Origin of the sequence: Rhizobium hidalgonense (assembly GCF_002914525.1) — a bacterium.
GTDB lineage: Bacteria > Pseudomonadota > Alphaproteobacteria > Rhizobiales > Rhizobiaceae > Rhizobium > Rhizobium hidalgonense.
Map to the genome: position 1 here is coordinate 1 of NZ_LODW01000048.1, position 112,054 is coordinate 112,054.

The 112,054-nt window shown below is 61.3% G+C and carries 115 protein-coding genes and 1 riboswitch (1 of these 116 cut by a window edge); of the genes, 60 read left to right on the forward strand and 55 right to left on the reverse strand.

Annotated features, from left to right (window positions below):
• From ATY29_RS09900 to sugE, 4 genes are all read left to right on the forward strand, one after another.
• Positions 1-514, forward strand: a 514-nt coding sequence (locus ATY29_RS09900; RefSeq protein WP_146053992.1) for a zinc-binding dehydrogenase, incomplete at its 5' end; no start/stop codon positions are given.
• On the forward strand, positions 514-999 hold the full coding sequence (locus tag ATY29_RS09905; RefSeq protein ID WP_097532655.1) for a GNAT family N-acetyltransferase: 486 nt from the start codon (positions 514-516) through the stop codon (positions 997-999). The genes ATY29_RS09900 and ATY29_RS09905, both read left to right, overlap by 1 nt.
• Complete coding sequence (locus ATY29_RS09910) at positions 996-1,463, forward strand: YaiI/YqxD family protein (RefSeq protein WP_025416239.1); 468 nt, start codon at positions 996-998, stop codon at positions 1,461-1,463. The genes ATY29_RS09905 and ATY29_RS09910 overlap by 4 nt, the downstream gene beginning before the upstream one ends.
• 164 nt (positions 1,464-1,627) lie before the next feature.
• Positions 1,628-1,942, forward strand: a complete 315-nt coding sequence (gene sugE / locus ATY29_RS09915; protein ID WP_097532656.1) for a quaternary ammonium compound efflux SMR transporter SugE — start codon at positions 1,628-1,630, stop codon at positions 1,940-1,942.
• 49 nt (positions 1,943-1,991) lie between these two features.
• Here the strand turns inward: sugE and ATY29_RS09920 are convergent, their stop codons facing one another.
• From ATY29_RS09920 to crcB, 7 genes are all read right to left on the reverse strand, one after another.
• Positions 1,992-2,384 (reverse strand): DoxX family protein, encoded by a 393-nt coding sequence (locus ATY29_RS09920; RefSeq protein ID WP_003568846.1) that lies wholly within the window; start codon positions 2,382-2,384, stop codon positions 1,992-1,994.
• A gap of 138 nt (positions 2,385-2,522) precedes the next feature.
• Positions 2,523-4,055 (reverse strand): acyl-CoA carboxylase subunit beta, encoded by a 1,533-nt coding sequence (locus tag ATY29_RS09925; protein ID WP_025416240.1) that lies wholly within the window; start codon positions 4,053-4,055, stop codon positions 2,523-2,525.
• 136 nt (positions 4,056-4,191) lie between these two features.
• Positions 4,192-4,650 (reverse strand): calponin homology domain-containing protein, encoded by a 459-nt coding sequence (locus ATY29_RS09930; protein ID WP_003568848.1) that lies wholly within the window; start codon positions 4,648-4,650, stop codon positions 4,192-4,194.
• Positions 4,651-4,717: 67 nt separating this feature from the next.
• Complete coding sequence (locus ATY29_RS09935) at positions 4,718-5,503, reverse strand: ATP12 family chaperone protein (RefSeq protein ID WP_025416241.1); 786 nt, start codon at positions 5,501-5,503, stop codon at positions 4,718-4,720.
• Between the two features lie 9 nt (positions 5,504-5,512).
• Positions 5,513-6,166 carry an HAD-IA family hydrolase gene (locus ATY29_RS09940; protein ID WP_003568852.1) on the reverse strand — a complete coding sequence of 218 codons (654 nt, stop codon included), beginning with the start codon at positions 6,164-6,166 and terminating at the stop codon, positions 5,513-5,515.
• Positions 6,163-7,155 carry an RluA family pseudouridine synthase gene (locus ATY29_RS09945; RefSeq protein ID WP_003568854.1) on the reverse strand — a complete coding sequence of 331 codons (993 nt, stop codon included), beginning with the start codon at positions 7,153-7,155 and terminating at the stop codon, positions 6,163-6,165. The genes ATY29_RS09940 and ATY29_RS09945 overlap by 4 nt, the downstream gene beginning before the upstream one ends.
• Positions 7,156-7,249: 94 nt before the next feature.
• A complete protein-coding gene (crcB, locus tag ATY29_RS09950; protein ID WP_003568856.1) occupies positions 7,250-7,627 on the reverse strand; it encodes a fluoride efflux transporter CrcB in 378 nt (125 codons plus the stop codon).
• Positions 7,628-7,747: 120 nt separating this feature from the next.
• Here crcB and ATY29_RS09955 point away from each other — a divergent pair, with 120 nt between their 5' ends.
• Positions 7,748-8,014: a hypothetical protein gene (locus tag ATY29_RS09955; RefSeq protein WP_003568857.1), complete on the forward strand. Its 267-nt coding sequence runs from the start codon at positions 7,748-7,750 to the stop codon at positions 8,012-8,014.
• A 72-nt stretch (positions 8,015-8,086) separates the two neighbouring features.
• On the opposite strand, the gene ATY29_RS09960 is transcribed toward ATY29_RS09955, so the two are convergent.
• Together ATY29_RS09960 and ATY29_RS09965 are read right to left on the reverse strand one after the other, a co-directional pair.
• On the reverse strand, positions 8,087-9,115 hold the full coding sequence (locus ATY29_RS09960) for a DUF1775 domain-containing protein (protein ID WP_097532657.1): 1,029 nt from the start codon (positions 9,113-9,115) through the stop codon (positions 8,087-8,089).
• A gap of 72 nt (positions 9,116-9,187) precedes the next feature.
• Positions 9,188-9,568: a hypothetical protein gene (locus tag ATY29_RS09965; RefSeq protein ID WP_003568860.1), complete on the reverse strand. Its 381-nt coding sequence runs from the start codon at positions 9,566-9,568 to the stop codon at positions 9,188-9,190.
• Positions 9,569-9,726: 158 nt separating this feature from the next.
• Positions 9,727-9,819, forward strand: a riboswitch (glycine riboswitch).
• A gap of 156 nt (positions 9,820-9,975) precedes the next feature.
• Here ATY29_RS09965 and gcvT point away from each other — a divergent pair.
• The 4 genes from gcvT (at position 9,976) to ATY29_RS09985 (ending at position 15,557) form a co-directional block, all read left to right on the forward strand.
• The gene (gene gcvT / locus ATY29_RS09970) at positions 9,976-11,112 is read left to right on the forward strand and encodes a glycine cleavage system aminomethyltransferase GcvT (protein WP_097532658.1); all 1,137 of its coding nucleotides are present in this window, start codon (positions 9,976-9,978) and stop codon (positions 11,110-11,112) included.
• A 22-nt stretch (positions 11,113-11,134) separates the two neighbouring features.
• Entirely contained in the window at positions 11,135-11,497 is a 363-nt protein-coding gene (gene gcvH / locus ATY29_RS09975) for a glycine cleavage system protein GcvH (protein WP_003579465.1), read from the forward strand.
• A complete protein-coding gene (gene gcvP / locus ATY29_RS09980) occupies positions 11,497-14,361 on the forward strand; it encodes an aminomethyl-transferring glycine dehydrogenase (RefSeq protein WP_097532659.1) in 2,865 nt (954 codons plus the stop codon). The genes gcvH and gcvP overlap by 1 nt, the downstream gene beginning before the upstream one ends.
• A gap of 155 nt (positions 14,362-14,516) precedes the next feature.
• A complete protein-coding gene (locus tag ATY29_RS09985; RefSeq protein ID WP_003568866.1) occupies positions 14,517-15,557 on the forward strand; it encodes a glycoside hydrolase family 25 protein in 1,041 nt (346 codons plus the stop codon).
• A gap of 47 nt (positions 15,558-15,604) precedes the next feature.
• Here ATY29_RS09985 and speB read toward each other — a convergent pair whose 3' ends face one another.
• Complete coding sequence (speB, locus tag ATY29_RS09990; RefSeq protein WP_097532660.1) at positions 15,605-16,660, reverse strand: agmatinase; 1,056 nt, start codon at positions 16,658-16,660, stop codon at positions 15,605-15,607.
• 96 nt (positions 16,661-16,756) lie between these two features.
• On the opposite strand from speB, the gene ATY29_RS09995 reads away from it, so the two are divergent.
• A complete protein-coding gene (locus ATY29_RS09995) occupies positions 16,757-17,920 on the forward strand; it encodes an aminotransferase (protein WP_025416242.1) in 1,164 nt (387 codons plus the stop codon).
• Here ATY29_RS09995 and ATY29_RS10000 read toward each other — a convergent pair.
• From ATY29_RS10000 to hutC, 4 genes are all read right to left on the reverse strand, one after another.
• Complete coding sequence (locus ATY29_RS10000) at positions 17,897-18,436, reverse strand: flavin reductase family protein (protein ID WP_003568871.1); 540 nt, start codon at positions 18,434-18,436, stop codon at positions 17,897-17,899. The two genes, ATY29_RS09995 and ATY29_RS10000, sit on opposite strands and share 24 nt — an antisense overlap.
• Positions 18,433-19,788 (reverse strand): LLM class flavin-dependent oxidoreductase, encoded by a 1,356-nt coding sequence (locus ATY29_RS10005; RefSeq protein ID WP_025416244.1) that lies wholly within the window; start codon positions 19,786-19,788, stop codon positions 18,433-18,435. The genes ATY29_RS10000 and ATY29_RS10005 overlap by 4 nt, the downstream gene beginning before the upstream one ends.
• Before the next feature lie 113 nt (positions 19,789-19,901).
• Positions 19,902-20,831: a LysR family transcriptional regulator gene (locus ATY29_RS10010; RefSeq protein ID WP_097532661.1), complete on the reverse strand. Its 930-nt coding sequence runs from the start codon at positions 20,829-20,831 to the stop codon at positions 19,902-19,904.
• A 29-nt stretch (positions 20,832-20,860) separates the two neighbouring features.
• Positions 20,861-21,568 carry a histidine utilization transcriptional repressor HutC gene (hutC, locus tag ATY29_RS10015; RefSeq protein WP_097532662.1) on the reverse strand — a complete coding sequence of 236 codons (708 nt, stop codon included), beginning with the start codon at positions 21,566-21,568 and terminating at the stop codon, positions 20,861-20,863.
• 229 nt (positions 21,569-21,797) lie between these two features.
• Here hutC and ATY29_RS10020 point away from each other — a divergent pair, with 229 nt between their 5' ends.
• From ATY29_RS10020 to ATY29_RS10040, 5 genes are all read left to right on the forward strand, one after another.
• On the forward strand, positions 21,798-22,625 hold the full coding sequence (locus ATY29_RS10020; RefSeq protein WP_003568877.1) for a transporter substrate-binding domain-containing protein: 828 nt from the start codon (positions 21,798-21,800) through the stop codon (positions 22,623-22,625).
• Between the two features lie 97 nt (positions 22,626-22,722).
• Positions 22,723-23,364: an amino acid ABC transporter permease gene (locus tag ATY29_RS10025; RefSeq protein WP_003568879.1), complete on the forward strand. Its 642-nt coding sequence runs from the start codon at positions 22,723-22,725 to the stop codon at positions 23,362-23,364.
• On the forward strand, positions 23,361-24,029 hold the full coding sequence (locus ATY29_RS10030) for an amino acid ABC transporter permease (protein ID WP_003568880.1): 669 nt from the start codon (positions 23,361-23,363) through the stop codon (positions 24,027-24,029). The genes ATY29_RS10025 and ATY29_RS10030 overlap by 4 nt, the downstream gene beginning before the upstream one ends.
• Positions 24,026-24,817, forward strand: coding sequence for an amino acid ABC transporter ATP-binding protein (locus ATY29_RS10035; protein ID WP_097532663.1), 792 nt, complete (start codon positions 24,026-24,028; stop codon positions 24,815-24,817). The genes ATY29_RS10030 and ATY29_RS10035 overlap by 4 nt, the downstream gene beginning before the upstream one ends.
• 215 nt (positions 24,818-25,032) lie before the next feature.
• Positions 25,033-25,338, forward strand: coding sequence for a flagellar basal body rod protein FlgC (locus ATY29_RS10040; protein ID WP_097532664.1), 306 nt, complete (start codon positions 25,033-25,035; stop codon positions 25,336-25,338).
• 59 nt (positions 25,339-25,397) lie between these two features.
• Here the strand turns inward: ATY29_RS10040 and sufA are convergent, their stop codons facing one another.
• From sufA to ATY29_RS10075, 7 genes are all read right to left on the reverse strand, one after another.
• The gene (gene sufA, locus ATY29_RS10045; protein WP_003568885.1) at positions 25,398-25,790 is read right to left on the reverse strand and encodes a Fe-S cluster assembly scaffold SufA; all 393 of its coding nucleotides are present in this window, start codon (positions 25,788-25,790) and stop codon (positions 25,398-25,400) included.
• 112 nt (positions 25,791-25,902) lie between these two features.
• Complete coding sequence (locus ATY29_RS10050) at positions 25,903-26,283, reverse strand: SUF system Fe-S cluster assembly protein (protein WP_003559708.1); 381 nt, start codon at positions 26,281-26,283, stop codon at positions 25,903-25,905.
• Positions 26,284-26,295: 12 nt separating this feature from the next.
• Positions 26,296-27,537, reverse strand: a complete 1,242-nt coding sequence (locus ATY29_RS10055; protein WP_097532665.1) for a cysteine desulfurase — start codon at positions 27,535-27,537, stop codon at positions 26,296-26,298.
• Between the two features lie 12 nt (positions 27,538-27,549).
• Positions 27,550-28,824, reverse strand: coding sequence for a Fe-S cluster assembly protein SufD (gene sufD / locus ATY29_RS10060; protein WP_097532666.1), 1,275 nt, complete (start codon positions 28,822-28,824; stop codon positions 27,550-27,552).
• A gap of 24 nt (positions 28,825-28,848) precedes the next feature.
• Positions 28,849-29,604 (reverse strand): Fe-S cluster assembly ATPase SufC, encoded by a 756-nt coding sequence (gene sufC / locus ATY29_RS10065; RefSeq protein ID WP_003568890.1) that lies wholly within the window; start codon positions 29,602-29,604, stop codon positions 28,849-28,851.
• Between the two features lie 191 nt (positions 29,605-29,795).
• A complete protein-coding gene (gene sufB / locus ATY29_RS10070; protein WP_003568892.1) occupies positions 29,796-31,265 on the reverse strand; it encodes a Fe-S cluster assembly protein SufB in 1,470 nt (489 codons plus the stop codon).
• A 168-nt stretch (positions 31,266-31,433) separates the two neighbouring features.
• Complete coding sequence (locus ATY29_RS10075) at positions 31,434-32,600, reverse strand: cysteine desulfurase family protein (protein WP_097532667.1); 1,167 nt, start codon at positions 32,598-32,600, stop codon at positions 31,434-31,436.
• Positions 32,601-32,816: 216 nt separating this feature from the next.
• On the opposite strand from ATY29_RS10075, the gene ATY29_RS10080 reads away from it, so the two are divergent.
• Positions 32,817-33,494 (forward strand): alpha/beta hydrolase, encoded by a 678-nt coding sequence (locus ATY29_RS10080; protein ID WP_003568896.1) that lies wholly within the window; start codon positions 32,817-32,819, stop codon positions 33,492-33,494.
• Between the two features lie 141 nt (positions 33,495-33,635).
• Positions 33,636-34,811, forward strand: coding sequence for an acyltransferase family protein (locus tag ATY29_RS10085; RefSeq protein ID WP_003568897.1), 1,176 nt, complete (start codon positions 33,636-33,638; stop codon positions 34,809-34,811).
• Here ATY29_RS10085 and ATY29_RS10090 read toward each other — a convergent pair.
• Positions 34,808-35,335, reverse strand: a complete 528-nt coding sequence (locus tag ATY29_RS10090; RefSeq protein WP_025416254.1) for a GNAT family N-acetyltransferase — start codon at positions 35,333-35,335, stop codon at positions 34,808-34,810. The two genes, ATY29_RS10085 and ATY29_RS10090, sit on opposite strands and share 4 nt — an antisense overlap.
• Entirely contained in the window at positions 35,332-36,450 is a 1,119-nt protein-coding gene (locus ATY29_RS10095) for an anhydro-N-acetylmuramic acid kinase (protein WP_025416255.1), read from the reverse strand. Before ATY29_RS10095 ends, ATY29_RS10090 begins: the two co-directional genes overlap by 4 nt.
• Positions 36,451-36,580: 130 nt before the next feature.
• Between ATY29_RS10095 and tyrS the strand changes: the two genes are divergently transcribed.
• The gene (tyrS, locus tag ATY29_RS10100; protein WP_025416256.1) at positions 36,581-37,837 is read left to right on the forward strand and encodes a tyrosine--tRNA ligase; all 1,257 of its coding nucleotides are present in this window, start codon (positions 36,581-36,583) and stop codon (positions 37,835-37,837) included.
• Positions 37,838-37,918: 81 nt separating this feature from the next.
• On the opposite strand, the gene ATY29_RS37635 is transcribed toward tyrS, so the two are convergent.
• Positions 37,919-38,203: a hypothetical protein gene (locus tag ATY29_RS37635; protein ID WP_025416257.1), complete on the reverse strand. Its 285-nt coding sequence runs from the start codon at positions 38,201-38,203 to the stop codon at positions 37,919-37,921.
• Positions 38,204-38,402: 199 nt separating this feature from the next.
• On the opposite strand from ATY29_RS37635, the gene ATY29_RS10110 reads away from it, so the two are divergent.
• On the forward strand, positions 38,403-40,064 hold the full coding sequence (locus ATY29_RS10110; RefSeq protein ID WP_097532668.1) for an alpha-amylase family protein: 1,662 nt from the start codon (positions 38,403-38,405) through the stop codon (positions 40,062-40,064).
• A gap of 23 nt (positions 40,065-40,087) precedes the next feature.
• Here the strand turns inward: ATY29_RS10110 and ATY29_RS10115 are convergent, their stop codons facing one another.
• Positions 40,088-43,489, reverse strand: coding sequence for a YhdP family protein (locus ATY29_RS10115; protein ID WP_003568905.1), 3,402 nt, complete (start codon positions 43,487-43,489; stop codon positions 40,088-40,090).
• 124 nt (positions 43,490-43,613) lie between these two features.
• Here ATY29_RS10115 and ATY29_RS10120 point away from each other — a divergent pair, with 124 nt between their 5' ends.
• From ATY29_RS10120 to ATY29_RS10140, 5 genes are all read left to right on the forward strand, one after another.
• Entirely contained in the window at positions 43,614-44,087 is a 474-nt protein-coding gene (locus tag ATY29_RS10120) for a peroxiredoxin (protein WP_003568907.1), read from the forward strand.
• Positions 44,084-44,911: a ferritin-like domain-containing protein gene (locus ATY29_RS10125; protein WP_097532669.1), complete on the forward strand. Its 828-nt coding sequence runs from the start codon at positions 44,084-44,086 to the stop codon at positions 44,909-44,911. Before ATY29_RS10120 ends, ATY29_RS10125 begins: the two co-directional genes overlap by 4 nt.
• Before the next feature lie 106 nt (positions 44,912-45,017).
• Complete coding sequence (locus ATY29_RS10130) at positions 45,018-46,337, forward strand: M23 family metallopeptidase (protein WP_003568909.1); 1,320 nt, start codon at positions 45,018-45,020, stop codon at positions 46,335-46,337.
• Between the two features lie 157 nt (positions 46,338-46,494).
• The gene (locus ATY29_RS10135) at positions 46,495-48,012 is read left to right on the forward strand and encodes a DEAD/DEAH box helicase (RefSeq protein WP_003568910.1); all 1,518 of its coding nucleotides are present in this window, start codon (positions 46,495-46,497) and stop codon (positions 48,010-48,012) included.
• 7 nt (positions 48,013-48,019) lie between these two features.
• A complete protein-coding gene (locus tag ATY29_RS10140) occupies positions 48,020-48,469 on the forward strand; it encodes an NUDIX domain-containing protein (protein WP_003568912.1) in 450 nt (149 codons plus the stop codon).
• Here the strand turns inward: ATY29_RS10140 and ATY29_RS10145 are convergent.
• Both ATY29_RS10145 and ATY29_RS10150 read right to left on the reverse strand, forming a co-directional pair.
• On the reverse strand, positions 48,439-48,759 hold the full coding sequence (locus tag ATY29_RS10145) for a TfoX/Sxy family protein (protein WP_003568914.1): 321 nt from the start codon (positions 48,757-48,759) through the stop codon (positions 48,439-48,441). The two genes, ATY29_RS10140 and ATY29_RS10145, sit on opposite strands and share 31 nt — an antisense overlap.
• A gap of 26 nt (positions 48,760-48,785) precedes the next feature.
• Positions 48,786-49,280, reverse strand: a complete 495-nt coding sequence (locus ATY29_RS10150) for a flavin reductase (protein WP_025416259.1) — start codon at positions 49,278-49,280, stop codon at positions 48,786-48,788.
• 284 nt (positions 49,281-49,564) lie between these two features.
• Here ATY29_RS10150 and ATY29_RS10155 point away from each other — a divergent pair, with 284 nt between their 5' ends.
• The 5 genes from ATY29_RS10155 (at position 49,565) to purB (ending at position 54,052) form a co-directional block, all read left to right on the forward strand.
• Positions 49,565-50,644, forward strand: coding sequence for an ABC transporter substrate-binding protein (locus ATY29_RS10155; protein WP_025416260.1), 1,080 nt, complete (start codon positions 49,565-49,567; stop codon positions 50,642-50,644).
• Positions 50,645-50,709: 65 nt separating this feature from the next.
• Positions 50,710-51,387: a ribulose-phosphate 3-epimerase gene (rpe, locus tag ATY29_RS10160; protein ID WP_025416261.1), complete on the forward strand. Its 678-nt coding sequence runs from the start codon at positions 50,710-50,712 to the stop codon at positions 51,385-51,387.
• Positions 51,384-52,109, forward strand: coding sequence for a DUF2259 domain-containing protein (locus ATY29_RS10165; protein ID WP_097532670.1), 726 nt, complete (start codon positions 51,384-51,386; stop codon positions 52,107-52,109). The genes rpe and ATY29_RS10165 overlap by 4 nt, the downstream gene beginning before the upstream one ends.
• A 77-nt stretch (positions 52,110-52,186) precedes the next feature.
• Positions 52,187-52,672, forward strand: coding sequence for a hypothetical protein (locus tag ATY29_RS10170; protein ID WP_165779345.1), 486 nt, complete (start codon positions 52,187-52,189; stop codon positions 52,670-52,672).
• Positions 52,673-52,744: 72 nt separating this feature from the next.
• Positions 52,745-54,052 carry an adenylosuccinate lyase gene (gene purB / locus ATY29_RS10175; RefSeq protein WP_025416264.1) on the forward strand — a complete coding sequence of 436 codons (1,308 nt, stop codon included), beginning with the start codon at positions 52,745-52,747 and terminating at the stop codon, positions 54,050-54,052.
• A 154-nt stretch (positions 54,053-54,206) separates the two neighbouring features.
• On the opposite strand, the gene ATY29_RS10180 is transcribed toward purB, so the two are convergent.
• The gene (locus tag ATY29_RS10180) at positions 54,207-54,686 is read right to left on the reverse strand and encodes a low affinity iron permease family protein (RefSeq protein WP_003568923.1); all 480 of its coding nucleotides are present in this window, start codon (positions 54,684-54,686) and stop codon (positions 54,207-54,209) included.
• 129 nt (positions 54,687-54,815) lie between these two features.
• Complete coding sequence (locus ATY29_RS10185; RefSeq protein WP_003568924.1) at positions 54,816-55,619, reverse strand: DUF2189 domain-containing protein; 804 nt, start codon at positions 55,617-55,619, stop codon at positions 54,816-54,818.
• Positions 55,620-55,796: 177 nt separating this feature from the next.
• Between ATY29_RS10185 and ATY29_RS10190 the strand changes: the two genes are divergently transcribed.
• The 7 genes from ATY29_RS10190 (at position 55,797) to ATY29_RS10220 (ending at position 61,753) form a co-directional block, all read left to right on the forward strand.
• The gene (locus ATY29_RS10190) at positions 55,797-56,351 is read left to right on the forward strand and encodes an RBBP9/YdeN family alpha/beta hydrolase (RefSeq protein ID WP_003568925.1); all 555 of its coding nucleotides are present in this window, start codon (positions 55,797-55,799) and stop codon (positions 56,349-56,351) included.
• A gap of 96 nt (positions 56,352-56,447) precedes the next feature.
• Complete coding sequence (locus ATY29_RS10195) at positions 56,448-58,733, forward strand: putative bifunctional diguanylate cyclase/phosphodiesterase (RefSeq protein ID WP_003568926.1); 2,286 nt, start codon at positions 56,448-56,450, stop codon at positions 58,731-58,733.
• Between the two features lie 229 nt (positions 58,734-58,962).
• Positions 58,963-59,727 (forward strand): phosphoribosylaminoimidazolesuccinocarboxamide synthase, encoded by a 765-nt coding sequence (gene purC, locus ATY29_RS10200; protein ID WP_003568927.1) that lies wholly within the window; start codon positions 58,963-58,965, stop codon positions 59,725-59,727.
• A 36-nt stretch (positions 59,728-59,763) separates the two neighbouring features.
• Complete coding sequence (gene purS, locus ATY29_RS10205) at positions 59,764-60,006, forward strand: phosphoribosylformylglycinamidine synthase subunit PurS (RefSeq protein WP_003568928.1); 243 nt, start codon at positions 59,764-59,766, stop codon at positions 60,004-60,006.
• 45 nt (positions 60,007-60,051) lie between these two features.
• The gene (locus tag ATY29_RS10210; protein ID WP_003568930.1) at positions 60,052-60,606 is read left to right on the forward strand and encodes an RNA 2'-phosphotransferase; all 555 of its coding nucleotides are present in this window, start codon (positions 60,052-60,054) and stop codon (positions 60,604-60,606) included.
• Positions 60,603-61,274 (forward strand): phosphoribosylformylglycinamidine synthase subunit PurQ, encoded by a 672-nt coding sequence (gene purQ, locus ATY29_RS10215; protein ID WP_003568931.1) that lies wholly within the window; start codon positions 60,603-60,605, stop codon positions 61,272-61,274. The genes ATY29_RS10210 and purQ overlap by 4 nt, the downstream gene beginning before the upstream one ends.
• A gap of 86 nt (positions 61,275-61,360) precedes the next feature.
• Positions 61,361-61,753, forward strand: coding sequence for a hypothetical protein (locus tag ATY29_RS10220; RefSeq protein WP_003568933.1), 393 nt, complete (start codon positions 61,361-61,363; stop codon positions 61,751-61,753).
• 25 nt (positions 61,754-61,778) lie between these two features.
• Here ATY29_RS10220 and ATY29_RS10225 read toward each other — a convergent pair whose 3' ends face one another.
• On the reverse strand, positions 61,779-62,036 hold the full coding sequence (locus ATY29_RS10225; RefSeq protein WP_003568934.1) for a DUF1127 domain-containing protein: 258 nt from the start codon (positions 62,034-62,036) through the stop codon (positions 61,779-61,781).
• 81 nt (positions 62,037-62,117) lie between these two features.
• Here ATY29_RS10225 and ATY29_RS10230 point away from each other — a divergent pair, with 81 nt between their 5' ends.
• The 4 genes from ATY29_RS10230 to ATY29_RS10245 all read left to right on the forward strand — a co-directional run bounded on the left by ATY29_RS10230 (position 62,118) and on the right by ATY29_RS10245 (position 66,841).
• Positions 62,118-63,536, forward strand: coding sequence for an aminotransferase-like domain-containing protein (locus ATY29_RS10230; protein ID WP_097532672.1), 1,419 nt, complete (start codon positions 62,118-62,120; stop codon positions 63,534-63,536).
• 121 nt (positions 63,537-63,657) lie between these two features.
• The gene (locus tag ATY29_RS10235; RefSeq protein ID WP_003568936.1) at positions 63,658-64,236 is read left to right on the forward strand and encodes an acyloxyacyl hydrolase; all 579 of its coding nucleotides are present in this window, start codon (positions 63,658-63,660) and stop codon (positions 64,234-64,236) included.
• A gap of 120 nt (positions 64,237-64,356) precedes the next feature.
• Positions 64,357-66,588 carry a phosphoribosylformylglycinamidine synthase subunit PurL gene (gene purL / locus ATY29_RS10240; protein WP_003568937.1) on the forward strand — a complete coding sequence of 744 codons (2,232 nt, stop codon included), beginning with the start codon at positions 64,357-64,359 and terminating at the stop codon, positions 66,586-66,588.
• A 19-nt stretch (positions 66,589-66,607) separates the two neighbouring features.
• Positions 66,608-66,841, forward strand: a complete 234-nt coding sequence (locus ATY29_RS10245) for a BolA/IbaG family iron-sulfur metabolism protein (protein ID WP_003568938.1) — start codon at positions 66,608-66,610, stop codon at positions 66,839-66,841.
• Between the two features lie 272 nt (positions 66,842-67,113).
• Here the strand turns inward: ATY29_RS10245 and aroQ are convergent, their stop codons facing one another.
• The 9 genes from aroQ to ATY29_RS10290 are packed head-to-tail and all read right to left on the reverse strand — an operon-like array spanning position 67,114 to position 73,438.
• Positions 67,114-67,563 carry a type II 3-dehydroquinate dehydratase gene (gene aroQ / locus ATY29_RS10250; protein ID WP_003568939.1) on the reverse strand — a complete coding sequence of 150 codons (450 nt, stop codon included), beginning with the start codon at positions 67,561-67,563 and terminating at the stop codon, positions 67,114-67,116.
• 30 nt (positions 67,564-67,593) lie between these two features.
• Entirely contained in the window at positions 67,594-67,962 is a 369-nt protein-coding gene (locus tag ATY29_RS10255) for a 5-carboxymethyl-2-hydroxymuconate Delta-isomerase (protein WP_003568940.1), read from the reverse strand.
• A 15-nt stretch (positions 67,963-67,977) separates the two neighbouring features.
• Positions 67,978-68,838: a shikimate dehydrogenase gene (locus tag ATY29_RS10260; protein WP_003568941.1), complete on the reverse strand. Its 861-nt coding sequence runs from the start codon at positions 68,836-68,838 to the stop codon at positions 67,978-67,980.
• Between the two features lie 18 nt (positions 68,839-68,856).
• Positions 68,857-69,630 carry an amino acid ABC transporter ATP-binding protein gene (locus ATY29_RS10265; protein WP_165779346.1) on the reverse strand — a complete coding sequence of 258 codons (774 nt, stop codon included), beginning with the start codon at positions 69,628-69,630 and terminating at the stop codon, positions 68,857-68,859.
• A 7-nt stretch (positions 69,631-69,637) separates the two neighbouring features.
• On the reverse strand, positions 69,638-70,462 hold the full coding sequence (locus tag ATY29_RS10270; protein ID WP_003568943.1) for a transporter substrate-binding domain-containing protein: 825 nt from the start codon (positions 70,460-70,462) through the stop codon (positions 69,638-69,640).
• Positions 70,463-70,505: 43 nt separating this feature from the next.
• Positions 70,506-71,156 carry an amino acid ABC transporter permease gene (locus ATY29_RS10275; protein WP_003568944.1) on the reverse strand — a complete coding sequence of 217 codons (651 nt, stop codon included), beginning with the start codon at positions 71,154-71,156 and terminating at the stop codon, positions 70,506-70,508.
• A gap of 9 nt (positions 71,157-71,165) precedes the next feature.
• Positions 71,166-71,834, reverse strand: coding sequence for an amino acid ABC transporter permease (locus tag ATY29_RS10280; RefSeq protein ID WP_003568946.1), 669 nt, complete (start codon positions 71,832-71,834; stop codon positions 71,166-71,168).
• A 48-nt stretch (positions 71,835-71,882) separates the two neighbouring features.
• Positions 71,883-72,704 carry a sugar phosphate isomerase/epimerase family protein gene (locus ATY29_RS10285; protein WP_097532673.1) on the reverse strand — a complete coding sequence of 274 codons (822 nt, stop codon included), beginning with the start codon at positions 72,702-72,704 and terminating at the stop codon, positions 71,883-71,885.
• A complete protein-coding gene (locus ATY29_RS10290; RefSeq protein WP_003568949.1) occupies positions 72,704-73,438 on the reverse strand; it encodes a GntR family transcriptional regulator in 735 nt (244 codons plus the stop codon). Before ATY29_RS10290 ends, ATY29_RS10285 begins: the two co-directional genes overlap by 1 nt.
• 253 nt (positions 73,439-73,691) lie before the next feature.
• Between ATY29_RS10290 and ATY29_RS10295 the strand changes: the two genes are divergently transcribed.
• The 4 genes from ATY29_RS10295 to ATY29_RS10310 are packed head-to-tail and all read left to right on the forward strand — an operon-like array spanning position 73,692 to position 76,890.
• A complete protein-coding gene (locus tag ATY29_RS10295; RefSeq protein WP_003568951.1) occupies positions 73,692-74,585 on the forward strand; it encodes a dioxygenase family protein in 894 nt (297 codons plus the stop codon).
• A gap of 21 nt (positions 74,586-74,606) precedes the next feature.
• Positions 74,607-75,389: a 2-oxo-hept-4-ene-1,7-dioate hydratase gene (gene hpaH / locus ATY29_RS10300; RefSeq protein ID WP_097532674.1), complete on the forward strand. Its 783-nt coding sequence runs from the start codon at positions 74,607-74,609 to the stop codon at positions 75,387-75,389.
• Positions 75,390-75,396: 7 nt separating this feature from the next.
• Positions 75,397-76,161 (forward strand): 4-hydroxy-2-oxoheptanedioate aldolase, encoded by a 765-nt coding sequence (gene hpaI, locus ATY29_RS10305; RefSeq protein WP_003568954.1) that lies wholly within the window; start codon positions 75,397-75,399, stop codon positions 76,159-76,161.
• A 12-nt stretch (positions 76,162-76,173) separates the two neighbouring features.
• Positions 76,174-76,890, forward strand: a complete 717-nt coding sequence (locus ATY29_RS10310; RefSeq protein ID WP_097532675.1) for a transporter substrate-binding domain-containing protein — start codon at positions 76,174-76,176, stop codon at positions 76,888-76,890.
• Between the two features lie 167 nt (positions 76,891-77,057).
• On the opposite strand, the gene ATY29_RS10315 is transcribed toward ATY29_RS10310, so the two are convergent.
• On the reverse strand, positions 77,058-78,224 hold the full coding sequence (locus ATY29_RS10315) for a hypothetical protein (RefSeq protein WP_003568958.1): 1,167 nt from the start codon (positions 78,222-78,224) through the stop codon (positions 77,058-77,060).
• Positions 78,225-78,388: 164 nt separating this feature from the next.
• Between ATY29_RS10315 and ATY29_RS10320 the strand changes: the two genes are divergently transcribed.
• From ATY29_RS10320 to ATY29_RS10345, 6 genes are all read left to right on the forward strand, one after another.
• Positions 78,389-78,640 carry a hypothetical protein gene (locus ATY29_RS10320; protein ID WP_003568959.1) on the forward strand — a complete coding sequence of 84 codons (252 nt, stop codon included), beginning with the start codon at positions 78,389-78,391 and terminating at the stop codon, positions 78,638-78,640.
• A gap of 137 nt (positions 78,641-78,777) precedes the next feature.
• Positions 78,778-79,599, forward strand: a complete 822-nt coding sequence (locus tag ATY29_RS10325) for a c-type cytochrome (protein WP_097532676.1) — start codon at positions 78,778-78,780, stop codon at positions 79,597-79,599.
• A gap of 144 nt (positions 79,600-79,743) precedes the next feature.
• Positions 79,744-80,079 carry a Grx4 family monothiol glutaredoxin gene (gene grxD, locus ATY29_RS10330; RefSeq protein ID WP_097532677.1) on the forward strand — a complete coding sequence of 112 codons (336 nt, stop codon included), beginning with the start codon at positions 79,744-79,746 and terminating at the stop codon, positions 80,077-80,079.
• 136 nt (positions 80,080-80,215) lie between these two features.
• Complete coding sequence (locus tag ATY29_RS10335) at positions 80,216-81,421, forward strand: multidrug effflux MFS transporter (RefSeq protein WP_097532678.1); 1,206 nt, start codon at positions 80,216-80,218, stop codon at positions 81,419-81,421.
• Positions 81,422-81,470: 49 nt separating this feature from the next.
• Positions 81,471-82,751 (forward strand): multidrug effflux MFS transporter, encoded by a 1,281-nt coding sequence (locus ATY29_RS10340; protein ID WP_097532679.1) that lies wholly within the window; start codon positions 81,471-81,473, stop codon positions 82,749-82,751.
• A gap of 86 nt (positions 82,752-82,837) precedes the next feature.
• Positions 82,838-83,296, forward strand: coding sequence for a GNAT family N-acetyltransferase (locus ATY29_RS10345; RefSeq protein WP_244597394.1), 459 nt, complete (start codon positions 82,838-82,840; stop codon positions 83,294-83,296).
• Positions 83,297-83,388: 92 nt separating this feature from the next.
• On the opposite strand, the gene ATY29_RS10350 is transcribed toward ATY29_RS10345, so the two are convergent.
• From ATY29_RS10350 to ATY29_RS10395, 10 genes are all read right to left on the reverse strand, one after another.
• A complete protein-coding gene (locus ATY29_RS10350; protein ID WP_003568970.1) occupies positions 83,389-84,213 on the reverse strand; it encodes an inositol monophosphatase family protein in 825 nt (274 codons plus the stop codon).
• Between the two features lie 41 nt (positions 84,214-84,254).
• On the reverse strand, positions 84,255-85,082 hold the full coding sequence (locus ATY29_RS10355; protein WP_097532817.1) for an inositol monophosphatase family protein: 828 nt from the start codon (positions 85,080-85,082) through the stop codon (positions 84,255-84,257).
• A gap of 46 nt (positions 85,083-85,128) precedes the next feature.
• Positions 85,129-86,001, reverse strand: a complete 873-nt coding sequence (gene ttcA / locus ATY29_RS10360) for a tRNA 2-thiocytidine(32) synthetase TtcA (RefSeq protein WP_003568972.1) — start codon at positions 85,999-86,001, stop codon at positions 85,129-85,131.
• A 58-nt stretch (positions 86,002-86,059) separates the two neighbouring features.
• Positions 86,060-86,989, reverse strand: a complete 930-nt coding sequence (locus ATY29_RS10365) for a glutaminase (RefSeq protein ID WP_025416280.1) — start codon at positions 86,987-86,989, stop codon at positions 86,060-86,062.
• A 72-nt stretch (positions 86,990-87,061) separates the two neighbouring features.
• The gene (gene rpsD / locus ATY29_RS10370; RefSeq protein WP_003568975.1) at positions 87,062-87,679 is read right to left on the reverse strand and encodes a 30S ribosomal protein S4; all 618 of its coding nucleotides are present in this window, start codon (positions 87,677-87,679) and stop codon (positions 87,062-87,064) included.
• Between the two features lie 225 nt (positions 87,680-87,904).
• Positions 87,905-89,416, reverse strand: a complete 1,512-nt coding sequence (locus tag ATY29_RS10375) for a helicase HerA domain-containing protein (RefSeq protein ID WP_003568977.1) — start codon at positions 89,414-89,416, stop codon at positions 87,905-87,907.
• Between the two features lie 128 nt (positions 89,417-89,544).
• Complete coding sequence (gene murI / locus ATY29_RS10380; RefSeq protein WP_003568979.1) at positions 89,545-90,345, reverse strand: glutamate racemase; 801 nt, start codon at positions 90,343-90,345, stop codon at positions 89,545-89,547.
• Complete coding sequence (locus tag ATY29_RS10385; protein ID WP_025416281.1) at positions 90,326-91,156, reverse strand: RNA methyltransferase; 831 nt, start codon at positions 91,154-91,156, stop codon at positions 90,326-90,328. The genes murI and ATY29_RS10385 overlap by 20 nt, the downstream gene beginning before the upstream one ends.
• 4 nt (positions 91,157-91,160) lie before the next feature.
• Positions 91,161-93,200: an FUSC family protein gene (locus ATY29_RS10390; RefSeq protein WP_172643035.1), complete on the reverse strand. Its 2,040-nt coding sequence runs from the start codon at positions 93,198-93,200 to the stop codon at positions 91,161-91,163.
• Between the two features lie 122 nt (positions 93,201-93,322).
• Entirely contained in the window at positions 93,323-93,850 is a 528-nt protein-coding gene (locus tag ATY29_RS10395) for a hypothetical protein (RefSeq protein ID WP_003568984.1), read from the reverse strand.
• 188 nt (positions 93,851-94,038) lie between these two features.
• Between ATY29_RS10395 and ATY29_RS10400 the strand changes: the two genes are divergently transcribed.
• From ATY29_RS10400 to ATY29_RS10410, 3 genes are all read left to right on the forward strand, one after another.
• A complete protein-coding gene (locus ATY29_RS10400) occupies positions 94,039-95,250 on the forward strand; it encodes an NADP-dependent isocitrate dehydrogenase (protein WP_025416283.1) in 1,212 nt (403 codons plus the stop codon).
• Between the two features lie 71 nt (positions 95,251-95,321).
• Positions 95,322-95,768: a GNAT family N-acetyltransferase gene (locus ATY29_RS10405; RefSeq protein WP_025416284.1), complete on the forward strand. Its 447-nt coding sequence runs from the start codon at positions 95,322-95,324 to the stop codon at positions 95,766-95,768.
• Positions 95,769-95,828: 60 nt separating this feature from the next.
• The gene (locus ATY29_RS10410) at positions 95,829-96,455 is read left to right on the forward strand and encodes a glutathione S-transferase family protein (protein ID WP_025416285.1); all 627 of its coding nucleotides are present in this window, start codon (positions 95,829-95,831) and stop codon (positions 96,453-96,455) included.
• A 47-nt stretch (positions 96,456-96,502) separates the two neighbouring features.
• Here the strand turns inward: ATY29_RS10410 and ATY29_RS10415 are convergent, their stop codons facing one another.
• The 3 genes from ATY29_RS10415 to recA all read right to left on the reverse strand — a co-directional run bounded on the left by ATY29_RS10415 (position 96,503) and on the right by recA (position 101,652).
• Positions 96,503-97,354, reverse strand: coding sequence for an AraC family transcriptional regulator (locus ATY29_RS10415; protein ID WP_097532680.1), 852 nt, complete (start codon positions 97,352-97,354; stop codon positions 96,503-96,505).
• A 402-nt stretch (positions 97,355-97,756) separates the two neighbouring features.
• Positions 97,757-100,411: an alanine--tRNA ligase gene (alaS, locus tag ATY29_RS10420; RefSeq protein ID WP_003568996.1), complete on the reverse strand. Its 2,655-nt coding sequence runs from the start codon at positions 100,409-100,411 to the stop codon at positions 97,757-97,759.
• 152 nt (positions 100,412-100,563) lie between these two features.
• A complete protein-coding gene (gene recA, locus ATY29_RS10425; RefSeq protein WP_003568997.1) occupies positions 100,564-101,652 on the reverse strand; it encodes a recombinase RecA in 1,089 nt (362 codons plus the stop codon).
• A 229-nt stretch (positions 101,653-101,881) separates the two neighbouring features.
• Between recA and ATY29_RS10430 the strand changes: the two genes are divergently transcribed.
• Complete coding sequence (locus ATY29_RS10430) at positions 101,882-102,826, forward strand: carbohydrate kinase family protein (protein WP_097532681.1); 945 nt, start codon at positions 101,882-101,884, stop codon at positions 102,824-102,826.
• Positions 102,827-102,913: 87 nt separating this feature from the next.
• Complete coding sequence (locus ATY29_RS10435) at positions 102,914-103,840, forward strand: pseudouridine-5'-phosphate glycosidase (protein ID WP_097532818.1); 927 nt, start codon at positions 102,914-102,916, stop codon at positions 103,838-103,840.
• Positions 103,841-104,103: 263 nt separating this feature from the next.
• On the opposite strand, the gene cckA is transcribed toward ATY29_RS10435, so the two are convergent.
• Complete coding sequence (cckA, locus tag ATY29_RS10445) at positions 104,104-106,707, reverse strand: cell cycle histidine kinase CckA (protein ID WP_003569000.1); 2,604 nt, start codon at positions 106,705-106,707, stop codon at positions 104,104-104,106.
• A gap of 306 nt (positions 106,708-107,013) precedes the next feature.
• On the opposite strand from cckA, the gene ATY29_RS10450 reads away from it, so the two are divergent.
• Entirely contained in the window at positions 107,014-108,057 is a 1,044-nt protein-coding gene (locus tag ATY29_RS10450) for a flagellar biosynthetic protein FliO (RefSeq protein WP_097532682.1), read from the forward strand.
• A 415-nt stretch (positions 108,058-108,472) separates the two neighbouring features.
• Positions 108,473-109,117: a DUF1062 domain-containing protein gene (locus ATY29_RS10455; RefSeq protein ID WP_244597390.1), complete on the forward strand. Its 645-nt coding sequence runs from the start codon at positions 108,473-108,475 to the stop codon at positions 109,115-109,117.
• 65 nt (positions 109,118-109,182) lie between these two features.
• Here ATY29_RS10455 and dksA read toward each other — a convergent pair whose 3' ends face one another.
• A complete protein-coding gene (dksA, locus tag ATY29_RS10460) occupies positions 109,183-109,602 on the reverse strand; it encodes an RNA polymerase-binding protein DksA (protein ID WP_003569003.1) in 420 nt (139 codons plus the stop codon).
• A gap of 276 nt (positions 109,603-109,878) precedes the next feature.
• Here dksA and ATY29_RS10465 point away from each other — a divergent pair, with 276 nt between their 5' ends.
• The 3 genes from ATY29_RS10465 to ATY29_RS10475 all read left to right on the forward strand — a co-directional run.
• Positions 109,879-110,373 carry a SixA phosphatase family protein gene (locus tag ATY29_RS10465; RefSeq protein WP_025416290.1) on the forward strand — a complete coding sequence of 165 codons (495 nt, stop codon included), beginning with the start codon at positions 109,879-109,881 and terminating at the stop codon, positions 110,371-110,373.
• A 75-nt stretch (positions 110,374-110,448) separates the two neighbouring features.
• Positions 110,449-111,924, forward strand: coding sequence for a YcjX family GTP-binding protein (locus ATY29_RS10470; protein ID WP_097532684.1), 1,476 nt, complete (start codon positions 110,449-110,451; stop codon positions 111,922-111,924).
• On the forward strand, positions 111,921-112,054 hold the 5' end (the start) of the coding sequence (locus tag ATY29_RS10475; protein ID WP_097532685.1) for a YcjF family protein. 946 nt of this gene lie beyond the right edge of the window; only the first 134 of its 1,080 coding nucleotides appear in the window; the start codon lies at positions 111,921-111,923; the stop codon falls past the right edge of the window. The genes ATY29_RS10470 and ATY29_RS10475 overlap by 4 nt, the downstream gene beginning before the upstream one ends.

Here is a 112,054-nt window from a genome sequence, read left to right on the forward strand (position 1 = left end):
GCTGCGGCTCGCCGGCGCCGACATGATCATCGGCGTCGATATCAACCCGGACCGCAAGGAATGGGGCGAGAAGTTCGGCATGACGCATTTCGTCAATCCGAAGGAGGTCGGTGACGACATCGTTCCCTATCTCGTCAACCTGACCAAGCGCAATGGCGATCTGATCGGCGGCGCCGACTATACCTTCGACTGCACCGGCAACACCAAGGTCATGCGCCAAGCGCTGGAAGCATCCCACCGCGGCTGGGGCAAATCGATCATCATCGGCGTTGCCGGCGCCGGCCAGGAGATCTCCACGCGTCCGTTCCAGCTGGTCACCGGCCGCAACTGGATGGGCACTGCCTTCGGCGGCGCGCGCGGCCGTACCGACGTGCCTGACATCGTCGATTGGTACATGCAGGGCAAGATCCAGATCGACCCTATGATCACCCACACCATGCCGCTCGACGACATCAACAAGGGCTTCGACATGATGCACAAGGGCGAAAGCATCCGCGGCGTGGTGGTCTATTGATGGCTTCGGCGACCTATACCGCCGACCTCAAGAGCGTCGACGAGCTTCTCGCGCGGGAGCTCTACGACCTCTTGAAAATGCGCGTCGATGTCTTCGTCGTCGAGCAGAATTGTGCCTATCCGGAGCTCGACGGCAAGGATATCGATGCTCTGCATCTACGGCTGTTGGAGAACGGTGAACTCCTGGCTTCGGCACGGATCCTGAAGCCGCACGGGCCGCACGAGCCGTCGAAGATCGGCCGCGTCGTCGTCTCGCCCGCCCATCGCGGCAAACGCCTGGGCGATGCATTGATGAGCGAATCGATCTCTGCTTGTGAACGGCTTTATCCGGCAAACCCCATCGCTCTGTCAGCACAGGCCCATCTCCGTCGCTTCTATGAAGCTTTCGGTTTCAGCGTGGCATCCGAGGAATATCTGGAAGACGGCATTCCCCATATCGATATGGTCCGCGAGCTGGCCATCCGGCCGGCGGGGATTTCGTCATGATTTATGTCGATGCCGATGCCTGCCCAGTGAAGCCGGAAATTCTGAAGGTTGCCGAACGCCTCGGCCTCGAAGTCACCTTCGTCGCCAATTCCGGCCTGCGGCCTTCCCGCGATCCGATGATCCACAATGTCATCGTTTCCAACGCCTTCGACGCCGCCGACAACTGGATTGCCGAGCGCGCCGGCACGGGTGATGTCGTCGTCACCGCCGACGTTCCGCTCGCCGTGCGCTGTGTCGCCACCGGCGCCTTCGTCAGTGGCCCGACCGGCCGCGTCTTCGACGAGACCAATATCGGCATGGCGAGCGCCATGCGCGATCTCGGCGCGCATCTGCGCGAAACCGGCGAGAGCAAGGGCTACAACGCCGCCTTCAGCCCGAAGGACCGCTCACGTTTCCTCGAAACCTTCGACCGCCTCTGCCGCCGCGCCAAAAGCTTGTCGGCGGAGACCGGCGGGCCAACGTGATCCCGCCCAAAACGCGCATGAAACAGGTGGCATGGCAGCCATGCCGATTCCTGCCTTGAACAGGGCCGTTCTCCTAAGCATATAGACGGGATCGCAGACGACTGCGGCATCTTCCGGATGCAACCGTCGCGGGGACGGCCTCGCTCTTGAACAAGGAGAGTCGTATGCCCTGGTTTCTGCTTTTTCTCGCCGGTCTTTTCGAATGTGGCTGGGCAATCGGCCTTAAATATACCGATGGGTTCACGCGGCCGCTGCCGACGGCGCTGACCGTCATATCCATGGTGGTCAGCATCGTGCTGCTCGGCCTGGCGGTGAAGCATCTGCCGATCGGCACCGCCTATGCGGTCTGGACCGGCATCGGCACGGTCGGCACCGTGCTCCTCGGCATCTGGCTGCTTGGCGATGAGGCAAGTGTCTCCCGTCTTGCCTGCATCACGCTGATCGTCGCCGGAATCGCCGGCCTCAAACTCACTGCCTGATCCCGAAAATGCTGCGGGGCGCCGAAGCGCCCCGCAATCACTGTCCGTTTCAAGCCGTCTTGCGGTTGTCGATCGCAAACGCGCCGGGACCGGAGAAGAAGAGGTAGAGGAAGACGAAGCAGAACAATATTGCGGCGTCGCCCTGATTGACGGCCGGGAAGAAGCTGTTCGGGGCATGCGCCATAAAATAAGCGACTGCCATTTGGCCGGCCAATAGGAAGGCGACCGGACGCGTCAGCAGGCCGACCAGAATGAGGAGACCGCCGACAAGTTCCAGAAGGGCGGCGAAGAGCATCAGCGGCGGTAGCGGGCCTTCCATCTGCGCAGCCGGGAATGCGAAAAGCTTCATGGTGCCGTGTTCGATGAACAGCAGGGCAGTCATGATTCTGAGAGCGGCCAGCCCGTAGGGCCGATAGGCGGAAAGACGCTCGAAAGTTGACATTAAACCTCTCCTTAAAAAAATAAGAGCCGAGCGTTAGCTTGTCCTCGGTAAGGATTGAAGACACGGATCACTGACGGCCGTTCACTTTTTCGACAGGAGGTAAACACCTGAGCGCACGACTTTATTCGTCGGAAAATGTCAAAGCGGAATGTTGTCGTGTTTTTTCCAGGGATTGGCGAGATCCTTGTTGCGCAGCATCTTTAGGCCACGTGCGAGCCGCCGGCGGGTCGAATGCGGCATGATCACCTCATCGACATAACCGCGCTCGGCGGCGACGAAGGGCGAGAGGAACCGGTCCTCGTACATTTTCGTATGCGCGGCGATCTTTCCCGGATCGGCAATATCCTTGCGGAAGATGATTTCGACCGCGCCCTTGGCGCCCATCACGGCGATCTGCGCCGTCGGCCAGGCATAGTTGAGGTCACCGCGGAGATGCTTCGACGCCATGACGTCATAGGCGCCGCCGAAGGCCTTGCGAGTGATGACGGTGAGCTTCGGCACCGTTGCCTCGGCATAGGCAAAGAGCAGCTTGGCCCCATGCTTGATGAGGCCGCCATATTCCTGCGCCGTACCCGGCAGGAAGCCGGGAACATCGACGAAGGTGACGATCGGAATGTTGAAGCAGTCGCAGAAGCGCACGAAGCGCGCCGCCTTGCGCGACGCATCGCTATCGAGCACGCCGGCCAGCACCATCGGCTGGTTGGCGACGAAACCCACCGTGGAGCCTTCGACGCGACCGAAGCCGCAGACGATGTTGCCGGCAAAGCTTGCCTGGATCTCGAAGAAGTCCCCCTCGTCCGTCACCTTCCGGATCAATTCCTTGATATCGTAAGGCTTGTTGGCGCTGGCCGGCACCAGCGTATCCAGCGACATGTCGACCTCTGTTACCGACTGGTAACATTCGATCTCGGGCAGCGGCGCGGTGTTCGAAAGCGGCAGGAAATCGATCAGCCGGCGCACCTGCAGCAGCGTTTCCACATCATTCTCATAGGCGCCGTCAGCAATCGACGAGCGCGTCGTGTGGACCACGGCACCGCCGAGTTCTTCCGCTGTCACCGTTTCGTTGGTAACCGTTTTCACCACATCGGGCCCGGTCACGAACATGTAGGAGCTGTCCCGCACCATGAAGATGAAATCGGTCATGGCTGGCGAATAGACGTCGCCGCCGGCACAGGGACCCATGATCACCGAGATCTGCGGGATGACGCCTGAGGCGAGCACATTGCGCTGGAACACTTCGGCATAACCGCCAAGGGCCGCCACACCTTCCTGAATGCGGGCGCCACCCGCATCGTAGATGCCGACGATCGGCGCGCGGTTCTTCAGCGCCATGTCCTGCACCTTCATGATCTTCTCGGCATGCGCTTCCGAAAGCGAGCCGCCGAAGACGGTGAAATCCTTGGCGAAGACGAACACGGTGCGGCCGTTGACCGTGCCCCAGCCGGTCACGACGCCGTCGCCGGCAACCCGGCTCTTGTCCATGCCGAAATCGGTGGAGCGGTGTTCGACGAACATATCGAACTCCTCGAAGGAACCTTCGTCGAGGAAGAGATCGATGCGCTCGCGCGCCGTCAGCTTGCCGCGCTGGTGCTGGGCGTCGATGCGCGCCTTGCCGCCGCCGAGGCGAGCGACGCCGCGGCGCCGTTCCAGTTCTTCGAGAATTTCCTTCATGCGATCTCCCTCGCCGATAAACTCTAGAGCATGATGCCGAAAACTGTGCGCGGGTTTTTCATGACATCATGCTCTAACTATTTAATTTAGAACAGGATTCAGACTTCAGGCCGAGCGGGCCTAAAATCACCCTGTTCTAGTGGCTGCGCCCGCTGAGTGAGAAAGCCGACCTTATTCTCGCCGCAACGTCCTCGGCCAGGATCTCGTCGGCAAGCTTGGGGTCGGCGGCGATGCTGGTCACGTCGAAGGCGCTGACGGCAATGACCGATCCGTCTTCGACCGAGGCCGCGTCGATACTGATCTTGGCGACATTGCGATCCTTCTGGAAGCCTAGACCTTTCTCTACGGAAACCACACGGATCGTCAGCACCACGCGGGGCAGCACGGTGTCGCGCACGGTGACGTTGATTGCGGCGTTGACGCGGTCGTTGATGCCGGAAAGCAGCGCGGCCGGCATATTCGGGCCCGAAAGAACGACGGCGCTACGCACATCATAGACCGGTGTCTCCGGCTTCGGACCTGACAGACTGGCGCAGGCCGTGAGCGCGACACAGACGAGTGCGGCCCGGCAAAAACATGACCTCAGCCAATTCATGACAAATCCCGCACCCACTCCGTTGGAGTCGCAGATTTCGTCATAATGCCCGGTAAGGCAATATGTTTCAGGCGCTTAGGGCGAAAAAAACGTCCGTCGCCGCCTTGAACTCGGCAAAGCGCTTGGCGCGCCGCTCCTCGGCTTCCTCGTCACTGCCCCAATGCTCGATCGTCCAGTCTTCATCGAGATGGGCAAGCGACCAGGCCTCCTCCATCGTCACCCGGCCGCAGGCAATGGCGAGCGCCAGGATCGCCGAACCTGTCAGCGTCGTGATCGTGTGGAGCGCTGCAAGCGCCATCGGGCTATCAAATCTGGCGAGCGTCACGGCGAAGGCGGCAGTCGCCTCGCGGGGCTGCTCTTGAGGCATCACGCCTTCGATGAGGATGAAGCGGGCGCCGAGATCGTGCGCCGCCCAGTCGATGACCGGGTCCCAGCGCTCGGCCTGGCGCGCGACCAGCAGTTCCGGACCATCGGCGCGATAGCAGATAAGGTCGCTCGAGGAAAAGCGCAGTATATCTTCGAAAATCGCCTGCCTGTTGGCGTCAACGCCGTCGAGGGCGGTGTTGACAAGCCGCGTCACCGGCATCGTCAGGGGATCGATCTCTTCACCCTGCGCCTGCCATTCGGCGGCGACAAGCCGCGCCAGCGCCTCAGTGGGAACGGCGAGAACCTGCCGTGCCGGCGTGCGCACCGTCTTGCCGTCGAGCGTGACCGCAAAACCGTCCTCGTGCTCGGCGACGGAGACATCAGTATAGAAACGCTTCGGCAGCGGCTTCTTCATCTGGATCTGCGCCCGGCGGATCGGATCGGGATGGGTCAGGCCTTCGGAAAGGTCGTTCAGCAGGTCGCGCATGGGCTCACCTCAGGAAAAATGGCGCAATATCTCGTTCGGATGATAGGCGATCGCATCGGCGCCGTTGGCGATCAGCTCATCCACGCTGGCATAGCCCCAGGCAACGCCGATCGCCTTGGCGCCGGCAGCCTTTGCCATCTGCATATCGTAAATCGCATCGCCGATGACAATGGTTTCGGTGGCATTCATGCCGGTTTCCTCGCAGCATTCCGTCACCATGGCCGGATGCGGCTTGGAAGGGCAATCGTCGGCGGTGCGCGCAACGGTGAAATATCGGTCGAAGCCGTGCGTCTCCATCACGAGGTTCAGCCCGCGCCTGGATTTGCCGGTCACCGCACCGATCAGCAGATCCTCGCGTCCGCTGATCGCATCGATCATCTCGCGAATGCCGGGAAACAGCGGCTCCCGGTAGTCGAGATCCTGACGGACGACCGAGAACAGCGATTTGTAATGCGCCGTCATGTCGATATCTTGCGGCTCGACATGCGGCCTGCCCTGCATGCGGGCGATCGCGATATCGAGCGACAGGCCGATGATCGCCTTGGTATCCTCAAATCGCGGTTCCGGCTTACCGAACGTCTCGAAGGTGCGGCGCATGGTTTCGTGGATCAGGCCGGCGCTGTCGACCAGCGTGCCGTCGCAATCGAACAGGGCAAGTTTCATTCGCTGTCCCTTTCGGCGCCGGCAAGGTCGAGACCGAGAAGGTTCCAGGTCTGCACCATATGCGATGGCAGCGGCGCGCTGACGCGCAGACGGCCACCGGAGGGATGCGGGATGTCGATGTGGCGCGCGTGCAGATGCAGCTTCTTCTGGACGCCGCCCGGAAAATCCCAATTCGGATCGTCGTCGAAATATTTCGGATCGCCGATGATCGGGTGGCCGATATGCAGGGCATGGACGCGCAACTGGTGGGTACGGCCGGTATAAGGTTCCATCTCCAGCCATGCGAGGTTCTGAGCCGCCGTCTCAACCACGCGGTAGAAGGAAATCGCATGGTCGGCGCCGTCCTCCCCGTGTTTGGCGATGCGCATGCGATCGCCATCGGCTGTCGGTTCCTTGACGAGCCAGGTCGAGATCTTATCCTCGTGCTTGCGCGGCACACCCTTGACCAGCGCCCAATAGGTCTTCTTGGTGTCGCGCTCGCGGAAGGCGGCGGTCAGCTTCTGTGCGGCGCCGCGGGTGCGGGCGATGACGAGGACACCTGATGTATCGCGGTCGAGGCGGTGAACGAGCCGCGGCTTTTCGCCCTTCGGGCTGGTCCAGGCTTCGAGCATCTGATCGATATGACGGGAGACCCCGGAACCGCCCTGCACCGCAATACCCGGCGGCTTGTTGAGCACGATGACCTTGTCGTCCTCATGCAGCACCATCCGCGACAGCAGTTCGAAATCGGACGAATGCTTGAGATCCTTGCCGGCGATCGGCCCGGATTTCAGCTTGGCGTCGACATCCAGCGGCGGCACCCGCACCGTCTGGCCGGGCTGCACGCGCGCATCCGATTTGACCCGTCCGCCGTCGACGCGCACCTGGCCGGAGCGCAACAGCTTCTGCAGCGGGCCGAAGCCGAGCCCGGGAAAATGCACTTTGAACCAGCGATCGAGCCGCATGCCCGCTTCGTCGGCTTCAACCTTGATATGTTCTATGCCAGCCATAAAAAATCTTTCGGAAATTGCAGCGCGGGCCAAGCCGGCGTTCTTGCCGCAGCCTTTAGAGCATTTTCACGCAAAACGGAAACCGGAAAAGAAATCAGACCAAAGCGCGCATGACGGCAAGGCCCGCTATGACGGCCGCCATTGAAAGTCCGACGCTGGCAGCGATGTAAATACCGCCCGCGACGGCCTCGCCGCGCTCGAACAGCGAGATCGCATCCAGCGAGAAGGCCGAGAAGGTGGTGAAACCGCCGAGGAAGCCGGTGATCAGCAACAGGCGCAGTTCCACCGAGGCGTTGAACTTGCGCGCGATCAGTTCGGCGAAAACGCCGATGACGAAACAGCCGACGACGTTGACGGTAAGCGTACCCCAGGGGAAAGCCGGGCCCATCAGCCTCAACGACCACTGGCCGACATAATATCTGAGAAGGGAACCGATAGCGCCGCCGAGAGCGACAAGGAGAGCCTGGATCATGAGCCGGATTTACCGCGTTTTGAGAGCGTTTCCCATCGAGTTCGCATGATTCTTACCAATCGGTAAAATGCTGATGATTTTGTTATGATGGCACCAAGGTCATGCCGGTACGCTGACGCCATGACCCAGCTCCTGTCCGTATCGGCCAACACCGCTGCCATCGCCTTCGAATCGCTGAGAATCCCCCAGCGTGTGGCGACGAGCACCGCGGCGCGCGACGCACGGCGCCTTGCCGACCGGCAATTGAAAGCTGAGAGCCCAGATCAGGCCGAAGAGCCCTCCAGCATCATCCAGTCGACTGAGGTGGCGCTCGATTTGATGGCCAAAGGCAACCGCCAGCCGCAAGCCGGCCTCAAGCAGGCACTGCAATCCTACGAAGAGGTCTAAGGCAACCGCCTCCGAATGAAGCCCGCGGCTGCGATCACAGTCGCGGGCTTTGCTGTTTCGATCGGTTCGCACTTATTTGCCCTGCGCCGACAGCACTTGCAGCACGAGATCGACCTTGCCGGCCTTTTCGAAGGTCAGCGTCACCGGCACGGTATCGCCCTGCTTGAACGGCGTCTTCACCTTCTGGAACATCAGATGCAGATTGCCGGGCTCGAGCTTGACCGTCTGGCCGGCGGCAACGGTGATGCCGTCCTTCAGCTGGCGCATCCGCATGACATTGTCCTTGGTCACCATCTCATGGAGCTGAACCTCGCCCGCTACCGGCGAGGTCACCGACAGCAGCCGATCGTCGGTCTTGCCGTTGTTCTTCACCGTGAAGAAGCCGCCGCCGACCGGCTGGCCGGGCAGCATCGCCTTGGCGAACCCGCCGGAGACTTCGAGATCGCCGGCCTTGACCGTTTCGCCGGCCGGCGCCGCAGCCGCCATACCGGACATGTCCATGCCGGTTTTACCGGTCATGTCCATGCCGGTTTTACCGGTCATGTCCATGCCGGCCATGTCCCCGTGCTCATGATCATGGCTTTCGCCGGCAACAACCTTCAACAGCGGCGCCGGGCTTTTCATCCCATGCGCATCACCGCCCTCCTTCGCCACCTGATCCCAGGCCTGAACTGTATCGCCGCACATCTGCGTCACCGGAAAGGCGAGCGAGGTCCCGGCCTCAATGCCCGATACCTTCCCCTGGATGACGAAAGTATCGTAGAAATCGTCGGAGAGATTGCCGTTCTTCCAGCGGATCTCGACTGCGCCTGCCTTCACCTTGTCGCCGTGATTGTCATAGGTCTTCTGGTAATCGCCCTTGACCACCTCGAGTTCCCAGCCAGCCTTCGGCTGCGGCTTGGCGAAGACGAAACCTTCCGGTAGCTTGACTCGCACTTCGGTGGTCGCCTTGCCGTCGCAGCCATGCGGCAGCTGCAGCGTGGCGAGAATGGTGCTCTCCTGCGTGGCCTCCTTGTCGAGGAAGGTCACATGCGCCTCGGCGCCGCCAATGGCGGTCGCGGAAAAAAGGGCGGCAAGCGCGAATGTCTGCATGGTTTTCATCGGATATCTCCTCGCCGGCCGCGGACTTCTGTTGGGCGGACCGGCATGCTGCGTCATAGGTTGCGGAGCAGATCAGCCGAGGATGGGAGGCGCGCGGGAATTCGGCCGGACGACGGCACTTGCGCCAGCAACGGCTGAGGTTTCGACCGGCGGATTAAGGAACGAGCCGAGCTTGCGTTCGAGCCAGGAGCCGGCATCCGGCGCCGTCAGAATGACGGAAGCCGACAATCGGCAGGCTTCGCAATTCGGCTTGAAGGCGACGGTCTTGCCGTCGGCGTCCTTCACCGTGACGCAGAGCGAGGCGAAGGTGCCGTCCGGCAGCATATAGGCTGCGGCATGGTAGCCTTGGGAAACAACGGTCTGCGGCGCCTCATGGGCAAGGCCGAGCAAAGCCAAGCTCAAGGCGCAAAGCATGCGCAGAAAGAGCGTCGCTTTCAATTCGGTCCGCCGCATGAGATCCCCTTCAACAGCAAGCCGCGATAGCCGGTTTCGCCCCCGAATGCAAAAGCAGATTTGCGGCAGTTTAAGGCATGATTGGAATAAGACGACAAAAATTTGCTCGGTGACGACATTTGGCGCTTGCCAATCGCCCCAGCCAACGGATAATTGCGCCAACCTTGTTGGGAGAATCCGGTGCTTTCGCCACCGGTGCCGAAGGAGCAACCGCCCCGGAAACTCTCAGGCAAAAGGACCAGCAAGGGGCAGACGGAACTCTGGAGAGAAGCGTTTTTAAAGCGCTCGCCGAAGGGATAACAATCTCAGGCAAAGGGACAGAGGGGGCTCAGGAGAGAAGCGCGCAGCCGCGCCTTCAGATTTGAGCCCGCGCCTTCGCGAGAAGGCGCAAACCCCGGAGGCGTCTTTTGGACGATACTGCTGCCCTGAAGAAAACCCCGCTGCATGGCCTGCATCTTTCGCTCGGCGCCCGCATGGTGCCGTTCGCAGGTTACGACATGCCGGTGCAATATCCGGCCGGCGTGATGAAGGAACATCTTCATACCCGCACCGAGGCCGGCATCTTCGATGTCTCGCATATGGGCCAGGTCATCGTGAAGGCGAAATCGGGCAGCTACGAGGATGCCGCGCTGGCGCTCGAAAGCCTGGTGCCGGTCGACATTCTCGGCCTTGCCGAAGGCCGCCAGCGCTACGGCTTCTTCACCGACGACAGCGGCTGCATTCTCGACGACCTGATGATCACTCATCTCGACGACCACCTTTTCATCGTCGTCAACGCCTCCTGCAAGGAGGCCGATCTTGCTCATCTGCAAGCCCATATCGGCGACCAGTGCGACATCACCCTTCTCGATCGCGCCCTGATCGCGCTGCAGGGTCCGCGTGCCGTTGAGGTGCTCGCCGAGCTCTGGGCCGACGTCGCGGCGATGAAATTCATGGATGTGCGCCACTGCCGCCTGCACGATGTTTCCTGCCTGGTCTCGCGCTCAGGCTATAGCGGCGAGGACGGCTTCGAAATCTCGATCCCGGCGGACAAGGCCGTCGATGTCACCATGCGGTTGCTCGAGCATCCCGATGTCCAGGCGATCGGCCTCGGCGCCCGCGACTCGCTGCGCCTCGAAGCCGGCCTTTGCCTCTACGGCAACGATATCGACACGACCACCTCGCCGGTCGAAGCGGCGCTGGAATGGGCGATGCAGAAGGCGCGGCGCTCGGGTGGCGCACGCGCCGGTGGCTTCCCGGGCTCCGGCCGCATCCTGTCCGAACTCGAAAACGGCGCTGTCCGCCGCCGCGTCGGCCTGAAGCCGGAAGGCAAGGCGCCGGTGCGTGGCCATGCCAAGCTCTATGCCGATGCCGAGGGCAAAGCCGAAATCGGCGAAGTCACCTCGGGCGGCTTCGGCCCCAGCGTCGAGGGCCCCGTCGCCATGGGCTATGTGCCGGTCTCCCATGCTGCGGCCGGCACGCTCGTCTATGCCGAGGTGCGCGGCAAATATCTGCCGGTCACCGTCAGCGCCCTGCCCTTCGTTACACCCACCTACAAACGCTAAACCTTTCCAGAGAGGACGAACAATGCTGAAATTCACCGAAGAACATGAATGGCTGCAGATCGAAGGCGGCGTTGCGACGGTCGGCATCACCACCTATGCCGTCGAGCAACTCGGCGACCTGGTTTTCGTCGAACTGCCGGAAGTCGGCGCGACCTTCTCCAAGAACGGCAATGCCGCGACCGTTGAATCCGTCAAGGCTGCCTCCGACGTCTATTGTCCGCTCGACGGCGAGATCACCGAGGTCAATCCGGCCATCGTCGCCGATCCCTCGCTGGTCAATTCCGATCCTCAAGGGTCGGGCTGGTTCTTCAAGCTGAAGCTTGCCAATCCCGCGGACGCCGACGGTCTGCTCGACGAGGCGGCTTATAAGGAGCTCACCGCGTAATGACGACGCCGACCGAATTCCAGTTCACCGACTATCAGCCCTACGATTTTGCCAATCGCCGTCACATCGGCCCCTCGCCGGCCGAGATGACCGACATGCTGAAGGCCATCGGCTATAACAGTCTCGACGGGCTGATCGACGCGACACTGCCGCCTTCGATCCGCCAGAAGGCACCGCTCGTCTGGGGCGCGCCGATGACCGAGCGCGAGGCGCTCGACAAGCTGCGCGACACCGCCAACAAGAACAAGGTGCTGGTCTCGCTGATCGGCCAGGGTTATTACGGCACGATCACCCCGCCGGTCATTCAGCGCAACATCCTGGAGAATCCGGCCTGGTACACTGCCTATACGCCCTACCAGCCGGAAATCAGCCAGGGCCGCCTGGAAGCCCTGCTGAACTACCAGACTATGATCTCGGACCTCACCGGCCTCGACGTCGCCAATGCCTCGCTGCTCGACGAAGCGACCGCCGCCGCCGAAGGCATGGCGATGGCTGAGCGCGTCTCCAAATCGAAGGCGAAAGCCTTCTTCGTCGATGCCGACTGCCACCCGCAGACTATCGCCCTCATCCGCACCCGCGCCGAGCCGCTTGGCTGGAGCGTCATCGTTGGCAATCCCTTCACCGATCTCGATCCCGTCGACGTCTTCGGTGCGATCTTCCAATATCCCGGCACGCACGGTCACGTGCGTGATTTCACCGGCCTGATCGCCCGCCTGCACCAGGCCGGCGCCATATCAGTCGTCGCCGCCGATATCCTGGCGCTGACGCTGCTGAAATCACCAGGCGAAATGGGCGCCGATATCGCCGTCGGTTCATCGCAGCGCTTCGGCGTTCCGGTCGGCTACGGCGGCCCGCATGCGGCCTATATGGCTGTGAAAGACGCCATCAAGCGCTCCATGCCCGGCCGCCTGGTCGGCGTCTCCGTCGATGCTCGCGGCAACCGCGCCTATCGCCTGTCGCTGCAAACCCGCGAGCAGCATATCCGCCGCGAGAAGGCGACCTCGAACATCTGCACCGCCCAGGTGCTGCTCGCCGTCATGGCCTCGATGTATGCGGTCTTCCACGGTCCGGATGGCATCAAGGCGATCGCCCAGCAGGTGCACCAGAAAGCCGTGCTGATGGCCAAGGGCCTGGAAAAGCTCGGCTACAAGGTCGAGCCGGAAAGTTTCTTCGACACGATCACCGTCGATGTCGGCCATATGCAGGGTCTCATCCTGCGCGCCGCCGTCGCCGAAGGCGTCAATCTGCGCAAGGTCGGCGAAACCGGGATCGGCATGAGCCTCGACGAACGCACCCGACCTGCAACGCTCGAGGCAGTCTGGCGCGCCCTCGGCGGCAATTTCACCATTGCCGATTTCGAACCGTCCTACCGGCTGCCGAAGGACATGCTGCGCACCAGCGATTACCTCAGCCATCCGATCTTCCACATGAACCGCGCCGAAAGCGAGATGACGCGGTACATCCGCCGGCTCTCCGACCGCGATCTGGCGCTCGACCGCTCGATGATCCCGCTCGGCTCCTGCACGATGAAGCTGAATGCGACGGCGGAAATGCTGCCGATCACCTGGCCTGAATTTTCCGACATCCACCCCTTCGTGCCGGCAGATCAGGCGCTCGGCTATCGCGAAATGATCGACGACCTGATCGAAAAGCTCTGCGCCGTCACCGGCTACGATGCTTTCTCGATGCAGCCGAATTCCGGCGCTCAGGGCGAATATGCCGGCCTGCTGACGATCCGCAACTACCATATCGCCAACGGCGAGGGTCATCGCGACGTCTGCCTGATCCCGACCTCGGCCCATGGAACTAACCCGGCCTCGGCCCAGATGGTCGGCATGAAGGTCGTCGTCGTCAAGGTGCGGGAAAACGGCGACATCGATCTCGACGATTTCCGCGCCAAGGCTGCGGAACATGCGGCAAATCTCTCCTGCTGCATGATCACCTACCCCTCGACACATGGCGTCTTCGAGGAAACGGTCAAGGAGATTTGCGAACTGGTGCATGCCAATGGCGGCCAGGTCTATCTCGATGGCGCCAACATGAACGCCATGGTCGGCCTGTCCCGCCCTGGTGACATCGGCTCCGACGTTTCTCACCTGAACCTGCACAAAACCTTCTGCATCCCGCATGGCGGCGGCGGTCCCGGCATGGGCCCGATCGGCGTCAAGGCGCATCTGGCGCCCCACCTGCCCGGCCATCCCGAAACCGACGGACGCCCCGGCGCGGTCTCGGCCGCCGCCTTCGGCTCGGCCTCAATCCTGCCGATCTCCTGGAGCTACTGTCTGATGATGGGCGGCGAAGGCCTGACCCAGGCAACCAAGGTGGCGATCCTCAACGCCAACTACATCGCTACCCGGCTAAAGGGCGCCTATGACGTGCTCTACAAGTCAAAGAACGGCCGGGTCGCCCATGAATGCATCATCGACACCCGCCCGCTGGTCGACAGCGCCGGCGTCACCGTCGACGACGTCGCCAAGCGGCTGATCGACTGTGGCTTCCACGCGCCGACGATGAGCTGGCCGGTGGCTGGCACACTGATGATCGAGCCGACGGAAAGCGAGACCAAGGCCGAGCTCGACCGCTTCTGCGAGGCGATGCTGGCGATCCGCGAGGAAGCCCGCGCCATCGAAGACGGCCGCATGGACAGGACCGACAATCCGCTGAAGAACGCCCCGCACACGGTGGAAGACCTCGTCGGCGAATGGAACCGGCCCTACAGCCGGGAGCAGGCCTGCTTCCCACCCGGCGCCTTCCGCGTCGACAAATACTGGTCCCCGGTCAACCGCGTCGACAATGTCTACGGCGACCGCAACCTCATCTGCACCTGCCCGCCGGTGGAGAGTTATGCGGAGGCTGCGGAGTAGAATGCATTCGGCGAGCCCCTTCCACGAATTGGGAGGGGCTCAGCTTATGACGAGGCACAAGGGTCAAATTTAACCTTTCTTAGCAAGTCTCTGTTAGCAATTGAAAATGGGCGGTTTCTTTCAGCCGTCGACTTTTGTTTTGCGTGCAGGTTCTCATGCGTCCATCGGCTGTGCCAGCAATCCTCCTCGCCGCCCTGATCCTGTCGGGATGCGCCGCCAGTTCCGGCGCAGAAGATGTGCTCACCCCAGTGCCGTCGGCCGAAACGACCAATGCGATCACCAAGCCTGGTGGCCCAATCCCGGCTGCTGCCGTGGGTGAAGCTGCTCCGCAGGCCAGCGCGCCGCAAGAGGCGTTGAGCTGGACAGGGCAGGTTCCGGAGCCGCAGGCGCTCGTGCCCGCAGACAGGCCGGTCGGCATGCCGATGCCGACGGAACGGCCGGTGGCGATGCTGATGCCTGCCAACCCGGAAGCCGATCCCGATAACAGCACCAAATCGCCGACGCGCTCGCGAATTTACGGCCACCGCTTCCGTGATGCCAAGCCGATCAATTTCGGCAGAACTTCGCCGAGAAAGCTTGCCGTGCACGGCGTCGACGTGTCGCGCTGGCAAGGTGAGATCGACTGGGAGACGCTGCGGTCGCAGGGCGCCAACTTCGTCTACATCAAGGCGACCGACGGCGGTGATCACCTCGATCCGATGTTCAAGAAGAACTGGCGCCGTGCCAAGGAAGCCGGTCTGAAACACGGCGCCTATCACTTCTTCTACTGGTGCCGGACAGCCGGCGAACAGGCCGACTGGTTCATCCGCAATGTGCCGAGGGAAGCAAACGCCCTTCCGCCCGTGATCGACGTCGAATGGAACGGCGAATCGAGCTGCAAGCGGCGCATTTCCCCCGCCCGCGTCCGCGAAAAGATGCAGGTTTTCATGGACAAGCTGGAGCGCTATTACGGCCAGCGCCCGATCATCTACACGGCGCCGGATTTCTACCGCGACAATCTGAAGGGCCAGATGCTCGACTATCCCTTCTGGCTGCGCTCGGTCGCCGCTCATCCGTCCAAGGTCTATCCCGGCCGCAAATGGCTCTTCTGGCAATATTCCGGTTCCGGCCTCTCCGACGGCGTCGACGGCAAGATCGACCTCAACGTCTTCAACGGCAACGAAAGCGATTGGCACGACTGGGTAGCGGCGCGGTGACAGAGAGGTTTGGCTCGCACGATGTCGACCGAAAACCGCAAAATGCACTAGCGTTTGCCGATCGATGGGCTGAACACCATAAGGCTTAGGATCTCGAAAAGTACCTGTGCCCCAGCATGCGCGGTGTTGGTCGTTGCGTCATATTGCGGGGCAACCTCGACGACGTCGCCGCCCACCAGATTTATCCCTTTCAGCCCGCGTATCAGCTCGAGGACTTCACGAGTGGTCAATCCTCCGACCTCGGGAGTGCCTGTACCAGGTGCAAAACTCGGATCGAGGCTGTCTATGTCGAAGGAAAGATAGGTCGGGCCGTCGCCGACGATGGATTTTGCTTTGGCGACCACCGCAGCAATCCCCATACCGCTAATGTCTTCGGCATGGATCACGGTCATTCCCGACGCATAGGAGAATTCCCACAAATATTCCGCCGAACCACGGATGCCAATCTGGATTGTCCTCGTCGGATCGAGTGCGCCGTCCAACACAGCATTGCGGAACGGCCCGCCGTGATGAAACTTGGTTTGATCGAATGCGCCGCTTGTATCGCAATGGGCATCGATATGGATGAGCCCGACCGGCTGTTGCCGGCCGATGGCCTTCAAGATCGGATGGCTGATGGAGTGATCACCACCAACCGAAAGCGGCGCAACGCCGGCGTCGACGATCTGACCCACACGCTTTTCAATGTCGTCGTGGCTGAGTTCGAGCCGGTAGCGGCTTTGGAACGGCACGTCGCCTATGTCGGCCACCCGAAGATCAAAAACCGGCGCCGTGGCGAGAACGTGATTGTAGGGACCGATCCTTTCTATGGCGCGAAGCGCTCTCGGTCCGAAACGGGAGCCCGGGCGGTTGGTGACGCCGAGATCCATGGGTATCCCGGTGATCGCAACCTGCAGATTGCCGAAGTCCGGCTCATCGGCTGCGACCTGCATATAGGGTGCGCTGAGGAATGTTGGTACACCGGCGTATGGCGCCAGTCGCGTGCCGTTCTTGGAGATGATCTTCTCCGCCACTTTCCGAAACTTCTCATCGAATATCCCACCGCCATTGGCGTCCGCGAATTCTGCGCGCAACTGTTCGAGTCGCGTTTTGTCCCACACCATGCGCCTACGTCTCCGCTTCGGTTCCGTCTCAGCCGACAAAGGGGTTGAGAAGGCAATTGGTATCGTTGTAGCAATCGGTATCAAAGAGATATCGAAATGATCGCTGCAAAACCCAATTTACTTGTTTCCCGCCTCTCTGCCCCGCCCATTCCTTCCGTCATCGCCTGGAGCCGCGAATATAGAGGGAGCAAGGGGCCGCTCATCGATCTATCGCAAGCCGTGCCCGGCTATCCCGCCTCTCCGGAGATGCTTCGCCTGCTTGGCGAGGCGGCCGGACAACAGACGATGACCGGCTACGGTCCGATCGAAGGCGAGCCTTTGTTGCGCAAGGCCTATGCGGAACATATCGCCGCGCTTTACGGCGCCGACCTTTCCGCAGGCAATATCCACATCACCGCCGGCTGCAATCAGGCGTTCATGTGCGCGGCGATCGCCCTTGCTGGCGCTGGTGATACGGTGGCTCTCACCAATCCCTTCTATTTCAACCACGACACGACGCTGTCGATGCTGGGGATAGGACGTCGATTGGTTGAGTGCGATCCGGCCAGCGGTTTTCTGCCTGATCCTAGTTCGGCCGAGGCAGCACTTGCGGCCGGCGCCAAGGTGCTGGCAGTCGTCACACCTAACAATCCCACCGGCGCGGTGTATCCGCTGAGCCTGCTGCACGAGCTTTTTGTTCTTTGCCGGAAGTATGGTGCCTGGCTGATCCTTGATGAAACCTATCGCGATTTCCTTGACGAGGATTACGGCCGGCCGCACTCACTCCTGTCCGAGCCGGGTTGGGAGGACACGGTCGTTCTTCTTTACAGTTTTTCGAAATCCTTCTGCATCCCCGGCCACAGGCTGGGTGCCATCACGGCAGGACCCAAACTCGTCGCCGAGATCGCCAAAGTGATGGACAATATGCAGATTTGCGCCCCGCGCTCGGCTCAGATCGCGGTTGCATCGGCCATCCCGGCGCTTGCCGATTGGCGGGCCGGCAACCGGCTGGAAATCGAGCGCCGGGCGGATGCGCTAAAACAGGTCTTTTCCAACCTGGGTGATTGGCAGATAGGGGCGATCGGCGCCTATTTCGCCTTCGTCCGGCACCCCTTCCCCGACCGATCGTCTTCCGAGGTCACCGAAAGACTCGCCAGGGAATCGGGCATCGTCTGTTTGCCCGGGGCCTATTTCGGCGAGGGACAAGAGCATTACCTCAGACTTGCCTTTGCCAATGCGGATGTCGCCTCGATAGGACTATTGTCGGAGCGGCTCCGCTAAAACGTGGTGATCGACCTCCACAGGAAGTTCACGATAGCCACCGCCCCAATAGATGAGCGGGCCTATACCCTGTCGGACTTGGATGGCGCAGATATGTCCGATCAAAATGGCATGAGAATGATGGTGGAATGCCGTTTCGAGCTTGCAGTCCAGCACGGTAAGGGCGTTTTCGAGAACGGCCGCGCCGGTCCTGAGGCGATACCATTCCGCATTGCCGAAGCGTTCGATGCCCTTGCGTCCGTCGAAACCCGCAAAGGATTGCGCCACCTGCTGCTGGTCGGCAGCGAGCACATTCACACAGAAACAGCCGTACCGATGCAACACCGGCCATGAGGAAGATGCGCGGTTGACACTGACGATGACGGAGGGCACCTCCGCCGAAAATGAAGAGACCGAGGTTGCGGTGAAGCCGGTGCGGTCTTGTCCGTCGCCGACCGTGATCACGCTGACCGCACCGGCCAGATGACGCATCGAAAGCTTGAAGTCTGCTTCGCTGATCAAAGCCTCGGCACTCATCGGGCCGGCGTCTGCGTTTTGGTAAAACGGTTTGCCGGCACTGAGAGACCGAGGTTTTCGCGCAGGGTCCTGCCCTCGTATTCCTCGCGGAACAGGCCGCGGCGGCGAAGCTCGGGCAGGACAAGCCTCACGAAATCGTCGAGGCTGGAGGGCAAGGTCGGAAACATCAGGATAAAGCCATCGGCAGCGCGCGTCTGGAACCATTCCTCCATGAAGTCGGCGATCTGGGCCGGCGTGCCTGTGATGCCATTTCCGGTATGCTTCTCGGCATAGTGTCGGATGAGTTCGCCAACGGTATGGCCGCGTGTGACGAAATCGACCAGTTCGTCGAACAGGGCGCGTGAACCCTTCGGCGCCGCCGGCAGTCGATCCATCGGGAAAGGCTCATCGAGAGCGACGTCGCGCAGGTCGGCTTCCAGGAATTCCGACAGCATCAACCGGCCGACATCGGGATGCATCTTGTCGATCAGATAATCGACCTTCGCCTTTGCCTCGGCTTCCGTTTCACCAACGTTGAGGACGATGCCAGGCATGATCTTCAGGTCGTCGGCATCGCGGCCATAAGCCGGCATCCGACTCTTGACGTTTTCATAGAAGGCCCGGTTCCGCTCGATATTCGACGCCAGGCTGAAGACGATCTCGGCCGTGCGCGCCGCCATATCCATTCCGGGTTCCGAACCACCCGCTTGGGCGATGACGGGGCGGCCCTGGGGCGTTCGCGCAATGTTGAGAGGTCCGCGGACCTGGAAATGCCTGCCTTTGTGATTGAGCGTGTGGTGCTTGGTCTTGTCATAATACACACCGTTTTCACGGTCGAGAAGCAGAGCACCTTCCTCGAAGCTGTCCCAAAGGCCGAAGACGACATCGACGAATTCGTTGCCGCGCTCATAGCGTAGCGCATGCGGATCAAGTCCCTCGCGATTGAAGTTGTAGCCGGTTTCATCATGGTCGGAGGTGACGACGTTCCAGCAGACGCGCCCTTTGCTCAAATGGTCGATGGAGGCGAACAGGCGGGCGACATTGTATGGCTCGTAATAACTTGTCGACACCGTCGCAACGAGACCGAGATCGTTGGTCGTGACCGCCAGTGCTGACAGCAGCGAGAGGGGTTCGAAGCGATTCATCTTGGTCGGAATGCGGGCAAGTGCATTCGGATCACCGACGGCGGCAGCCGGAGAATCCGCCATGAACATGAAATCGAACTTGGCCGCTTCGGATCGTTTGGCGACATCGAGCAGATGGGCGAAGTCATTGGCGCCGCCGACATCGCTGGCCGGATGCAGCCACGAGGCCGGATGAAAGCCGAAAGTGTAGACGAAGGTCCCGAGTTTCATCTTGTCAGTTCGTGCCATCGAGCTCTCCCCTTATGCATGCTGCCGATTGAAGGTGGCTGCGCAAATTATCACCAGGCGCAAATTTTCATCAACATCGCGGCGCTAAGGTCCGTTTTAGTTTTTCTAAACGTTCACTTGGGTGCTGACGCCAAAGCTTGCTGACGGGAAATCGCGACGAGCCAGTCGCGGAATTCGCGCCCGCGCGGCTTTTGCAGTGCCGAGCGGTCCCAGGCGAGAAAGTAGCTTTCGCGCAGCGGAATACGCATGTCGACGGGAATGACGAGCGTCTGCGCCTCGAGCTCATCTGATATCATCGACATCTGTGCGAGGACGACGCCGCGCTTGTTGACGGCAGCATCGATCGCGCTGCTCGACAGAGTAAAGGAGCGGCCCGGCGTTGACGCCTCGGACGAGAGACCGGCCATAGCGGCAAACTCCGCCCAGCTTGGGTAAGGCGTGAAGTGCCTTTCCCACTCGACATGCAGAAGCGGTTGCTCGAAAAGATCCCGGGCCGCGTGCGCGCGATCCTGCATCAGCGACGGCGAGCAGACAGGCACGACCCAATCGCGAAACAGTTCCGTATAATGGTCGTGCTGCAGGACGTCCGATCCGTAGCTCACGCGGAAATCGACATCGTCGAAGCCGATCCGGGGCTCCTTGTCCCGTCCGATAATTCTCACTTGAACATCGGGGTGAAGGGCCTGCCAGTCGAAGATGCGCCTGCCGATCCATTTGTTGACGACGGAAGAAAGCGCGCTAAGGACCAGCGCCGTCTCGTTGCGTGCCTTTTCCAACAACTGCTGGGCCAGCGCAAATTGCTCAAATCCCTTCGAGATCTCCTGATGATAAAGCCGGCCCCAGGCGGTCAGCTCGACGGTTCGCCCGCTCCGCTCCAGAAGCGAAACTCCAAGAAAACTTTCGATCTTGTGGATTTGCTGGCTGATTGCCCCCGGCGAGACCTTGAGCTCCAGTGCCGCGGCCGTCACGCCGCCGCAACGCCCCACTGCTTCGAAGGCTTGCAGGCCCTTGAGCCGGATCGTCTTGAAGCGCTCATCGATCACTTGCGCAGCCTCCCGTGATTGGCGCCCATTCAATTCGCTGTCGGATGAAACGTCCCTGCGAACTGGAACCGGTCGCCTGGATGCGTAATCTCGACATATGTCACCGTCCGGCCGTTCTGCCAGGTCTGGCGGATTAGGCAAAGGCAGGCCTTACCCCTTTCGGTCTGCAAGATGCGCGCCGTCGCCGTATCGGCCGAGACGGCGCGGATGACGTGTTTGGCCTTGGACCAGGGAACTTCTGCAAGCAGCCATTTGCCGGGCGGGATCGAGGCGAAGCTCTCCTCGCGCGCCCGTGGGACAGCGTCGAGCATGATGATCCGCCGTTCGATGGCATTAGGTCTGCCATCCACGATATGCAGGCACTGAAGCCTCAGTATCTCTGCATCGGGAGCTTCCGACAGCTGTTGTGCCTCCGTCTCTCCAAGGCGTTCGATCTTACGGGTGAGAAGCTCGAAGCGGTGCTCGTGCCCGGCCAATTCCGCTTCGGTGCTGATATCCTGAATATCCATCACCGTGCGGTCGATCTGGGGCGATGCGACGAACGAACCGGTCTTGCGCCTTCTAACGATCATGCCGCGCTCGACCAACGCCGACAGTGCCTTGCTGACGGTCATGCGCGAACATTGATATTCCGCGACCAGTTCATGCTCGACGGGAATACGGTCGCCGGGCCGCCAATCGCCGCTGATGATTTTCGCCTCGATATCCATGAAAATACGCTGATAAATCGACACCAAGTCCACACCTCGTTCGGCGTCACGATCAAAGTGCCGGAGCGGTCGCGTCACACCGGCGAGATCGCCGCCACCCGGCACAAATTTTGCGTTCCTCGACTTTGACATTGACACTCTAGGCCAGCCTATATCTATTTGTATAGTCAAAAGCGGAGCATAAAAATCCGCGCATTGAAATTAAAACTCGGGAACCAAACTCCTCCGCCGGGGGAATAAAACTGGAGAGATGCTCATGAAAGCAAATTCACTGCTGAAGGGTCTGGTCGGCGCTGCGTTCCTGTTCGGAGCAGCCGTTTCCGCCCATGCGGCCGACACGCTGGCGTCTGTCAAGGCAGCCGGCACCCTCAAGGTTGGCACCGAAACGGCGTTCGCACCGTTTGACTATATCGATGCGGGTGAACATACAGGCTTGAACGTCGACCTTTTTGCCGAGATCGGCGAGGAACTTGGCGTCAAGATCGAGTGGGTGGCTCTTCCCTGGGACGGCGTCTTCCCCGCGCTCGAGGCCGGCAAATTCGATGTCGTCGCAGGTCCTGCAACGATTACCAAGAAGCGCATGGAGCGCTATCGGTTCACGCCGCCGATCGCAGAAGCGACGATTGCCATCCTCAAGAAGGCCGGCGACACGACGATCAGCAAGCCGGAAGACATTGCCGGCAAGACAATTGGTGTCGGCAAGGCAACTGCCCAGCTCGACCAGTTGAAGGAATTCTCCGACACACTGCCGACCAAGGTCGATGTGCGCGAATATCCTGCCTTCACTGAGACCTACGCCGATCTCGCAGCCGGCCGTATTGCCGGCGTCGCCAATTCGCTCCCGAACATCGCCTTTGTCGCCAGCCAGCGAAAGGGCACTTTCGAAGTCGTCCTGCCGCCTTTCGGAAAGAAGTCCTATTTCGGCTTTATCGGTCTCAAGGACGCCGATCATGCCCCGCTGATGGACGCGATCGATGCCGCGATGCTCAAGATAAAGGCAGACGGGCGTATGGCGGAGCTGCAAAAGAAGTGGTTCGGTGCGTCTTTCGACACGCCGGACGCTGTCAAGGACCCGGCATTCTGACCACTGCCGGTGAAATGCACGCGCCCCGCCATCGGTCGGGGCGCAATCTGCCGTGGGAACAGACGTCACGGCCGCAGCACGCAGGCAAGCACCACCCATGTCCACCAAACTTTTCGAACTTCTTCTGCAAGCTTCGATCTACACCGTGACGATTAGCATGGTTTCGATTCTGATCGGCTTTGCTATCGCGATCATTGTTTCCGCCATGCTCCTTTCGCGGCAACGGCTTTTCGTGTTGCCGGGGCAGATTTTCATCAGCTTCTTTCGCGGCGTGCCGCTGCTGGTGCAGTTGTTGCTGATCTATAACCTTCTGCCGGTGATCGGCATCAACGTGCCGAGTATCGTGGCGGCCATCGTTGGCCTTTCACTGTGCACTGCTGCCTATCAGGCTGAAAATCTACGTGGCGGGTTTGCGAGCGTTCCCTCGGGCCTCGTCGAGTCCGCCGAGATGGTCGGCCTCACTCCCATCCAGATCTTCCGCCGGATCAAGGCGCCGATCGCTCTGCGTTTGACCTTTCCGGCGCTCGTCAACGAAGCGATCCTTATTCTGAAGGCTTCCTCGCTGGTCTCCGTTGTCGGGATCGTCGAGCTGACGCGCATGGCCCAGGACCTTGCCGGCAGCACCTTTCTGCCGCTTGAAATCTTCGCTTCCGCCGGTCTGATCTACCTCGCCATCAATTGGATCGTAGCGCTTGCCGGCGGTCTGATCGAACGCTCCCTGCCGGGAGTACCGCGATGACGTTCGATATCAATGTGATTTTCAGCCATTTGCCGGAGATCGCCAGCGGTGCCTGCGTGACAATCGTCATCTGGATCGTCGCCGCTCTTGCCGCTGCCGTTCTGGGTTTCCTTGTCGCTGTCGCGCGGCGTTTTGGCGGGGTGATCCTGGACAGGGTGTTCGGCATTGTCATCGCAGTGCTGCGCGGCACGCCCTTCCTCATTCAGATATTCCTCGTCTACTACGGCGGCCCCTTCGTCGGATTGTCGCTCGATCCGATCCCAGCAGGCGTCGTCGGCCTGTCCATCTACGGCGCGGCCTATTTCAGCGAGATATTCCGCTCGGGCTTTGCCGCCGTCCCGAAGGGGCATATCGAAGCGGGTCTATGCGTTGGCCTGACACACACGCAGATCGTCAGGCGCATATTGCTGCCTGAGATGACCATGCTGGTGCTGCCGCCATCGCTCAACATGACGATCATCCTCATGAAGGAGACGGCCGTGTTGTCGATCATCACCGTGCCGGAACTGACGGCAACACTGAGCGCCATCGGATCGCAGCAATATGCTTTCGTCGAAGCGCTTTTTGTCCTCGCCCTCTTCTACTGGGGGCTGGTCGAAATCACCGGTTGGCTTGGCCGTCTCGCCGAAACGAAACTCACAAGATTCAGGTTTTTCCACATATGAGCGTACCCGCGATCGCAGTCAAAAATCTGGTCAAGACGTTTGGCGATTCCACCGTGCTGAACGGCATCGATCTTGATATTGCCCAGGGACAGGTTTCCTGCGTGATCGGTCCGTCGGGATCCGGCAAGAGCACGCTGCTGCGCTGCATGGCGTTTCTGGAAGAATCGACGAAGGGTACCATTGCCATCAATGGCGAGGTGCTCGGCTTTGCGGAAAATGCGAAGGGCGTAAGGGAGCGATTGCCGGCCGCCGCCAATCGCCGGATTCGCGCCCAGATCGGCATGGTTTTTCAGCAGTTCAATCTCTGGCCGCACATGACCGCGCTCGGCAACGTCAGCGAAGCGCTGAAGACGGTTCACAAGATCAACCGCAAGGACGCGGAGGAGCGGGCAATGGCCCAGCTCGCCAAGGTGGGTCTCGGGGGTCGGGCAAACCACTATCCGTCACAGCTTTCGGGAGGACAGCAGCAGCGTGTTGCCATCGCGCGGGCCCTGGCTCTCAACCCGAAGATCATGCTCTTTGACGAACCAACCTCATCACTCGATCCGGAACTGACCGGCGAAGTGCTCAACGTCATGCGCGATCTCGCTGCCGAAGGCATGACCATGGTCGTCGTTTCCCACGAGATCGGGTTTGCCGCAACCGTCGGCCAGCAGATCATCTTTCTCGATCACGGCAAGGTGCTGTTCACCGGTCCGCCGCAAGAGGTTTTCAAGCGACCTAGAAACCCCCGCCTCGAGCAGTTTCTTGATACCTATATCGACCGCGGAGCCTCGATGTTGCTGTGAAGCTCGTCCTACTTTATCCGTCTAAGCGTTTGGGTTCTGTACGTTATGCCCGTGATATCCCCTATATGGCTGCGCGTATGGCTGCGCGCCGTACCATTGCGAAGCAATCTGACGGCATTGTTGCGCACTCATAGGTTTTTGCTAACGCAACGCCTTCAGCATTCCCTAAATCCTAGCGGGTAAAAGACGATTATCCAGTTCTGGGGAAACAGCTGATGAGCATATCGGGTATTGCGGGCACTGCTCTTTCGGGCATGCGGGCACAGACGACGCGGATCAGCGCGATCGCCAGCAACGTCGCAAACAGCAGCGCGCCTGGTCATACCAGGCTGAACACCAACCTCACCTCCGCTGCATCAGGCGGCGTCGAGGCCATCGTCAGCCCGACGGCGTCGGATGTCGATCTGGCCACCGAACTCACTGACCTGATCGAAGCCGAGCAAAGCTACAAGGCGAACGCCGTGGTCTTCGAGACCGGCGCCGACATGTGGGAAATGCTGATGAGCATCAAGCGCGACTGAGCACGCCGATACCTGTAGACGATTGGCTGGCGCTGAATTTCCGTCAGTCTGAGTAAATGTCAGGAATGCACCGGCTCGCTCTGGCGCTGAGCGGCAAGGGCCGCGAGATCGGCGGGTTTCAATTCGACGGATTCGCCGCAACCGCAGGCCGATGTCTGGTTCGGGTTGGTGAAGGTGAAGCCGGAGCGCAGCGTCGTCTGCTCGAAGCCCATTTCGGTGCCGAGAAGATAGAGCACGGCTGATGGCTCGACCCAAACCCTGGCGCCGTCGCGCTCGATCAGATCGTCCTTGGCATTGGGTTCGGTCACCAAGTCGATGGTATATTCCATCCCGGCGCAGCCGCCCTTCTTGATGCCGACGCGAACACCCTTGGCCTCCGGCCCGGAATTTTCGACGATCGCCTTGACGCGGGCCGCAGCCCCGTCCGTCATGCTCATAATTGCAAAGCCCATCGGCTTCATCTCCTTCCGCAACCGGGGTCAAGATCCGGCGCTTCGTGAATCAAATGTAGTCGCCCGAGGTAAACGGATCAATACCGCGCGCGGTACTGCGTACTAGCGCAGTTCAGTACCAGCCGACGGCGACCTGCGCCTCCTCGGACATGCGGTCCGGCGTCCACGGCGGATCGAAGGTCATTGCGACCTCGACGCCCGACACGCCTTCGACGGCGCCAACAGCATTTTCGACCCAGCCCGGCATCTCGCCGGCAACCGGGCAGCCGGGCGCGGTCAAGGTCATCATGATCTTCACCATCCGGTCATCCTCGATGTCGATCTTGTAAATCAACCCGAGTTCAAAGATGTCGGCCGGAATTTCCGGATCGTAGACGGTCTTCAGCGCGCTGATGACGTCGTCGCTGAGCCGCGCCAGTTCATCTGCCGGAATGCTGGAATGCACGATGCCTTCGCGCACGTCGATCTTCTGTTCGCTTTCGTCCAGGCTCATCACGGACACTCCTCAAGCAAAGAACTTGCGCGCATATTCAAGCGCATCGGCCAGGGCATCGACCTCGGCGCGGGTATTGTACATGCCGAAGGATGCACGGCATGTGGAGGTGACGCCGAAACGTTTCAAGAGCGGCATGGCACAATGCGTGCCGGCCCGCACCGCAATACCCTGCCGGTCGATCACCATCGAGACGTCATGGGCATGGATGCCGGCAAGCTCGAAGGAAAAGATGCTGCCCTTGTCGGGCGCCGTTCCGAACACTCGCAGCGAATTGACCGATTTCAGCCGCTCGACCGCGTAAGCGGCAAGGTCGGCCTCATGGCGGGCGATCGCCTCACGGCCGACCTTCTCCATGTAGTCGAGCGCGTAACCGAGCCCGATCGCCTGCACGATCGGTGGGGTGCCGGCCTCGAAGCGATGTGGCGGATCATTATAAGTGACGGCGTCTTCGGCGACTTCGAAGATCATCTCGCCACCGCCCTGGAAGGGGCGCATTTGGGAAAGCCGGTCTTTCTTGCCGTAGAGCACCCCGATGCCCGATGGACCGTAGAGCTTGTGGCCGGTCATGACATACCAGTCGCAATCGATGTCCTGCACGTCGACCGGCAGATGCACGGCGCCCTGGCTGCCGTCGATCAGCACCGGAATGCCGCGCTCATGCGCGATCCGGCAGACTTCCTTGACGGGAACGATCGTGCCGAGTGCATTCGACATGTGGGTGATGGCGACGAGCTTGGTGCGCTCGGTCAGGCTCTTCTCGAAATCCTCTATGTGGAAGGCGCCTTCGTCGTCGACAGGCACCCAGACGAGCTTGGCGCCCTGCCGCTCGCGGATAAAGTGCCAGGGCACGATGTTGGAGTGGTGTTCCATGATCGTCAGGACGATCTCGTCGCCTTCGCCGATTTTGGGCATGCCCCAGCCATAGGCGACGGTGTTGATCGCTTCCGTCGAATTCTTGGTGAAGACGATATCGTTGACATCCGGCGCATTGAGGAAGCGGCGGACCTTCTCGCGCGATCCCTCATAGGCATCCGTTGCGGCATTGGAGAGATAATGCAGGCCGCGATGCACGTTGGCATATTCGTGGCTATAGGCGTGCGAGATGGCGTCGATCACCACCTGCGGCTTCTGCGCCGAGGCGCCGTTGTCGAGATAGACCAGCGGCTTGCCGTGGACCTTCTCCGCCAGGATTGGAAAATCCCGGCGGATGGCTTCGACGTCGTACTCAGTGGCCGGCACGATCTTGTCCATTGATATATCCGATCAGGCGTGCTTTTCGAGCCAGGCCGAAATCACGCCTTCCAGCGCCTCGACCAGGGCCTCGTCTTCCAGTTCCTCGACGATCTCGGCGACGAAGGCGTTGACCAGCATCGCCCGCGCCTTGTTCTCCGGAATGCCGCGCGCCATCATGTAATAGAGATGATTGGCGTCGATATCGGTGACCGTCGCGCCGTGGCCGCACTGGACGTCATCGGCGAAGATCTCAAGCTCGGGCTTGACCGAAAATTCGGCATCATCGGACATCAGCAGCGTGTTGCAGGCCATCTTGGCATCGGTCTTCTGCGCATCGGGCGCAACCCGGATCATGCCCTGAAAGACGCCCTTGGCGCGGTCGAAGACGACGTTGCGGATCACTTCGGTCGAGCCGGTATGCGGCACGTCGTGGCCGAGCACCATCGTGACGTCTGTATGGCTTTCTGCCCCGAGCAGGTTGATGCCGCGCAGCGTCAGATCGGCGCCCTCGCCCGTCACTTTGATGTGCAGTTCCTGGCGCACCAGCTTGCCGCCGGCGTTGATGACGAACAGCCGGAGCCTGGCGTTGGCGCCGAGATCGATGTGGATCTGGCCGAGATGCGTATCGTCGGCCCCCTGTTGCTGCAGGATGATCCAGGTCAGCTCGGCACCTTCGCCGACCGCGATGTCACTGACGTGGGATACAAGCGCGGCATCGCCGGTCACCGCAAGGTGACGTTCGATGACGGTCGCTTTAACGCCAGCGCCGAAGGTTACAGGAAGGCGCGTATGGGCCTGCCCGCCGGCATGGACGAACTGGATCTCGAGCGGAGCGTCAAGCTCGGTATCGGCAGGTACGTCGACGACATAACCGTCGCGCACGAAGCTGCCGTTGATGCGGCCGACCGCGTCGTCGCTGCCGAGCGCATCGAGCCCGTCTGCGGCGGAGCCGTCGAGCAGATGCTCGCTATAGGCGGAAACGCCAAGACCGTCGGCGGCAGCCTTCTGGTTGGCATGGCCCTGGATCACCGCCAGCACGGCGGAGCCGTCAACGAGCGGCTCAAGCGCGTTGGAACCGGCGTCACCGACCTGCGGCGGCAAGGTGCGCAGCAGGTTTTTCAGGTCGGTGTAATGCCAGGCTTCGATGCGGCGCGTCGGCAGGCCGGCCTTCTTCAGATCGTCGAGAAGCCGGTCGCGCAGCGCCGTCACCGCGCCATTGCCCGGCAGATCGCCGATCTGATGGTTGAAGGCCTCAATCAGCGCCGTTTCGGCCGCAGTCAGGCGGCTCGTCGTCTGCATGTTCATGGACGTCGTCCTTTCCACCCGAAATCAGGCCGCCGCGCCGATGATGTCGGCATAACCATTGGCTTCCAGCTCATGCGCCAATGTCTTGTCGCCCGATTTGATCACCTGGCCCTTGTAGAGCACGTGGACGGTATCCGGCACGATATAGTCGAGCAGGCGCTGGTAGTGGGTGATGACGACAACGGCGCGGTCCGGCGAACGCAGCGCGTTGACACCATCGGCAACGATCTTCAGCGCGTCGATATCGAGGCCGGAATCGGTTTCGTCGAGCACGCAGAGCTTCGGCTCGAGCAGTGCCATCTGCAGGATTTCGGCCCGCTTTTTCTCGCCGCCGGAGAAACCGACATTGAGCGGCCGCTTCAGCATCTCGGTGTTGATCTGCAGCTTGGCCGCAGCTTCCTTGACGCGGCGCATGAAATCCGGCGTCGTCAGCTCGTCCTCGCCGCGCGCCTTGCGCTGCTCGTTCATCGCCACCTTCAGGAACTGCATAGTGGCGACACCCGGAATCTCGACCGGATACTGAAAGGCGAGAAAGACGCCCTTGGCGGCGCGTTCGGCCGGATCGAGCTCGAGAATGCTCTCGCCATTGTAAAGAATGTCGCCCTCGGTGACTTCGTAATCGCTGCGGCCGGACAGCACATAGGAGAGCGTCGACTTGCCGGAGCCGTTCGGCCCCATGATCGCGGCAACTTCGCCGGCCTTTACCGTCAGGTTCAGGCCACGGATGATCTCGGTGCCGTCTTCGGCAATGCGGGCATGAAGGTTTCTGATTTCAAGCATCTTGTTTTTTTCCTATTCATAAAGCGGCTTCAAGGGCCGCCCAATTGACCGTCGCACCGGTCTCGATCCGTCATCCTCGGGCCTGTCCCGAGGATCTAAGCCTTCAATTATATTGCTCTAGTGCTCCGATGCGGCTGTCCGCTTACGTGCGCGGATCCTGGGGACAAGCCCGAGGATGAAGGAACCAGTGTTTAGCCCACGGAGCCTTCCAGCGAAATGCTGATCAGCTTCTGCGCCTCGACGGCGAATTCCATCGGCAGTTCCTGCAGGACTTCCTTGACGAAGCCGTTGACGATCAGTGCGATCGCCGCTTCTGTGGGGATGCCACGCTGCAGGCAGTAGAACAGCTGGTCCTCGGAGATCTTCGAAGTCGTCGCTTCGTGCTCGAACTGCGCCGTCGAGTTCTTCGCCTCGATATAGGGCACGGTATGGGCGCCGCATTTGTCGCCGATCAGCAGCGAATCGCACTGGGTGAAGTTGCGCGCATTCGACGCCTTGCGGTGGGCCGAGACCTGGCCGCGATAGGTGTTGTTGGACACACCGGCGGCGATGCCCTTGGAGACGATGCGGCTCGAGGTGTTCTTGCCGAGATGGATCATCTTGGTGCCGCTGTCGATCTGCTGATGGCCGTTGGACACGGCGATCGAGTAGAACTCGCCGCGGCTGTCGTCGCCGCGCAGGATGCAGGACGGATATTTCCAGGTGATGGCCGAACCGGTTTCGACCTGCGTCCAGGAGATCTTCGAACGGTCGCCGCGGCAATCGCCACGCTTGGTGACGAAGTTGTAGATGCCGCCCTTGCCTTCCTTGTCGCCCGGATACCAGTTCTGGACGGTGGAATATTTGATCTCGGCATCATCGAGCGCAACGAGTTCGACCACGGCGGCGTGCAGCTGGTTTTCGTCGCGCTGCGGCGCCGTGCAGCCTTCGAGATAGGAGACGTAGGCACCCTCTTCGGCGATGATCAGCGTGCGCTCGAACTGGCCGGTACCCTTCTCGTTGATGCGGAAATAGGTAGAAAGCTCCATCGGGCAGCGGACGCCCTTCGGCACGAAGACGAAGGAGCCGTCGGTGAAAACAGCCGAATTCAGCGTCGCGTAATAATTGTCCGAGGTCGGCACGACAGAACCGAGATATTTCCGGACGAGATCGGGATATTCGCGGATGGCTTCCGAGATCGACATGAAGATGACGCCGGCCTTCTTCAGCTCCGCCTTGAAGGTGGTGACGACCGAGACGCTGTCGAAGACGGCGTCGACGGCAATCTTCGGCTTCTCGACGCCAGCAAGAATCTCCTGTTCGCGCAGCGGAATGCCGAGCTTCTCATAGACCTTGAGCAGCTCCGGATCGACCTCATCCAGCGACTTCGGCCCGGGTGTGCTCTTCGGCGCGGCGTAATAATAGATGTCGTTGAAATCGATCTTCGGATAATCGACGCGGGCCCAGGTCGGCTCTTCCAGCGTCAGCCAGCGCCGATAGGCTTCCAGGCGCCATTCCAGCATCCACTCCGGCTCCTGCTTCTTGGCGGAGATGAAGCGGATGATGTCCTCGGACAGGCCTTTCGGCGCCTTGTCCATTTCGATGACGGTCTCGAAACCGTATTTGTACTGGTCGACATCGATCAGGCGCACCTGGTCGATCGTTTCCTGCACGGCAGCCATTTCATTCTCCAATCTCGCCGGATACAAGGTCCGGCAGCTTGTAGCGCTTGGGCAATTCTCTTGCCCTTGATGCCAGGCAATTCCTTGCCCTAGATGTAAGAGGCCAAAAGGGACTTTTCAGCCCGGTTGGCAAGCAGAAATTTGCGTTTCCGCAAGTTTATGACGCGGTCAGGCCGCCTCGCCCGCCAGTCTGCGCCGGCAGGCGATCTTCGCAAAAGCAGCAATCGCCCTGTCGATATCCTCGTCCGTCGTCGAAAAGCCGAGCGAGATGCGTAAGCCCCCCAGTTTGGCGTCACGTCCCATCGCCGTCAGCACATGGCTTTCGCCGAGCCGTCCGGACGAGCAGGCAGAGCCGGCCGAAAGCGCCACGCCTTCAAGATCGAAGGCGATCTGTCCGGTTTCCGCCTTCAGCCCCGGCAGGGTGAAGAAAATCGTATTGGTGACGCGCTCGCCGCCCGCGCCGTGGATCACCACATCGGCTGCTGCCCGACGCATGCCGGTTTCCAGCCGCTCGCGCAGCGCGCCGATTGCCGCATTGCGAGCCTCGAGTTCGTCGGCCGCAGCCTCCGCCGCCGCGCCGAAGCCGATCAGCGCCAGGGAATTCTGTGTCCCCGACCGGTGACCGCGCTCCTGCCCGCCGCCCTGGATCAACGGCCGTGGCATCAGCGCCTCGCCGCGCGCAATCAGCGCGCCGGCGCCCTTCGGCCCGCCGATCTTGTGTGAGGAAACGATCATGAAATCGGCGCCGATCTTGCCGATGTCGAGCCCGATGCGCCCCGCTGCCTGCACGGCATCTACGATGAAAAGCCCGCCATGGGCGTGAACGATCCTTGCTGCTGCCTCCACCGGCTGAACGATGCCCGTCTCGTTATTGACGAGCATGATGGCAACCATCGGCAGGCCGGCGCCCTTGTCATGGGCATCGAGCATCGTAGCGAGTGCATCCAAATCGACGATGCCGGCTTCGGTCACCGGGATCTCCGTCATCTTCTCCTTGGTGAAGCGGCCGCCTTCGCGCACTGCGGGATGTTCGATCGCCGAAAAATAAAGCTGGCCGAGCCCCAGCGGCGTGCGGCCCATGCGGAAATCCGGTGTCAGCACCAGATTGGCGGCCTCGGTCGCGCCGCTGGTAAAGATCACATTGCCAACGTCGGTGCCGACCAGAGCCGCCACTTTGCGACGCGCACATTCGATCGCAGCGCGGGCGGCGCGGCCTTCGCCATGAACGGAATTTGGATTGCCGAAAATGTCGATGGCGCGCATGATCGCCTCGCGTGCTGCAGGGTGCAGCGGCGCTGTGGCATTCCAGTCGAGATAAAGGCGTGGCGGCGCCATGATCTTCAGTCCTGCGCTTGACGAGCTTGCTTCAGCACCCGCGGTTCATTTTCCTTGAAATTTCCGCCGGGCTTGCCTTATGACACATTCACGATGCGTGGATCGCCATGCAAGTTTCGAATTGTTCTAAACTGCGTTTTAGAAAAGCTGACAACACTAGTCAAGTCATGTTGTCGTCCAACGCAGCGCGAACGCGAAATAAAACCCGGAGTACCAATGCCCGAAGTAATTTTCAACGGCCCAGCCGGCCGTCTTGAAGGCCGCTACCAGCCCTCCAAGGAAAAAAGCGCGCCCATCGCCCTGATCCTGCATCCGCATCCGCAGTTCGGCGGCACGATGAACAATCAGATCGTCTACCAGCTCTTCTACATGTTCCAGAAGCGCGGGTTCACGACGCTGCGCTTCAATTTCCGGGGCATCGGCCGCAGCCAGGGCGAATTCGACCACGGCGCCGGCGAACTGTCGGATGCCGCCTCCGCGCTTGACTGGGTGCAGAGCCTGCATCCCGATTCGAAGACCTGTTGGGTCGCCGGCTATTCCTTCGGCTCCTGGATCGGCATGCAGTTGTTGATGCGCCGGCCGGAGATAGAAGGGTTCATGTCGATCGCGCCGCAGCCGAATACTTACGATTTCTCCTTCCTGGCGCCCTGCCCCTCCTCTGGCCTGATCATCAACGGCGAGGCCGACAAGGTGGCGCCGGAAAAAGACGTAAATGGCCTTGTGGAGAAGCTGAAGACCCAGAAGGGCATCCTCATTACCCATCGCACCGTTTCCAACGCCAACCACTTCTTCAACGGCCAGGTGGAAACGCTGATGGGCGAATGCGAGGATTATCTCGACCGCCGCCTGAACGGCGAGTTGGTGCCGGAGCCGGCCGCCAAGCGGATTCGCTAACCTCATCTCACTCAAATTTATCCTATGCGGCACGGTCCAGGCCGCATGGGTCGATTGTGCCGGAACAGATCACCTACCGTGTTGCAATATATATTGCGGTGCGGTAGGGTCCTCGCGATCCTAACTAAAGCGAGGTCCGCAATGACCAAGTCGTTCGGGGAAGTCCTGGATAAGTATAGGGGTATCGGTCCGGGGTTCGACTTTCTTCGAATTGGACTCGCCTTTTCTATCGTACTGACCCATTCCTTTTTGCTGACAAGGAATGATGCCTTCATCAGAGGCTCGGTATTCTGGTTTACCGAATACGCTCTCGTTCCGATGTTTTTCGCCTTGAGCGGATTTCTGATCGCCGGCAGCGCCCAGCGCCTGAGCCTGCGGAATTTTCTGATCAATCGTGGCTTGCGCATCGTCCCCGCACTGGCCGTCGATATCGTCGTTTGTTCGCTGATCATCGGGCCGATCGTCACTATCGTCTATCACGCCGACTATTTTACCGATCCGCGGTTTTTCAAATACTTCCTGAATATCGTCGGCTGGATCCATTACGAGCTGCCTGGTGTTTTCCAGGACAATCCGAGCCAGCGTGTCAACGGCGCGCTCTGGACGGTTCCCTGGGAGATATTCTGCTACATCATCATGTCGTTGCTGATGGTCACCGCCATCGTGAAGACGCGCTATAAGCTGCTTGGCGTGACGATCGCCTATATCTTCATCGGCCTCGTCATTCAAAAGATGCCCTATCTGTTGCCTGGTTCAATCAAGCCGATCGCGCGCTTCCTGTTCATGAGCCGGGGCTCCCAGCTGATAACGGCGTTCATGATGGGCATCGTCGCCTTTCAGTTCAAAGCTCTCATTCCGCATTCCCGCTGGATCTTTGCCGCCGCCTGCCTGGTTTGCGTCATCGCCATTCTGACCCTGGACAGCCGCGCGGTCGAGTCGGTGATCAACCGGCCGATCGTCATCACCTCGCTGGTTTATATCACCGTCTTTATCGGCCTGTCGGAGGTGCCCATTCCCGCCTTTTTCAGGAAAGGCGATTATTCCTACGGCGTCTATCTCTACCATGATCCGTTCCTGCAGATCTGGATCAGCTCATTCCCGACGGTCTTTCTCTATCCGAAATATGGAGCCTTAGCGCTCTACCTCGTTGGCCTGCCCTCGGCTCTCGCCGTCGCGGTGCTGTCCTGGCACTTCATCGAAAAGCCGATCCTCGGCCTTCGCAAGAAGTTCTCCTTCATCGCCCAGGTCAGAGGCGTCGAGGATGGCAATCAGGCTGGGCGCGGATCCGGTGTCCGGCCAGTCGCCGTAAAAAGTTAGGGCCTTGCCGGCCGCCCGTCGGCGGTGAGTTCGAAAGCCAGCCCTGGCATTCCATCGATCCGGATCGGCCCGCGTTCGCGCATGCCGATCTTAGCGAGGACTCGCTGCGAGGCGGTGTTTTCGGGATGGGTAAAGGCGATGAAGCCCGATGCAAACTGCCGTTCGAAGAACCAGTCTGCCAGCGCGCTCGCAGCCTCAGTCGCAAGGCCCTTGCCCCACGCCTCCTCGCGGAAGGAATAGCCGAGTTCGAATTCTTCACTCCTGAACCGCGAAATACCGGCGCGGCCGATGAAGCTGCCATCTTCGCCGATGAGCTTATATTTGGTCGTGCCGTCGCGTGCCTGCTCCTCGAACCAGCCCCGCAGCCGCTCCTCGGCCTTCTCAAGGCTCCACGGCGCATTGCCGGAGAGATACCGGGTCGTCGCCATCGTCGAATGCAACTGCTGCACCAGGGCCGCATCGCCTTCGTCCCACATGACGAAGGCCAGTCGCGGCGTCTTCAGGATGCCACGCTCGCTTGTCATGGCGTTGCCAACACCCCGCCGGTGACGGGAGCGCCGACGCCCGTCGTGCCGGGAAACGTCAATGGCAATCCGTCCAGCGAGCGAACGGCGAGATATGCCCAGGCCTCGGCCTCCATCGCATCGCCGTCAAAACCTGCCTCTTCGGCGGTCAACACATTCGATCCCAGCCCTTCGGCCATGACCGAAAACTCGGCAATGAGAGTGCCGTTCAGCCGTCCGCCGCCGCAGACGATGTAGGTCGACGGGGTCTCGGGCAGAAAACCGGTGGATTGGATAATCGAGGCGGCAGCGACATGCGCCAGCGTCCGGGCGCCGTCCTCAAGGCTTGCCTCGCCGGCCCGAAGCGGCGCGAAATCGCCGCGGTCAAGCGAGCGGCGGACGTTGCCGCGGAAGAATGGGCTTGCGAGATATCGATCTGCGAGAGCGGCCACGACCTTGCCGCGTCCGGCGATCTCGCCGCCGGGATCATAAGCTTGGCCGGTCTGCATCTCCACCCATTGGTCGATCAGCGTGTTGCCCGGCCCGCTGTCGAAGGCCGATATCCGCCCGTCCGTGCCAATGAAGGTCAGATTCGAGATGCCGCCGATATTGATGAAGCAGACCGCCTGTCCCGCCTGCTGAAATTTTCCCGCAAGCGCTGCGTGATACACAGGCACCAGCGGCGCGCCCTGCCCGCCATGCACCATATCGTTGGCGCGCATATCGTAGACCACCGATAGACCGGTGGTCTGGGCAAGTTGCTGCCCGTCGCCGATCTGGATCGTCAGCCCCTCGTCGGGCCGGTGAAGCACCGTCTGGCCATGGAAGCCGAGAACATCGACGGCATTGGCAGAGATCCCGAAGCGCTCCAGGAATGCCATAACGGCAATTGCATGCCGTTGGGTTAACTCCAGCTCGATGTCGCGAAGTTCGGCGGGGCGGCCGTTCCTGTCGGTCAGCGGCCGCGCCAGTTCCAACGCCCGTTTGAGCCGCTGACGGAAATCGGCCTCATAGGGTACGCCCAGGAACGGCCCGCGTTCGATAAAGCCGCGGCCGTCGGTCCTGAGCAACGCGACGTCGATTCCATCCATCGACGTGCCGCTCATCAGGCCGATCGCGGTTCTGACGACATCCATGAGGCTTGCCTCCCATGCGATTCCCGGATGCACTTTTATAAAAACAGTGCTAAACGCGCCGCGACAGATCAACAACAACGAACTTGCGTGAGCCCCGCCGGTCAAGCGCAGACACGAAGAGACGAACGCCATGTCCGAGTTCAAGTCCGATTTCCTCCGCACGCTGAAAGAGCGCGGCTTCATTCATCAGGTCTCCGATGAACGTGGCCTCGACGATCTGTTCGCCAAGGAAACCGTGACGGCCTATATCGGCTATGACCCGACGGCATCCAGCCTGCACGTCGGCCATCTCACGCAGATCATGATGCTGCATTGGCTGCAGGCGACGGGCCATCGCCCGATTTCACTGATGGGCGGCGGCACCGGCATGGTCGGTGATCCCTCCTTCAAGGAGGAGGCACGCAAGCTGATGACGATCGAGACGATCGAGCAGAATATTGCCTCGATCAAGAACTGCTTCTCAAATTATCTCGATTACGACAAGCCCGGCAACGCCGCGCTGATGATCAACAACGCCGAATGGCTGCGCTCCTTGAATTACCTGGAGTTCCTGCGCGATGTCGGCCGCCATTTCTCGGTCAACCGCATGCTGTCCTTCGACAGCGTGAAGACGCGCCTTGACCGCGAACAGTCGTTGTCGTTCCTGGAATTCAACTACATGATCCTCCAGGCCTACGACTTCGTCGAGCTAGCCACGCGTTACGATTGCCGCCTGCAGATGGGCGGTTCGGACCAGTGGGGTAATATCGTCAACGGCATCGACCTTGGTCATCGCATGGGGACGCCGCAGCTTTACGCCCTGACCTCGCCGCTGCTGACGACGTCATCCGGCGCCAAAATGGGCAAGTCGGCGTCCGGCGCGGTCTGGCTGAATGCGGACCTGCTCCCGGTCTATGACTTCTGGCAATATTGGCGCAATACCGAGGATGCCGATGTGCCGCGTTTCCTGAAGCTCTTCACGACGCTGCCGATGGACGAAATCGCCCGACTTTCGGCGCTCGGCGGTTCGGAGATCAACGAGGTCAAGAAGATCCTTGCGACTGAAGTCACGGCGATCCTGCACGGCCGCGAGGCTGCCGAGCAGGCCGCCGAAACGGCGCGCAAGACCTTCGAGGAAGGCGGCCTCTCCGACAACCTGCCGTCTGTCGAGGTTCCCGCATCCGAACTCGACGCCGGCATCGGCCTGCTGTCGCTGATCGTTCGTGCCGGCCTGGCCGGCTCGAATGGCGAAGCTCGCCGGCACGTCCAGGGCGGCGCGGTGCGCATCAACGATCAGGCGGTCAGCGACGAGCGCATGTTGATCGGCAGCGGCGAGATCACCGCCGATGGCGTCATCAAGCTCTCGCTCGGCAAAAAGAAGCACATCCTGATCCGCCGCGCGGCGTAAGCGGCTTCAAGTGCGAACGGATATCAAAGCCGGCGCCCGCGCCGGCTTTTTCTTTGCCCGACTCCTGAGTTGGCGCAACCCTCACTCAACCCCGGGTCGAGATGTCGCGTCCGTTCGTTCGGCCTCGCGGAAGACATAGGGTGGCGGATCGACATCTGGGGCGCGCGTCACGCGTGACCACCAACTGATGGAGAAGGTCGGCGGTGTCACCGTCGCATCGAGAGGAACCGTCAGCACGTGGGCGGAACGGATGAGCTCCGGCGGCCTCAACCGCCCGCTCTTTTCTGCGGAATATGAAGCAGCGCCGCCAGCGGCAACGGCAATCATTGCGACCGGTATGAAAGAGACTGTCCAAGCACAGTGCATGGCATCCTCCGACATTGCCCCGGCGGCTATTCGCGGGCCGGGACCCACATTACATCAGAGTTCCCTAAAATAAGCAAAGCATGAATGTCCGCCTTTGTGAGGACAGGTCGGCACCAGCCAGCAGGGCGCTCAACAATCGCCACCTGTCGGAACCTTTTCCGCCCGCCGGGATTTGCGACCAGATTGGATTGGAGCGCCTATGATCAACGACCTCTGGTATAAGAACGCCGTCATCTACTGCCTGTCCGTCGAAACCTTCATGGATGCGAACGGTGACGGCGTCGGTGATTTTCAGGGGCTGATGCGGCGTCTCGATTATCTCTCCGGCCTTGGCGTGACGGCGATCTGGCTGATGCCGTTCCAGGCGTCGCCCGGCCGCGACGATGGTTATGACGTTTCCGATTATTACAATGTCGACCCGCGTTACGGCTCGCTTGGCGATTTCGTCGAATTCACTCACGGCGCCAAGCAGCGCGGGATCCGCGTGCTGATCGATCTGGTGATCAATCATACCTCCAAGGACCATCCCTGGTTTCAGGACGCCAGGCGCGATCCGCAGTCACGCTACCGCGACTGGTACGTCTGGTCAGATAAAAAACCTGCGAATGCCGATCAGGGAATGGTCTTCCCCGGCGTCCAGAAGAGCACCTGGACCCATGACGACGCGGCCAAGGCCTATTATTTCCACCGCTTCTACGATCACCAGCCCGATCTCAACACCTCCAACCCGGAAGTGCAGGCGGAGATCCTCAAGATCATGGGTTTCTGGATCCAGCTCGGCGTGTCCGGCTTCCGGATGGATGCGGCCCCCTTCATCATCGCGACGAAAGGTGCCGATGTCACCAAGCCTGTCGAGCAGTTCGACATGTTGAGAAAGTTTCGCGAATTTCTGCAGTGGCGCCTCGGCGATTCTATAATCCTCGCGGAGGCCAACATCCTGCCGAAGGATAATTTCGAATATTTCGGCGACGATGGCGACCGCATGCAGATGATGTTCAACTTCCAGGTCAATCAGGCATTGTTTTATGCTTTCGCCAATGCCGATACGCGGCCGCTCAAAAAGGCGATGGAGGCGACGAAACCGCGACCGGCAACCGCGCAGTGGGGCCTGTTTCTCCGCAACCATGATGAACTTGACCTCGGCCGGCTGTCGGAAAAGCAGCGCGACGCGGTCTTCGCTGCTTTTGGCCCCGAAAAGGATATGCAGCTTTACAACAGGGGCATCCGCCGGCGCCTGGCGCCGATGCTCGGCGGCGACCGCCGCAAGATCGAGATGGCCTATAGCCTGCTGTTCTCGCTGCCCGGAACCCCCGTCATCCGCTACGGCGACGAGATCGGCATGGGCGACGATCTAGACCTGCCGGAACGTGACTGCGCCCGCACGCCGATGCAGTGGTCGACGGAACCGGAAGGCGGTTTCACCAAAAGCAGAAAGCCCGTCTCGCCCGTCATCAAGGATGGACCCTACGGCTTCCAGCACGTCAATGTCGCCGAACAGCGGCGCGACCCGAACTCCTTGCTGAACTGGACCGAGCGGATGATCCGGATGCGCAAGGAAGCACCGGAGATCGGCTGGGGCGATTTTTCCGTGGTCGACACCGGCGACGACGGCGTGCTGGCGCTTCGTTACGACTGGCGAGGCAACTCCGTGTTGATCCTGCACAATCTGCATGCGCAGCCGGCAGAGGTGACCTTCGATCCGGATATAGGTGAAGACGGCCGACAGCTGATCGATATTGCCGACGGCGCGAGCAGCGAGGCGGACGAGAAAGGCTTACATTCCGTGGTGCTCGATGCCTATGGCTATCGCTGGTATCGCGTCGGCGGCCTCGACTACCTCCTCAGGCGTAAGGAAATTTAGTCCCGGGTGCCGCCTCGCCAACCTTACTGGAATTCGAAGATCTGCCGGAAAACACCCGGCGCGATGATTGACAGCGGATTGATCTGCAGGTTCGGCTTGTCGAAATTGCCCGTGAGTTTGAAGGTAATGCCGATCAGGCCGCGGTCACTGCCGTTTCCGAGGATGACGCCGATCAGCGGTAGCTCGGCAAAGAGCCGATTGAGGCCATAGGCTGGCATGAAGGTGCCGGTCATGTCCATATTGCCCTTGCGGTCGCGCACGACGCCCTGGAATGTCGCGCCGATCTGGTCGCCGCGTAGCACGCCGTTCTCGATGCCGACCATGCCACCCCGCGAGACAACGCGGGCAAAGCCCCGCTGAAAACGCTGCGACGAGGTATCGATGTCGCGCTTGACCGCTTCGTTCAGGCTGCGCTGCTCGTTTCCGACGGGCGTCGAGACGATCGAGCGCAGCCGTTGTTCGTTGACGATCGAAAAACGGCGCACGTCGAGCGAGCCGTCCCAGCCGCCCTGTGGCGAAAGTCGGATTGCCAGATTGAGCAGCCCGCCCTGCATATGCTGGTAGAGATCGGCGAAACGCGATACCGCACCGGCATCGCCACTGGTGACGTTGATGACGCCGCCGTCCTTCATTTGGCTGACCACGGCCTCGCCACTGTCGGTCACGGCGGAAAAGTTCAGCGTCTGCAGCTTGTCGCCGCGCAGTGACACCTGCGCCTGGAAATTGCCGATCTTCTCGTCGTTGAAGCCGATGACGTTTTTCAGCCTGGCGCGCACCGATACGCCGGTGTCGCCGGCATCCCCGTCATCATCGTCACCGCCCGAGCCCGATTTCAACCGCGCGATAACTGGCCGCGCATCGGCGCTGTCGCCGGAGACCGAAACGTCGAAATTGCCCTTGCTGCGCTTCACCGACAGGGCGAAATCGTCGAGCGAGGAGAGCTTGACGCTGTCGAAATCGGCCGAGATCAACCCGCCTTTCCCGATGTTCATCGATCCGATGGCGCCGAAACCGTCGCCCTTCAGCCGGAAATTCTTGATCTCGGTATTGTCGGCTGGACCGGATGTTTCGAATTCGGCCGTCGCGGCAATGCCGCTGCCCTTTGACCAGCCGATCCATGGCAGGTCGAGTTGCGACCTGGTGAGGTCGAGCTGGACGTCCTGCCGGTCGTCGTCGATGCGCGTCAGCACCATCTTGACGCTGCCGCCGACGATGCCGGAAAGGCCGGGGATCAGTTTGTTGCGCTGGTCTTCCGAAAGCGTCGCGGTGATTACCCGCTGCCGTTTGGCGCTGTCGGATGCCTCGACCGGTTCGGCAAGATCGATATCGGCCGGGACGCCGTCGATCTGGGCCTTGGCGTCGAGGGTGATCTGTTTCGGATTGCCGTTCAGCGTCCCATCGAGATTGCTGATCGTCCGACCGGAAAACGGCTTGGCAAGATCGATATCGGTCAGCTTCATTTCCGCCGTCCATTCGGCCGGCGGCGGGTTCTGCGAGGAGAGCAGGCCGAAATGCGCCTTCACATGCGCGTCGATCCGCCCCTTGAGATCGTCGGGCGTAAAACCGGCGCGCTGCAGCACCCGGATCGGCCGGTAGGTCAGAAGCTCGCCGACCGCGTCCGCTGAACCCGAGATCGCTAGATCGATATCGGCCATCAGCGGCTTGTCGTAGGTGGCGGGTAAGATGAATGTACCTTGCCCGAGACCGACAGACCGGCCGGAGGGGAAAAACGACGTGCCGCTCTTGATCGCGATCGTCGCAGCCGGGCCGATAAGGTCGAAATGGGCCGCCATGTCGCGAACTGGCGGAATGTCGCCGGCGATGTTCATCCGCGCATCCGCGACGTCGAAGCCGATGCGGATCTGGTTGGCGTCGAGTTTCAGGCCCTTGCCGCCGGCGGCCTCGTCGAGCCTGCCGAAGGGAATGAAGACGGAGATCGAGGCGTTGGTGACGGTGCCACCGAAGAGGTTGCCATGTACCCAGGTGCGCACCTTGGGCGCCATCCAGAACGGCCAGAGCTGCTTGATCGCCGTCGTCTGCAGTTGTGCCGACTGGCCGGCAAAACTGATCTCCGGCGATTTGCCCCCAAGCTTGACGTGCAGTGCCCCGTATAGCGCGCCGAGCGGGCTGGAGACGGTCATGTTGGGAAAGAGGAATTCCCGCCCGGCCACCAAGTAACGCCCGGTCGCCTGGATATCGAAGGAGAGCGGCTGCTCGCCGGAGCCGCCGGGAGCTGCCGTGCCGCCGCTGACCAGCAGGTCGATGCCGAAGCCCTTGCCGGCCTGCGGATCGAGCTTGTCGAGATCGATCAGCGCGCCGTTGATCGGAACCGTGGTCGCGCCGAACCGGGCGTTCGACCGGGCGATTTCGAGGGTCTGCTTGGTGAAATCATAAACGAGGTTGATCTGGCCGCCCGACAGTTCCTGCGGATCGCCGTCCGCATAAATCAGGCCAGGATCGATGTCGACGGTTGCCGCCAGCGCCGGCTGCTCGCCATCACGCCCCCTGGTGGCCGATACCGTCAGGTCGGCAAAGGCGTTGAGCCCCTGCCGGATCACGCCCTGATCGTTGCGTTTTAGAGCAAAGGGCGTGAGGTCGGCATGTTTGAGCGTCGCCACCACCTTAGACACATGGCCGGCTTCCTTCTCGGCCAGCACGTCGAGCTCGGCCACCTCGCCGTTGAGCGCCACCTCGCCGGTCAACTGCAGCGAGGATGGGCCGGCATGAGCAAAGACGAGATTGTCGACGACCAGCGACAGCGGGCCGTTGGCGGTGTCGGCAAGCTTGATGTCGATGCCGGAGATGCGCACGGAATTCGTCGAGCCGCGCGTGACGATGCTGTCGAACATGTCGAACTGCGAGAAGATCTTCTCCATCGCCGCCGGCATGGCGTCGATGCGCAGATCGTCGAGCAGAACCGGATTGCCGGCGGGCAGCAGCGCGGTATCGAGCGCGATATCCTCGGCTTCGATATCGGTGACGGCGATGCGGCCGCGGAAAAGCTGCAGCGGATCGAGCCCGAGGCGCACCGAGCCCGTCGTCGACAGGTGCTGGCCGCTCTGCTCATCGATCATGTTGACGTCGCGCGCTTCCAGCGCCAGCCGGAAATCAGAGGTGAAGCGAATGACGGTGGAGCCCACTTCGGCGCGATAGCGAGGTCCGGCCACGCTGTTCAACGCTGCCTGCGCCTGCTGCGACAGTGGCCTGTCGAACATTCCGCTCTCGACGGTGAAGACGAGCGCGGCGAGAACAAGCAGAATCACGCCCAGAAAACCTGCGGTCAGCTTTGCCGTACGCCGCGCCGGCGAGCGCGGCGGCGGGCAATGGACGATGATCGGATCCTCGGCCTGGGCGGACGGCAAGCGGTCCAGCGCAACGATATCCTTCTTGCGAAACGTGACCTTTTCGCCGCGGATGGCTGACATGCGCCTTCGGGCTCTCCCTTAAATGAAGAAATGAACCCGGCAATGCTGGACGGGTTTCCATCCACTATATAATTCGGGGAGAGAAAGTGTCATCCACAAACCCGGCAAAAGAAAGGTTTTCCCAATGGCGGTTCCCGGCATCGGCGCCACGGCTCCTGATTTCAACCTCCCCCGCGACGGCGGCGGCCGCGTTTCGCTCGCCGAATTCCACGGCCGGGCGCTCGTGCTGTTCTTTTATCCCAAGGACGACACGACAGGCTGCACCGCCGAATCCTTGGCTTTCACAGCGCTCGCAAGCGAGTTTGAAGCGGCGGGTGCGGTCGTCATCGGCATGTCGCCCGATTCGGCTGCCTGCCATGACAAGTTCATCAGGAAGCACCGTCTTTCGGTGGCGCTCGCCTCGGACGAGGAAAAGACGACGCTGCAGGCTTACGGCGTCTGGAAGGAAAAGAGCATGTACGGCCGCAACTTCATGGGCGTCGAGCGCACCACTTTCCTGATCCGCCAGGACGGCACGATCGCCACCATCTGGCAGAAGGTGAAGGTGCAGGGCCATGCCGAAACCGTGCTCGAGGCCGTGCGGAATCTGGCAGCGTGAGCGGGGACCTGGCGATAACCTCGCTGCGCGGCGGCGCCATCGATGCGATCTGCTCCGCCGATCTCGACCGCAAGACGGCGCTTGCGCAGGAAAGCGCTACCCGCTGGTTTGAACGCCGGGTGTCCTTGCGCTCGCCGCTCGATGCCGCGCTGCCGGAGCGGCCCGGCCGTCCCGACAGCCCGGTGCTGACGCCACCGACACAGGTGGAAAAACGATCGCTGCATACGCTGAAAGGCCGGATCGCCCTGCTCCACGCCATCGCCCATATCGAGCTCAATGCCGTCGATCTGGCGCTGGATATCGTCGCGCGATTCGCCACCGAACAGGTGCCGAATTCGTTTTTCGACGGCTGGATGCAGGTTGCTTTCGAGGAGGCCAAGCATTTCCGCATGGTGCGCGCCCGCCTTAACGATCTCGGCGCCGATTACGGCGATCTTCCTGCCCATGACGGGCTGTGGCAGGCGGCCCATTCGACGCGCAACGACCTGACGGCAAGGCTCGCCGTCGTGCCGCTGATTCTCGAAGCCCGCGGCCTCGACGTCACGCCGTCGCTGCAAGCCAAGATGCGCCAGACCGGCGATCTCGAAAGTGCCGCCGTCCTCGACGTCATCTACAACGACGAGAAAGGCCATGTCGCCGTCGGCGCCAAATGGTTCCGCTTCCTCTGCGCCCGGGAGAAGCGCGACCCGGCAAAAGCCTTTCAGGAGCTGGTGCGCGCCAATTTCCGCGGGCCGCTGAAGCCGCCCTTCAATGATCTCGCCCGCGCCGAGGCCGGGTTGACGCCATCTTTCTACCGCTCGCTCGCATCGATCAGTCACGCTTGAAATAGCTGGTATTTCTGACGCGCATAGCGATAAGGAAAGCATTCGTTAACCATAAACGTGTCTAATTTTCCGAAAGAGGCGTAGCGCATCAATCGGGAGAGCCTGCGTGAACAGCGGACATCAGCACCGGGTATTCGGCAGGCGAGCGCAGGAACATATCCTGATCCTGGCAAGCGGCGACAAGGTCCGCCACATGACGGTCCGGCCTTGGATGGCCGCGCTTGCCTTCTGCTTCGTCGGCGTCTTCTCGATCGGCTATCTCCTCGCCACCTCCTACCTCGTGCTGCGCGACGACCTGATCGGCGCCACCATGGCGCGGCAAGCCCGCATGCAGCACGATTATGAAGACCGCATCGCAGCCCTCCGCGCCCAGGTCGATCGCATCACGTCGCGTCAGCTCCTAGACCAGCAGGTGGTCGAGGACAAAGTCGACAAGCTGATGGAGCAGCAGATGGCGCTGACCTCGCGCCACGGTAAGCTCGACAATCTGCTCGACCGGGCCGAAAGCTCGGGTCTGACGGAAAAGGACGGCGCCCCGCCTGCCTCGTCTTCACCCGTTCAGTCCTATGCCCCCGACATCAAGGATAAGCGCGCTTCATTGACCGGTGGCGGCATCGAGGCGATCGAGAAACAGCTGGCGAGCGGTGCGCCTGCTGATGCTACACCCGACAATACGACGCTTGCCTATGTGCCCTCGGCCGAAACGGTCGGCGACCGCGCCGACCGCATCTTCTCCAACGTGACGCTGTCGCTGAAGGGGGTCGAACAGGATCAGCGCAACCGCGTCGAGCAACTGACGAGCGACGCCGGCAATGCCGCCAATGCCATCGGCAATGTGCTGACCCGATTCAAAATTCCAGTGCCTGAGGAAGTTGCGGCGAGACAGGACGACGATGCCGTCGGCGGCCCCTATGTCGAACCTGAAAGCAACGACGATTTCAACAATTCGCTGGCAGCGCTCGACGGCGCACTGACCCGGCTTGAGGCCGTGCGCAGCACCGCCGAATCCCTGCCCTTCCGCAACCCCGCCATCGGCAAGGACGTGACCAGCCCCTTCGGCAATCGCCGCGACCCTTTCCTCGGCCGCCTCGCGCTGCATTCCGGCATCGATTTCCGCTTCTCGCCGGGTGAAAAGATCCGCCCGTCGGCGCCTGGCAAGGTCATTTCCGCCGGCTGGACCGGCGGTTACGGCAACATGGTCGAAGTCGATCACGGCAACGGCATCTCCACCCGCTATGGCCATATGTCCCAGGTCTTGGTCAAGGTCGGCGACACGGTCGGCCGCAGCAACGTTATCGGCCTTGCCGGCAGCACCGGCCGCTCGACGGGCACGCACCTGCACTATGAAGTGCGCCAGGACGGGCACGCGGTCGATCCAGTATATTTCATGAATGCCGGCCTTAAACTCGCCACCTATATCAAGTAACAGCCGTCAGGTAACCATCGCTTCACTCTGTACAGGGTGGGGCCTCTCTATTTCTTGACTTGCCGGCCATTCGGGGCTATGTCGCGCTGCATTGCGGCATGCAATCCCGCCGACTCGTTCAGAGCTCGGCCGAACCGGAACGGAAACAGTTTTCCCTTTGACGACATTCGCTGACCTTGGCTTGAGCCAAAAAGTGCTATCCGCCGTTACCGACGCGGGCTACACGATACCCACGCCTATTCAGGCGGGAGCCATTCCGTTTGCGCTGGAGCGTCGCGATATTTGTGGCATCGCGCAGACCGGCACCGGCAAGACGGCATCCTTCGTTCTGCCGATGCTGTCGCTTCTCGAAAAGGGCCGGGCCCGCGCCCGCATGCCGCGCACGCTGATTCTCGAGCCGACGCGTGAACTCGCCGCCCAGGTCGCCGAAAATTTCGAAAAATACGGCAAGAACCACCGTCTCAACGTCGCCCTTCTGATCGGCGGCGTTTCCTTTGAAGACCAGGATCGCAAGCTTGAACGCGGCGCTGACGTGCTGATCTGCACGCCCGGCCGCCTGCTCGACCATTTCGAGCGCGGCAAGCTGTTGATGAGCGGCGTCGAGATCCTCGTCATCGACGAGGCCGACCGCATGCTCGACATGGGTTTCATTCCCGATATCGAGCGCATCGCCAAGATGATCCCGTTCACCCGCCAGACGCTGTTCTTCTCGGCCACCATGCCGCCGGAAATCCAGAAGCTCGCCGACCGCTTCCTGCAAAATCCCGAGCGCATCGAAGTGGCAAAGCCCGCCTCGGCCGCAAAGACCGTGACGCAGCGCTTCGTCGCCTCGCACAGCAAGGACTACGAGAAGCGCGCGGTGCTGCGTGAACTCGTCCGCGCCCAGACCGAACTCAAGAACGCCATCATCTTCTGCAACCGCAAGAAGGATGTTGCCGATCTCTTTCGGTCGCTGGAGCGCCACGGCTTTTCCGTCGGCGCCCTGCATGGCGACATGGATCAGCGCTCCCGGACGATGACGCTGCAGAGCTTCCGTGACGGCAATCTCCAGCTGCTGGTTGCCTCGGATGTCGCCGCCCGCGGCCTCGACATCCCAGATGTCAGCCACGTCTTCAATTTCGACGTGCCGATCCATTCCGAGGATTACGTCCACCGCATCGGCCGCACCGGCCGCGCCGGCCGTTCGGGTGCAGCCTTCACGCTTGTCACCAAGCGCGACAGCAAATTCGTCGATGCAATCGAAAAGCTGATCGGCGAAAAGGTCGAATGGCTGAACGGCGATGTGAACTCCCTGCCCCCGGCAGAAGAAAGCGCCGACAGCGAGCGCCCGCGGCGCAACAGCCGCGAGCGTGGCGCCAAGGGTGAACGCGGCGACAGGGATCGTGGTCGCGGACGCGGCAATCGCAGCGGCGCGGGTCATAAATCTGATAACGACATACAGGATAATGACGTCCAAGTGATCCAGGCAGCACCAGTAAAGGCCGACATCGTGAAGCACGAGCGCAAAGCAGAGCAGAAGCCGCAAAACAATGCGCGTAACAGCCGGCCTTATCCGGCAAACGATGACAGCCGCGATCGCCGCCGCCATCGCGACCACGACGACGGCCCGACCCCGGTTGGCTTTGGCGATGATATCCCCGCCTTCATGCTGATCGCCGGCAGCGCCAAGGTCTGAACACCCAATGGGTAAGCCCGGTCTCGATTTCCCGGGCTTCGGCGTCGGCCTTGTCATTCTGCGCGACGCCAGGATTCTTCTCTATAAACGCGTGCGCGCACCGGAAGCCGGCTACTGGAATATCGTCGGCGGCAAGGTCGACCATATGGAGCCGGCCGAACAAGCTGCGCGCCGCGAGGCCGAGGAAGAAACCGGCCTCAAGATCGGCCGGATCGAGCGGATCGGCGTGACCGAACAGATCATCGATACCGACCGCCAGCACTGGATCTCGCTTCTCTATCTCGCCCGTGACGTCGAAGGTGAGCCGCAACTGACCGAACCGGACAAGCTTTCCGATTTCGGCTGGTTTCCGCTGACGGATTTGCCGGAACCGCTCTCGGCCTTCACCAAGGCGGCGATATCAGCCCTGCCCTCAGCCGAATGCAGTCAGCGATCGGCTCTCAGCGACGCCTCATAGGCAAGCCGCACCCATTTCGCCATCAGATCGGGATCGTCATAAGCCTCGTCGGGGATCGACCAGTAGGGCATCTTCACCGGTTTGCCCTTCCTGCCCTCGTAGGTCCATTGCGTGGCGCCGGCAGCGGCAAATTCGGGAGCGCTCGTCTCGTCGGCCTTCAGCAGCATCTCGTCGCGCACTTCGAGCGCGATGATGCGCCCGAGATGATAGATGCCCTTGCCGCCGAACATGCGCTTGACCGTGACCGGGCCGAGCCCCTGAAACATTTCCTCGATGCCGGCATTGTCCATTCGCTATTCCCTCGAGAGCCTGAAAATCACAGCGCGTGATAATCCCGGTTCATATAAATAAGCGCCGGGTGCTTTTCGCTGAAGCGGACAGCCGCAACCTCGCCGAAAATGACATTGTGCGTCGGCATTTCCTTGATGTCGGTCACCCGGCAATCGAAGGCAGCGAGCGCATCGGCGAGAACGGGCGCGCCGGTAACCAGCGTCTCGAAACGAGCACTGGCGAAACGGTCGCTATCGGAAAGCGACGTCCGTCCGGAAAAGGCGTCGGCAACGCCTTGGTGATGGGCGCCGAGCGTGTTGAGCACGAAGATGCCGCTACGGAAAAAGATCTCGTTCTTCGGATTGGTATTGTTGAGGCAGATCAGCACCGAGGCCGGATTGTCCGACACCGAGCAGGCGGCAGTAATGGTGACGCCGCGGCGCAAGCCTTCCATTGCCGTCGTCACGAGCTGCACATGGCCGGCATAGCGGCTCATGGCATCGCGATAAAGGCCGGGGTCGATATGCTGCCTGTTCAACACCTGCTTCTCCGTGCGCGCTTATATGGCCACTGCATAATTCCTGAAACCGGAATCGACTTAGGACAAAATTAGCAGCAATTCAAAGTGCTACAGCGTCCTTTGCTGCTCTCGAAAAGACACGTGGCGCTATCGTTCGACTTGCTATCGCGCCAATATGGCGAGCATCGGTTACCTTTTCTACAATAGGACCGGTGAAAAGCATTGCTTCACGCTTGTTTTTCTTTGACGATCGCGGCCGTGCGGATAAAAGGGCATGGACGATGGCTAGGGGATCTCCGCCTTTCATGATCAACCTGCGTGGCATAGCAGCCTGTCTGATGCTGCTGGGAGCGGCGGCACAAGGCCATGCGGCCGGCGTGACGATCGGCGTCGTCGCCCCTCAGAACGGCACGCTCGCTTTGCTTGGTACCCAGATTGCCGCCGGTGCCGGTTTCGAGATCCAGCAATCGGGAAATACCCTCGTCGCCATCAACGAGACTTGTGAGGACAATAGCGGTGCTGCGGTTGCCGATGCGCTGGTTGCTGCCAAGGTGCAGGTCGCAATCGGCTTTCTCTGCAGCGAGACTCTGGAAGGCGCACTGCAGAAGCTGAAGGATGCCGGCATTCCCGCCATCACCGTCTCGGCGCGTTCCCGCATCCTCATGGAGGATGCGCTGAAGAATGGCTGGCCGCTCTTTCGTTTGGCGCCCGCCGACGGCACTGAGGCGGCAAAGATCAATGAGGTGATCCTGAAGGACTGGGCCGCCGATCCGATCGCCCTGATCGAGGACGGCACCATCCATGGCCGCGAGCTGACGGAAGCGGTGCGCAACGCGCTGGAACAGAACGGCCTGAAGCCGGTCTTTACCGATACCTATCGGCCGGGACAGGAGCAGCAGATTGCCTTGGTCCGCCGTCTGAAACGCGCCGGCGCCACCAGGGTCTTCATCGGTGGCGACCGCAACGATGTCGCCGTCATCGCCCGTGACGCCAAGGCAGAAAACATTCCGCTCTCCATCCTCAGCGGCGATGCCATGCGCGCCGCCGACCAGCCGCTGCCGCTTGATACAGGCGTGCGCGCCGTCGCTCTGCCGGAATATGCCGTTCTGCCGGAAGCCACAGCGGCAGCCGACGCGCTGCGTGCCAAAGGCATCGAGCCGGAAGGATATGTCCTGCCGTCGCTCGCGGCAGCATTGATCGCCGGCCAGGCGGCGGAAGCCGCTGCTGCGGGCAAGCCTCTCCAGGAAATGCTTCTCGCCACGACGTTCCAGACGCCGATCGGCGCCATTGCCTTCACCGCGGCGCACGAACTCGCGCAAAATCCCTACCGCCTGCTCGAATGGCGGGGCAACGGCTTTTTTCCACCTGCCGCGCCGACGCAATGAGCGGCGGCGGCCAGTCTTGAAATCGGGTGCCGCCCCAAGTGGCCGCCCACAGGGAGTAAGATTTGATGACGCTGCCCATTCGCATGGCCCCTTCGATCCTCGCGGCGGATTTCGCCCGGCTCGGCGAGGAGGTGCGCAACGTCACGGCCGCCGGCGCCGACTGGATCCATCTCGACGTCATGGACGGGCATTTCGTGCCCAACATCTCCTTCGGGCCCGATGTCATCAAATCGCTGCGCTCCTATACATCGGCCATCTTCGACTGCCACCTGATGATCTCGCCGGTCGACGACTACCTCGAAGCCTTCGCCAAGGCCGGCTGCGACCGCATCACCGTCCATGCCGAAGCCGGGCCGCATCTGCACCGCTCGCTGCAGACCATCCGCAATCTCGGCAAAAAGGTCGGCGTGACACTCAATCCGGCCACCCCGCTCAGCGCCATCGAAAACGTGCTCGACGATGTCGACCTCATCCTGATCATGTCGGTCAATCCCGGCTTCGGCGGGCAGAAGTTCATTCCGGCGATGGCAGCCAAGATCGCCGCGGCAAAATCACTGATCGGTGACCGCCCGATCGAACTCGAAGTCGATGGCGGCGTCACGGTGGAAACAGCGCCTGCTATCGCGCGCGCCGGCGCCAACGTCCTCGTCGCCGGCTCGGCGATTTTCAAGGGCGCGACAGTCGAAGATTATCGTCGGACCGTCGCCGATCTTCGTCAGGCAGCCGAAGGGGCACGAGCATGATCAAGCGTCTGATCCTCGGTGGCATGCTTGCCGCCGCATTGACCGGCCTGCCCGCCCTGTCACTGGCCGGCGACATTGCCAATATCCAGCCGCTCGGCTTTTCTGCCGATGGCAAGGTGTTCGGATTTCAGGAATTCGGCCTCAAGGAAGAAGGCGGCGTCCCTTACTCCAACACCTATTTCGTCGACACCGAAAACGGCCAGTATCTCGAGGGCACGCCGTTCCGCACGGAGATGACCGACAAGGACGCCAATCTTTCCAAGGCGCGGCCGCAGAACCTGACGGCGGCGCGCAGCCAGATGGACAAATACGATCTGCTGACCAATCCCGGCCTGATCGCCGCCTTCAATCCGCCGACCGAACTCGGCTCTCCCGCAAAGACCATCCGCTATACCACGCTTGCGACCGACGGCCCGCCGAAATCGCCCTATACGCTCTCACTCAGCGAGATGCCGGTACCGACGCCGAAGGATTGCGCGGCGATCGACAAGCGGGTTCTCGGCTTCAGCCTGCAGATGATCGAGAAACAAGGCGCTCCGAACCGCCAGGCGGCGCGGCAGGCGACCATAGTTCCGGCCGAGCGCGCCTGTTCGGTGGAATACCGGATCGGCGGTGCGGTGGTCTATCAGCCGGAATCCGGAAACACGGTTCACATCGCCCTCATCCTCGCCTTCGACGCCGACAGGAACGGACGCTGGATTGCCGTTCCGGTTCATCCCTGAGCCCGGATCGCCCAAGGATGGATGGCCCGAGCCCGGATCGCCCCAGGACAGATCGCCCCAGGACCAATAGCCCGAGGATGGATCGTCTGAGAGCGGCACGGCCGCCCTACCCCGATCTGTTTGCCGGCGCATTGTTCTGGGGCACGCAGATGCTCGCCTCCGCCATGCTCGGTCTTTACCTCCGCAACGGCCTGCAGTCGAGCCGGCTTGCCGAGGTCGCCACACTCTATTTCCTCGGCGGCCTTCTCTCCTGGCCCTTCGCCCTGCCGGTCGCCCGCTTCTTTGCCTACGACAGGCCGCCGGAGGCGCGTTTTGCCGCCTTCTTCGTGACGCTGACCGCAGCGACGATCGCAATGACCGCCTTTCTCTTCGCCATGGAATACCGGCTGTTCTATTCGCGCTGGCACGCCCCCTTCGGCAGCTTCGTCTGGGCCTTCCAGTTCGTCTTCACCAGCATCAGCGCCGTCTACCAGTTCCTGGTGATCGGCCTGCGCCTTTTCCTGCCGCTCGGTCTCGTCTGCCTTGTCGTCAGCAGCTATCATCTTGCCAAACGCATGCGTTGAGATTGCCGCCGGTCTTTGCTACAGGGGCGCTAACCTCAATGAAGCAACCTCTTGAAGTGAAGGCAGCCGCCCATGATCCCGCGTTATTCCCGGCCCGAAATGGTCGCCATCTGGTCTCCCGAAACCAAATTCCGCATCTGGTTCGAGATCGAGGCGCATGCCTGCGACGCGCTGGCCGAACTCGGCGTCATCCCGAAATCGGCGGCAAAGACGATCTGGGAAAAGGGCGGTGCGGCCACCTTCGACGTCGCTCGCATCGACGAGATCGAGGCTGTCACCAAGCATGACGTTATCGCCTTCCTGACCCATCTCGCCGAGATCGTCGGCCCGGATGCGCGTTTCGTCCACCAGGGCATGACCTCATCTGATGTGCTCGACACCTGCTTCAACGTCCAGCTGGTGCGCGCCACCGATATCCTGATCGCCGATATCGACCGCCTGCTCGCAGCGCTGAAAACCCGCGCCTTCGAACATAAGGACACCGTCACCATCGGCCGCTCGCACGGCATTCACGCCGAGCCCACCACCTTCGGTGTCAAGCTGGCGCTTGCCTATGCCGAATTCGAGCGCTGCCGCCAGCGCCTGGTCGCCGCCCGCGAGGAAGTCGCGACCTGCGCCATCTCGGGCGCCGTCGGCACCTTCGCCAATATCGATCCGCGCGTCGAAGAACATGTCGCCGAGGCCCTTGGGCTGAAGGCCGAGCCGGTCTCGACCCAGGTCATCCCGCGCGACCGCCACGCCATGTATTTCGCCACCCTCGGCGTCGTCGCCTCCTCGATCGAACGTCTGGCGACCGAGATCCGCCACCTGCAGCGCACCGAGGTTCTGGAAGCGGAAGAATATTTCTCGCCCGGCCAGAAGGGCTCTTCGGCCATGCCGCACAAGCGCAACCCGGTTCTGACAGAAAACCTGACCGGCCTCGCCCGCATGGTCCGCTCCTACGCCCTGCCGGCCATGGAAAACGTCGCCCTCTGGCATGAACGCGACATCTCCCACTCCTCGGTCGAACGCATGATCGGCCCCGATGCGACCGTGACGCTCGATTTCGCCCTGTCGCGTCTCGCCGGCGTCATCGAAAAGCTCTTGGTCTACCCCGAGAACATGGAAAAGAACCTCAACAAATTCCGCGGCCTCGTCCACTCCCAGCGTGTCCTTCTGGCGCTGACTCAGGCCGGCGCCTCCCGCGAGGACGCCTATCGCCTGGTGCAGCGCAACGCCATGAAGGTCTGGGAACAGGGCAAGGATTTTTTGGAGGAGTTGCTGGCCGATGCGGAGGTGCGAGCGGCGCTTTCGGAAGAAGACATCCGCGAAAAATTCGACCTTGGGTATCACACCAAACACGTCGACACGATCTTCCGCCGCGTCTTCGGCAACGCTTGAGCGGGCTGCAACGCTATGACGGCGTCTTGCAGGCGCCGTCAGGCTGTTGACAAGCCACACCCCCCGAGGGGACTTTCAAAAAACTGACGGCGCCCTCGCAGGCGCCGTTTTCATGTCTGCCTTTGTCTTTTTGTAATTGCAGAATGAATGATAGTTAGCTTTTCTCAAGCGGCCGTTGTTTTTGCTTCGGCCCTTTTTCGGCATCAGCACGTTTGCGTGCCCCCACCTTTTTCGAAGGCGCCGCATTGGCTGCATCCGATGTGCTGCAAGCCTCCGTCTCGCCCCTGCCCTTGGCGGCCTTGGCGACCAGTTCGTCCAAACGTTTCAGCTCATCCTCGTCGAGGTTCTCGATGCCGATGAAACGGTTCTCGGCGTGGCTCGTGAGGATAATCTCGTTGAGTTTGGCCTGGATCGCCCGCGTGTCGCGCGTCTGGGCGTTTTGCAATACGAAGACCATCAGGAAGGTGATGATTGTCGTGCCGGTGTTGATGACCAGCTGCCAGGTTTCCGAATAATCGAAGAAGGGGCCGAGTGTCGCCCAGATGATGACGGCGATGAGCGCCAGGATGAAGATGACAGGTTTGCCCGCCCATTCCGATATCTTGGTTGCGAAGCGGGCGAACAGATGTTTCATCGTCACCTCTGAAATCCTCCCACAAAGCCGGTCACAAATAACGCGGCGAGAGGTCTTGAGGTTCCGGGAAGTCGGCGAAGGTTTAACCTCCGGGGATCGCGAGAGTTCGCGGTCCCCGGAAATCTTAGATTACACGGCTTCCCGCGCAATCAGCTTGCGATAAAGATGCCAGGTCGCATGGCCGAGGATGGGAATGACAAGCGCAAGCCCGGCAAAGACCGGGATCGTGCCGATGACGAGCAGTGCAGCGACGATCAGGCCCCAGAGCAACACCGGCACCGGATTGGCGACCGTCGCGCGGATCGAGGTGACGACAGCGGCCACCGCGCCGACATCGCGGTCGAGCAACAGCGGAAAGGTGATGACCGATATCGCGAGCACCACCAGCGCGAAGACGAAACCGATCAGATTGCCCCAGATGATCAACTGCATGCCCTCGGGCGTGCCGAAGACCTGGCGGAAGAAATCCGCCATGCTGCGCGGAAACACTTCGCCGAGCAGATTGCTGTAGAGCGTCTGCGCCGTCACCAGCCAGACGACGAAAATTCCACAAAGCATCAGCCCGACTGCGACGATCGACGGCAGCGCCGGCGAATGGCGTACCTCGAGCGCATGCGTCCACGAACTATCGAGGCCGGCCTCGCGCCGGCGGCTGATCTCATAGAGACCGATCGCTGCGATCGGGCCGATCAGCACGAAACCTGCCATCAGCGGAAAGACCATCGGCAAAAGGTTGGCGCCCGAGGTCCACAACGTCAGGAAGACGCCGGCAATCGGATACATGAGGCACAGGAACACGTAGTGGGACGGTTTCTCCATGAAATCGTCGTAGCCGCGCTTCAGCGCGTCGAAGACGTCGGCGATACCGATGCGATTGACCACGGGCCGCGCGAAGCTTTCGCCTGCACCCGTCATGACATGAAATGCCGCCATGGCTTTCTCCTCCTCAGCCGAGACCTGGTCGGCGGCGGACACGCAATCGGCGGGCAAGCCGACACGAAATCCGCAACCGGCACTGGAGCAATATAGCAAACCAAAGCGCCCGTGTCGCTCTCTCCCTTCACATCCCCTCTTGACATCTTGGGCGCGCCTTCTCACATCGGCGGCACTATGAAAGCCTCAGACGCAGATATCCTCATCATCCCCGGCTATACCAATTCCGGCCCGAGCCACTGGCAGAGCCGCTGGGAGGCAAAGCTCAGCACGGCGCGGCGCGTCGAACAGGCCGAATGGTCAAAGCCGGTCCGCGAGGACTGGATCGCCCGGATCGCCGAGGAAGTGAACGCTTCGACCCGCCCGGTCATCCTCATCGCTCACTCGCTCGGAGTGACCTCGGCGGTCCACGCCATCCCGCATTTCCGCAAGCCGGTGGCGGGCGCCTTCTTCGTCGCCCCGCCCGATGTCGCCAATCCCGACATCCGCCCGAAGCACCTGATGACCTTCGGCCCATACCCGCGCGATCCGCTGCCCTTCCCGTCGATCACGGTGGCGAGCCGCAACGATCCGTTCGGCAGTTACGACCATGCCGACGATATCGCCAGCAGCTGGGGCTCCTTCCTCGTCGATGCCGGCGAGGCAGGACATATCAATGCCGATTCCGGTCACGGTCCCTGGCCCGAGGGCACGATGGTCTTCGCTCAGTTCCTCAGCCGCCTCTCGGCTTGATGAAGCAAACGGGCCTTTCTCGGTAATTAAGCGGGTGCTTTCTAAGTCTTTCTTAATGTAATGACAGCAGACTGCAGCGAGATGAAATAAGCGAGAATGCCCGTGAAGAAAGCCCATCCAGAGGCCGATGATTTAGCAGCGGCTGAGGCAGGCGTCGGCAACGTGGCGGATGACGATTCCGACCTGGCGGAACGGGAGAGCCGGTGGAACCATGCGCTCGTCGGCTCCGGTCTTGGCGTCTGGGATCACAACTACCGTCTCGACCGGAAGTATTATTCGCAGACGTGGAAGACCATGCGCGGCATGGCGCCCGATGAGGAGGCCGCCGGCGATTACGACGCCTGGCTGGCACTCGTCCATCCCGATGACCGCGATTTCGTCGTTCATGCCATCGACCGCCAAAATGCCGGCGATCCGGATTTCCAGATCTTCGAATATCGCGAGCGCCACAGGGACGGCCACTGGATGTGGATCGACTGCCGCGGCGCCTGCGTGGAATGGGACGAGAGCGGCGTGCCGACGCGCATCATCGGCACGGATACGGATATTACCGACCGCAAGGAGGCCGAAGATACGCTGTCGCGCCTATCGCGTCGGCTCGATCTGGCGCTGGAGATTTCCCGCATCGGCGTCTTTGAAGCGGATATCGAGAATGATACCGTCGAATGGGACGAGCGCCTCATCTCCATTTACGGGCTGAAGGGCGCCTCACGTCCGATCGCCAGCGACGTCTGGGCGAAAAGCCTGCATCCCGACGATCGCGAGCGCGTGCTGGGCTTGTCCGACCGCAGCGTCGAAAGCGGCAGTGATTTTCAGCAGGAATACCGCATCATCCGCGGCGACGGCGCCGAACGTGTGATCCGAGCCCGCTCGGCCTTCTTCGTCGACAGCAACGGCCACCGCAAGCTGATCGGCGCCAATTGGGACGTCACCGAGGAGGTCGCGCTTCGCAACGAGTTGCAGCGCGCCAAGGATCTGGCCGAGGCGCACAACCGCGAGCTCGAAGTTGCCAAGGAGAGCATCGAGCGCCTGGCGCTGCACGATTATCTCACCGGCCTGCCGAACCGCCGCTATCTCGACAAGATGCTGGACGAACGCTCGGCCGAATGCCGGGCCAAGGGCCTGGGGCTGGCGATCCTGCATATCGATCTCGACCGTTTCAAGCAGATCAACGACACGCTCGGCCACCGGGCCGGCGACGCCATGCTGCAGCATGCCGCGAGCGTGCTGAAGAATTCCGTCCGCGCCGTCGATTTCGTGGCTCGCATCGGCGGCGACGAGTTCGTCATCCTCTGCACCGTCGATTCCGCCTCGAAGAAGATCGGCGGCCTTGCCCAACGCATCATTCGCGAATTGCGCAAACCCGTCAGATATGAGGGGCACGACTGCCGTTTCGGCGCCAGCATCGGCATCGCCATCGACAGCGGACCCAAGCTAGATGCCAAGCAGACGCTGCTCGATGCCGATATCGCGCTCTATCGCGCCAAGGGCCTCGGCCGCAACCGTTTCGAATTTTTCTCCGCGTCTGCACGCCGCGACATCATCTCCGCCAAGCACCTCGCCGACGAGATCCTGATCGGCCTCGAGCGCGATGAATTCGTGCCATTCTATCAACTGCAATTCGATGCCCGCACGCTTGATGTCGTCGGCGTCGAAACACTGGCCCGCTGGCAACACCCGGTGCATGGGCTGCTGACACCAGACCGTTTCCTCGCTATCGCCGAGGATCTCGACGTCGTCTCGACCATCGACGCCCTGATCCTGGAGCGCGCCATCGCCGATCGCCGCACCTGGATCAAGGACGGGTTGCCCGTTCCGAAGATATCGGTCAACGTTTCCGCCCGGCGGCTTGCCGATCCCGATCTCGGAAAGAAGCTCCGCGCTCTGAAGATCGCACCCGGCACCTTCGCCTTCGAATTGCTGGAATCGATCTCGCTCGACGATTGCGACGAGGCGGTCACCGCCAATCTGAAAAAGCTGCGCAAGCTCGGCATCGACATCCAGATCGATGATTTCGGCACCGGCCATGCCTCGATCGTCAGCCTGCTGCGCTTGAGCCCGAAGACGCTGAAGATCGACCGCGAGTTGATTCGTATGCTGCCGCAATCGGCCGAGCAGCGCAAACTCGTCGGCTCGATCATTGATATCGGCCGCTCGCTCGATATCCTTGTCATCGCCGAGGGTGTCGAGACAGCCGATCATATCCGCATTCTCGAGGAACTCGACTGCGACACGCTGCAGGGCTACGCACTCGCCCGGCCGATGCCGGCCATGCAGATCCCTTCCTTCATCCGCGCCGGCAGCTGGCGCCACGGGCAGACTGCCGCGCGCGCCCTGCAGACGCAGCTTCGTCGCGCACTGCCAAGCCGAGCCGCCAAATAAAGACCTGCACAAGCAGCCCGCCATATCGCCGTCATTTCACCGTACAGGAAAAGGCGCTAGACTCGTCTTGCGAATTCATTCGATTCTCTTGGCGGTATTCCGTAGAATCCGGAAACCGGGGAAGGAAGGATAGGCGGATTGTGAAACACACTCTTTTCCTTTAAGGGGACGCCACGAGATCGATCCACTCGCGCTACCCCAAGAGCGCCAACAACAGAGAATGACCACGATGAACCGTCGCCGCCGTATCTACGAGGGCAAGGCAAAGATTCTGTATGAAGGCCCGGAACCGGGCACTTTGATCCAGTTCTTCAAGGACGATGCCACTGCCTTCAACAAGAAGAAACACGAAGTCATCGACGGCAAGGGCGTCCTCAACAACCGCATTTCCGAATATATCTTCAGCCATCTGAACAAGATCGGCATCCCCACGCATTTCATCCGCCGACTCAACATGCGCGAGCAGCTGATCAAGGAAGTGGAGATGATCCCGCTGGAGATCGTCGTGCGCAACGTCGCCGCCGGTTCGCTTGCTAAGCGCCTGGGGATCGATGAAGGCGTGGTGCTGCCGCGCTCGATCATCGAATTCTATTACAAATCAGACGCGCTTGACGATCCGATGGTCTCCGAAGAGCACATCACCGCCTTCGGCTGGGCCAATCCCGCCGAGCTCGACGACATCATGGCGCTTGCCATCCGCGTCAACGACTTCATGACGGGCCTCTTCCTTGGCGTCGGCATCCAGCTCGTCGACTTCAAGATCGAATGCGGCCGCCTCTTCGAAGGCGATCTGATGCGCATCATCCTCGCCGACGAAATCTCACCGGACAGCTGCCGGCTCTGGGATATCGAGACCCACGAGAAGATGGACAAGGATCGTTTCCGCCGCGATCTCGGCGGGCTGCTCGAAGCCTATTCCGAAGTTGCGCGCCGTCTCGGCATCATCAATGAAAACGAGCCTGTGCGCGGCACCGGCCCCGTTTTGGTTAAGTAAACAGATCGTCTGGTTAAGTAAGGCAGGTAGGACAAAGTGATCAAGGCTCGTGTCACCGTCACGCTGAAAAACGGCGTTCTCGATCCGCAGGGCAAAGCCATCGAAGGCGCGCTCGGCGCCCTCGGCTTCTCGGGCGTCGGCCATATAAGACAGGGCAAGGTCTTCGACCTCGAACTGGAAAGCACCGATAAGGCCAAGGCCGAGGCCGACCTCAAGGCCATGTGCGAAAAACTCCTCGCCAACACGGTGATCGAGAACTACGCGATAGCGATCGACTGACGATCGGCCGACCCGTCATCCGGCGGATTTTGAGGATTTGGCGTCATGACGCAGGCAAAGCTGGAGACGGAAGTCTCGAAATATATGAGCTATGTTTTGCGTCATGCGCCCGAAGCCGCGGGTTTGACGCTTGATGCCGAGGGCTGGGTGTCGTTCGATGAACTCGAAAAGGCGCTGATGTCGAAATACGACGTTTCCCGCGCCGATATTATCGAGATCGTCGAAAACAATCCGAAGAAGCGGTTCACCCTTACCGACAACAGAATTCGCGCCAATCAGGGTCACAGCGTCGAAGTCGATCTCGCATTGAACCCGGTTGAACCGCCTGCCGTTCTCTTTCACGGCACGTCCCTGACGAACTGGCAGTCGATCGAGCGCGAAGGCTTACAGAAAATGCAGCGGCACCACGTTCATCTCTCGGCGGATGTGGAAACCGCGAAAATCGTCGCAACACGCCGCAAGGGTGAATATCTTATCCTGCGCGTGGATGCGGCCCGCATGTTTTCAGAGGGTCATTCTTTCTTTGTCTCCGACAATGGAGTATGGCTCGCCGAAAGCGTTCCAGTTCAATATCTTTCGCCAGACGCGGGGACCCCATGAAATCAGCCGTCGTTCAACTTCCGGGCCTCAACCGTGACCGCGACATGATCGCTGCCCTGACGAAGATCTCCGGAACCCCACCGGTGACGATCTGGCAGACGGAAACCGAGATCCCCGATGTCGACCTGATCGTCATCCCCGGCGGCTTCTCCTATGGCGATTATCTGCGCTGCGGCGCGATCGCCGCCCGCATGCCGGTCATGCAGGCGATCATCGACAAGGCAGAAAAAGGCGTGAAGGTGCTCGGCGTCTGCAACGGCTTCCAGATCCTCGTCGAAGCCGGCCTGCTGCCAGGCGCGCTGATGCGCAATGCCTCGCTGAAATTCGTCTGCCGCGAAGTCAAGCTCGAAGTCGTCAATGCCGAGACCGACTTCACCCGCGCCTATGCGCAAGGGCAAGTCATCCGCAGCCCGGTCGCTCATCACGATGGCAATTATTTCGCTGATGAAGCGACGCTGGCGAAAATCGAAGGCAATGGCCAGGTGGTATTCCGCTATGCCGAAGGCACCAATCCGAATGGCTCGCTCAACGACATCGCCGGCGTGATGAATGAAAAGGGCAACGTGCTCGGCATGATGCCGCATCCCGAAAACCTGATCGAAGCCGCCCATGGCGGCTCGGATGGCCGTGGCCTCTTTGCCTCGGCGCTCGATGTCATCGCTGCCTGAGCCCTGCACATTGCCCAAGAGCCCGTAACGGCCTTGGGTAACGGCATGCACCCGAAAATCCTTCCGTCCGGACCGGAGCAAGATTGATGCGCCCTCGCCTCGCAAACGCCGCCCTGTTGACCACTCTCGCAGCCATGGTCGCAGCCTGCCAGACATCGACACCGACGACAGGTCCCAACCGCGCGGCGCTCCCGACAATGGAACGCGTGGCGCTCGGCGCCAATGCCTGCTGGTTCAAATCGGGCGATCCCGCCTTTGCAGCCTATAAGCTCGCGCCAGAGCTCAATTCCTTCTCCGGCCGGCCGCGCATCCTGCTCGTTCACAAGGGCAGCCCGGAAGCTCGGCCGCTGCTGGTCGTCCAAGCCGAGGGAAGCCCGTCACGGCTCCAGGCCTTCGGTCCGATGATGTCGGAGCCAGTCGCCGGCCGTATCGCCGCCGACGTCAATCGCTGGTCCGGTGGCAACAAAGCCTGCAGCTGATCGCTGCGGTCAGCGCCGAACGCGATCAATCCCAGAAAAATGATTTGCCGACCTCGCGGGCCGCGTCGGACTGCGACACGCCGATATCCTTGAGTCCGGCTGCCGTAAGCTCTCTCAGCGCCCGCCGGCCTTCCCGCTTCTGCTGCCAGAGCAGAAGCGCGGCCCAGATTCGTCCCAAACGCGTCGCCTTTTCGACAGGCGCGGACGGCAAAGCGATTTGCCTTCTATCCTCTAAGGAGACAATAGGTACAATCGGCATTTTTATTTCAGGCAGGGCAGACATTCCAGGAATCCTCTCGGTTCATCCTTGGGATTGACTCTTAATATTGACAGATACAATGTGACAATATAAGCAATTGTCACCATGACAAATTGGCTTCCTGATATCTCCCGCGGCTCCGGACCGGTCTACCTCCGGCTCGCCGACAGCATCGAAACCGCCATATCGAGTGGCGCCCTGCCCGCCGGTAGCAAATTGCCGCCGCAGCGCAACCTCGCCTATGATATCGGCGTGACGATCGGTACGATCGGCCGCGCCTATGCGCTGGTCCACGAGCGCGGCTTGGTTGCCGGCGAAGTCGGGCGCGGCACCTATGTGCTGAACCGCTCGGAGACGCCGCCCAGCGAGCAGACCGATCCTCTGGCCATCTCGCTCGGCGGCACCCGTTTCCAGGATGCGCCTGCCAACAAGATCCGTTTCGACACGACAGCCGCTCCCGATCTCGGCCAGGGCAAGATTATAGCGGCTATCCTTTCCGAGATCGGCGAACAGCATCTCGCCGAAATCTCCTCCTATTCCCGGAGTTTTCCGGGCAACTGGTTCGAAGCCGGCCGCCGCTGGCTCGCCCGCAGCGGCTGGACGCCGGAGGTCGAAAACATCGTTCCAACGCTCGGCGCTCACGCGGCGGCAATCGCCGTCATCGCCGCTGTCTCGGCGCCGGGCGACAAGATCGTCTTCGAGAACCTCACCTACACGCAGGTCAGCCGCAGCGCCCGCCTGCTTGGCCGCCGCACACTGACGGTCGATTCCGATGAGCAAGGCGTGATCCCGGAGGATTTCGAACGGCTCTGCCAGCAGCAGCATCCGAAGGTCGCCTTCCTGATGCCGACCGTCCACAATCCGACGGTAACGATCATGCCTTATGAACGGCGGGTGGCAATTGCGGCAATCGCTAGGAAGCACGGTGTCTGGCTGATCGAGGACGATCTCTACGGCGGCATGGCAGCCGACGATACGCCGCTCATCGCCTCCCTGGCGCCCGACCGCACCTTTCTGGTCAACGGCCTGTCGAAATCGGTCGCTGCCGGCGTGCGCGGCGGCTGGGTTGCCTGCCCGCCGCATTTTGCCCAGCGGATCAGGGTGACGCACAGGATGATCACCGGCGGCCTGCCCTTCATTCTGGCGGAAACCTGCGCGCGCCTCGTCGAAAGCGGCACGGCGCACGAGATCCGCAAGCAGAGCGTCGAGGAACTCTCCCGGCGCGTCCGCCTGGCCCGCGAGCAGTTGCAGGGCTTCGACTTCCAATCGCACCCGCATGCGCCCTTCCTCTGGCTGAAACTGCCGGAGCCCTGGATGTCGGGCACCTTCAAGAACGCCGCCTTCCGCGATGGCGTGCTCGTCGACGACGAGGACGAATTCAAAGCGGCCCGCGCGGAAAAATCCTATCATCGCGTTCGCGTCGGCTTCTCCTCGCCGAAAACCAGTCAAGAGCTGATCGCGGGCCTGATGATCCTGCGCCGACTACTGGAAAACGGCGGTTCCGCCTATGATGGTGAAATATGACCTGTTGCAAATACACGTCATAATTTAGAAAAGACGCCGGAGCCAGTTCAGGGCGCTTTCCCGACTCAACCGCCATGCTACGTCTTTGTATTATCGCTCGACGCGAATCAAAGGACAGCCAATGACGGTCGACTTCGGAAGAATCGCGTTGCGTTTTTTGAGTGCGGCGTCATTGGCGGTCGTCTCCGGTATCTCAGTGGCAGGCGCGGCGAATGCCGGCGAGCAAATCTTCGATGAGCTGCGCTTCGGAGTCTCGACTTCGGTACAATCGGGACATTCCAGGGAAGACGGCGTTTTCCCCGAAATGACCGCCCTCTTCGATCCTTTCGGATATGAGAGCGCCGTCGGCTGGGAACAGCAGCTGCTGCATCCCCGCGTTCATCTCGGCACCTCGATCGGCACCTCGGGCGAGGCCACTCAATTCTTCACCGGCTTTACCTGGACGGTCGATTTCAACGAGAAGCTCTTTGCCGAGGCCGGCTTCGGGGGCGTTATCCATACCGGCGATCTCGAAGGCGATGATGACGGCCCGGAACTGGGCTGCCGCGTCCTCTTCCGCGAATATGTCGGCGCCGGCTACCGATTCACCCGCAATTGGAACGTGATGGCCCAGATCGCCCACTCCTCGCATGCCAATCTCTGCGACGGCCCGAACGACGGTATGACGCGCGCCGGCCTGCAGATCGGCTACAAATTCTGATCGATTGTCCTTTTGCTGGAAAAGTCTGCCCGCCCTCTGTTGACGGCGGGCATTTTCCTGTCGCGCGCCGCCGCGACATAAGCTAAAGACAGCGCAAAACGCGCCAGGGACTCTCCGCTCATGACCATTCCAAACACCATCCCGATCACGCCGGAACTCATTGCGGGCCATGGCCTGAAGCCGGACGAGTATCAGCGCATTCTGGATCTGATCGGCCGCGAACCGACGTTCACCGAGCTCGGCATCTTCTCGGCAATGTGGAACGAGCACTGCTCCTACAAATCCTCCAAGAAATGGCTGCGCACGCTGCCGACCAAGGGGCCCCGCGTCATCCAGGGTCCGGGCGAAAATGCCGGCGTGGTCGATATCGATGACGGCGATTGCGTCGTCTTCAAGATGGAGAGCCACAACCACCCCTCCTATATCGAGCCTTACCAGGGCGCTGCGACCGGCGTCGGCGGCATCCTGCGTGACGTCTTCACCATGGGCGCCCGCCCGATCGCCGCTATGAACGCTTTGCGTTTCGGCGAGCCGGATCACCCGAAGACCCGCCACCTCGTCTCGGGCGTCGTCTCCGGCGTCGGTGGCTACGGCAATTCCTTCGGCGTTCCGACGGTCGGCGGCGAAGTCGAGTTCGATGCGCGCTATAACGGCAATATCCTCGTCAACGCCTTTGCTGCCGGCATCGCCAAGTCGAACGCCATCTTCCTGTCGGAAGCCAAGGGCGTCGGTCTTCCAGTCGTCTATCTCGGGGCCAAGACCGGCCGCGACGGCGTCGGCGGCGCGACCATGGCCTCGGCGGAGTTCGACGAATCGATCGAGGAAAAGCGCCCGACAGTTCAGGTCGGCGACCCCTTCACTGAAAAGTGCCTGCTCGAAGCCTGCCTCGAGCTGATGCAGACCGGCGCCGTCATCGCCATCCAGGACATGGGTGCGGCCGGCCTCACCTGCTCTGCCGTCGAAATGGGCGCCAAGGGCGATCTCGGCATCCTGCTCGAACTCGACAAGGTGCCGGTCCGCGAAGAGCGGATGACCGCCTATGAGATGATGCTGTCGGAAAGCCAGGAGCGTATGCTCATGGTGCTGCAGCCGGAGAAGGAAGAGGAAGCCAAGGCGATCTTCGTCAAATGGGGTCTCGATTTCGCGATCGTCGGCAAGACCACCGATGACTTGCGCTTCCGCGTCATGCACCAGGGCGAAGAAGTCGCGAATCTGCCGATCAAGGATCTCGGCGACCAGGCGCCGGAATATGACCGCCCCTGGCGCGAATCCGGCAAGCAGGCCCCCCTGCCCGCCAATCTCGTCGCCGCGCCCGAAAATTATGGCCAGGCGCTGCTGCAACTCGTCGGCTCCGCCAACCAGTCGAGCCGCCGCTGGGTCTACGAGCAGTACGATACGCTGATCCAGGGCAATTCGCTGCAACTCCCGGGCGGCGATGCCGGCGTCGTCCGCGTCGACGGCCATGCGAGCAAGGCGCTCGCCTTCTCCTCCGACGTGACGCCGCGTTATGTCGAGGCGGATCCCTTCGAAGGCGGCAAGCAGGCGGTTGCCGAATGCTGGCGCAACATCACCGCGACCGGCGCCGAGCCGCTCGCCGCCACCGACAATCTCAACTTCGGCAACCCCGAAAAGCCCGAAATCATGGGCCAGTTCGTTCAGGCGGTGAAGGGCATCGGCGAAGCCTGCCGCGCGCTCGACTTCCCGATCGTCTCAGGCAATGTATCGCTCTACAACGAGACCAATGGCGTTGCCATCCTGCCGACCCCGACAATCGCAGGCGTCGGCCTGCTGCCGGACTGGCGCAAGATGGTCCGCATCGGCAGCGCCAATGACGGCGACAAGGTGATCATGATCGGCGTCGACGGTAGTCACCTCGGCCAGTCCGTTTACCTCCGTGACGTGCTTTCCAGCCGCGAAGGCCCGGCACCCGAGGTGGATCTGTTCGCCGAGCGCCGCAACGGCGATTTCGTCCGCTCCGTCATCCGCAACGGCCAGGCGACCGCCTGCCACGACATTTCCTCGGGCGGCCTTGCCGTCGCGCTTGCCGAAATGGCCATGGCGTCAGACAAGGGCCTGGTGATCGATCTTGGCGAAGGCAAGGGTGCGCCGCATGCGCTGCTCTTCGGTGAAGATCAGGCCCGTTACGTGCTGACGGTGCCGGCCGATGTCGCCGATTTCCTTTGCGCCAATGCAGAAGGCGCCGGCGTTCCCTTCCGCCGTCTCGGCACGGTTGGGGGGTCGTCGCTTGTCGTCGGCGATCTCATCTCGCTGCCGATTCAGCAATTGCGCGATGCCCATGAATCGTGGTTCCCTGATTTCATGGAAGGCCGCGGCGAACTGGCCGCGGAATAATGCGCAAGGAGTAACGATCATGGCCATGAACCCCGGTGATATCGAAGACATGATCAAGGCCGGGATTCCCGGTGCCAAGGTGACGATCCGCGATCTGGCCGGCGACGGCGACCACTACGCCGCCGAAGTCGTCGCCGAAGCCTTCCGCGGCAAGAGCCGCGTCCAGCAGCACCAGATGGTCTATGAAGCGTTGAAGGGCAATATGGGCGGCGTCTTGCACGCGCTGGCACTGCAGACCTCTGCGCCGGATTGAACATGTCGGATCGGCCGCTACCTCTCCCCCGCTCATTCCTGTGACTGGCACAGGAGGGTGGTTGTGGTGAGCACATTCGCGATGGGCTCTTCGCCAGCGGCGATATCGTCGGCGATTGGCTCTCGATCAATTCCGGGATAGCCGGCCTCTACCGCGACCCAGCTCGAAAAACCTTTGGCGCCGACCGCGCTTGCGATCGCCTCAACCGGGGTGGAATCGACGATAGCAATAGCCCCGCGCCGCGACCGCCAGTTTGACTGGGGGAGCCAATGTCACTCCTTCTTCGGCGCCGTGAGCATCGTCGCTACACGGCGGATTCCGAGCTGATAACCTTCCGTACCAAGACCAGCAAGCACACCGTCGGCGCGGTGGGAAACGAAGGAATGATGGCGGAAGCTTTCGCGCTTGTGCACGTTGGAGATATGGATCTCAATGACGGGACCTTCAAACGTGTTCAAGGCGTCGAGGATCGCAAGCGAGGTGTGCGTGAATGCGGCCGGGTTGATGACGATGCCGGCTCCGTCTTCGCGCGCTTCGTGGATCCAGTCGATGATTTCATATTCCCGGTTGCTCTGGTGGAAACGGATCTCGTGGCCCAGTTCCAAGGCCAGTTTCCGGCAGTCCGCCTCGACGTCGGCCAACGTTTCGTGACCATAGATATGCGGCTGACGCTTGCCGAGTAAGTTGAGATTTGGGCCGTTGAGAACGTAGATCAGGCTCATTGCAATTGTCCTTGTGAGGGCGTGCCAAGGTCAGGCGAACGCTAATTCCTGGAATGCGAAATCCGGATCGGACTCGTAAAGATCGGCCCGCAGCCCCAACCGGCCCGCTTGCAGCGCGGGGGCCGCGATATCGCGCGCGGCTTCGAGAACCGCCTTCAACAACTCCCGCTTAATATCTGCCGACCGACCAGGCGCGATCCGCAGGATGATCTGGATAAAGTGATTGTCCGGGTGCTCGTCACCGACGCAGGAGAAAGTCGCCTCCCTGGCGAAGGTGCGCACGGCAGTAGGCTTCACCAGGGCTCCGTCGCGCACCCGATGGTGGACCGCCTTGGTCAATTCATCAATTGCCACCCGTTCGGCAGCACCTCGGCTATAGTCGATGATGATATGCGGCAAGGCATGTCCTCCCGGTCAGGCTGTAGGTCGGCACAAATCTTCGAAGTGACGCGACATGCGTTCCGCATCCGGTTTTACACCGGTGAACAGTTCAAAGGCCGCAGCGGCCTGGAACACGGTCATGCCGCCGCCCGGCAAGGTCCGGCACCCCTTCTTCTCTGCCAGAGCTAGAAGTTCGGTCACGAGCGGCATGTAGACGATATCGGCGACCCAGTGACGTGGATGAAGCCATTCCGGGTCGATCGGGAGACCCGGATGGCTTCGCATACCCGTCGGCGTAGCATGAATCAGGCCGTCGGCCGAAGCGAGCGCCGCACCGACGTCCTGGACCGGTTGCGCGCAGGTTCTTGAAAATCGTCGGTTGAGCTGATCGGCAAGCGCGGCGGCGCGATTTGTGTCCTGGTCGAAAATCGAGAGCATCCCGATACCAAGCTTGATCGCCGCGTGCGCGACAGCGACCCCTGCGCCGCCTGCCCCGAGCAGGACGGCATGAGTCTTGGCTGCGCCGGGCATGCCGCGCTCGAAATTCTTATAGAAGCCATACCAGTCCGTATTGTGCCCGATCCGCTTTCCGTCCCGAAACACGACCGTGTTGACCGCTCCGAGCATCTCGGCGTCCTCGGACAGGCTGGTAAGATGAGCGATGACCGTCTGCTTGCACGGGTGCGTGATATTGCTTCCTGCGAAGCCGCATCGTTCAAGTTCTACAAGCAGTTCGGGCAGCGCGGACGCCGGTAGACCGCGTTCGGCGAGGTCGAAGAGTTCGTAATGGTAATCCAGCTCCAGGTGCCGTGCCTCGGTTTCATGCAGTGCAGGCGACTTCGACATTTGGATGTCGGCCCCGATGAGACCAACAAGGAATTTGTTGTTGTTCATTTCGATAACCCAATCGGCTCAGTGATGTGCGAGAATCTCGCCAAGGAAAGCCTTGGTCCGCTCATGCTTCGGAGACTTGAAAAAGACCTCGGGCTCGGCCTCCTCGATGATCTCGCCGGAAGCCATGAAGATGACCCTGTCTGCGACCTGGCGGGCGAAACCCATCTCATGCGTCACGCAGATCATGGTCATGCCGTCGCGCGCGAGACCGATCATAGTGTCCAGCACTTCCTTGACCATTTCCGGATCGAGCGCCGATGTCGGTTCGTCGAACAGCATCGCCTTGGGTTCCATGCAAAGCGCCCTGGCAATATCGACACGCTGCTGCTGCCCTCCGCTGAGCTGCGCGGGATACTTCTCCGCTTGATCCAGGATTCGAACCCGTTCCAGGTATTTTCTCGCCAGCCTCTCGGCGTCAGCCCGGCTGGTTCCGCGGACCCTCATGGGCGCAAGCGCACAGTTCTGCAGAACGGTCATGTGGGGGAACAAATTGAAGTTCTGGAACACCATCCCGACTTCACGCCGAATGGCATCAACCGCATTGGTCGTGCCGTCGAGCAACTGCCCCTCGACGACGATCCTGCCTTCCTGGATCAGCTCGAGAGCGTTGATGCAGCGGATCAACGTCGACTTGCCGGAACCCGAAGGCCCGCAAAGGACGATCTTCTCGCCTTTGCGAACCGAAAGGCTGATGTTTTTCAGCGCATGGAAGGAGCCGTACCATTTCTCCACCTTTTCAAGCGATATCAATGTCGACTGGTCGTTAGCGGAACTGAGCACGGCGCCCTCCATGTAAGCTTTACTTGACGGTGAACGGGATGTTGGGAATGGATTCCGGGAACGTCGGCAAGTCGATGTTCATCCATTTCTTGGTGATGGCTGCAAGTTCGCCGTTGCCCTTGATCTTGTCGAGGAAGGCATTGGCGGCCTCGTTCCAGTCCTTCTCGCCCAGTCGCGTTCCGGCGCCATTGTAAGTCGTCAGGAAGTCGATCTTGCGCTCGTAGGTGCCGGCGCTGGCGGCATCGAGCCGCTGTCCGTAGAACATGTTGCCTCCGACGGCCTTAACCTGTCCGGAGACCAGCGCCTGAATGGTTGCGGCGTCGTCGTCGAAGCGGCGGACGGTCGCGGTCGATCCCACGGCGTCGGTAATGGCCTTGTCCTGCGAGCTGGACTTCGGCACGCCGATTTCCCAGCCGGCAACATCGGCAGGCGTTTTTGCGGTATCGGCCTTTGCCGCATAAAGCGAGATCGTGTTCGCCGCGTATGGCTTGCTGTACTGGATCGACTTGGCACGCTCCTCCGTCATGGCCATGGTGGCGAACAGGATGTCGACCTTGCCGGTGGTCAGGGCCGGAATGCGGTTGGCGACGGCGAGCGGCTGGAACTCGACCTTGACTCCGAGTTCCTTGGCGAAGAGTGTCGCGATATCGGCGTCGAATCCGTCCTGCTTGCCGCTCGTGTTGACGAAGCCCCATGGCGCGTTGTCGCCCTGAATGCCGACGACGATCGTACCCTTGGCCTTGATCTCCTCGACGGTCGCCGCGGAAGCTGCAGCCGCGCCTAGCGTGGCGAAGGCGGCCGTAGCCAGGGCCATTCCAAGAAATTGTCTGCGATTGCTATACATTCCATTCTCCTCCTCTGTGGTCTTTGCTTCGGTCGAAGCAAGGTTAGCGGACAGCTTTCGCCATCCGTTTTTCGAAGCCGCTCCCGATGTGGGAGAGAGGCCAACAAATGATGAAGTAGATTATTCCAACGATCCCGAAGACGAGCAGCGGGCGGTAGGTCTGGTTCGAAATGATCTGTCCGGCGCGGGTCAGCTCGATGAAACCGACGATGGCTGCGAGCGATGTGCCCTTGATGAGTTGAACGAGAAATCCGATGGTTGCAGGCATCGAAATCTTCAGCGCCTGCGGCAGGACAACGTCCTTTATTCGGGAGACGTAATGCAGCCCGAGTGCGTTCGCGGCTTCGGTCTGGCCCTTCGGAACGGCCTCGATCGAGCCGCGCCAGATCTCGCCCAGGAATGCACTGGCATGGAGGGTGAACGCGATGGCCACAGCGATCCATGCATTGACGTCGATGCCCAACAGCGCGACTCCGTAGTAGACGACGAAGAGCTGCATCAGGAGCGGCGTGCCCTGAAAGAGCGCGATGTAACCCGATGATGCGAAACGTGCGAAGCGGTTCTTCGACGTGCGCACCAAAGCGATCAGAACTCCAAATATGCCTCCGCCGACGAAGCCGATGATGGCTAGCAGCACAGTCCACTTCAGACCCTGCAAGAGGAAGAACAGCTCGTTTTCGCCAATGGGACCCATGAACGCCTCCTATCTGGTCGGGTAGTTGAAGTAGTAACGGGAGATAAGGGCGAAGATGCCCATCATCAGGCTCGAGATGACCAGGTAGATTGCGGTCACGCTGAAATAGACCTCGAAGCTTCGGAACGTGTCGGATTCGATCCGCTGCGCCGCTGAAGTCAGCTCGTAGGCCGCGATCGAAGTGCAGACCGAAGTCGTCAAGGTCAGCATCACGAACTGGCTGGTCAGGGACGGATAGATCGCCCGCAGAGCCGGCTTCAAAACGATCAGCCGGAACACATCGGCCTTATGCAAGCCCAACGCAAAGCCTGCCTCGACCTGGCCCTTGCTCACGCTTTCCACGCCGCCTCGAATGATCTCAATCGCATAGGCGCCGCCATTGATCCCCAGCGCGATGATGGCGGTAGCGGTAGGGCTCAGTCGAATTCCCATGAGGGGAAGCGCGAAGTAGATGAAGAATATCTGCACCAGGAAGGGTGTGTTTCGAACAACCTCGACGAAGCTCACCACCGGAGCTCGGACGAGTTTGTTCTTGGACGTTCTTGCAGCGACGCCGAGAATACCGATCACGAGCGCAAGGATCATTCCGGCGAATGCCAGACCGAGCGTCCCAAGCGAACCCCAAAACAATTCCGGGGCGCGGTCGAAGACCGCACCAAAATCGAACGTATAACCCATATGTTGACTTCCTCCCTCCGTCGCGGCTCACGCCTCGCCGGCGCCGGATCAGCGATCCGGCCCGAATAATTCTTCGGCCCTGTCGTACAGATGTTTCAAATGCGTCTCGGGCGCGGCAGAGCCCGCGAGCGGGACCTCCACCGAGATCGCCGCGGAGCCATCGACCGCTGCGACGAGTTCCTTCAACGGCAATTCGCCCTCTCCCGGTGCGAACCGCCCGCCTCTAGCTTCAGCGATCATCTCCTCTGATGTCACCGGCGCCGATCCAGCGACATCGCACAGTTGAACGTGCTTTACCCAGCCGATCTCGGTTCCGAGCGAAGCGAGCGTGCCGCCATTCCTGAAGAAATGTACTCCGTCGACGAGGACGCCGGCATTACGGGCACTACTCTCCTTCACAAGATTGACGCTGTCCTGAAAGGTTCTGATCACCCGCCAACCCATGTTTTCGATGTCGACAGCCAAGCCGTATCGGTCCGCGAGCCCGCAGAAATCCGAAAAGTTCGATACCAATCTGGCGTGATCAGGATCGTCTCCGCAGACACTAAGCCGGCGTGCTCCAATGTGCGCAGCCGTTGCGACGGTGGCCTCCACCGACGACGCGTCGAACGAGGGATCGATGACGAAGAACTCGATATCGAAAACCTCGACGCCTTCGCCGGCAAGCACGGATTTCAACTCGCCTGCAGCCGAACCACCGACAGGCAGCTCGTAGTAAGGCGCACCAGGGAACGCCGGATTCAGCCTGAGCCCGATCCTGGAGAACCCTGCGCGGGCGGCGGTCTTCGCGAAATCCACCGGAGGCAGCAAAATCGATGAGAAATGCGCAACGCCAATCAGGCGCGCCGATTTCGATGCTGCGGCGGCCATCACGCGATTCCCTTCGTCGCGAGATGGTTGCGAAGATTGGTGCCGGTGCGATGAATATGCTGGCGGAGCTTCTCGCAGGCATAGTCGACATCACGCGCAACTGCGCCCTGGGCAATCTCGCTGTGCTCCTGCCCAACGTTGCGATCCCCCGACGTCCGGATCAGGAAGACTCGGCGATATCGGTCATTGAGATTGAGCAGAAGACTGCAGAAGTGAAGTAGCAGAGGTTTGCCGCAGCCCGAAATCAGGGTGAGATGGAATTCCCGGTGAAGCGCTTCCCACTGCTCCAGCGTTTCGGGACGAGCGGCGTCGCGCTCCGTGCGGTTTAGACGATGAAGTGCACGCATGATGTTGCCCTCCCATTCGACGTCGCCGAGACGGATGGATTCACGCAGCGCGAAAACCTCGAGTTCCTCGCGCAGGCTCGTGACCTCTTCGAGATTAGCCAGCGAGATCGGCGCGACGCGATAGCCTCTGTTATCCTGAAACTCGACCAGGCCGTCTGAAATGAGCCGGGCCAAGCCCTCCCGCAACGGGCTCAGACTGACGTTGAACGTCTTCCGCGCCTTGTCGAGATTGATCTTGCTGCCTGCTTCCAGTTCACCGGAGATGATCGCCTCCCGAAGGCGCGACGCGAGCTGACTGCCGATGGTGTTCTTGCCATCGTCGAGGAAGCCGGCTGACGGCCCGCCTTCTGTCAACGGCCCCAGAGAGCTGTCGTCGGCCGAGTCCATCGTTCCTCCCCAAACAATTCGGCTAAGTTTCGATGATCGATATAATAAACGATTATTCATGTCAACTTGATACATCAACAAACCACTGGGTCGCCTGGCTTTGCGTCAGAACTAATCCGCTTTATCTAATTATTCCAGACATTTATTCCTTTGTTCAGGCATGCTTTCATCAGCTGTCAATCTAGATTACGCAGCAACTGCTTGACAAATAATCGATTATTTTGATACTCGAGCCTTATTGGGAGGTAGCCTTATGGCAATCAGAACCGAAAGCGAGTTGACGCCTGCCGTTCTCGCCGTGATGGACCGCACCGCAGATCCAAGGCTCCGGGAAATACTCGTTGCAATGGTGAAGCATCTCCACGCATTCGTGCGGGAAGTCAGGTTGTCGGAAGTCGAGTTTCGCGAAGCGACGGCTATCCTCAACGAAATTGGCCAGTTGCAGACCGACAGCCACAACGAGTTCGTGCTGATGGCCGGATCGCTTGGCGTCTCGTCGCTCGTCTGCCTGCTCAACAACGGCGACAACGGACAGACCGAGACTTCGCAGTCGCTGCTCGGGCCGTTCTGGCGCCTCAACTCTCCGCGGGTCGAGAACGGCGGAACCATCATCCGGTCGGAAACGCCTGGAACGCCCTTGTTCGTCCACGCGAAGGTGGTTGATCGGGTAGGCAAGCCCATCCCAGGCGCCGAGATCGACGTATGGCATGCCTCTCCCGTCGGTCTTTACGAGAACCAGGACCCGGACCAGGCGGAAATGAACCTGCGAGGCAAGTTCACCACGGACGACGAGGGTCGGTTCTGGTTCAGAACGGTCAAGATGGTGGGCTATCCAATCCCTATCGGCGGGGTCGTCGGTCGGCTTCTCCAAGCGCAAGGCCGCCATCCCTACCGACCCGCTCATCTGCACGCGCTGATCTTCAAACGGGGGTACAAAACCCTCATCTCCCAGGTCTTCGACCCGAGTGATCCGAACATCGAATCCGATGTGCAGTTCGGCGTCACCGCGGCTTTGACAGGCGACTTTGTCCGTCATGACGAGCCGCACCCGTCCGACACGGACGTCACTGGCCCGTGGTTCTCACTCGACTACACCTACGTCATGGAGCCAGGCGAGGCCATCCTGCCGCGTCCCCCGATCAAGTAACAGAACCAGCAGAGCCAAATCATGATTACCGAGAAGGAACGCCAAACGGCAGCCGACGCATTGCTGAAGGCAGAAACCGAACGCAGGCCCATCGTCCAGCCGAGCAAGACATATCCGAATTTGGAAATTGAAGACGCCTATCAGATCCAAGCGCTCTGGGCGCAGGCGCGGATTGCAAAGGGCGCGCGGATCGCGGGGCATAAAATCGGACTGACATCGCGGGCGATGCAGATGGCCTCGAAAATGACGGAGCCCGACTACGGCGTCATTCTCGACGACGCCCTCTATAACGACGGAGCGCAAATCAGCGCGGCGCTCTTCATCAAGCCTCGCCTGGAAGTCGAGCTCGCCTTCGTAATGGGCGAGGATCTCGAAGGACCAAGCGCTCGGATCTATGATGTCATGCGCGCGACTGAATTTGTCGTTCCTGCGCTTGAGATCATCGACTACCGAACCGAGGTGCCCAGAGCGATCACCGATACGATCGCCGACAACGCCGCGTTCGGAGCGATCGTAGTGGGCGGCCGCATCATCCGGCCGATGGATATTGACATCCGCTGGGTCGGCGCGACGCTTTCGAAAAACGGCATCATCGAAGAATCGGGTGTTTCCGCAGCCATCATGGGGCATCCGGCCGCAGGGATCGCCTGGCTCGTGAACAAGCTCCATGCCGTCGGAGGCGGCTTGAAGAAGGGCCAAATCGTGCTTGCCGGCTCATTCACCCGCCCCGTGGACATCGTCAAGGGCGATGTCATCCAAGCCGACTATGGTCCGGTCGGCTCCATCGGCGTCTCGTTCGTGTGAGGCGCCGATGGAACTTCCCGTCAATCACTTCAAACGGAAACTGAGAGCCGGTCAAAGCCAGATCGGTCTCTGGTGCGGCCTTCCCGGAAGCTACGCGGCGGAAATCGTTGCGCCGTCGGGCTTTGATTGGGTTCTGTTCGATACCGAGCACTCTCCGAGTGACGTCCTCACCGTCCTGCCGCAATTGCAGGCGGTCGCGCCTTACGACGTGTCCCCCGTCGTACGTCCCGCCTTCAACGATGCCGTACTGATCAAGCGCTTTCTGGATATTGGCGTCCAGACGCTCCTCATTCCCTATGTGCAGAACGAAGAGGAAGCGAAGGCAGCGGTCGCTGCCACGCGGTATCCGCCGCACGGGATTCGCGGCGTCTCCGCCTTGACGCGCGCCACCCGCTTCGGGCGCGTGCCGAACTATGCGCGGAATGCCGAACAAGAGATCTGCCTGCTTCTGCAGATCGAGACCCGCGAGGCACTCGGCCAACTGGAGGCCATCGCCGCGGTCGAGGGCGTCGACGGCATCTTCATCGGCCCCGCCGATTTGGCGGCCAGCTTCGGTCATCCCGGCCAACCGGGACATCCCGAGGTGGTCGCGGCGATCGAAAACGCGATCGGACGCCTGAAAATTCTTGGAAAGCCGGCAGGCATTCTCACGCCGGACGAGACGTTCGCAGCCCGCTGCATTTCGCTCGGGACGTTGTTCACCGCCGTTGGCGTAGACGTCGCCCTCCTTGCAAGAGGATCGGAGGCGCTCGCAGCCCGGTTTGCATCTTAGGAGTTCGCGCCGATGCCGACGCGGAAGCAAGTTCTGTCCGAGATAGCGCCGACGGGCGTAATCCGGGCAGCCGTCAACATGTCGAATGCAGCGCTGGTCCGGTGGGACCATCACGCCGGCGCCTTGGTCGGTCCGAACGCTCGGATCGGTCGCAAAATTGCCGAGCAACTGGATTGCGGCCTGTCGCTGATCCAGCACGGCTCCGCCGCCGACATCCTCGCCGCTGCTGATCGCGGCGAGTGGGATATTGCTTTTATTGCCTCCGACCCATCGAGAGCCGACCTGTTTTCCTTCTCGCCCCCCTACATGTCCGTCAAAGCGACCTATCTGGTGCCCGAGGCTTCGTCGTTCCGCACGGTTGGCGATGTCGACATCGAAGGCGTGCAGGTCGCCTCCGCAAGAAGCGCCGCCTATACGAAGCAGCTCGAACGTATCCTTGAAAAAGCCACTGTCTCGCACACTGACAGCCCGGCGGCTGCCGTCCATCTCCTTGTCAGCTCGCAGTGCGAGGTGGCTGCGGGGTTGACGGAATTCCTCGTTCAGATTTCGGAGAGAACTTCCGGCTTCCGGCTGGTAGAGGGAGCGTTCTCCAAAATTCCCCAGACGATCGCCGTGCAGCGAAGATCCATTCATGCCTCGGCCTTCTTTACGGATTTCATACGTCGTCTGAACGGAACTGCTGCGGCAGACCGTGACTTGGCCGGCGATGGTGAAGAGGATCTCGAATGATAGCGTCGGCGGAAACGGCTCGGGCTTTATCCCACTCGCCGAGCAAGCTACGCGTAAGCTAAAGGCTTCTCGATACCGCACCCGCCCCATTTCGAGCGCTGTAAACGGCCTGGTAATTGGGCGCCTGTGGACCTGGGCGAGCTCCCAACACCGACGGAACCCAGCCCTCAAGCCGGCAATTTCTCCTTCTCCGCATGGGCAAACACCGAGGCCGGCATAGGACCCGCTGTCATCAGCGTGAAATCGAACGATCCCTTCATATCGGGCCCCAGCACATATTGCCGGTGGACGCGCAGCTGGTCCTTGCGGATTTTGCGATAGTGCTCGCGCGTCAACATCTGCTTGACGCGGATCAGGATCATCGTTGCCGGAGGTGCATCCGTATGGCCAGCAACGGCAACGACCGGCACCTTGTAGAAATTGATCGAATCCGTCAGGCACTGCACGTCGAGCCAGGAAATCTCCGGACAGCGGGCAATCAGCCCGACACGGGCGCGCAGCAGCGCAGCCGATGACAGCAGTGCGCATTGCAGGATGGCGCTGCCGAGGGTGGCGAACACCACGCGCTTGCCCTCGAAAATCTCCGGCTCCCTTTCCAGCAATATGCCGATCACATGGGCGGCAACGCTCGATCCCATGCTGTGCGAGGAGATCAGATATTCGTCCGCCTCCTCAGCCAGCGCCTTACGCACGGCGCTGGCGCGGTCTTCCAGCCAGTCGTTGAAATCGGCCCGGTCCATGCGGCCTAGCGCCACCGCCATTTTCCAATCGGCAAAAAGATGCAGCGTATGAAAGCGTTCAGAAAACGGCAGGAAGGCAAAGCTGAAGAAGCAGAGCGCAAGCGGCCCACTCCAGAGCATGTGCCAGGGAGAAAAACCGAGGCTATAGGGCATGATGGCGATCTGCGCCGTCAGCGCGATCGCCAGCCCGGTCAACAGGAACGGGAAGAGGAAGAACAGGCCGAAGCGCCAGGCATGGCGGAAATATCCGCGCATGCCGCCGTCCAGCACGATCTGGACGCAGCTGCGGAAGCCCGCAACGATCTGGCTCGGCGTATTGCCGCTGCGCAGCCGACTGACCAGCGCGTCATGATCGACCATGTGAATCCGGCTCTTCGTCCGCCAGCCGGGGGAACCGGTCCCTGCCCCGTAGTCCGTCGTCACCTCGAAATTGAGGGGATCGCTTCCTGCCTCGGCCGCCCCCGTCTCAACCGAATAACCCCAGACGGTGGCACTCTGTCTGGCAGAGCGCTCGTAGCGTGCCCTGTGAGCAACGCCGTCAAGCGGCTCGAAGCCAGGGAAATGCAGGACGACCCGCTTCTCGATCAGTTTCATTCCACCTTCCAGCCGGCCAAATGGCCAGCATGTTGCATGCGATCCGGCTGCCCGGTCGCCAATATCGGCAAAAAAGCAGCTTGGCCTCGAAGCCGTCTTGCTAACCGAACTCTCCCGGAATTCAATAGCAGGCATGTCGTTTCCACCACGAACGGAGGGGTTTTGTGGCCGATCTAGTCAAAGAATTGATATCGGGCGTCGTCGACAGCGTGCTGAAGGAGATCCTGAAGAAAACCACCGGCCGCGCCACGACGAAGCGCAAAAAGCGAAAAACGCGCAGCGCGTCGACGACGGCTGCAGCGCGCAAGCCAGCCTCGACCGCCCGCAAGACGGCTGCGGCGACACGCAAGCCCGCCCGCAAGCAGGTCAGCAAGCGCCGCACCGCCGCCGGCCGCAGCCGTCAGCGCCGAAGCTAGCCGTGGGTGCTTTCGCAGGCACCGATCTTGCAGATTTCCCATATCCCGCGCCGGCTTCATGCCGCGGCAAAAAAGCCGGCGTCCGCCTATGCCGATATCAAACGGATTATCACGATGGAGGGCGGCACGTCTGGCAGATGAAACGCATTTTAAAAATCGTCCTGGCGGCACTGGTCGCGATCTGTCTGATCGCCGTTGTCGGCATCTACGCCTTGTCGGAGATGCGCCTTTCCAGAACCTATAACGTTGCGGCGGCCGATTTTACCGTCAAGACGACGCTGCCGCCTGAGGAAGCCGAACGCCGCGCCCGGACGCTGATGTGCGGCGGTTGTCATCACGATGCCGGCAACGTGTTGATCGACGGGCCCGGCCTCGGCCGCATCGTCGCACCGAACCTGACCCGCTTCGCGCCGATGTACAGCGATGCGGAGCTGGTGCGCCTCATCCGCCACGGCGTCAAGAAGGACGGCACCGGCGTCTTTATCATGCCGGCTGGCAATTTTGCCAATATCACCGAGGACGACATGGCGGCGATCCTCGCCTGGGTGCGCAGTCTGAAGCCGCTTCCCGACGCGGTGGACGGAGCGACGCAATGGGGACCGCTCGGCCGGATCGGCCTGGCGCTCGGCAAGGTCCCCTTCGAGGCCGATATCGTGACGGCCGACCTCACGCCCGCCGCCACGCGCCCGGCCGATATCGGCGAATATGCCTTCAGGACCGATTGCAGCCACTGTCACAATCTCGATACCGCCAAACAGTCCGAAGCCTTTCTGGCACCGGCGCTGAGGCCTTTGGCGCAATCCTATTCGGCTGCTGATTTCAAGACGCTGCTGCGCACCGGCAAGGGTGTCGGAGGCCGCGATCTCGGCGTGATGACCCAGGTTTCACTATGGGATTTCAGATATTTTACAGATGCCGAAATCGAACAGATCCAAGCTTATCTCACCCGGCAACCGTAACGCGACGGCAACAATGAGGAAGTGGTCTGACCAAATTGGTCTTTTTTTGATTGGGGCGGCTGGAATTCCTGACTGCGCATGCTATCTAAAGTCAACGATTGAAACGGCGGGCCTTTAACCCGCCTGTTGAAAGGATCAGGTCCCATGAGCGGCATTCACGAATTCATCGACAACGAAATCAAGAACAACGACGTCGTCCTCTTCATGAAGGGCACGCCGCAGTTTCCGCAGTGCGGTTTCTCCGGACAGGTCGTGCAGATTCTCGATTACATCGGTGTCGACTACAAGAGCGTCAACGTGCTCGCCGATTCGGAAATCCGCCAGGGCATCAAGGATTACTCCAACTGGCCGACAATCCCGCAGCTTTACATCAAGGGCGAGTTCGTCGGCGGCTGTGACATCATCCGGGAAATGTTCCAGGCCGGTGAACTGCAGCAGCATCTCCAGGAAAACGGCGTCACCGTGCGCGGCGCCGCCTGATCGGTCACCGGGCGTCCGCCCGGTTTCCAAATCTGTTCTCGAGTCCGAGGCGCTGCGGCCAGCAGCGCCTTAGCCTGTTTATGGGAATTTCATTGTGACAGATTCATCACAAGCCGTGTCCGCGGGCCGCCTGCCCATGGGCAAACGCGAATTCATCGCGCTCGCTGCCTTCCTGATGGCCGTCAATTCGCTGGCGATCGATATCATGCTGCCGGCCTTGCAGCAGATTGGCGCGAGCCTCGGCGTCGAAAGCGAAAATCATCGCCAGTTCGTCGTCTCCACCTATCTGCTCGGTTTCGGCTGCGCGCAGCTGTTTTACGGACCGCTTTCCGACCGTTTCGGCCGCCGCACGCCGCTTTTGATCGGTCTCGTCATCTATATCGCTTCCGCCATCAGCATCGTTTTCGTCCCTTCCTTCGCCGGACTGCTGGTGCTGCGCTTCATCCAGGGAATCGGCTCGGCCGCGACCCGCGTCATCACCATCTCCATCGTTCGCGATATCTATGGCGGCCGGCAGATGGCCGAGGTCATGTCGCTGATCATGATGGTCTTCATGATCGTGCCGGTGATTGCGCCCGGCACCGGCCAGATCGTCATGTTCTTCGGCAACTGGCACCTGATCTTCCTCTTCATCGCCGCGATGGCGACTGCTATCGGCGTCTGGGCCTATCTTCGCCTGCCGGAGACCCTGCATCCCGCCAATGTCCGCCCCTTTACCGCCCGCTCGATCTTCGGCGCTTTCAAGCTGGTCCTCACCAATCGCATCGCGCTCTGCTACACCATCGCCAGCACCTTCATCTTCGGCGCGCTGTTCGGCTTCATCAACTCCGCCCAGCAGGTCTATGTCGGCATTTATGATCTCGGTGTCTATTTCCCTTTCGCCTTCGCCGGCGTGGCGATCTTCATGTCGCTGTCATCCTTCTTCAATTCGCGCTTTGTCGGCAAACTCGGCATGCGCCGCCTGTCTCACGGTTCGCTCCTCGGCTTTATCGCCATCAACACGATCTGGCTGATCGTCCAGATGGCGAGTTCCGAGCCGATGCCTTTCCCTCTCTTCATCACCTTCTTCGGCCTTGCCATGTTCCAGTTCGGCTGGATCGGCTCGAACTTCAACTCGCTGGCCATGGAGCCACTCGGCCATGTCGCCGGCACCGCCTCCTCCGTTCTCGGCTTCATGAGCACGGTCGGCGGCGCCCTCATCGGCGCCGGCATCGGTCAGGCCTTCGACGGCACCGCGCTGCCGATGGTCGCCGGTTATTTCACCGTGTCGATCATCGGGCTCGTCTTCGTACTGATCGCCGAGAAGGGCCGCCTCTTCCAACAGCAGAATCCGGCCGTCTGAACGGCCCACCTCTGAACGGCCACCTCCTCCGCATCCGGGATTTCACCACATGACGCCGCCGCATAAACCGCACCAGGAAAACCAGGGCTCCCGCCGCATCGGCATGGGCTTTGGCGAATTCGTCGTCACCATCGCCATCATGACCGCCAGCGTCGCCATGGCCATCGACAGCATGTTGCCGGCATTGCCCAATATCGGCCATTCCCTTGGCGTCACCAATACCAACGACGCGCAGCTGATCATCGGCGTGTTCCTCCTGGGCTTCGGCGTCTCGCAGATATTCTTCGGCAGTCTTTCGGATACGTTCGGCCGCCGTAACATCCTGCTCGGCGGTCTCGTCTGCTACGTGATCGGCATGTTTGCCGCCGCAGCAACCGGAAGCTTCGAAATGCTGCTCGTCATGCGCTTCATCCAGGGTGTCGGCGGCGCGGCGGTGCGCATCACCACCATGGCGATCGTGCGCGACTGCTTCGGCGGCCGCGAAATGGCCCGTGTCATGTCTTATGTCATGATCGTCTTCATGATCGTGCCGATCGTGGCCCCCTCCGTCGGCCAACTGATCATCACCTATGCCAACTGGCATTGGATCTTTATTCAGCTCGGCGTCATCGCCACCATCCTGTTCGTCTGGGCGCTTCTGCGGCTGAAGGAATCGCTACCGCCGGAGGAGCGGCTGCCACTGTCAGTCGGCTCTGTCATGGATGGCTTCAAGACCGTGCTCACCAACCGCATCACCTGCGGCTACATGATCGGCCTCACCATGTTCACCGGCGTCATTAGCGCCTATGTGATCTCGGTGCAGCAGGTCTTCGGTGAAGTCTATGGCCTTGGCGACTGGCTGCCAATCGCCTTTGCGGCTACCGCCGGCGGCATCGCTATCGCCAACTTCGCCAACGGCTTTTTCGTCCGCACATTCGGCATGCGCCGCATCTCGCACGCCGCCCTGCTGATCTTCACGGCGCTCTCGGCTGCCGGTTTTGTCTATTCGCTGGCCGGCAAACCGGATTTCGCCATCGCCTACGGCATTTTCACCGTGGTGCTGATGATGTTTGCGCTGATCGCCACCAATTTCACCGCCATCAGCCTCGAGCCGATGGGCAATCTCGCCGGCACGGCAACCGCCATCACCGGTTTCGTCTCGACGACGTTCGGCACCATCCTCGGCGGCCTGGTCGGCCAGATGTTCAATGGCACGGTGCAGCCGCTCTTCGCCGGCTTTGCGACTTTTGGTCTGCTGACGATCGCAGCCACGCTTTGGGCCGAGAACGGCAGGCTCTTTACCCATCCGGGCGACAGCCCGCAGCTCGATCCGGGGGCGGCCCACTTGTGACACGAGTCTGCCAGCCCGCGTAGATTTGGCCGGTGAAAGCTCTTCTAAAGGGGCAAAGGGCATCCAGGATGGACGACGGAATTTAGATCAGGCCCTACGCGCCAGCCGATGCGGACGCGACGATCGACATTTTTCTGCGCGCGATCCGGGAGGTCTCATCGAAAGACTATTCCTCCGCTCAGATCGAGGCTTGGGCAAAGGTCGAAGATCGCGGCCTATGGGCGGAGCGCAGGATTAGCCGGCCCGCCTGGATCGCGGAAATCGACGGAGAGCCGGTGGGTTTTTCCGATCTGACCGCCGACGGATGCTTGGACATGATGTTCGTCCATCCTGAATTTCAGGGGCTCGGCGTCGCAAGCAGCCTGCTGAGGCGGGTCGAGGAGAAAGCTCGGACGCTCGGATTCAGGCGAATATATACGGAAGCCAGCCGAACCGCGCAGTCGTTTTTCGAGCGCAAGGGTTTCCGCGTGATATCAAGGCAAACCGTCGAAAAACGCGGGCAAAGCCTGGAAAACTTCCTCATGGACAAGCACTACGCGGAATGAGCGTCAACCGCCGATAACATTCGACCGAGACCGCAATTCCCCGTCGCAGGATACGGCCGCAAGATCAGTGTTCTGCGGCCGGTTTTCACGGTTCAGATCGTGACGACCTCACGGCGCAGCACCTCCCAAGAGGCCTCGTCGGGCGCAACCAGGAGCCCGCCATCGAGATGGTGCGGCAGGTAGGGAGAACCGTCGAAACGTGCCGCATGGGCGCCGGCCTCCTGCGAGATCAGCGTGCCGGCAAGGTGATCCCAAGGCATCAGCTTGTTGTACATCAGGTAATGCACATGGCCGCCCGCAAGGGTGCGGTATTCATGAGCCGCGCATCGGTAGTTGGTGAGGAAGCGCACCTTGGCGAGATTGCCGAGAATTTCAGCCCGTTTCTCCTGCGGCAGGTAGCCTGTCGAGGCCATACCGACCATCTGGTCGAGCGCGACAGGCTCGGCCGCGCGCAACCGCCGCGCTTCGCCATCCGGCCGCCGCAGCCAGGCGCCGCCACCCTTTTCCGCCATGACCCAGTCGTCGCCCATCGGATCGTAGATGATCCCGGCAACGGTCTCGCCGCCTGATATGACCGAGGCCATCACGCCGAAGGCCGGGATACCGGCAGCGAAATTGAAGGTGCCGTCGACCGGATCGACGACGATGGCGAGATCGGCATCTGCGAGCCTGCCGAGCAAATCAGGCTCGGCTGCGACCGATTCTTCGCCGACGAACAGCGCCCCGGGCCAGAGCCGCTCCGCTTCCGCCTTGATCATCCGTTCGGCCTGCTCATCGGCCTCGGTGACGAGATCGGTCGCCTCGCTCTTGGCACGCACCTCGTCCTGGCCGAGCCGGCGGAAGCGCGGCAGGATTTCCGCCTTCGCTGCACGGCGCAAGAGATCGGCAAGAACGGTCACGTTGACGGTCGCAGTCATGTCAAATCCTTTCGGTCCGGTCCTTTTGGGGGGGCCTCAAATCAGATGCCGACGATCTCGCGGCGGATCAGCTGCCAACTTTCCTTGTCGGGCGCTGAGATGATGCCACCCGTTGTCTCGCCCGGGCGATAGGGCGTTCCGTCGAATTTGGCCGTATGGCCGCCGGCCTCCTGATGAGCGAGCACGCCGGCCAGATGATCCCAGGGCATCAGTTTCGCATGGCCGATGAAATGCATCTTGCCGGAAGCGGCCATCCAATATTCGTAAGCCGAGCAATTAAAGGCGAAGGTCATTCGGGCCTTTGCCATGTTGGCTGAGATGCGCGAGCGATCCGGATCTTCCATATGCCCCCATGAGAAGCCACCGACCATCTGGTTCAAGGCGGCAGGCTCAGCCACCTTCAGCCTGCTCGATTGCCCGTCCCACCGCGTCAGGAAGGCGCCCGCCCCCTTGATCGCCGTGACCGTGTCTCCGAGAACCGGATCGTAAATGATGCCGGCGACCGTCTCGCCCTTGACGGTCACCGCGAGCATCGTCCCGAAAACCGGAAACCCGGCGGCGAAATTGAACGTGCCGTCGACGGGATCGATGACGAAGGCAAGCTCGGCATCGGCAAGTGCCGGCACTACCGACTTGTCGGCGTCATAGGCCTCCTCGCCGACGACCAATGCTGCTGGAAAGCGCTCTTTCAGTGCCGCCGTGATCCTATGTTCGGCGAGCCAATCCGCCTGCGTCACGACATCGATCGCCGAAGTTTTTTCCGAGACATCGGCAGCGCCGAGATTGCGAAAACGCGGCATGATTTCGATGCGCGCCGCCTCCCTGACGCATTCGCCGAGGAAAAGAATGTCCGTGTCAGAAATAGTCATGCGAAATTTGTCCTTGATGCAATGATCAGCCTGCATAGCCGGCCTCTCATGAAGGATCGGCGACACCAAGGCTGGAAAAGTCGAAAAGTTTTGGATCGAGCAGATGCGACGGGTTCACATGCGAAAGCGCCCGCAGCATCGTGTCCTTGCGCCCCGGCATGCGTCGCTCGATATCGGCGAGCATATCCTTCATCGCATTGCGCTGCAGCCCGTCCTGCGAACCGCAGAGATCGCAGGGGATGATCGGGAACTGCATGGCGGCGGCGAACTTCGCGAGATCGTCCTCGGCGGCATAGGCTAGCGGCCGCAGCACCATCAGGTCGCCCTCGTCGTTCAGAAGCTTCGCCGGCATGGAAGCAAGCCGCCCGCCGTGGAAGAAATTCATGAAGAAGGTTTCGAGAATGTCCTCGCGGTGATGGCCAAGCACCAGCGCATCGCAGCCCTCTTCCCGGGCGACGCGGTAGAGATTGCCACGGCGCAGCCGCGAACACAGCGAGCAATAGGTCGCGCCTTCCGGCACCTTCTCCTTCACGATCGAATAGGTATCCCGATATTCGATCCGGTGCCGGACGCCGATCTTCGTCAGGTAGTTCGGGAGCACGTGCTTCGGAAAGTTCGGCTGGCCCTGATCGAGATTACAGGCGATCAACTCGACCGGCAGCAGGCCGCGCCACTGCAGGTCGAGCAGCAGCGCCAGCAGCCCGTAGGAATCCTTGCCGCCGGAAAGGCCGACCAGCCAGCGCTTCTGTCCCTTCAGCATGTCGAAATCGTCGAAGGCCTGGCGCACTTGCCTGAGCAGCCGCTTGCGCAGCTTATTGAAGGAGACCGAGCGCGGCGCATCGGCAAACAGCGCATGGCCGATGCCGCTGTCGGCTTCGCCGGCTTCCAGGTCGTCCGCGATATTGGCTGCGATATTCATTGCATCGTCCTATCGAAGGTCTGCCTGCCTTAACAGAAAGTCGTGCGCCAACACAGTGTCAATCGCCGAAAACCGACCAGCCGGTGCGTGCCGCAAGCATCTCAAGCGCCACAGCGCCGAGCTGCGAATTGCCGACCTTGTTGAGCCCCGGCGACCACACCGCGATCGAGGCAATGCCGGGCGCCACCGCGAAGATGCCGCCGCCGACGCCGCTCTTGCCGGGCAGGCCGACATGGTAGGCAAAATCACCAGAGCCGTCATAATGGCCACAGGTCAGCATCAACGCATTGATGCGCCGCGCCCGCTTCGGCGACACCACCGAATGACCGGTCATCGGATTGCTGCCGCGTGCCGCCAGGAACAACCCGGCGCGGGCCAGCTGCTCGCAGCTCATCGCGAGCGCGCATTGATGAAAATAGACGCCGAGCACGTGATCGACGGGATGGTCGAGATTGCGGTAGGCGCGCATGAAGTTGGCAAGCGCGACATTGCGGTATCCCGTCTGCGTTTCCGAGCGCGCCACCTTGTCGTCGATGGTGATCGATTCGTCATCGGCGAGATAACGCACGAAGCGCAGCAATTCGCCGATCGCCTCGCGCGGCGCATGACCGGCCATGACGACGTCGGAAACAGCAATCGCGCCGGCATTGATGAAGGGATTGCGCGGGATGCCGCTCTCATGCTCGAGCTGGACGATCGAGTTGAACGCCGATCCCGATGGTTCGCGCCCGACGCGCTTCCACAGGCTCTCACCGACCTTGCCGAGCGCCAGCGTCAACATGAAGACTTTGGATATGCTCTGGATCGAGAAGGCGATACCGGCATCGCCGACACGATAGACCTTGCCGTCGACGGTAACGATCGCCATGCCGAACTGCCGTGGATCGACCTTGGCGAGCTCGGGAATATAGTCGGCGACCTTGCCCTCGCCGACCCGCGGCAGGATATCGCTGTAGATGCTATCGAGGGTCGCCTGCAAATCCGTCATCGCTTCTCTCCGAATAACAAAAAAGCCGCCCGAAAGAGCGGCTTTTCCATAAGCGAAAACGCCTGGTTTTTCTTAACGCGAATAGAATTCGACAACCAGCTGCGGTTCCATGACGACCGGGAACGGAACGTCGCTGAGCGTCGGGACGCGGCCGAAGGTAGCGACCATCTTGTGGTGATCGGCTTCGATATAATCCGGAACGTCGCGCTCGGCGAGGCTGACGGCCTCCAGAACGGTCACCAGCTGCTTCGACTTCTCGCGAACTTCGATAACATCCCCGGCCTTGCAGCGATAAGAACCGATGTTGACGCGTACGCCGTTGACAGTGACGTGGCCATGGTTGACGAACTGACGGGCAGCAAAGACCGTCGGAACGAACTTGGCGCGATAGACGATCGCGTCGAGGCGAGATTCCAGAAGACCGATCAGGTTTTCCGAGGTGTCGCCCTTGCGGCGAGAGGCTTCGGCGAAGATCGCGCGGAACTGCTTTTCGCGCAGGTCGCCATAATAACCCTTGAGCTTCTGCTTGGCGCGCAGCTGCACGCCGAAGTCCGAAAGCTTGCCCTTGCGGCGCTGGCCGTGCTGGCCCGGGCCGTATTCGCGGCGGTTTACCGGAGACTTCGGACGGCCCCAGATGTTTTCGCCCATACGGCGGTCGATTTTGTACTTGGACGATTCGCGCTTGCTCATCGCATTTCCTTTCAAAAGTTTATGGCGATTTGTTACCAAACCGCACGAAGGAAACACGCCCTCCTCTGATCTCTTCCGAAATCTGACAGGATATTCCGGTTACGCGAACTGGAACCATCCACGGGACATGTCAAATGAAACACCGGACATTGCTGCCCGGTGCTTGGCGCGGTGTTTAGAGGGCCGTCATGAAAATGTCAACAGCGGCAAAGATTGAAAGCGCCACTATTCCGCCGCCAGCGGCTGGTCGCCCGTGTCGGGCGCGTTGGCATCGCCCGGCGCCGTCTGGCAGTTCATGTCGGGGAAAGCCACAATGCGCTTGCCGGAGAAATCCGTATGCACGACGACGATCCCTTGCTCCTCGAAATAGCCGAGCAGGCGCCGCGCACGGCGGGCGGAGTGGGTGCCGTAGGCGCGGGCAATGCGGGCGTCCGATGGGCACGCCTCACCGCAGGCGGCAGCCTTGGCGAGCATCAGGAAGACGCCCTGCAGGTCGTCGGTAACCCCAGACGACAGCGACAGCGCCGTCGCCCACGCGTCGGTCGCGGCTGTCGCGGCATCGACGCCCGAGCGGGAGATCGCCACACGCCGGCGGAAATCCGGCAGCGCGATCGGCGGTCCCGGCACGCGGCGCATGCGCAGCCGCACGAGAAAATCCTGGTAGAGCACCGAATCGGTGCGGAAAGCGGAGGTGGGATCGTCGAGGATTTCGGCAAGCACGCCGGCAAGGCGCTCCTCTCGCTCCTCGGTGGAGATCTCCACCTGGCTCGCCCTCGCCTCGACCGGTGCCGGTGATGCCGCCGGTGTCGAGCGCGAGAGCTCCGCCAGTATATCGGTGGTCGGCCGCGGCGCCGGCGGCGCGCGGCGCACCAGCGGACGCTGGAACTCCTCCGGGTCGGGCGTGAAGATCAGATCCTCGACATCCTGTGGCGCATCCGGCAGCGGCATCAGCTTCGGGCTGGAAGAGCGCGCCGAGGTCTCCACCGCGCCGATCTGGATCGGCAGCGGCCGGCGCGACAGCGCAGGGCCAAGGGCAACGAAATTGCCGCGCTTCAGGTCCCGGAACATCTCGGCCTGGCGCCGATCCATGCCGAGCAGGTCGGCGGCACGCGCCATGTCGATATCGAGAAAGGTGCGGCCCATCAGGAAGTTCGAGGCCTCGGCCGCGACATTCTTGGCGAGCTTGGCAAGCCGCTGCGTCGCGATCACCCCGGCAAGCCCACGTTTGCGGCCGCGGCACATCAGGTTGGTCATCGCGCCGAGCGACATCTTGCGCGCATCTTCCGAGACGTCGCCGCCGACCGACGGTGCAAACATCTGCGCCTCGTCGACGACGACGAGAACCGGATACCAATACTCGCGATCGGCATCGAACATGCCGTTGAGGAAGGCGGCGGCGGCGCGCATCTGCTGCTCGATATCGAGGCCTTCGAGCGTCAGCACGCAGGAAACGCGATGCTGGCGGATGCGATTGGCAATACCCGCCAATTCCGCCTCGGTGCGCTCACCATCGACGACGACATGGCCGAACCTGTCGCTGAGAGTGACGAAATCGCCCTCGGGATCGATGATGACCTGCTGCACCCATTGCGCGGATTGCTCGAGCAGGCGGCGCAGGAGATGCGACTTGCCCGACCCGGAATTGCCCTGCACGAGCAGGCGCGTCGCCAGCAGCTCCTCGATATCGAGCGTCGCCGGGCTGCCGGACGCCAATCCCATATCGATGCCAACCTGCAATGCTGATCCTCGCGGCGAAGAGACTCAATGAACGAACCGCCATTCTTCCGAAACGGCAAGGCCCCGTCTATCAAAGAATCTAGTGATTTTCAGGGTCGGATTTCGCCAACCCACAGGACAATTTCCGCTTATGCCTTTAAGCCGAATCCCTGCATCAGCCGCCGTGTGGCGAAATCCTGCTGGCCGGAGGTGAAGACCGCAAAGTCGAAATTATCCGGATGGACGGCATCGGCAACCAGCGGCACCAGTGTGCGGGCGCGCCGCGCAATCGCTTCGGCAGGATCCAGCCAGTCTACCGGCCATGGGGCAAGCCGGCGGAAAAGATTGGCCATGAAAGGATAATGCGTGCAAGCGAGTACGACGATATCGGTTTTCTGACCGTCCTTATCGACGAAGCACTGGTCGATTTCGGCGAGCACGGCCTCATCGGAGACGGCATCGCCGCGAATATAGGCCTCGGCCATGCGCGCAAGGTTCTCCGAGCCGACGAGGCGGACATGGCATTGCTGCGCAAAGGACTGGATGAGATCGCGTGTATAGGCCCGCTTCACCGTGCCCGGGGTCGCCAGCACCGAAACCAGGCCCGATCGCGTGCGCTCCGCCGCCGGTTTGATCGCCGGCACGGTGCCGACGAAGGTCATCTGCGGAAAAGCGGAGCGCAGATCGGCGCCGACGAGCGTGAAGGCGGTATTGCAGGCGATGATGCAGACTTCGGGATCATAATCCATCAGCAGCTTGCCGAAGAGCCCGATGATCCGCTCTTTCAGTGCCTGCTCCTCCCAGCCGCCATAGGGAAATCCGGCATCGTCGGCGACATAGATGAAGCCTCGCTCCGGCATCAGGACGCGCGCCTCGCGCAGCACGGTCAGCCCCCCGATGCCGGAATCGAAGAGGAGGATGGGTTTCAGCTCACGCGTCGTCGCTGTCATCTGGTGGTGTTTCCTTGGCCGGTTTCGGGAACCTGCCGCCGCGCGGGCTCTTGCGCGAGAAGCGGTCGAGGGAGGAGATGACGCCGCGCAACACGCTGATTTCCTGCTCCGTGAAAGCCCGGCGGGATAGAACGGCACGGAGATTGTCGACCATTTTCGGCTTTTTCCCGGCAGGATGGAAATATCCGCGCGCATCGAGCGCTTCTTCCAGCTGGTCGAACAGGCCGAAGAGCTGTTCCTTGGTCGAGGGCGTCTGCCCCATTGCCTGGAACGGCACGGCGCCGACATCTTCCATGCCGGATTTCATCCATTCATAGGACATCAGCAGCACGGCCTGGGCGATGTTCAGCGAGGCAAAGGCCGGGTTGACGGGAAAGGTGACGATCTCGTCTGCAAGCGCCACTTCCTCGTTGGTCAGCCCCCAGCGCTCGCGCCCGAAAAGAATGCCGGTGCCCTCGCCCGCCCGGAATTTTGCCCGGAGCGTCTCGGCGGCGATGACGGGAGAACGCACCGGCTTATAACCGTCGCGCTCGCGCGCCGTCGTCGCATAGACGAAGTTGAGATCGGCCACCGCCTGCTCCAGCGTGTCGTAGACCTTCGTGGCCTCGATCACATGATCGGCCTTGGAAGCGGTCGCCAGCGCCTTTTCATTCGGCCAGCCATCGCGGGGATTGACAAGGCGCAGTTCGGCAAGGCCGAAATTCGCCATGGCCCGCGCCACCATGCCGATATTCTCGCCCATCTGCGGCTCGACCAGAATGATGGCCGGCCCCTCGGCCAGAAGTTGACGTTCGCTGTTCGTGCCTGCCATGGTCCTATCCCTGTTTTGAGCGCGCAATAGCCTCGCCGGCAGCAAACGGCAAGACATCGGCCTGCGGATAAAGCCTTTCCAGCGCCGAACCGATCATTTCGAGCCCCAGCCTGGCGCCGTCTCGGGACACCGGCAGATGTCGCCCTGTCGTCCGCGATGCCTTGCGCTCGATCAGGAAACACGTCGAGCCGCGCGGAGCTGCCGTATCGATCAGCGCCTGATCTGCTGCAATCAGCGTTTTCAGATTGTCGCCAGCATCAGACGCTTCGTAGCTCTTCGCCAGGATTCGCGCCCAGTATGTACAGGACAGGAAGATCGCCAGCGTCTGCCGGATCTGGCCGGGCCGCGTCACCACCGACCAGGAGGAGCCGAGTGGCCGCGCCGCAACCGTCACATCGCGGTAACAGGCATCGATCTTCTGCGACAGCGCGATCAGCTCGAAACTGCTCTTGCCCTCGCCAAGCGCCCCAAGCAGATCGCGCAGCGCCTGGAACCAGCGGGCGAGTGCGGCATCGAGCGCGCCGCGCGTACGTGTGGGAAAGACGATGAAGGCGACTGCCGTTCCGGCTACCGCGCCGATCACGGTTTCGCCGATCCGCAGCTTCAACAGCTCGAGTGTCAGCACGCCGGTCATGCCGTAGACCAGGCAGAGCACAATCGAGATGAAGAAGGTCATCGTCGCGTAAGAGACCTGCAGGAAATAAAAGGCGAGGAAGATGCAGACGACGGCGACCGGAATGGCGATCGCCTGTTCACCGGAAATCAGCGTCGCCAGCCCAAGACCAAAGGCGATGCCGAACACGGTGCCGAGCGAGCGCGACAGCGCCTTCATCGCCGTATCGCCGCGCGAATTGGTGTTGGTGAAGACGAGGAAAGAGGCGAGCACGGCCCAGAACCAGCGCTCGCGCGACAAGAGCAGGCCGAAGCCCATAGCGATTGCCGAGGCGAGCGTGATCTGCAGCGCCGAGCGCAGCAGCGGATTGCCGAATGAAAAGTCGATCGGCTGGGATTGCCCCGTCTCGCTGATCGTATCGATGCCGGAAAAGCTGGAGGCCTGCCCCTCGTCGATCGCCTGCGTCAGTTGCTGCCGCGCCTCGCCAAGCCAGAGCAGTGCCCGCACTGTCTCGCTCTGCGGCTGATCCCGGATTGATTCCGCCATCCCGTCATAGGTGGCAAGCTCGGCCCTATCGGCCTCGATCACGGCGTGAACGAGCGCAAAAGGCGGCGGGCTCTGGAAACTCAGCACGATGGCGCTCTCGGCGGCAAGATGTGCATCGAAGAGCCGGATCGCCAGCTCGGCTGCAGGTTCAGCGGCACCGTCGAAGACGCCGGCCGGCGGGCGCGGAATGAAGGTCTCCGCCATCAGCACCACCTCCTTCAGCCGGTCTTCCAGCTGGCGCAGTTCCTGCCGGTCGGCGTCACCAACCTCGGCTCTGCCGGCGATGGCGGCGAGCTTGAAGAGGATCTGGTTGATCCGGCCCCTGACGCTTTCGAGCGAGCGCAGCAGGTCGCGCCGCCAATCGTCGGGCAGGATCACCGCCCTCACCAGATGACCGACCAGCACCGAGACGACGGGGCCGATCGCCACCTCCGGCAGATCGGCCAGCGAAGGCCGGAAATAGGCGCCCATGAAATAGGAGGTGAAGGCGAACATGCCGATGGCAAAACCGCGCGGCCCGAACACCCGTCCCGCCGATGCAAGCGCGATCACCACCAGGAAGACGAGATCGGAGAGAAAACGGCTATCCTCGAGCCCGGCCGCGACAGCGACGATGGCAAGGCTTGCGACACAACCGAGGAGCCGCGTCACCAACTGGCGCGCATTTCCCTTATCGCGCACGGCAATTCCGCCTTCGATCGACAGCACGATGCCGAGGCCGAAAGCCGCAGTCGGCAGCGGCAGAACAAGAGTATGGATGGCAAGCAGGATCAGGAACGAGAGGACGATCGCCAGTGTCACCCGCGAGGCCATGCGCAGACGCGAAAGCGCCGGATCGTTGGCAAGCAGCCAGTCACGAAGCTGAAAACCGGAAAACAAATGCAAGAGCCCTCATGCCACGGAAGGATCGACAGATATCGCCGCAAAAGCGCAAATCAAACCATCGGAGAACCGGTCGGAACAATAGCCCGGCATCGATTTTCCGCTATAGATCAAATGTCGCGCGCCTATTGGCCTTTGGCAATCAGCGCCATCGTCGCCTTCAGTGAATCTCGGCCCTGCGTTTCGATATTCTCGGTGACGACATCGTCGATGACAGATGTACCGCCTTCTTCGATCACCTCGAAACGGACGGTCGTATAGTCCTTGGCATCGGGCGCTTCCGAGCAGGCCGATTTCTTGAAGCGCACAGTCACCTCAGCCGTCCCGTTGACCGCAGGCGCGGCCGCCATCGTTAGATCCTCCAGTGGGCATGCATCCTGACCGTTGACGATGACATCGTAGTCGAACGGCGATATGCCATCGTCATCGACCGCGGGAAATTGCGCGGCGGCCTGATACTTGGCGACGAAATCCTTGCTGTAGAGGCGCGTGAGACGGCTTGCATCGAAGATGTCGCTCCAGTCGCCGCTATTGTCGGCCCAGTTGCTCCTGGTCGCGTCCATGATCTCCTTCACGGGCGCCGTGGCATCGGCCGCATGGACGGCACCTGAAAAGGCGATAAGGCTTGCGATAACAAGGGCGATTGTCTTCATGGTCGAATGTTCCGGGCGGGCAAATCAAGGCGGACACTAGCCAGTTTTCCGCGCTTGGCAATGCCGGCAAAAACGCATGCTCGAACCCGTTGCAGCTTTGCGTTCCCGGTTCACAATGCTATAGCGCTCCTCATCACGTCACCCACCCGGGACCCCCGTCCCCATTCAAGCTCGAACGAGGCAGATACATGAACAAGATCAAGGTCGCCAATCCCGTCGCCGATCTCGACGGCGATGAAATGACGCGCATCATCTGGCAGCTTATCAAGGACAAGCTGATCCATCCGTATCTCGACCTCGACATCGACTATTTCGACCTCTCCGTCGAAAATCGCGACGCCACCAACGACCAGGTGACCGTCGATGCCGCCAACGCCATCAAGAAGTACGGCGTCGGCATCAAATGCGCGACGATCACGCCCGATGAAGCCCGTGTCAAGGAATTCAACCTCAAGGAAATGTGGAAGAGCCCGAACGGCACGATCCGCAACATTCTCGGCGGCGTCATTTTCCGCGAGCCGATCATTTGCAAGAACGTGCCGCGCCTGGTTCCCGGCTGGACCCAGCCGATCGTTGTCGGCCGTCACGCCTTCGGCGACCAGTATCGCGCCACCGACTTCAAATTCCCCGGCAAGGGCAAGCTGACCATCAAGTTCGTCGGCGAAGACGGCACCGTCATCGAAAAGGAAGTCTTCAACGCGCCGGGTTCCGGCGTCGCCATGGCGATGTACAACCTTGACGAGTCGATCCGCGAATTCGCCCGCGCCTCGATGATGTACGGCCTGATGCGCAAGTGGCCGGTCTATCTGTCGACCAAGAACACCATTCTCAAGGCCTATGACGGCCGCTTCAAGGACATCTTCGAAGAAGTCTACGAGACCGAATTCAAGGATCAGTTCAAGGAAGCCGGCATCACCTACGAACACCGCCTGATCGACGACATGGTCGCCTCGGCGCTCAAGTGGTCGGGCGGCTACGTCTGGGCTTGCAAGAACTATGACGGCGACGTCCAGTCCGACACCGTTGCCCAGGGCTTCGGCTCGCTCGGCCTGATGACCTCGGTTCTGCTGACGCCAGACGGCAAGACGGTCGAAGCCGAAGCCGCCCACGGCACGGTCACCCGCCACTACCGCCAGCATCAGAAGGGCCAGGAAACCTCGACGAACTCGATCGCTTCGATCTTCGCCTGGACCCGTGGCCTCGCGCACCGCGCCAAGCTCGACGACAATGCCGAGCTTGCCCGCTTTGCCTCGACGCTCGAGAAGGTCTGCGTCGACACCGTCGAATCCGGTTTCATGACCAAGGACCTGGCGCTGCTGATCGGCCCCGACCAGCCGTGGCTTTCAACCACCGCCTTCCTCGACAAGATCGACCAGAACCTGCAGAAGGCCATGGCGTAATCGGGTCTTTTCGGAATAGCATTGAAACGGCGGGGAAATCCCCGCCGTTTTTCGTTTTGGGAGAATTGTAAATGATGGCGACCGTGCGCCCGCTCCAACCCTCTGACCGCGCCACCTGGGAACCCTTATGGGCAGCCTACCAGCGTTTCTACGAAGTGGTGATCCCCGCCGAGACGACGGATCTCACCTGGGCGCGCTTCCACAATGCCGATGAACCGATGCATGCGCTCGGCGCTTTCGATGAAGGCGGGCGCCTGGTGGGGATCGTACACGCGATCTTCCATCGCTCTTGCTGGCTGCCGCAATGGACCTGCTACCTGCAGGACCTCTATGTCGAAAACAGCCAACGCGGGCTCGGCACCGGAGCCGCGCTCATCGAGGCCGTCGCCGGGCTTGCACGGCAAACGGGCGCCGGCAGGCTGTACTGGATGACCCATGAAAGCAATGCCACCGCCCGGCGCCTCTACGACAAGATCGCCGAACGCTCTGGTTTCATCCAATACCGCAAGGCGCTTTAAGCAGCAGGGTTGCACAAACGCCAGTCCGCACTATTGATTCCGGGAAACAAGGAGGATGTCATGACCGAAGAACTGGTATTCTACACCAACCCCATGTCGCGCGGCCGCATCGCGCGCTGGATGCTGGAGGAGATCGGCCATGCCTATCGCACCGAACTTCTGACTTTCGGTGAAGGTATGAAGGCGCCGGAATATCTACGGGTCAATCCGATGGGCAAGGTGCCGGCAATCCGCCACGGCGATACCATCGTCACCGAATGCGCGGCGATCTGCGCCTATCTCGCCGAGACCTTCCCGGAAAAGGGGCTGGCCCCCAAACCGGAAGAGCGCGCCGCCTATTACCGCTGGATGTTCTTCGCCGCCGGTCCGCTGGAATCGGCAGTGACGATGAGGTCGCTCGGCTTCGAAATTCCGACGGAGCGCCTGCGCATGGCCGGTTGCGGCGGTTTCGGCGACGTCATGAACACACTCGAAATGGCCGTCTCCGGCTCGACCTATGTCGCCGGCGAACGCTTCACCGCCGCCGACGTCTATGTCGGCTCGCATGTCGGCTGGGGTCTTGGCTTCGGCAGCATCGAAAAACGCCAGGCCTTCGTCGATTATTTCGGCCGCATCAGCGAACGTGAGGCCTACAAGCGCGCCAATGCACTGGACGACGAGGCCGGCAAGACGATGCAGGCCGCTTGAGGCGTCAATCGGCGCGGCCAGCCCGCCGCGCCGCGAATATCCACGCCTCAGGCAAGCGGCATGTGAATATTCGTCATCAGTTCGGTCGGCGGCACGTCGCGCGGGTTGTTGAGATATTCCTCGAACATGACGCTGTCCTTCAACTGCCGTCCGGACTTGGGCAGCCATTCCGCATAGAGCCACTGATAGGCCTTGTACATGTCGGCGTAAGGCCCCTTGTGGCGCAGCACCGCATAGTCGCCACCCTCGATCGTCCGCCGCTCGAATGGCGCCTCGGCCGGAAGATCGGCAGAGCCGGTGACACAAGCGATCGAGCGCAGCTGTTCGGCCGGCACGATGTCGGGATCGTCGAGATAGACGCCGATCATCCGCATGTCAGGCCTGGCGAGGCTGCGGGCGTAGAGCGTGCCGAACAAGGTCTCGAAGGCTTTGCCGATTTCCATGTAGGAACCGGTATGGGCAACTCCGATCAGCTCCGTCGGTGCGATCTCTCGTATGGTAACGTCGAACATGGCTTTGGTCTTTCCGTAAGGTGAGGGTTGGAAGGCTGTGTGGCTTCCCTCCTTCCGGTAGCGGGCCGGCGGCATGCCGTAGGCTAACTTGAAGATGCGATTGAAAGATTGGAGGTTGGGATAGCCTGATCGCTTGGCAATCTCGCTGACGGCAAGCTCCGTGCGGACGATCTCGCCCGCCGCGCGATGCAGCCGCAGCCGCTTGACGGTGGCCGCCAGCGTCTCGCCATAGATCGCCCGGTAGATCCTGTGCCAGTGATAGCTCGACAAACAGGCGATCTGGGCAAGGCGCTCCATATCCAGCTCCTCGTCGAGGTGGTCGTGAATATAGGTCGAAACCCGTCTCAGACGGCTTTCATAAAGTGCCCATGCCGCGTCGCCATTCATGTCAAACCTCATGCAAATCGATCGACCGCAGAGAACCATATCCCGATTTGACAAATCCTGCGGAGTTACGGAATCCGGAGCGCAAACGCTACGCCATCACTCGTCAAGCGGCAGAGGAAAGCGTCGCCATATGACGGCTACGCCTCTACTCCCTTATTTCTGTCCTCGGACTTGATCCGAGGGATGTCACAGGAATCCAGCCACGGCGCGTCCGCGCCGTGAATGATCAGCACCTAAAGAAGAGAGTCCTTCGCGCCCAAGGACTTGGGCGCACTGGATTCTTGTGACGAGCACAGGATTAAGGGATGTTGGGAGGCGCGCCGAATAAAGGGCAAGTCTATCAGTAAACTAAGGCGGAAGCCGAGCTTCCGCCTTTCCGAAACTGAGGAATGAACTTGCCGGTCAGCCGGCGAGTGCTACAGCCACCGCCTCGATCGCTTCCTCGGCCTTCGACCCATCGGGGCCGCCGGCCTGCGCCATGTCAGGGCGGCCGCCACCGCCCTTGCCGCCGAGGGCGGTAGAAGCAACGCGCACCAGATCGACAGCACTGAAACGCCCAACGAGATCCGGCGTCACCGCGACGACGGCGCTCGCCTTGCCATCGTCGGACACGCCGATCAGGGTGACAACGCCGGAGCCGATGCTTGTCTTGCCGTCATCGGCAAGACCCTTGAGATCCTTCGGATCAACGCCGGCCACGGCTTTGCCGAGGAACTTCACTCCGGCGACCTCGCGCACGGCGTCGGCGGAACCGCCCTGCCCGCCGCCCATGGCGAGTTTGCGCTTGGCATCGGCCAGTTCCTTTTCGAGTTTGCGGCGCTCGTCCATCAGCGCTTCGACCCGCGACAGAACGTCCGAAGGCTGAACCTTCAGCGAGGCAGCGAGCGTCTTCACCCGATCATCCTGCTCGGCCAGATATTCGCGTGCCGATTCACCAGTCACCGCTTCGATACGGCGAACCCCGGCGCCGACGGCACTTTCGCCGAGGATGCGCACGAGGCCGATCTGACCGGTGGCCGACACATGCGTGCCGCCACAAAGTTCGACGGAGTAAGGCTTGTTGCTTTTTGCGCCATGAAGGCCTGTGCCCATCGACACGACACGCACTTCATCGCCGTACTTCTCGCCGAAGAGCGCCATGGCGCCTTCCTCGATGGCATCGTCGACGCTCATCAACCGGGTCGTGACAGGCGAATTCTGCAGCACGATCTCGTTTGCCATATCCTCGACGATCTTCAGCTCCTCGGCCGACATCGGCTTGGGATGCGAAACGTCGAAACGCAGGCGCTCGGGCGCGACTAGCGAACCCTTCTGCGCAACATGAGTGCCGAGCACCTCGCGCATCGCCTCATGCAGCAGGTGGGTTGCCGAGTGGTTGGCGCGCAATCGCGAACGGCGAGCGTGATCGACGGTCAGAACAACCGCATCGCCGGTCTTGAATGAGCCTTCGACAACGGCGCCGGAATGCACGAAGAGGCCTTCGCCCTTCTTCTGCGTGTCCGATATCTCGATCTTGCCGTGGTCGGACGAGATGACACCGGTATCGCCCATCTGACCGCCGGACTCGCCGTAGAACGGCGTCTGGTTCACGACGATCTGCACCTTGTCACCGGCCTTGAGCTCTTCGGCAACGGCGCCGTCCTTGACGATCGCCTGCACGACGCCTTCCGCGGTTTCCGTGTCGTAACCCAGGAATTCGGTTGCGCCGTGCTTTTCTCTGAGCTCGAACCAGATGGTTTCGGTTGCCTTCTCGCCGGAACCGGCCCAGTGCGAGCGGGCTTCGGCCTTCTGGCGCTGCATGGCATCGGTAAAGCCGGAGATATCGACGCCGATCTCACGGGCGCGCAGCGCATCCTGCGTCAGGTCGAGCGGGAATCCGTAGGTGTCGTAAAGCTTGAAGGCGGTCTCGCCATCCAGCATGTCGCCCTTGCCGAGATCCGTGGTTGCATCCGACAGCAGCGACAGGCCACGCTCCAGCGTCTTGCGGAAGCGACCTTCTTCGAGTTTCAGCGTCTCAGATATCAGAGGCTCGGCGCGGACGAGTTCCGGATAGGCGCGGCCCATCTCCTGCACCAGCGTCGGCAGCAGCTTGTACATCAGCGGCTCCTTGGCGCCGAGCAGCTGCGCATGGCGCATCGCACGACGCATGATACGGCGCAGCACATAGCCGCGGCCTTCGTTCGACGGAAGCACGCCATCGGCGATCAGGAAGGCCGAGGAGCGCAGGTGGTCGGCGATGACGCGGTGGCTGGCGCTGCCTGCCGCCTTGACGCCGATCGTATCCTCGATCATGCCGGTCAGCGTGCGGAAGAGATCGGTATCGAAGACGCTCTGAACGCCCTGGAGAATGCAGGCCATGCGCTCCAGGCCCATGCCGGTGTCGATCGACGGGCGCGGCAGTGGCGTGCGCTCACCCGGTGCGGTCTGCTCGAACTGCATGAAGACGAGGTTCCAGAATTCGAGGAACCTGTCACCGTCTTCGTCAGGCGAACCGGGTGGGCCGCCCCAGACATTCTCACCCTGGTCGATGAAGATTTCCGAGCACGGGCCGCAGGGGCCTGTATCGCCCATCTGCCAGAAATTGTCGGAGGTCGGGATGCGGATGATCTTGTCGTCGGAGAAACCGGCGATCTTCTTCCACAGGGTCGCTGCTTCCTCGTCTTCGGAATAAACGGTCACCAGCAAGCGATGTTTCGGCAGGTCGAAACCTTCGGTCACGAGCTTCCAGGCAAGCTCGATCGCATTCTCCTTGAAATAATCGCCAAAGGAGAAGTTGCCGAGCATTTCGAAGAAGGTCAGGTGACGCGCGGTATAACCGACATTGTCGAGGTCGTTATGCTTGCCGCCGGCGCGCACGCATTTCTGCGAGGTTGTCGCCGTCGAATAAGGTCGTTTCTCCAGACCGGTGAAGACGTTCTTGAACTGCACCATGCCGGCATTGGTGAACATCAGCGTCGGGTCGTTGCGCGGCACAAGCGGGCTCGACGAGACGATCTCGTGACCGTTCTTCTTGAAATAGTCGAGGAATGTCGACCGGATATCGTTCACACCGCTCATGCTATGCCCTTCAATGCTGCCGGAGGCAGGTAAATCTAAATCCATCGGCTTTTAACGTTCGCCTCCGCCACTGTCCAGCAGACAAACAAAACCGGCCGCATTCTGATCACGAATGCGGCCGTTTCAATTTTTAGAAGAAGCGCGTGCGAAAATCACATTTCCGCAGCGGAGTCACCGTCATCGGGATCCGGTCCGCCGTTCTGCAGGAAGCGGTCGGCGATCAGGCCGGCATTCTGGCGCAGCGACAGTTCGATCTCGCGGGCCAGATCCGGATTGTCGCGCAGGAAGGTCTTGGCGTTTTCGCGGCCTTGGCCGAGACGCTGGCTGTTATAGGAGAACCAGGCGCCCGACTTCTCGACAATGCCGGCCTTGACGCCGAGATCGACCAGTTCGCCAGTCTTGGAAACGCCTTCGCCATACATGATGTCAAACTCGACCTGCTTGAAGGGCGGCGCCATCTTGTTCTTGACGACCTTGACGCGGGTCTGGTTGCCGATCACCTCTTCGCGCTCCTTGACCGCGCCGATGCGGCGGATGTCGAGGCGCACGGAGGCGTAGAACTTCAACGCATTACCACCCGTCGTTGTCTCAGGCGAACCGAACATGACGCCGATCTTCATGCGAATCTGGTTGATGAAGATCACCATGGTGTTCGACTTGGAAATCGAAGCGGTGAGCTTGCGCAGCGCCTGGCTCATTAGACGGGCCTGCAGGCCGGGCAGGCTGTCGCCCATCTCGCCTTCGATTTCGGCGCGCGGCGTCAGTGCGGCGACCGAGTCGACAACCAGTACGTCGACGGCGCCGGAGCGCACCAGCGTATCGGTGATTTCGAGTGCCTGCTCGCCGGTATCGGGCTGAGAGATCAGCAGATTCTGCAGATCGACGCCAAGCTTGCGGGCATAGACCGGATCAAGAGCGTGTTCAGCGTCGACGAAGGCGCAGATGCCGCCCTTTTTCTGCGCTTCGGCAATGGTCTGCAGCGCAAGCGTCGTCTTACCCGAGCTTTCCGGCCCGTAAATTTCGATGATACGGCCCCTCGGCAGACCACCAACGCCGAGGGCTATATCGAGGCCAAGCGAGCCGGTCGAGATCGTCTCGATCTCGACAACATTCTCGTTGGAACCGAGTTTCATGATCGAGCCCTTGCCGAACGACCGCTCTATCTGTGAGAGTGCCGCTTCAAGCGCCTTGCTTTTGTCCACCGATTTGTCCTCTACCAGCCGCAATGAATTCTGAGACATCCGATCCACCTTTAGGTTATTGAAGCCGCCCAAGCAATGTCGAGTTTGTACCCTATTTGTTCTATTCCCGCAATAGGCGATCAAACAATTGAAAGAAAAAGGTAAAACGGTCCGTGTTCTATTTTTGTTTTATCAATGCAAAGCAACGGCTTACGCCTGAAATGCCGGCATGCATCGGAAAAGATGCATCGCATCGATTCGCTTCTCAAGCCTCAGGAGAGCGGCTGAAATGAACGGAAAGATTCTCGTTCTCGGCGGTGCCCATATCGATAGACGCGGCCGCATCTCCGGCGAGACGGCGCCTGGCGTCAGCAATCCCGGAACCTGGTTTGAGGAACCGGGCGGCGGCGGCTTCAATGCAGCGCGCAACCTTGCAAGGCTCGGCTTTCAGGTGACGATGATTTCACCGCGCGGCGGCGATCCGATTGGCGAGACCGTCGGTGAAGCCGCCGATTTCGCCGGCATCGACGACCGGCCGTTCGTCTTCCTCGACCGCAAGACGCCGAGTTATACGGCAATCATCGAGAAGGACGGCAATCTGGTAATCGCCCTTGCCGACATGGATCTCTATCGCTTCTTCGTGCCGCGACGTCTCTCCATTCGCTGGGTGCGAGAGGCCTTCGCCGCCCATGATTTGGTTCTTTTCGATGCCAACCTGCCGGAAGAGACGATTGCGGCAATCGTCGCCAAGGCGCATTCCCTGGCAAAGCCCGTGGCGGCGATCGCCATCTCGCCGGCCAAGGTCGTCAGGCTGAAGCCCTGCATCGGCGATATCGACTATCTCTTCCTGAACGAGGCGGAAGCCGGAGCTCTTACGGGCCAGCAGCCGGAGAATGCCGACGGCTGGCCGCCACTCCTGAACGAGATCGGCGTCAGGAACGCCGTCGTCACCCGCGGCCGCCGCGAGCTCATCGCGTTGAGCGACGGTCGGGCCGTGACGCTGCAGCCGCCGGTCGCCGACACGGTCGCCGATGTCACGGGTGCCGGCGATTCTCTTGCAGCCGGGACGCTTGCCGCCTTGATATCGGGCCTGCCCCTCGAGGAAGCCGTCCGCTACGGCACCGCGGCGGCAGCACTGACGGTGCAGTCGCGGCACGCCGTCAACGAAAATCTGACGTCGGATCTGTTGAACGAGGCGCTTGCCCTTGTTCCCCAGGTCAGAATTCTGCATTGAAACCGCAGTTAAATAGTTGAGCATGATGTGGTCCGAAAACCGCTCACACTTTTCGGCATCATGCTCTGGCGATCACAGGACAAGACCATGACCAAGCCCATTTCCCCTCTTCTACCGATCGCCTATTCGAAGGAGGTCGCCAGCGCCAAGCAGCGCGGCGCGCCGCTGGTGGCGTTGGAATCGACGATCATCACCCACGGCATGCCCTATCCCGGCAATATCGAGATGGCCCGCAGCGTCGAGGCGATCATCCGCGAACAGGGTGCGGTGCCGGCGACGATCGCCGTCATTCACGGCACGCTGCATATCGGCCTTGAAGCCGGCGAGCTGGAGCAGCTCGCCAAGGCGACCGAGGTGATGAAGGTGTCGCGCGCCGATCTCGCCTTTGCGATCGCCGAGCGCCGTACCGGCGCCACCACGGTCGCCGCGACGATGATTGCGGCGGCCCGCGCTGGCATCCGCGTCTTTGCCACGGGCGGCATCGGTGGCGTGCATCGCGGCGCCGAGGAAAGCTTCGATATATCAGCCGATCTCGAGGAACTGGCGCGCACCGGCGTCATCGTCGTCTGCGCCGGCGCCAAGGCGATCCTCGACATTCCGAAGACGTTGGAAGTGCTGGAAACCCGCGGCGTTCCCGTCGTCACCTATGAGAGCGAAGAATTCCCCGCCTTCTGGTCGCGTTCCTCGGGCATATCAAGCCCGCTGTCGCTGAACAGTCCGGCGGCCATCGCCAATTTCCAGACGGTGCGCGATCAGCTCGGCATCGAAGGCGGCATGCTCGTCGCCAACCCAGTGCCCGAAGCCGACGAGATCGCGCGCGAGGAAATGGAGATCTATATTGAGAGGGCGCTCGACAGCGCCGAGCGCGACGAAATCACCGGCAAGGCGGTGACGCCCTATCTGCTCTCGACCATTTTTGATCTGACCGATGGCCAGAGCCTCAAGACCAATATTGCGCTGGTGGAGAACAATGCGCGGCTTGCGGCTGAGATTGCCGTGGCGCTGGGTGAGTAATTTTTGACGGGTGGGCTGGTCCCACCAGATGGATGGTGTCGTGAGGCACCGCCCTCTGCCCTGCCGGGCATCTCCCCCACAGGTGGGGAGATCGGCTGGACGCGCCGGTTTCCCCAAACAATAAGCGTTGCAGCTCGGCGAAAGGTTAGATGTAGGCGAATGGCCAAGCCGCTTGTCGATCTCCCTCCTTGTGGGGGAGATGTCCGGTAGCACAGAGGGGGTGCCACACAGCACGCGCTCTCCGTAACCGCCAAGCCGTAATCCTAGCTATCCAGCGTCTCTTTCACCACCACCGCCAACTGCTTCAGCGAGAACGGCTTCGGCAAAAACCCGAATTTCGATTCCGGCGGCAGGTTGCGGGCAAAGGCGTCCTCGGCATAGCCGGAGACGAAGATGAACTTCATGTCGGGATAGGTCTTGCGCAGCTCGCGCAGCAGCGTCGGGCCGTCCATTTCGGGCATGACCACGTCGGAAACGACGATATCGACCTTGCCTTCAAGCTCTTCCATAATGCTGAGCGCTTCGACGCCGGACCCCGCTTCGTGAACGGTATAACCGCGCGTTTCCAGCATGCGCTTGCCGCCGCGGCGCACCGCCTCCTCATCCTCGACGAGCAGGATGACCGCCGATCCGGTCAGGTCCTCCGGCTGCTGCGCCGGTGGCGTCTCTGGCCGAACGCCGATCTCGGCGACGGCGCTGTCGACAGCGTCTGCTTCGGCGGCAACCGCCGGCTCCGGGATGTGGCGCGGCAGGAAGACCCGGAAGGTCGTGCCTTTGCCGACTTCGGATTCCGGCTGGATGTAACCACCCGATTGTTTGACGATGCCGTAGACCATGGCGAGGCCTAGTCCCGTGCCTTTGCCGACATCCTTGGTGGTGAAGAAGGGCTCGAAGATCTTGTCCATGATCTCAGGCGCGATGCCGGTGCCGTTATCGGCGACTTCGATCAGCACCATGTCTTCGGCCGGCATGTAGGAATAGTTAAAGGCGGAGACCTCAGTGGCGGTCAGGTTTCGGGTGCGCAGCGTCAGCGTGCCACCCTCGGGCATGGCGTCACGCGCATTGACGCAGAGATTGATCAGCACCTGCTCGAATTGCGACAGATCGGTTTTGACGGGCCAGAGGTCGCGGCCATATTGCACGTCGAGCTTGACGTTGGTGCCGGAGAGCAGACGGTCGACCAGCATGCGCAGGTCGCCGACGACATCGGTGAGGTTGAGCACCGAGGGCCGCATCGTCTGTTTGCGCGAGAAGGCCAGCAGCTGGCGCACCAGCACGGCGGCGCGGTTGGCGTTGCGCTTGATCTCCATCAGGTCGGCGAAGCTGGCATCGGCCGGCCGCGCCTGTAACAGCAGATGGTCGGAGGACAGCAAGATCGCCGTCAGCACATTGTTGAAGTCATGGGCGATGCCGCCGGCAAGCGTGCCGACGGCGTTCATCTTCTGCGTCTGCGCCATCTGCGCTTCCAGCGCCTTCTGCTCGGTCACCTCGACGGCATAGACGATCGCCGCTTCCTCGGGCGCCTCGTCGCTCTGGTCGATGACGGCATTGACATAGAAACGGAAATAGCGCGCCTCGTCGGTCGGCGTGCGGGTATCGAGGGGCGCGATATCGCCCTGCCGGTCCTTGGCTGCCGCCAGCGCCTCGGCCAGCTGCGGCCGGTCGCTTTCCTGCACGATGGTTTCGAGATGCGGCGCCTTTTCGAGGTCGTCGCGCGAAACGACGCCGGAAAACAGCTTGAGGAACGGCGCATTGGTCCGCAGAATACGCCCGTTGCCGTCGACCGATGCAATAGCCATCGGCGTGTTGTTGAAGAAACGGGTGAAGCGCATGGCAGCCGCCGAAGCCGACTGACTGCTCTCGCTGTTCTTTTCACGCGCCAGCACGATCGTCCGGCTTTCGCCGGGCGCGCCGTCGCGCATCGAGGTGACGCTGTGGAGGATCTGCACCGGCAGGCTCTGGCCGTTGCTCTTGCGCAGATCGAGATCGAGCGTCACGGTCTTTTTCAGGCCGGGTTCAGCCTGCACCGACTGGATCAGCGCCAGCCCCTCGCCGGCCACGACATCGCCGATCGTCATCGAGCCCGGCACGAACTTGGTGAGATCGAGACCCAGCCACTCGGCAAGTGTGGCGTTCAGATAGAAGATCTCGCCCTTCCTGCCGGCGGAGAAGAAACCGGCCGGCGCATGGTCGAGATAGTCGATCGCGTTCTGCAGTTCCTTGAAGAAGCGCTCCTGATCGTCGCGCTCGGTGGTGATGTCGGTGATCTGCCAGATCTGCAGCGGTTTCCCGCCATTCTCCTCCGGCTGCAGCAGCCGCGCCTTCAGCCGGTACCAATGCGCGCCGGAGCTGTTGCTGCCAGGGCCGACGGCGCGCAGCAGGCGGAATTCCTCCCGGCCTTCCTTGCCCTCGCGCAGGCCGTTGACCAGCCTGTAGAGCGCCTCGTTCGATTCGCGGTGGCGCGACAGCAGGGTTTCCAGGGTCTGCACCTCGGTCGCCTTGCGCGCGCCGGTCAGCGCGCCATAGGCGGCGTTGGCATAGATAATTCGGCCCTTTTCGTCGGTAATCAAGGTACCGTCGGGATGGCTGTTGAGGAAGGCGCGCGCCAGGCTGTCGGACTGGCGCTGCGGCATCACCTCGATAAAGCCGATGACCGAGGATACCAGGAAGAAGATGCCGACCATGGCGAGCACGCCGAGACCGCCGAGCACGACCTCATTGTCGAGCGACTTCTTGAAGACGACGAATCCGCCGGCGGCTGCGATCAGCACGAGGGCCAGCAGAAGAATGCGCAAAACCGTGCCAGAACGCCCCCCACGATCCACAAGCGGTGCGTTATAATCGTCGGCCTGACGCGGTTTCGTCATGTATTCCTCACATACGCCCCTCCAGCTTCGTAGCACGAACACGAAGCGGGAATCAGGCACTCTTTCCTTCTTAGCAATTTGCCGCGTCGGCAAAAACACCGCCAGTCGGCAAGACTGCTTGAATTCACAGGCAACAGCGCCATCTGCCCCCGAAGCCGACGCGACTGCCCGTGCGCAAGGTCGGCGGGCACCCAAGCAGCGGAACACGCAATCGCGTTCACCGGTGACTGGACAGCACCGGCGGCCCTTGCCTAAGGAACGGAAAAGTCGTCAATATGTGCCGAATATGAAATGGAGTGAGTGATTATGTTGGATGATGTTGTCGGAGCTTATAGCAGCCGTTTTCTGCTTGCCGCCGGTGGCGTCGGTCTGGCGCTTCTCCTGCTCATCCTGGTGCTTTGGGTGATCCGCAGCCGGGCGCCCTCGCCCTTTGTGCGCGGCGGCCGCAACCGCCAGCCCCGTCTGCAGGTCCTGGATGCCGCTGCTGTCGATACCCGTCGCCGGCTGGTGCTGGTGCGCCGCGATGACGTTGAGCATCTGATCATGATCGGAGGCCCGAGCGATATCGTCATCGAAAGCCGTATCCTGCCGGGAGCGGCCGAACAGGCGGAAACTGCCGACCGCCCGCAACACCTCGAACAGCCTCTAATATCCCCGCCGCGCCCGGAAACGCCACCGGTTTCTCCGCCCCGCTCCGCAGTTGCAGCGCCGGTCGAAGCCCCTGCCGCAGCCCGGGTCGAACCGGCCGCCGAGCCTACCTTCTCGGCACCGGTTTTCCCGGAGCCGCGCCCGCGCCCCGAACCGCAGGCCCAGCCGGCCGTTGCACCGCCGGTGGCGACCAGCCCTCTTCCGGCAAATCCCGTGACCGTGCCCCTGTCGGCCGAACGCGACGCTCCTCCGCCTGCCCCGCCCCAGCCGCGCCCGGAGCGGCCCGTCGCTCCCCCGGTCGCGCCCGCAGCCTTCCACGATACAGCAAGTGCGGCCGAGATTCTCGATGCCGCCCGCCAGCGCGTGCTGCCGCAGCAGCGCATCGAACCCGAGGTCTCCGCTCCATCTGTCCACGACATGCCGGCGGCCGCGCGCACGTCTGGAATGGACGATGGACCGGCACCGGCGATCCGCCGTGATTTTCAGCAGGTGCTGGAAGAGGAGATGTCGAACAATCTGACGGCCGAACGTATCGTCCCGGCGCCGGTAAACCAGGCCCCGCGTCAGGCCATACCGCAACCGCAGCCGGGCAATCAGCCGCGCCGCGATCCCGAGCTCGCCCCGATCACCGGCGCCGATACGGAACTGCAGAAGGAAGTCGCTCGCATCTTCGGCGAAATGAGCGTCAATCGCGACAAATGAGGGGAAACACGCCCGCATCACACCGGGCTGCCGCGCTTTCTCTTTCACCATGAAGTTGCACAAATGCCGCAACGCCGCGGCTTTTTCAGTTTCCCAATGTCTTGGGCCTCCCCATCACGTCAATCATTTGGTATCGATCGGGGTGAAGAGCGTTGGCGCATCTGAGGTTGCACTTTGCCTAAGTAAAAATCGGTCTCACTCCAGTTTCACCCGTATTGCCGCCTAGCGACACGCTGGCGGCATGCGACCATGTTCATCGGGTGGTGGCGAGAGACCGGTTTGGCATTGTTACAATATGCCATGTGCAGCGCCGCTGTCTCAGCTCTTCAGCCGCCCACAACATCGCCACACCGCGCCCGCAAGGGCTTTCTCATGCACCATCTCGATGGACTTCCGAACGGAAGACCAAGACGATATGTGCAAGACGCTTCGGGTCCGATGGACCATTATTCCCAAGATTGCTCCCCAACCTTGGGTTGCCTGCGGCGGATGCGGCGGCCTGAGAGCCTTCCAATCCAGCGGCAAGATTCGGCTCAATGCCAACGGCCGCAAGCTGGATGCCTGGCTTATCTACAAATGCCTGACCTGTGAAAGAACATGGAACCGGCCGATCATCGAGCGCCGCAATGTCCGTGACATCGATCCTGCGGTCCTCGACGCGCTGCAGTCCAACGATCGGGACTGGATCCGCGCGGAAAGTTTCAACCTCGATGCTCTCCGGCGCAAATCGCTGCGTGTCGACGAGTTTGCCGAAGTTGAAATCGCCAAGGAGATGCGGCACGAAACCGCAGATTGGACGAAATTGGCAATCGAACTGACGGTTCCGGTGCCAACAAGCACACGCCTCGACCGTCTGCTGTCCTCGGAACTGAAGCTTTCACGCGCGATGCTGCAGGCTCTTCACGCAGACGGCATGCTTCGGACGGATCCTGAGAAAGCAGACATTATGCGACGACGAATCAGGAATGGCACCCTCGTCACGATCGACCTCTCCAGGGAGGCCGGACGAGAGCAATCGTGGAAACCTCTGGCGACAGGCGATTCTGCCGTGGAGCGGTGATCGACGAACAAGCGCCGCGATCCGATCGCGGCGCTTGTTCTGCTCTCATATCTGCATGAAAACCCTTATTCGTCGCGATAGACTTTTTCGCGGCGTTCGTGGCGCTCCTGCGCCTCGATCGATAGCGTCGCGATCGGGCGGGCGTCGAGACGCTTGAGGCCGATCGGTTCGCCGGTTTCCTCGCAATAGCCGTAAGTACCGTCTTCGATGCGCTGCAGTGCCGCGTCGATCTTGGAAATCAGCTTTCTCTGCCGGTCGCGGGCGCGAAGTTCGATCGCCCGGTCGGTTTCCGACGACGCCCGGTCGGCGAGGTCGGGATGGTTTGCGCTTTCCTCGGCCAGGTGGTCGAGGGTTTCACGCGCTTCTCGAAGGATATCATTTCTCCATGCAACCAGCTTGGTCCTGAAGTAGGCACGCTGGTTTACGTTCATGAACTCTTCCTCTTCCGAGGGAACGTAATTGCTAAGATCGATCTTCTCACTCAACGCGATTCTCCTGAAGAACATCTCATCTGGGCGGGTGTATATCCCAAGCGCTAGCCGCGATTCAAGCCAAATACGACAGGTAAACAGATTTTTAAATCTGTTACAGTTTTAGGCTAACGATCTATTTTGTCATGGTTATTCCGGCCACCGTTTTCTTCTTCGCCTTCAAAACGCCGTGTTGTCAGCCACGTTTTGGGCAGTTGCGGCATGGCTGGCGATTGACGGCGGCCAAGTGCAACCGCTACTGAAAAGACCCGCCCGATCCTGGATTTGCCCATGACCGTACCGCTGCCTCCGCCCAACCGCATCTACCTCCTGCGTCATGCCGAGGCCGCCTGGGCCGAACCCGGGCAGCGCGATTTCGACCGGCCGCTCAACGAAAAGGGTTATGGCGATGCCGAGATCATTGCCGACAAGGCCGCCGACAAGGGCTACCGTCCCGATCTTCTGATCAGTTCAACGGCGCTGCGCTGCCGTGGCACCGCCGATGCGGTCCATCGGGCGATGGGCCTCACGCTCGACGTGCGTTATGTCGATGTGCTCTACAATGCCACTGTCGATAACTATCTCGAAATCGTCGATTCGCAGGATGAGGCGGCCGTCATGCTGGTCGGCCACAATCCAACCATGGAGCAGGCGCTGGAAGTGCTGATCGGCCATGAGGCGATGGTCAGCGCCCTTCCAGGCGGCTTCCCGACGGCCGGGCTTGCCGTCGTCGATTACGATGCTGTCGCCGCCGGCTGGCGTCTCACCGATTTCGTGGTCGTCTGAAAGCTTTCGCGCCGCGTCTTTTTCGGGCGGCGCGCCCTTCCTATATTGCCGGCAGTCACCAACCGGAATTGCGCCTTGCCGCCACGCCTGACATCTTTTGCCGACGACGCCCGCATCGCCCTCGACAATCTTGCCGATCGGGCAAGCGGCCTCGTCAACCCGACCGTGCGGCTCGGCGTTACCGGCCTCTCCCGGTCCGGCAAGACGGTCTTCATCTCCTCGCTGGTGCACAATCTCCTGCATGGCGGTCGCCTGCCGCTGTTCGAGCCGGTGCAATCCGGTCGTGTCTCGGCGGTGCGGCTGGAGCCGCAGCCCGATGATGCCGTGCCGCGCTTCCAGTACGAGGATCATATCCGCGCGCTGGTGAAAGACCGTAACTGGCCGGATTCGACCCGCGCCATATCGGAACTGCGCATCACGCTGGATTATCAGAGCGCCAGCGGCTGGAACCGGCTGTTTTTGCCCGGCCGCCTGTCGATCGACATCGTCGATTATCCCGGCGAATGGCTGCTCGACCTGCCGCTGCTCGGCAAGGACTACCGCACCTTCAGCGAGGAAACGATCGCGCTTGCGCAAACCGGCGTGCGCTCCGAATTGTCGCGCGGGTGGCTGGCGCTGACACATGCCGCCGATATCCGGGCCGGCGCCGACGAGATGGTCGCCCGCGACCTCGCCACCGCCTTTGCCGATTATCTCAAGGCCTGCAAGGCCGACGAACGTTCGCTCTCCACCCTGCCGCCCGGCCGGCTGCTGCTGCCCGGCGATCTCGACGGGTCGCCGGCGCTGACCTTTGCGCCGCTCGCCTTGCCGCCGGACGCCCGTCCCGGCCGAAACTCGCTCTGGACGATGATGGAGCGGCGTTACGAGGCCTATAAATCGGTTGTCGTCAAACCCTTCTTCCGCGAGCATTTCGCCCGGCTCGATCGCCAGATCGTGCTGGTCGATGCGCTGCAGGCGATGAACCGCGGGCCTGAAGCGGTGCAGGATCTGGAACGGGCGCTGACCGATGTGCTCGCCTGTTTCCGCCCCGGCACCAATTCGCTGCTCTCCTCGCTGCTCGGGCGCCGCATCGACCGCGTGCTGGTCGCCGCCACCAAGGCCGATCATCTCCATCATGAAAGCCACGACCGGCTCGATGCGCTGACCCGCCGCCTCGTCGATCGCGCCATCGACCGCATCGGCATGGCCGGCGCCGGCATCGACGTCATGGCGCTCGCCTCCGTGCGCGCCACTCGCGAGGCATCGGTCAAGCGCGACGGCCATGAGCTGCCCGTCATCGTCGGCACGCCGATGGAAGGTGAAACCATCGCCGGCGAGGTTTTCGACGGCCAGAGAAAGACCGCGATCTTCCCCGGCGACCTGCCGGCAGATCCGGAAAGCCTGTTCGACCGCATCGCTTCCGGCGAGACCGGCCTGCAACTGCCCGATGTCAATGTCGTCAGGTTCCGCCCGCCTCAGCTTGAGGAAACCGGCGGCGGCATCAAGCTGTCGGTGCCGCATATCCGCCTCGACCGCGCCATGCAGTTCCTGTTCGGAGACCGTCTCGCATGAGCATGCCCCCGTCCGATCCGCCGCGCCGTCCGCCCGCCGCGTTCACCTATGAGGATGAGGCCACCGAGCCGCGCGACAACGGCCGCCAAGGAGAGCAGCGGCGCAAGCCGGAAAGCTTTTCCGAAAACAT

Coding starts and splice junctions, on each gene's coding strand:
- ATY29_RS09905 (WP_097532655.1), top strand. CDS start 514: ATGGCTTCGGCGACCTATACCGCCGACCTCAAGAGCGTCGACGAGCTT.
- ATY29_RS09910 (WP_025416239.1), top strand. CDS start 996: ATGATTTATGTCGATGCCGATGCCTGCCCAGTGAAGCCGGAAATTCTG.
- sugE (WP_097532656.1), top strand. CDS start 1,628: ATGCCCTGGTTTCTGCTTTTTCTCGCCGGTCTTTTCGAATGTGGCTGG.
- ATY29_RS09920 (WP_003568846.1), bottom strand. CDS start 2,384: ATGTCAACTTTCGAGCGTCTTTCCGCCTATCGGCCCTACGGGCTGGCC.
- ATY29_RS09925 (WP_025416240.1), bottom strand. CDS start 4,055: ATGAAGGAAATTCTCGAAGAACTGGAACGGCGCCGCGGCGTCGCTCGC.
- ATY29_RS09930 (WP_003568848.1), bottom strand. CDS start 4,650: ATGAATTGGCTGAGGTCATGTTTTTGCCGGGCCGCACTCGTCTGTGTC.
- ATY29_RS09935 (WP_025416241.1), bottom strand. CDS start 5,503: ATGCGCGACCTGCTGAACGACCTTTCCGAAGGCCTGACCCATCCCGAT.
- ATY29_RS09940 (WP_003568852.1), bottom strand. CDS start 6,166: ATGAAACTTGCCCTGTTCGATTGCGACGGCACGCTGGTCGACAGCGCC.
- ATY29_RS09945 (WP_003568854.1), bottom strand. CDS start 7,155: ATGGCTGGCATAGAACATATCAAGGTTGAAGCCGACGAAGCGGGCATG.
- crcB (WP_003568856.1), bottom strand. CDS start 7,627: ATGATCCAGGCTCTCCTTGTCGCTCTCGGCGGCGCTATCGGTTCCCTT.
- ATY29_RS09955 (WP_003568857.1), top strand. CDS start 7,748: ATGACCCAGCTCCTGTCCGTATCGGCCAACACCGCTGCCATCGCCTTC.
- ATY29_RS09960 (WP_097532657.1), bottom strand. CDS start 9,115: ATGAAAACCATGCAGACATTCGCGCTTGCCGCCCTTTTTTCCGCGACC.
- ATY29_RS09965 (WP_003568860.1), bottom strand. CDS start 9,568: ATGCGGCGGACCGAATTGAAAGCGACGCTCTTTCTGCGCATGCTTTGC.
- gcvH (WP_003579465.1), top strand. CDS start 11,135: ATGCTGAAATTCACCGAAGAACATGAATGGCTGCAGATCGAAGGCGGC.
- gcvP (WP_097532659.1), top strand. CDS start 11,497: ATGACGACGCCGACCGAATTCCAGTTCACCGACTATCAGCCCTACGAT.
- ATY29_RS09985 (WP_003568866.1), top strand. CDS start 14,517: ATGCGTCCATCGGCTGTGCCAGCAATCCTCCTCGCCGCCCTGATCCTG.
- speB (WP_097532660.1), bottom strand. CDS start 16,660: ATGGTGTGGGACAAAACGCGACTCGAACAGTTGCGCGCAGAATTCGCG.
- ATY29_RS09995 (WP_025416242.1), top strand. CDS start 16,757: ATGATCGCTGCAAAACCCAATTTACTTGTTTCCCGCCTCTCTGCCCCG.
- ATY29_RS10000 (WP_003568871.1), bottom strand. CDS start 18,436: ATGAGTGCCGAGGCTTTGATCAGCGAAGCAGACTTCAAGCTTTCGATG.
- ATY29_RS10005 (WP_025416244.1), bottom strand. CDS start 19,788: ATGGCACGAACTGACAAGATGAAACTCGGGACCTTCGTCTACACTTTC.
- ATY29_RS10020 (WP_003568877.1), top strand. CDS start 21,798: ATGAAAGCAAATTCACTGCTGAAGGGTCTGGTCGGCGCTGCGTTCCTG.
- ATY29_RS10025 (WP_003568879.1), top strand. CDS start 22,723: ATGTCCACCAAACTTTTCGAACTTCTTCTGCAAGCTTCGATCTACACC.
- ATY29_RS10030 (WP_003568880.1), top strand. CDS start 23,361: ATGACGTTCGATATCAATGTGATTTTCAGCCATTTGCCGGAGATCGCC.
- ATY29_RS10035 (WP_097532663.1), top strand. CDS start 24,026: ATGAGCGTACCCGCGATCGCAGTCAAAAATCTGGTCAAGACGTTTGGC.
- ATY29_RS10040 (WP_097532664.1), top strand. CDS start 25,033: ATGAGCATATCGGGTATTGCGGGCACTGCTCTTTCGGGCATGCGGGCA.
- sufA (WP_003568885.1), bottom strand. CDS start 25,790: ATGGGCTTTGCAATTATGAGCATGACGGACGGGGCTGCGGCCCGCGTC.
- ATY29_RS10050 (WP_003559708.1), bottom strand. CDS start 26,283: ATGAGCCTGGACGAAAGCGAACAGAAGATCGACGTGCGCGAAGGCATC.
- ATY29_RS10055 (WP_097532665.1), bottom strand. CDS start 27,537: ATGGACAAGATCGTGCCGGCCACTGAGTACGACGTCGAAGCCATCCGC.
- sufD (WP_097532666.1), bottom strand. CDS start 28,824: ATGAACATGCAGACGACGAGCCGCCTGACTGCGGCCGAAACGGCGCTG.
- sufC (WP_003568890.1), bottom strand. CDS start 29,604: ATGCTTGAAATCAGAAACCTTCATGCCCGCATTGCCGAAGACGGCACC.
- sufB (WP_003568892.1), bottom strand. CDS start 31,265: ATGGCTGCCGTGCAGGAAACGATCGACCAGGTGCGCCTGATCGATGTC.
- ATY29_RS10075 (WP_097532667.1), bottom strand. CDS start 32,600: ATGGCGCCGCCACGCCTTTATCTCGACTGGAATGCCACAGCGCCGCTG.
- ATY29_RS10080 (WP_003568896.1), top strand. CDS start 32,817: ATGCCCGAAGTAATTTTCAACGGCCCAGCCGGCCGTCTTGAAGGCCGC.
- ATY29_RS10085 (WP_003568897.1), top strand. CDS start 33,636: ATGACCAAGTCGTTCGGGGAAGTCCTGGATAAGTATAGGGGTATCGGT.
- ATY29_RS10090 (WP_025416254.1), bottom strand. CDS start 35,335: ATGACAAGCGAGCGTGGCATCCTGAAGACGCCGCGACTGGCCTTCGTC.
- ATY29_RS10095 (WP_025416255.1), bottom strand. CDS start 36,450: ATGGATGTCGTCAGAACCGCGATCGGCCTGATGAGCGGCACGTCGATG.
- tyrS (WP_025416256.1), top strand. CDS start 36,581: ATGTCCGAGTTCAAGTCCGATTTCCTCCGCACGCTGAAAGAGCGCGGC.
- ATY29_RS37635 (WP_025416257.1), bottom strand. CDS start 38,203: ATGCACTGTGCTTGGACAGTCTCTTTCATACCGGTCGCAATGATTGCC.
- ATY29_RS10110 (WP_097532668.1), top strand. CDS start 38,403: ATGATCAACGACCTCTGGTATAAGAACGCCGTCATCTACTGCCTGTCC.
- ATY29_RS10115 (WP_003568905.1), bottom strand. CDS start 43,489: ATGTCAGCCATCCGCGGCGAAAAGGTCACGTTTCGCAAGAAGGATATC.
- ATY29_RS10120 (WP_003568907.1), top strand. CDS start 43,614: ATGGCGGTTCCCGGCATCGGCGCCACGGCTCCTGATTTCAACCTCCCC.
- ATY29_RS10140 (WP_003568912.1), top strand. CDS start 48,020: ATGGGTAAGCCCGGTCTCGATTTCCCGGGCTTCGGCGTCGGCCTTGTC.
- ATY29_RS10145 (WP_003568914.1), bottom strand. CDS start 48,759: ATGGACAATGCCGGCATCGAGGAAATGTTTCAGGGGCTCGGCCCGGTC.
- ATY29_RS10155 (WP_025416260.1), top strand. CDS start 49,565: ATGATCAACCTGCGTGGCATAGCAGCCTGTCTGATGCTGCTGGGAGCG.
- rpe (WP_025416261.1), top strand. CDS start 50,710: ATGACGCTGCCCATTCGCATGGCCCCTTCGATCCTCGCGGCGGATTTC.
- ATY29_RS10165 (WP_097532670.1), top strand. CDS start 51,384: ATGATCAAGCGTCTGATCCTCGGTGGCATGCTTGCCGCCGCATTGACC.
- ATY29_RS10170 (WP_165779345.1), top strand. CDS start 52,187: ATGGATCGTCTGAGAGCGGCACGGCCGCCCTACCCCGATCTGTTTGCC.
- purB (WP_025416264.1), top strand. CDS start 52,745: ATGATCCCGCGTTATTCCCGGCCCGAAATGGTCGCCATCTGGTCTCCC.
- ATY29_RS10180 (WP_003568923.1), bottom strand. CDS start 54,686: ATGAAACATCTGTTCGCCCGCTTCGCAACCAAGATATCGGAATGGGCG.
- ATY29_RS10185 (WP_003568924.1), bottom strand. CDS start 55,619: ATGGCGGCATTTCATGTCATGACGGGTGCAGGCGAAAGCTTCGCGCGG.
- ATY29_RS10190 (WP_003568925.1), top strand. CDS start 55,797: ATGAAAGCCTCAGACGCAGATATCCTCATCATCCCCGGCTATACCAAT.
- ATY29_RS10195 (WP_003568926.1), top strand. CDS start 56,448: ATGCCCGTGAAGAAAGCCCATCCAGAGGCCGATGATTTAGCAGCGGCT.
- purC (WP_003568927.1), top strand. CDS start 58,963: ATGAACCGTCGCCGCCGTATCTACGAGGGCAAGGCAAAGATTCTGTAT.
- ATY29_RS10210 (WP_003568930.1), top strand. CDS start 60,052: ATGACGCAGGCAAAGCTGGAGACGGAAGTCTCGAAATATATGAGCTAT.
- purQ (WP_003568931.1), top strand. CDS start 60,603: ATGAAATCAGCCGTCGTTCAACTTCCGGGCCTCAACCGTGACCGCGAC.
- ATY29_RS10220 (WP_003568933.1), top strand. CDS start 61,361: ATGCGCCCTCGCCTCGCAAACGCCGCCCTGTTGACCACTCTCGCAGCC.
- ATY29_RS10225 (WP_003568934.1), bottom strand. CDS start 62,036: ATGTCTGCCCTGCCTGAAATAAAAATGCCGATTGTACCTATTGTCTCC.
- ATY29_RS10230 (WP_097532672.1), top strand. CDS start 62,118: ATGACAAATTGGCTTCCTGATATCTCCCGCGGCTCCGGACCGGTCTAC.
- ATY29_RS10235 (WP_003568936.1), top strand. CDS start 63,658: ATGACGGTCGACTTCGGAAGAATCGCGTTGCGTTTTTTGAGTGCGGCG.
- purL (WP_003568937.1), top strand. CDS start 64,357: ATGACCATTCCAAACACCATCCCGATCACGCCGGAACTCATTGCGGGC.
- ATY29_RS10245 (WP_003568938.1), top strand. CDS start 66,608: ATGGCCATGAACCCCGGTGATATCGAAGACATGATCAAGGCCGGGATT.
- aroQ (WP_003568939.1), bottom strand. CDS start 67,563: ATGAGCCTGATCTACGTTCTCAACGGCCCAAATCTCAACTTACTCGGC.
- ATY29_RS10260 (WP_003568941.1), bottom strand. CDS start 68,838: ATGAACAACAACAAATTCCTTGTTGGTCTCATCGGGGCCGACATCCAA.
- ATY29_RS10265 (WP_165779346.1), bottom strand. CDS start 69,630: ATGGAGGGCGCCGTGCTCAGTTCCGCTAACGACCAGTCGACATTGATA.
- ATY29_RS10270 (WP_003568943.1), bottom strand. CDS start 70,462: ATGTATAGCAATCGCAGACAATTTCTTGGAATGGCCCTGGCTACGGCC.
- ATY29_RS10275 (WP_003568944.1), bottom strand. CDS start 71,156: ATGGGTCCCATTGGCGAAAACGAGCTGTTCTTCCTCTTGCAGGGTCTG.
- ATY29_RS10280 (WP_003568946.1), bottom strand. CDS start 71,834: ATGGGTTATACGTTCGATTTTGGTGCGGTCTTCGACCGCGCCCCGGAA.
- ATY29_RS10285 (WP_097532673.1), bottom strand. CDS start 72,704: ATGGCCGCCGCAGCATCGAAATCGGCGCGCCTGATTGGCGTTGCGCAT.
- ATY29_RS10290 (WP_003568949.1), bottom strand. CDS start 73,438: ATGGACTCGGCCGACGACAGCTCTCTGGGGCCGTTGACAGAAGGCGGG.
- ATY29_RS10295 (WP_003568951.1), top strand. CDS start 73,692: ATGGCAATCAGAACCGAAAGCGAGTTGACGCCTGCCGTTCTCGCCGTG.
- hpaH (WP_097532674.1), top strand. CDS start 74,607: ATGATTACCGAGAAGGAACGCCAAACGGCAGCCGACGCATTGCTGAAG.
- hpaI (WP_003568954.1), top strand. CDS start 75,397: ATGGAACTTCCCGTCAATCACTTCAAACGGAAACTGAGAGCCGGTCAA.
- ATY29_RS10310 (WP_097532675.1), top strand. CDS start 76,174: ATGCCGACGCGGAAGCAAGTTCTGTCCGAGATAGCGCCGACGGGCGTA.
- ATY29_RS10315 (WP_003568958.1), bottom strand. CDS start 78,224: ATGAAACTGATCGAGAAGCGGGTCGTCCTGCATTTCCCTGGCTTCGAG.
- ATY29_RS10325 (WP_097532676.1), top strand. CDS start 78,778: ATGAAACGCATTTTAAAAATCGTCCTGGCGGCACTGGTCGCGATCTGT.
- grxD (WP_097532677.1), top strand. CDS start 79,744: ATGAGCGGCATTCACGAATTCATCGACAACGAAATCAAGAACAACGAC.
- ATY29_RS10335 (WP_097532678.1), top strand. CDS start 80,216: ATGGGCAAACGCGAATTCATCGCGCTCGCTGCCTTCCTGATGGCCGTC.
- ATY29_RS10340 (WP_097532679.1), top strand. CDS start 81,471: ATGACGCCGCCGCATAAACCGCACCAGGAAAACCAGGGCTCCCGCCGC.
- ATY29_RS10350 (WP_003568970.1), bottom strand. CDS start 84,213: ATGACTGCGACCGTCAACGTGACCGTTCTTGCCGATCTCTTGCGCCGT.
- ATY29_RS10355 (WP_097532817.1), bottom strand. CDS start 85,082: ATGACTATTTCTGACACGGACATTCTTTTCCTCGGCGAATGCGTCAGG.
- ttcA (WP_003568972.1), bottom strand. CDS start 86,001: ATGAATATCGCAGCCAATATCGCGGACGACCTGGAAGCCGGCGAAGCC.
- ATY29_RS10365 (WP_025416280.1), bottom strand. CDS start 86,989: ATGACGGATTTGCAGGCGACCCTCGATAGCATCTACAGCGATATCCTG.
- rpsD (WP_003568975.1), bottom strand. CDS start 87,679: ATGAGCAAGCGCGAATCGTCCAAGTACAAAATCGACCGCCGTATGGGC.
- murI (WP_003568979.1), bottom strand. CDS start 90,345: ATGACAGCGACGACGCGTGAGCTGAAACCCATCCTCCTCTTCGATTCC.
- ATY29_RS10385 (WP_025416281.1), bottom strand. CDS start 91,156: ATGGCAGGCACGAACAGCGAACGTCAACTTCTGGCCGAGGGGCCGGCC.
- ATY29_RS10395 (WP_003568984.1), bottom strand. CDS start 93,850: ATGAAGACAATCGCCCTTGTTATCGCAAGCCTTATCGCCTTTTCAGGT.
- ATY29_RS10400 (WP_025416283.1), top strand. CDS start 94,039: ATGAACAAGATCAAGGTCGCCAATCCCGTCGCCGATCTCGACGGCGAT.
- ATY29_RS10405 (WP_025416284.1), top strand. CDS start 95,322: ATGATGGCGACCGTGCGCCCGCTCCAACCCTCTGACCGCGCCACCTGG.
- ATY29_RS10410 (WP_025416285.1), top strand. CDS start 95,829: ATGACCGAAGAACTGGTATTCTACACCAACCCCATGTCGCGCGGCCGC.
- ATY29_RS10415 (WP_097532680.1), bottom strand. CDS start 97,354: ATGAATGGCGACGCGGCATGGGCACTTTATGAAAGCCGTCTGAGACGG.
- alaS (WP_003568996.1), bottom strand. CDS start 100,411: ATGAGCGGTGTGAACGATATCCGGTCGACATTCCTCGACTATTTCAAG.
- recA (WP_003568997.1), bottom strand. CDS start 101,652: ATGTCTCAGAATTCATTGCGGCTGGTAGAGGACAAATCGGTGGACAAA.
- ATY29_RS10430 (WP_097532681.1), top strand. CDS start 101,882: ATGAACGGAAAGATTCTCGTTCTCGGCGGTGCCCATATCGATAGACGC.
- ATY29_RS10435 (WP_097532818.1), top strand. CDS start 102,914: ATGACCAAGCCCATTTCCCCTCTTCTACCGATCGCCTATTCGAAGGAG.
- cckA (WP_003569000.1), bottom strand. CDS start 106,707: ATGACGAAACCGCGTCAGGCCGACGATTATAACGCACCGCTTGTGGAT.
- ATY29_RS10450 (WP_097532682.1), top strand. CDS start 107,014: ATGTTGGATGATGTTGTCGGAGCTTATAGCAGCCGTTTTCTGCTTGCC.
- ATY29_RS10455 (WP_244597390.1), top strand. CDS start 108,473: ATGTGCAAGACGCTTCGGGTCCGATGGACCATTATTCCCAAGATTGCT.
- ATY29_RS10465 (WP_025416290.1), top strand. CDS start 109,879: ATGACCGTACCGCTGCCTCCGCCCAACCGCATCTACCTCCTGCGTCAT.